This window comes from Bradyrhizobium sp. UFLA05-125 (genome assembly GCF_059803515.1).
This window is the reverse complement of sequence record NZ_JBANBJ010000034.1, coordinates 1-85,894: the sequence shown is the minus strand read 5'-3', so window position 1 is coordinate 85,894 and position 85,894 is coordinate 1. Positions and strand designations below refer to the sequence as shown.

The window sequence follows — 85,894 nt, the reverse complement described above, 5'->3', positions numbered from 1 at the left end:
GCAGAGGCTTGTTGTCACGGCGCCCGTGCTCAGGCCGACTCCGTGGGATTATAATATTGTTCCACGATATCGTTATCGCCCTGAAGACGATCGGGTCGATCCATACGGCCCGCCCCTGGTGTCGTCGTGGATCCTCTATGAGGGGTGGCGGTGGCCATACTGGTGGTGAATAACGATCACGCCGACGAAGATGGCGTGCCGGGTGATGTGGTGATCGGCGGCTGACAAACGCGGCGCGCGCTTGCAACGCTCAGCATCGCGAAGCGCGGCCTTATCCCAGCGCGTCCAATTCGCTTCGATCAGGCTATGGCTCCGCGCTAATGGGTCCACGTCCTTATCGGAATGCTTCACATGAAAAAGGGGCCCACTAGGCCCCTTCGTCGGTCACCAGCGGCGCCAGTGACGGTGACCCCAGCCCCACGGGCGAGGTCCGAAGCGGCGCGGACCATAAAAGCCGTAGGCGCGGTAATAGTTCGGGCGCCACCAGCAACGGCCCCACGCGTTACACACCATGCGGACCTGATCGACATTGGCGGCCGGGCCGCTGGCGATACGATCGGCCTGCGGAATGCCATTCGGCATTGCCGCCAGAGCCTGCCCCGACGCGAGCGCAACACCGCCCATGGCCGCCAGTCCAAGCACAGCAAACCTGATTTTCATCACAATCTCCCTCGTTGGTGCCGAGAGAACCGTCGCGCGATCAGTTTGGTTGCAATATGCGAACGGGCCCGCGAGGAATTTAATCTTCCTGAATATCGGTTCACGTCCGATGTGCGAGCGGTTCCAAATAGCGGCTAGACTTGGCGCTACGTCTCATAGGCTCGCGGTCATTCCCCGCGAATGCGAGGAATCCAGTATTCTAGAGGCGTCGAGATTCATCGCATCTGCTGCGGCGTACTGGATCGCCCGATCGAGTCGGGCGATGACGCCGTGATTGTGACGCTCACTCGTATCCACGCCGTCATTGCTGTTGCGAGCACAGCGAAGCAATCCAGAATCTTCTCGCGGAGTCAGACCAGATGCTTCGCTGTGCCCGCAACGACGGAGGTCGTAGAGCGAGCGCGAGTCCAACTCGCTCCGGGCTGGCGGCGGCTCAATCCGGCCTGAGAGGCAGTCGTCACCGCCCCCGGAACTGCGGCTTGCGCTTTGCCATGAAGGCCTGGCGGCCCTCGCGAAAGTCTTCGCTGTCCATGCAGGCGGTACCGATGGCCTTGATCGCGTCCATGTCGCGCTGGCTTTCGTCCTTCAGCACCTCGGAAATAGTGATCTTGGCGGCCCTGATTGCGAGCGGCGCATTCTCTGAAATCGTCTCGGCGATCGCCATCGTCTCGCCCCAGAGCTGATCGTCGGGGATGACGCGCTCGACGAGCCCGATCCGCAGCGCCTCCGCGGCATCGATCCGCATTCCCGTGTACATGAGCAGTCGTGCCCAGGATGGTCCGACCAGCGAGACAAGGTGGCGCAAGCCGTCAAAGCCATAGGCGATGCCGAGCCTTGCCGCGGGGATTCCGAACTGACTGCTGGCGGCGGCGATGCGGATATCGGCGAGCATTGCGACCTGCATGCCGCCGCCGAGGCAAAAGCCCTGGATGCAGGCGATCGTCGGCTTGGGGTAGTCGGCGAGCAGCGCCCGCTGCGCGGCGCTGCGTTTCGCATAGTCCTCGGAGGCTGCCGCGTCGTGGCGCTGCTTCTCGAACTGGCTGATGTCGGCTCCCGACACGAAAGCCTTGCCGCCGGCGCCGCGCAGGATCACCACGCGCACCGCGTCGTCGTCGCGCAAGCTCGTCAGCGCCTGGCCAAACCCCTCCCACATCTCCAGCGACATCGCATTGTGCTTGTCGGGATTGTTGAAGGTGATCACGCCGACGGCGTCGGTGATCGTCTTGAGGATCTTGCCGTCGGCGAATGAAATCTCGCCTGTCGTGGAAAGGTCTGCCATTCGCGCACCCGCTTGTTTCGAGCGTTGCAATGTGCGGCCGCCGCTGCGGCGACGTCAACCAGGGCGGGCCCATTCCTGGGCAGGCCACGGTTGTCCTTTCGTAGATTGCGCGATGATCGACTATTGCCCCTGATTTGCCCGACGTGTCAAGGGCATTTCGTTAAATCCGCAATGCGTCGGCAGCCCTCTCGCTACTTTGCATGGGGTTGTTTTTCAGATTTTGATCGGCCGGCCATGCCGCGGCGCCTACTGCGCCATATGCGCGGTCAACGGATGGTTGGCCGCATTGCTGAAGAATGCGGCTTCCTCGGCGGTCGCCTCGAGCAGTTGCTCGTCCTGGTTATAGACGTCGCTGCGGAACTGGATGGTTTGGTCCTTGGTCATCCACGCCGTCAGGTAGATCCAGGCCACCGGGACCTTCCTGGCCATCGGGACTTCCAGATGCTGTCCGGTGGCAATTTCCGCGTCGATCGCGGCGCGGTTCCACTTCGGCTGGTCCTTGAGCAACCAGGCCGCCAGATCGCGCACATTGTCGACGCGCGAGCAGCCATGGGAATCGAAGCGGTAGTCGTCGCTGAACAGATTGCGCTGGTTGGTGTCGTGCATGTAGACCGAATAGGAGTTCGGCATGTCGATCTTGACCGCGCCAAGCGCATTGAACGTGCCGTTCTGCTGGCGCACGGTGAAGTTCGGCGCGTGGGTGCCCGACCAGTCGACCGAATTCGGATCGATCGGATTGTCGTGCCCGTCGAGCACCTCCATATGCATGCGCGACAGATAGGTCGGATCCTTGCGCATATGCGCGGAGATTTCGGTCTTGGCGATCGAGGACGGCACGGTCCAGGTCGGATTGAGCACGACGCCGGTGATCTCGGCCGTCAGCGTCGGCGACGGCTTTTCGGTCTTGCCGACGATCACGCGATAGCGCCGCACCACGACGTCGTTCTCGACTGCCTCGGCAAAGGCTGCGGGGATGTTGACCACGACATAGCGCTGCCCGAAGCCGAAGTTCGTGTTCTGGAGCCGCTCCAGCGAGGCCTCGAGTTGCCGGATGCGCTTTTGCACTGGGACGTTCATCGCGGCGATCGTGCGCGGCGTCACCATGCCGGTCGGGGCCAGGCCATGCCTTGCCTGGAAGCGCTTCACGGCTTCGGCCAGCGTCTCGTCGAAGGCGCCGCTTGCCTTGTCGGCGGCGAGGTCGCCGGAGGCGATCAGCCTCTTGCGCAGCAACTCGTCATTGGGCCCCTGTGTGCCGAGGGCGAATTTCGCGTCCGCAGGAAGCGTCGGCCAGCCGCCGCGCACGGCGAGGTCGGAGTAGCTCAGCGCGGCGTCCTTGATCCGCTGGACCGAGCCTTCGTCGAAGGTCGGCTCATGCGACAGCGCAAGCGCGGCGGCCGATCGTGACTCGGGCGTCGAGGCAGGTGTCGTGGCAGCCTTCGGCGCGGCCGTGTGCGCCGGATTTGCCATAGAGGGCATCGTTCCGGCCGGCGCTGCGGCAGCGGGCTTGGCGGCGCCGGCCTGACCGGTGGTTTCGGTTTGCGCAAGAGCCGAGGCGCTCGCGAAGAGGCCAACCGCAACGATCATGGCTTGGCGCTTCAACATGTGTCTGATCTTCCCTTGGAAAGACGAGGCCTGAACGGGCGCTCGCATGATGGTCTTCTTGCAGCAGTGCCGCGGGCGCGGCTTTTGGCAATTCGTGAGGCGGCCGCAGGTTAGGGCATGGGGATTGCGGTCCGATTAAACGCAGGCGTCCCGGCCTATGCGCCCTCGATTTGGTCGCTCGAAGGCTCGGATCGGTTCGTGAAAATCGCGCCGGAAACAGACGAAAAGCTTGGGGATCGTCCAGGGGAGGCCCAAAAAAGCAAAAGCCGCGCGTCCGGCGCGCGGCGAAGTCTTGTCCAATCCAGCCGCGCCCCCGCGACGCGGCGGATTGAACATCAAATCCGATGGACGGCCGACTGCCCAGCCGTCGATCGCTCAGCCCTCGTTCGCAGCAATCGATTCCATCAGCGAAACGAGCTGACGCTGCACCGTCTGGTCCTTGATCTTGCTGTAGGCGCGCAGCAACCGGAGGCTGAAGGCGCTGTCGAGGAACAGAAGGCTCTCGACTTCGCGCGCCTTGTTGTCGCCGTCGTAGAAGAAGGTCACGGGCACATCGAGCGCCGAAGCGATCTGCTGCAGACGGGCCGCGCCGACACGATTGACGCCCTTTTCGTACTTCTGGACCTGCTGGAAGCTCACGCCGAGCTTCTCGCCAAGCTCAGCCTGCGAGATTTTCATCTCGACGCGCCGCAACCTGATCCGCTTGCCAAGCTCAATGTCCGGCTTGCCGGCACTGCGCTGCTTCATTCTCTTCGCCGCTGTTTTCATACTTTTTCTCACCGTTCTTCGGTTGAAAATCCCCCGAAGAGTTGGGTCAGGGGTTCGCCCATGTACACTTCCTTGAATTCGCGCGGATGCACGAATTCATCCTTGAACCACGGGAAGCGAGCCGGATTGAAGGCTTCGATGAGCCAGTCAATCATGTGCCGCACCCTTGGAATCCGGCCGCTACCGGGATGGTAGGACAACCAGATATCCAATGGTCGGTTCAATGCGACCTCCAGTGGTATCAACTTCCCGCCAAGCGCGATGGCATAGCTCGGAAATACGCCGATTCCGGCGCCGTTTGCGACAGCCCAGTAGTTGGCGCTTGAGACGTTGGTCTTCATGACCAGAAGGTCACGCTCAGCAACGCCCGGGAAGAAGCTCTCGAATGTTTCCTTGGCGGCGATCTGGTCGGCGAATTGCAGTACCAGGCGGTGCTTGATCAATTCGTGAGCCGTGCGTGGCGCGCCATGTTTCTGAATGTATCTTTCGGCCGCCCAGAACATCAGATGCATGCGGCCGAGCCGCACCAGCTTGATGTCGAGCGCCGAGGGGCGCGACAGATGGATGGCCACGTCGGCCTCGTGTCGGGAGACATCGGCCGAGCGCATCGCGCAGTGCAGGTCGACAAGGATGTTCGGATAGCTCTGCTGGAATTCGACCAGCCGCGGCGCCAGCCAGAAGGTGCCGAGTCCCTCGGTGACGGCGACCCGCACCTCGCCGGACGTGCCGGCGAGCGTGTCGCTGGCGCGCAGCACGTCGAAGGTCGCAGCCTCCATCCGCTCCACGGCCGAGACCACCAATGCGCCTTCATCGGTCAAATGGGTGCCGTGGACGTCGCGGGTGAACAGGGTGGCGCCGATCTGGCGCTCGAAATCGTCGATCTTCCGACGGACGGCATTAATGGAGAGCGAAAGGCGCTCTGCTGCCGAGCGGAAGCTGCCACAGCGCACGACCTCAAGGAATATCCTGGCCGCGTCCCAATCCGAGAGGCCGCCGAGGAGTGCTTTCTGGCGTTCTTCCAGAGGAACGCCCCTTTCCGCCAAGAGGTGCATACAAGTCCTTTCAGCTGGCTAAACTGGCAGAATCTTGGACAAACCACAACCACGGCGGGTTGCGGGGGTGGCGAGTTTTGAGCGCCATACTTACCGCGTCGTGGGAGGTATTTGAGTGCGCCAGGGACTGGGAATCGGGCGGTCGATCGTCCGGATGAGGGGTGTCGCGTGCGTTTAGTTGCGAGCCTTGAGAACACTGTGTGGTCGGGCCTCCCGAAATCGGAGGCTATGGGTCGCAAGTCCGGCTTCGCGCCCGCCTCCTTATGGTCTCCTGCGCCGCAAGCACTGCCGGGAAGTCCAATTACGCTGATGCGCCGTGTTCTGGCGGTCACGCAACGCTTTTCTTGCAGCGGAACTTCGATATTCGAGCCTGGATGCGCTGAAATCGTGTTCGAAGGCTTGGATCCGTCGTGCTATCTTCGCCCGCACGTAGGAGGCGCGGGGATCGTTGCCATTCATTCTCACAGGTTGAACTAACGAAAGAACTCCGGTGTCGCATTCAGATGAACAATTGCAGTCGGTGCTCGAAACGCTCGAGGAGTGCCGTCGGGTTCTCAGTGAGAACCACGTGCGCGAGTCGGTCGAGTTGCTCTCGATTGCCATCCTCGATTTGCGGATGAAACTCAAAGGCGTCGACAATGCCGAGCTTCGGGCGTTGTGCGACGAAATGCTGCGGGGCGCTGCCAGCGAATCCGCCTCCCGTTCCAAGCAGACGCAGGACCAGCCCCGGCGTCCGCTGCTCCGCGTGGTGAAATAACCGCGCCGCCATCTCTCGCATCCGCGAGATTTGTGCGTGTCCCGATGCCGCATCTGTGATCACAGGCGGCATCGGGAGGAGCCTTGGTTTCCAGCGCCTCTGTTGCGCATTACCCTGCATCGGTTACACCAGGGGCCGTTGGGCCCAAACTCCGGCGCGCTCCCCTTGCGCGCGGTGCGGGCCTGGAGATGGCCACGACTGCATCATGCAAAACGTTTCGATCACGGCGGCGCTGCTTGCCGGCCTCGTCAGCTTCCTCTCGCCCTGCGTCCTGCCCCTGGTCCCGCCCTATCTGATCTATCTGACCGGCGCCACGATCGAGCACGTCGAAAGTGACGGGCAGCCGTCCGCCTCCAGGCGCGCGGTCATGATGTCGGCGCTGCTGTTCGTGCTTGGCTTCTCGACCATCTTCATTGCGCTGGGCGCCAGCGCCTCGCTGATCGGCAGCGTGATCCGCGCCTGGTCGGCGGAGCTCTCGATCCTCGCCGGCGTCGTCATCATCGTGATGGGCCTGCACTTCCTCGGTTTGACGCGCATCAGCCTGCTGATGCGCGAGGGGCGGCTGCCGATCCCTAAGCCGGTCGGTCTGTGGGGCGCCTATATCATGGGGCTTGCCTTCGCCTTCGGCTGGACGCCGTGCATCGGGCCGATCCTCGCGGCCATCCTCTCGATCGCCGCGGCGGAGGCGACGGTGACCAAGGGGGCCGGCCTGCTCGCGGTCTATTCCGCGGGGCTCGGCATTCCCTTCCTGATAGCAGCGCTCCTGATCGAGCAGTTCTCGGCGCTGTTTGCGCGCATGAAGGGCCATCTCGTCAATGTCGAGCGGGCCATGGGCGTGCTCATGGTGATCACCGGCATTTTCTTTCTCACGGGCGCAATCAGCAACATGAGCATCTGGCTGCTGGAGACTTTTCCGGTGCTCCAGACGATCGGTTAGGACTGATCAGGGCCCCAGGCCGGGCAACAAAATATCGAAAACAACCCCATGCAAAGTAGGTTCATTCGCTACCGCGGCTCGTCCAGCGCGCAGCTGATCGTGTAGACGACGCCGCGCGGCAGAAAATCCACCGTCGCTTCGCCGCCGAGCTGATCGCGCGCGCTGCGCTCGATCAGGCGGGAGCCGAAGCCGCGTTGCACAGGCGCGCTCACCGGCGGGCCGCCCCGCTCGGTCCAGATCAGCCGCAGCCGCGGCTTGGCTATCACTCCGGTGACCTCCCAGTCCAGCGTCACCGTGCCTGTCTCGTTGGACAGCGCGCCATATTTGGCCGCATTGGTCGCCATCTCGTGGATGATCATCGACAGCACGACGGCGAGGCGCGGCGACAGCGGCACCGCCGGTCCGTTCATCCGGATGCGGTCCGGATTGTTCAGCAGGAACGGGTCCAGCGCGCGGGCAACGACGTCCTTCAGGCCTGAGCCCTGCCACTTCTCCTGGCTGAGGAGATTGTGCGCTTCCGCGAGCGCGCCGAGGCGCCCCTCGAACTTGGTACGCTCGTCGCGGCTTGCGCTGCGGAACGACTGCACTGCGATCGCCTGCATCAAGGCGAGGGTATTCTTGACGCGATGGTTGAGCTCTTCGATGAGCAGATTGTGCAGCATTTCGCCGCGCGCGATGGTGGCGGCCATCCGCAAGGCGAAGGCAAGCCCGATCAGGAGCAGCGCACCGCCGATCAGGCTCGTAATCGCGATGTTGCGCCAGAGCGGCGCGACCAGCGAGCCCTCGGCGACGCCCGCGGCAACCGTCCAGCCTGTCAGCCGCGATCGCGTATACGCAGCGCTGAGCGGAACGTTGTCGAGCGAGACCGCCGACAAGGACGCCTCGCCCTTGCGGAACATCTCGTCATAGAGCGATGACGTGGCGCGCTTGCCGAACGTGTCGCCCGGGTTGGGCGCGCGTGCGAACACGATGCCCTTGCTGTCCAGCAGCGATACCGTCCAGTGCTCACCGGGCCGTTGCTTCTCGACCAGCGTCTGGAAGATGTCGAGCGGCGGGCTGAAGGTGAGGGCGTACATCACTTCGCCATCGCGCAACACGGGGACCTCGACGGTGACGACCTGGCGCTGCTTGATCGCGCCGAGGAACAGGTCGGAATATTGCGGCAACCTGGTCGCGAAGACCTTCTCCACGATTTCGGTGTTGTTGCGCAATGGAAGGCCCGCGGTGTCCTCTGTCGCCGAGGAGAACAACAGCCGTCCCTTGCGATCCGAGACCAGCACGACGCCATCCTTGCCGTACTGGTCGAGAAAGCCCGAGGCGATGCGGCGAAAGTTCTGGAAGTCGCCGCTGCGCAGCGCGTCGGTGAGCGCGAGGACCTGCAAGCCCCCGGTCATCCGCTGGACCTCGGCATCGAGCACCAGGCGTATGCTGCGCACCGTTTCCAGCACGCGGCGGTTCGCGTCGCCGCGGTCCTGGGTGTAATTGTAGAAGACGATGCCGACGGCGAAGACGATCAAGGGCAGCATCGTCCCCATGACGAGGAGAGCGAGCCGTACGGGCAGTGTGAACTTTGACAACGCGGGCGCCCTGGTTCCGGCGCGACGCCGCCGGATCATGCAGGAGCATACGGGCAGCCTCCGCGTTGCGCCACGGGTTTTCCAGTTTGCCGAGAAATCCGGGTCGAGCGATTTTGCGCTGCATTCCGCGTCCGGATCGGCGGTTGAGTTTCGCGCTGCTGACGTCCACGACGGACGTTCATTGCGAGCAACGACCACCAGCGGAACTTTGAAAGGAACGATCTGCCATTTTTTCCTGTTGTCGAACTGCCGAAGCCAACAGGTTCGGCAATTGGAGGAGAGGAACAATGAGACTGAGAATCGCAACCGCAGCGGTGATGATCGCCGCCTTCGTCGCGCCGGCGTTGGCGGCCGACGAGTTCTACGTCGTCCAGGACGTCAAGACGAAGAAATGCACCGTCGTCGACAAGAGGCCGACGGAATCGTCGATGACCGTCGTCGGCCCGGCCGGCACCATCTACAAATCGCGCACCGAGGCCGAGGCTGGGATGAAGACCGTCAAGGTCTGCACGTCGAATTGAGGGAGGTCACGATGCCACCAGTCTTCATTCTCTGGGCCGTGCCCGCTGTTCTCGTGATCGGTGGCGGCTATCTGATTGGTCACATGCACTGAGGCCGACACGTCAGGGCCGCGGCGAGGATTTCGCCGTGGCCCTCTCGTGTGATTGCGCAATTCTACAGATTTGTTCTCGGTGATTGCGGCGCGGCAGACGACGGTGCCTCGGATTTTGCACTGCATTCTGCATCGCTCGCGTGCCCCCGTGCCACTGTTCAGCTTGCCAAGGGCGTATTAGCCTCCGCTGGATTCCAGCCGCGCCGATCTCGGCCAGCGCATCAAGCACGGCCAACGGGCCCCGACCGGGCTTGGGGTGATCGCCGATGAAGCATTGGATCCACTGGCTGCCGGGGCTCGACACGCTTCGTCGATATGAGGCTGCGTGGCTACCGCATGATGTCTTCGCCGGGATCGTCCTGGCGACAATGCTGGTCCCGGTCGGAATTGCCTACGCGGCGGCATCAGGCTTGCCCGGCATCTATGGTCTGTACGCAACGATCGTGCCGCTGCTGGTCTACGCGTTGTTCGGCCCAAGCCGTATCCTCGTCCTCGGTCCGGACTCTGCTCTGGCAGGGGTCATCCTCGGCGTTGTCGCTCCGTTGTCCGGCGGTGATCCGCTGCGGGCGGCGACGCTCGCCGGCATGATGGCGATCGTTTCGGGGGTGGTCTGCATTCTGGCGGGTGTCGCGCGCCTGGGCTTCGTGACCGAGCTTCTCTCTAAGCCGATACGCTACGGCTACATGAACGGAATCGCGTTGACCGTATTGATCAGCCAGCTGCCGAAGCTCATGGGCTTCTCGATTGAGAGCGAAGGACCGCTCCGCAGTTTGTTGGCGATCGGCAACGCAATCCATGAGGGACGGACAAACTGGGTCGCGTTCGGAATAGGGCTCGGCACGTTGATCGTGATCCTCCTTCTCAAGAACAACAAGCGTCTTCCAGGCATTCTGATCGCGGTCCTTGGCGCGACGGTTGTCGTCGGCGCGCTGGGTCTCGCAGCGCCTTATGACGTGAAAGTCCTGGGTCCGCTTCCTCAGGGGCTGCCGGGTTTCGTCGTTCCCTGGATCAGCTACGGCGACATCGCCCCTGTGCTGGTCGGCGGCTGCGCAATCGCGCTGATATCATTTGCGGACACCAGTGTGCTTTCACGGGCCTATGCCGCACGATTGGGGACGTGGGTCGATCCCAACCAGGAATTGGTGGGCCTTGGCGTTGCCAATTTGACGACCGGTTTTTTTCAGGGCTTCTCGATCAGCAGCAGCAGTTCGCGTACACCCGTTGCGGAAGCCGCCGGCGCGCGCACCCAACTCACCAGCGTCGTTGGCGCGCTTGCCATCGTCGTGCTCTTGCTGGCGGCGCCAAATCTCCTTCAGCATTTGCCGAGCGCAGCATTGGCCGCCGTAGTCATCACCTCGGCGATCGGCTTGATCGAGATCACTGACCTGAAACGAATCTATCGCATTCAGCGGTGGGAGTTCTGGTTGGCGATCGTTTGCTTTGTCGGTGTTGCCGTGCTCGGGGTGATTCCAGGAATAGGCCTGGCAATCGCAATCGCCATCGCCGAGTTTCTCTGGGACGGTTGGCGCCCGCATTCCGCCGTATTGGGGCGCGCCGACGGGGTCAAAGGTTATCACGACATCAAGAGATATCCGGGCGCACGCCGAATCCCCGGGCTGGTCCTGTTTCGATGGGATGCGCCGCTATTCTTTGCCAACGCCGAATTCTTCAAGGAACGCATTCGGGATGCCGTCGCAACATCGCCGACGCCCGTACGCTGGCTGGTGGTTGCAGCAGAGCCGGTCACGAGCGTCGACGTCACAGCCTGCGACGTGGTCGCTGAACTCGACGAAACGCTGCACGCGCAGGGGATTGAGCTTTGCTTTGCCGAGCTCAAGGACCCCGTAAAGGACAAGCTGAAGCGATTTGGCTTGTTCGCGCAGCTTGGCGAGAAATACTTCTTTCCAACGATCGGAGTCGCAGTGTCTCGTTATCTCGAGATCAATGATGTGGCGTGGGACGACTGGGAGGACCAGGCCGAGGTTGGCACGGACGGGCCTCCGCGTTGAAGCGCCGAGGCCCGCCCCGTGGTGCGCTTATAGATTGCTCTCGGTGATCGCGGCATAGACCATGCTGCGCAGCTCGCGCCGGATCGGATAGGCGCTCGAGGGCAGCACCTGCGTCATGAAGATCGTGATCAGCTCCTCGGCCGGATCGATCCAGAACGAGGTCGTCGCAGCGCCGCCCCAATTATATTCGCCGGGGCTTCCGGCGATCAGCGTCTCTGCCGGCCGCATGGTCACGGCGAAGCCGAGGCCGAAACCGATGCCATTGTAGGTCGCCTCGCTGAACAGCGAGCGGGACACGTCGGGCAGAGTGCGGCCGTCGGGAATGTGGTTGGTCGTCATCAACGCCAGCGTCTTCGGCCCGATCAGACTGACGCCACCGAGTTCGCCGCCATTGATCAGCGCACGGCAGAAGGTGAGATAGTCGGCAGCCGTCGAGCACAGACCGCCGCCGCCGGAGATGAAATCTGGCGGCGACAGGAACGAACTCGTCATCGGGTCGTCCTGGAGCGTCAAACCCTGGCGGCGCTGGCCGGCATGGAAGGTCATGCCGCCCTGCGGATCAGCGGAGTAGCAGGCCGCGAAGCGATGCGCCTTGGAGGCCGGCACGTGGAAATCGGTGTCGGTCATGCCGAGTGGATCGAGGATGCGCTGCTTCAAGAACTGCTCGAAAGGCACGCCCGAGATCTTGCCGATGAGATAGCCGATCACGTCGGTGGAGACGGAGTAGTTCCAGGCGTCTCCGGGCGAGAACTCCAGCGGCATCTTGGTCAGCGCGTCGATCATTGTCTGCAGCGTGCCGGCCTTCTCGACCTCGCCGATCTTCTGCTCGCGATAGGCGGCATCGACATTGGAGCGCTGCTGGAAGCCGTAGGTCAGTCCCGAGGTATGCCGCAGGAGGTCGACAATCTGCATTGGCCGTGACGGCGGCCGCGTCAGAAACGCAGGGTTGGTGCCGGCAACGAAGACGCCGAGGTCCTTCCACTCCGGAATGTATTTGGCGACGGGCTCATCGATCGCGACGAGGCCTTCCTCGACCAGCATCATGAAGGCGACGCTGGTGAGCGGCTTGGTCATGGAATAGATGCGGTAGATGGTGTCGTCCTTGACTGGCACTTCGCGCTCGACGTCGGCAAGTCCAAGCATCGAACGGTGGGCGATCTTGCCGCGGCGGTAGACCAGCAGCTGCGTTCCGGGGAAACGGCCGGCATCGACATACCGGTTCTTCAGATGCGCATCGACGCGGTCGAGCGCGGCCTTGGACATGCCGACGGATTCAGGTGAGGCGGGGGTGGGGGCGAGCATCGGGAACGTTCCTCCGGAGTGTTCTTGTGAGGAGGTGATAGCCGAAATGAGGACCCCATTCCAAGCCGGTCGCGCTTAACGCCGGCTGCCCGGCTGGTGTAGGCTCCGCAGTGGAACGCCGTCAGGCCAAACAACGAGAAAATCGGACAGCGGGAAAGAGAAATGACCCAGTTCAACGAGACCGAGCTTACCGAAGCCGTCATCAAAAGCTTCGACAACACGCCCAATCCGCGTGCAAAGTTCCTGCTCCAGGAATTGGTGAAGTCGCTGCACGATTACGTGAGCAAGACCGGCCTCACCTTCGAGGAATGGGACTATGCGATCGATTTCCTGACCCGCACCGGCCAGAAGTGCACCGACACCCGCCAGGAGTTCATCCTGCTTTCCGACGTGCTCGGCGTCTCCATGCTGGTCGATGCGGTGAACCACCGCGACCGCGACGGCGCCACCGAAACGACGGTGCTCGGTCCCTTCTATGTCGGCGAGCACAAGGTGACCGCGCATGGCACGGACATCTCGCCGCACAATCTGACCGGCGAGAAGATGTTCGTGCAGAGCCGCGTCACGGATCTCGGCGGCAAGCCACTTGCGAACGTTCCCGTCGACGTCTGGCACGCCGATGACGACGGCTTGTACGATTCCCAGAAGCCGAACTACGACGAGATCGGCGCCTCGGCGCGGGCGCGCTTCGTCACCGATTCCGATGGCCGCTTCTTCTTCCGCACCATTCTGCCCTGCAGCTATCCGATCCCGACCGACGGCCCGGTCGGCGAGATGATCGTGCAGACCAACCGCCACCCGATGCGCCCTGCGCACGTGCACTTCCTGGTCAACGCCAAGGGCCATGAGCCCCTGATCACCCACGTCTTCATCGGCGGCGACAAATATCTCGATTCCGACGTGGTGTTCGGGGTCAAGGACGAGCTGATCGCCAAGGTCGAGAAACGCACCGATCCGGCGATGCCAGACGGCGGCAAGGCGGCCGGGCCGTGGCATCTGATGACCTATGAATTTCACCTCAAGCCGGGCAGCGGCTTGGCTCCCAAGCCGCTCGGGGTGAAGGCCGCGGAGCACGCCTGACGTCAAAATTTGGGCACTCGCTCATTTGTTGTGCGTCGCACAAGAAGTGAGCGAATCGTCATTCAAGAAATGGGCGCGCCGCGACTTTTTGATGCAATTATAGGCGCGCCCAATCATTGAGCAGATGAACTAATATATTGTTTTTACTTATATTTCAAAGCGCGAGAGAGCTGGCACAGGCCTTGAATGGTAGGCTCTGACGCCACCGACGCCGTCACTCGACATCAACATCAGCATCACGAACTCGCCGCCAGGGTGAAGCCTCGGAGCGCGCCTCCATGCGTGGGGGGCCGAGCCTGCAACGACGCAGCGGAGAGCCTAGAAGGGATTATCAATGACGACGAATCCGACGTGGATTTCAGACTGGCGCCCCGAAGATGAGGCGTTCTGGAATGCGACTGGCAAGACTATCGCGCGACGCAACCTGATCTGGTCGATCGTGGCCGAGCATATCGGCTTCTCGGTCTGGCTGATCTGGAGCATCGTCACCACCAAGCTGCCGCAGGCGGGCTTTCACTATACGACCGACCAGCTCTTCCAGCTTGTCGCCGTGCCGGGCCTGATCGGCGCCTTGATGCGCTTCCCCTACACCTTCGCCGTCACGACGTTCGGCGGCCGCAACTGGACCATCTTCAGCGCGGCGATCCTGTTCATCCCGACGATGTCGCTTGCCTATTTCGTGAGCCAGCCCGACACGCCGTTCTGGCTGATGCTGCTCGTTGCGTCGACCGCGGGCCTCGGTGGCGGCAATTTCGCCTCCAGTATGACCAACATCTCTTTCTTCTTCCCTGACCGGATGAAGGGATCCGCGCTGGGCCTCAATGCTGCCGGCGGCAATATCGGCGTCTCCAGCGTGCAGCTCCTGACCCCGATCCTGATGACGCTCGGCGTCATCAACCTGTTCCAGGCGACGCCCGTCGACGGCATCTTCCTGCAGAACGCCGGGCTGATGTGGGTGCTGCCGATCGCAATCGCCGTGTTCGGCGCCGTGTTCTTCATGAACAACCTGACCTCGGCCAAGTCGTCGGTGAAGAACCAGCTCGCGATCGTCAAGCGCAAGCACACCTGGATCATGGCCTATCTCTATATCGGGACCTTCGGCTCCTTCATCGGCTACTCGGCGGCGTTTCCACTGCTGATCAAGACCCAGTTCCCGCAAGTCACGATCGCGATTGCGTTCCTGGGGCCGCTGGTCGGCTCGCTGTCGCGCCCGTTCGGCGGCTGGCTTGCCGACAAGGTCGGCGGATCCATCATCACCTTCTGGAATTTCATCGCGATGGCGGCGGCGACGATCGGCGTGCTTTATTTCGTCGGCCAGAAAGATTTCCTCGGCTTCCTTGCGATGTTCCTGGTCCTGTTCGTCACGACGGGCATTGGCAACGGGTCGACCTACCGGATGATCCCCTCGATCTTCCGCGAGGAGAACCTGTTCAAGGTGCGCGGCAAGGGTGATGCGGCGCGGGCGCTCGCGCTGAAGACGGCGAGCATCGAGAGCGGTGCGGCAGTCGGATTCATCGGCGCAGTCGGCGCGGTCGGCGGCTATCTGATCCCGAGCGGGTTCGGCAAGTCGATCGCGATGACTGGCGGACCGCAGCTCGCGCTCGCGATCTATCTCGCTTTCTACGCCTCCTGCCTCGGGCTGACCTGGTGGTTCTATCTGCGTCGCGGTCCGCAAGCCGAAGGCGCGCCGAGCCTCGCCGAAGCAAGAGTCTAGAGCATGATCCGGAAAAGTGTGCAGCGGTTTTCCCTCGCGACAAACGCTGAACGCGTTTGCCGCGGAGATCATGCTCCAACAATAGAGACTTGGTACGAATCTCGCTTCTCTCCGTACGGGGGGAGAAGTTTTGCCGGGCCTGAGGCCGCAGAATAGGAGACCAAAGTGAGTGAGCCGCTCGTCATCGTCGGTAACGGTATGGCCGCCGCGCGTCTGGTCGACGAACTCGCCAAGACTTCGCTCGGCCGTTACGCAGTCGCTGTGATCGGCGAAGAGCCGCGGCTCGCTTACAACCGCGTGCTGCTCTCATCCGTGCTTGCAGGCGAGACCGGCTCGCACGAGATCGAGCTCAGGCCCGCTGACTGGTGGCGCCAGCGCGGCGTCACCGTGCGCTACGGCTATCGCGTCACCGAGATCGACGTCGGCCGGCGCGAGCTGAAGATCGCCGGTGAGGAGAGCATGGAATATTCCAAGCTCGTCCTCGCCACCGGCTCGACGCCGCTGCGGCTGAACGTGCCGGGCGCGGATCTCGCGGGCGTCCATACTTTTCGCGACAGCCGCGACGTCGATCTGCTTCTGACGCTCGCAGCAGCCAAGAAGCGCGTCGTCGTGGTCGGCGGCGGCCTGCTGGGGCTGGAGGCCGCCTACGGTCTTGCGAAGGCCGGTGCGCCGGTGACGCTGCTGCATCTGATGGATCGCCTGATGGAGCGCCAGCTCGATCTGCCGGCGGCTGAACTGCTCAAGGCGCTGGTCGAGCGCAAGGGCATCCATGTCGTTCTGAACGCGAGCACCAAGTGCATTCATGGCGACGGCCACGTCGAGGCGGTCGAGCTTGCCGATGGCAGCCGCATCGACGCCGATGCCGTGATCTTTGCGGCTGGCATCCGGCCGAACGTCGCGCTCGCGAAGGAGGCGGGGCTTGCCGTCAACCGTGGCATCGTCGTGAACGATTGCCTCCAGACCAGCGAGTCCGACATCTTCGCGCTCGGCGAATGCGCCGAGCATCGCGGCACCGCTTACGGGCTCGTCGAGCCGGCCTATGAGCAGGCACGCGTGCTGGCGCGGCATCTTGCCGGGAAGAGTGCCGCCTATCAGGGCAGCGTGGTCTCGACCAATCTGAAGGTGTCCGGCGTCAGCGTGTTCTCGGCGGGCGATTTCGTCGGCGGCGAGGGCAGCGAGAGCATCGTGCTCTCCGATCGCAGGCGCGGCACCTACAAGAAGCTGGTGATCGCTGACGGCAGGCTCACCGGCGCTGTGCTGATCGGCGATACCGTGGACGCGCTCTGGTATCTCGAACTGATCCGCAATCGCGAGACGGTCGCTGCGATCCGCACTGACATGATGTTCGGCCGCGCACTCGCGCTTCCGCCCAAAGCCGCCTGATGGATGCCGCCTGAATGACTGCGATCGATCCGACGCTCCGCACTGTCAGAACGACCTGCCCCTATTGCGGCGTCGGTTGCGGCGTGCTGGCTACGCCCGACGGCAACGGCGGAGCGGCGATCGCCGGCGACCCCGAGCATCCCGCTAATTTCGGCCGGCTGTGCTCCAAAGGCTCGGCGCTGGGCGAGACCGTCGGGCTCGAAGGCCGTTTGCTCTATCCGATGATCCGCTGCAGAGGTGTGCTGGAACGTGTCGCCTGGAGCGACGCGCTCGACCATGTCGCCCATCGCATGCAGCACATCGTGGCGCGCGACGGCGCGGATGCGGTCGCTTTCTATCTCTCCGGTCAGTTGCTGACGGAGGACTACTATGTCGCCAACAAGCTGATGAAAGGCTTTGTCGGCACGGCGAATGTCGACACCAACTCGCGCCTCTGCATGTCGTCCTCGGTCGCCGGCCACCGCCGCGCCTTCGGTGCCGACACCGTGCCAGGCTGCTACGAGGATCTCGACCAGGCCGACCTGCTCGTGCTGGTTGGCTCCAATGCGGCGTGGTGCCATCCGATCCTGTTCCAGCGCATGCGCAGGAACAGGGAGGAGCGCGGCGCCCGCATCATCGTCATCGATCCGCGCCGCACCGATACGGCTGATGACATCGATCTGTTCCTGGGCGTCAAGCCTGGCACCGACACCGCGCTGTTCTCTGGCCTGTTCGTGCATCTTGCCGACAATGGCGCTCTCGACAAGGACTATATCGCGAACAACACGTCGGGCTTCGACGATGCGCTCGCGCGTGCGCGCAGCATCGCCGGCAGCATCACGGCTACGGCGCTCGCGACCGGCCTGTCCGAGCAGGACGTCGCTGCGTTCTTTGCGATGTTCCGCGCGACGGAGCGCGTCGTCACGTTGTACTCGCAAGGTGTCAATCAGTCGGCGCAGGGCACCGACAAGGTCAACGCTATACTGAACTGCCATCTCGCCACGGGCCGCATCGGCAAGCCAGGGGCCTCACCGTTCTCGCTCACGGGACAACCCAATGCGATGGGGGGCCGCGAGGTCGGCGGGCTCGCCAACCAGCTCGCCGCGCACATGATGTTCACGCCGCCCGAGATCGACCGCGTGCGGCGGTTCTGGAAGGCACCGCGCATCGCGACCCATGAGGGGCTCAAGGCGGTGCAGCTGTTCGAGGCGATCAATCGCGGTGAGGTCAAGGCGCTGTGGGTGATGGGCACCAATCCGGCGGTGTCGCTGCCGGATGCCGATCTGGTGCGCGAGGCACTGAAGAAGCTCGAGCTGTTCGTGGTCTCGGAGAACGTGCTCTCCAACGACACGGTCGGGGCGGGACCGCATGTGCTGTTGCCCGCGCTCGCATGGGGCGAGAAGTCGGGCACGGTGACCAATTCCGAGCGCCGTATCTCGCGGCAGCGTTCGTTCCTGCCGGCGCCGGGCGAGGCGCGGCCGGACTGGTGGATTCTGAGCGAGGTCGCAAAGCGCCTCGGCTTCGGCGAGGGCTTCAACTACAAATCGGCCGCCGCGATTTTCCGCGAGCATGCCGCGCTCTCGGCCTTCGAGAACGACGGCAGCCGGGATTTCGACATCGGTGCGCTGCAATCGGTGTCCGATGAGGCCTATGATGCGCTGGTGCCGCTGCAATGGCCGGCGCGCGAGGGGCAGGAGGGACCAGGCGCGCGCTTCTTTGCGGGCGGCGGCTTCTTCACCAATGACCGCAAGGGCCGTTTCGTTGCGCCGGAGGTGCCGGCGCTGCGCAGCGAGACCAATGCGGCGCGACCGCTGCGGCTCAACACCGGACGCATCCGCGACCAGTGGCACACCATGACCCGTACCGGCCTCAGCCAGCGGCTCGGGGCGCATCTGCCGGAGCCGTTCGTCGAGATTCACCCGGATGATGCCGGTAAATACGGCGTCGCCGACGACAGCTTTGCCCGCGTCACCACCGATTACGGCCAGTGCATCCTGAAAGTCGTGGTCAGCGAGCGCCAGCAGCGCGGCACGCTATTCGCGCCGATCCACTGGAGCGCGATGAACGCCTCGCACGGCCGCATCGGCGCGTTGGTGCAGTCGTTCAACGATCCGTTCTCGGGGCAGCCGGAAACCAAGGCGACCCCGGCTGCGATCGCCCCGTACGAATATGTTTTCCGTGGCTTTGTGCTGTCGCGAAAAGAACTCGCGCTGCCGCCGCATCTGTGGTGGGCGCGCGTCGCGATCAGCGGCGGCTACGGCTATCTCTTCGCCGACAACGCGGATCTGTCGCGCTGGCCGGCCTGGCTGCACGGAATCGCGAGCGAGGACGTTGCCGAGTACCGCGATTTCGGCGGCGGCGTCTATCGCGCGGCGTCCTTCGTCGGCGATCGCATCGAGGCCTGCCTGTTCATCGGCCCTGCCCATGATGCTGGCGACTGGGAGGTGGTGAAGAGCCTGTTCGCAGCAAATAGCGTCAGCGACGAACAGCGCCGCCTGTTGCTCTCCGGCAGGTCGACCGAAGGCGTCGCCTCGACCGGTCCCGTGGTCTGCGCCTGCTTCGGCGTCGGCCGCGCCACCATCTGCGACACCATCACCGCCGGCGCGCGCAGCGCGGCCGAGATCGGCGCAAAACTCAAGGCGGGCACCAATTGCGGCTCCTGTATTCCCGAGCTGAAGCGGCTGATTGCGGAGACGGGTGGGGCTGCGAAGGAAGCAAAGTTCGCGGGTGCTGCGAGCTAGCGCCACATGCTCCGGCGTCATCGCCCGGATCGCCGCATCGCGACATCGGGATGCTGCAACTCAGTGCCATTGCTGCCATGACAAGCGCAGCAATCGACGGCCCCGACCTTGTGCCCTATGTTGCCACACGCTCCGCAAGCCCCAACAAAATGCCGCAACACGTGGAGAAAACATGAACAAGAAACCTTTCGGCCACACCGGCGCCAGCGTTTCCGTGATCGGGCAGGGCACCTGGTATCTCGACGATGGCGACCGCAAGCGCGCGATTGCAGCGCTTCAGCGCGGGCTTGATCTCGGGATGACGCATATCGACACCGCCGAGATGTATGGCGATGCCGAACTCGTCATTGCCGATGCGATCGCCGGCCGCCGCGACGAGGTGTTCCTGGTCTCGAAAGTGCTGCCGAGCAATGCTTCGCGCCGCGGCACCATCACTGCCTGCGAGCGCTCGCTCAAGCGGCTGAAGACGGACCGGCTCGATTGCTATCTTTTGCACTGGCGCGGGTCCTATCCGCTCGAAGACACCGTGGCTGCATTCGACGAACTGGTGAAGGCCGGCAAGATCAAATCCTGGGGCGTGTCCAACTTCGACGCCGACGATCTCGACGACATCCTCGACGTTGCCGGCGCAGGCAAGATCGCCTGCAATCAGGTCCTGTACCATCTCAAGGAGCGCGCGATCGAGCACGCGGTGATCCCATGGTGCGAGCGGCACGGTGTCGCGGTGGTGGCCTATTCGCCGTTCGGCCATGACGATTTTCCCGCAGCGACGAGCAAGGGCGGCGCCGTGCTCGCGCGCATCGCAGAGGCGCATAGCGCGACGCCGCGTCAGGTGGCGCTGAGCTTCCTCACCCGTGCAACTACGGTGTTCGCGATCCCGAAAGCGTCATCCGCCGAGCATGCTGGCGAAAATGCGGCAAGCGGCGATCTCGTGCTGACCAGGGACGACATCGCCGCGCTGGATGCGGCGTTTCCGCGCGGGAGCAAGCCGCGCAGCCTGCCGATGCTGTAATGCAAAAAAGCGCTCCTTATTAACCGAGCGTTTACACGCGTGCCCATCAGCGCATATCGGCTTCCTGTTTTCGGGCGTTGTGAACGAGGCACATTGGCGTTTTTATAGGCTCACGAGATTCGCATTTTCCCGAGTTCCAGCCGTGACCCCGCCGCCCGCCGTAGCCGCAAGGCTCGACAGTATTTCCGTGCCTATGCCCGAGAAGAAGCAGGCCGCACGCCGCGCACCCGCGCGCGTCGACCATCCCTTCAAGGGCATTGCGCTGGTCCTGTTGTCGACCGTGTTCCTCGGCTGCTCCGATGTCACAGCGAAGTATCTTTCGACGAGCCTGCCGTCGATCGAGATCACCTGGATCCGCTTCCTGACCTTCGCGCTGATGTTCACGCCGGTGATGCTGCCGGCCTCGCCGCTCTATGCGATGCGTACCGAGCGGCTTGGTCTTCAGTTGATGCGCGGCGCGGCGTTGCTCGGCTCCTCGCTGTTCTTCATCACCGGCCTGCGTTTCCTCCCGATCGCCGAAGCTTCCGCCACAGGCTTCGTCTCGCCACTGTTCGTCACTGCGCTCTCGATCATCTTCCTGAGTGAGAAGGTCGGCCTGCGCCGCTGGCTCGCAACTGCGCTCGGTCTCGTCGGTGTCGCGATCATCCTCCGGCCGGGCTCGAGCGCGTTTCACGTTGCCGCGTTCTTCCCCATCGTCTCCGCGTTCTGCTGGGCCGCCGCGCTGATTCTGACGCGCATGATCAGCGGGCGGGAAGCCGTCCTCACCACGATGGCCTATTCCGCGCTCACGGGCGTCGCCCTCCTTAGTGCGATGGTGCCGTTCGTCTGGGTCACGCCGTCCTGGAGCGCCATCGGTCTTGGTATCTTCATCGGCATTGCTTCGACGGTCGGGCAGTGGATCATCGTGCTCGCCTATCGCTACGGCGATGCTTCGGTGCTGGCGCCGTTCTCCTACACGCAATTGCTGTGGGTCAGCATTCTGGGCTTCTTCATCTTCGGCGAGTTGCCCGACGTCTGGACGATCACGGGCGCCGCCTTCATCGTCGCGAGCGGACTCTATATCGCCCATCGCGAGCGTGTCCGCCGCGCCCAGCTTTTGGTGCGCGAAGAGCGGTCCCCGAACGCCTGACGCAATATCTCAGGCCTGGCTCCATGCTATCAACGGCTCCAACAAGAACGGGAGGAGCCGGATGCGGGCCGCAATTTTCAGGAACGGTGAGATTGTCGTCGACAGGATGGCGGAGCCGAAGCCGGGCCCTGGCCAGGTGCTGGTCAAGACGCTCGCCTGCGGCATCTGTGGTTCTGATTTGCATGCGCGGCAGCACGCCCATCGCATGGTTGAGATGGCCAGGAAGGTCGGGCGCACGCCGATGGACCTGTCGCGCGACGTCGTTTTCGGCCACGAGTTCTGCTGCGAGATCGTCGACTACGGTCCGAGTACCGAACACAAGCTGAAGCCCGGCGCTCGCGTCTGCTCACTGCCGGCCCTGCTGACGCCGACGGGCATCCAGGGCATCGGCTATTCCAACGACAATATCGGCGGTTATGCCGAGGCGATGCTGCTCAGCGAACCGCTGCTGCTCGAAGTGCCGAACGGCCTCGCCGCGGAGCACGCCGCGCTGACCGAGCCGCTCGCGGTCGGCGTCCATGCCGTCGCCAAGGCCAACGTGCGCGGCGGCGAGGTGCCGCTGGTCATCGGTTGCGGGCCAGTCGGGCTTGCGGTCATCGCGGCGCTGAAGATCAAGGGGCTGCACCCGATCGTCGCCGCCGATTATTCGCCGGCGCGGCGCGCACTTGCGGCAAAACTCGGCGCCGACATCGTCGTCGACCCCAGAGCGTCGCAGCCCTATGCGGCTTGGGCCGAGCACGCGCAGATGTCGGAGCAGGAGAAAGCCGCGCGGCCGCCGTTCCAGGCAATGCTGCCGGCGCTGAAGCCCGCACTGATCTTCGAATGCGTCGGCGTGCCGGGCCTGCTCCAGCAGGTGTTCGAAGGAGCCCCGCGCGATGCGCGCATCGTCGTGGTCGGCGTCTGCATGGAGAGCGACAAGAGCGAGCCGATGCTCGGCATCATGAAGGAGCTCAATGTCCAGTACGTCCTCGGCTACACGCCGGAGGAGTTCGCCTATTCGCTGCGGCTGATCGCGGAGGGGGAGGTGGAGGCGGCGGCAATGGTGACGGCGGCCGTCGGCATCGACGGCGTGGCAAAGGCGTTTGCCGACCTCGCCAATCCCGAGGCGCACACCAAGATCATCGTGGAGCCGTGGAGATAGAGGCAAGCTGACGTGCGGGACCATCGGTCTTCGCAGACCCAATGGCCTCGCCGTTGATCACGGCGCGGCGGTCGACGATCGCCTGATGGAATTGTGCCAGCACCAAGCCGAAGGCGGCGAGGTCGCCGTCCTCGATGGCGCCGTCCTCGTGGCAGACCAGCGTCTCGCGCAGGATGTCGTCGGCCGCGCGTTGCATGGCTGCGAGTTCATCGAGCGACGATGCGTCGCGCACGCTCACGATCGCGCCGAGCAGGCGGTCGCGGTGCAGTGTATTCAGCTTGCGCTCGTCCCGTCTCAGATAGTGACGCAGCCACGCGGCCACCGAGCCGAGGCCGGAGAGGATCAGCACCGCGCCCCAGATGTAGTCGCTGTACTTGTCCATGAAGCTGCGCTCGTTGCTGTCGATATAGGCGGCAGCGCCGGGATGGGCCGGCAGCGCGGCGTCCTTGTCGGTGTCCGGCTTCTGGATGTGGCTGGCAGCCGGTAATTCCTTCGCAAGCGACGGCCGGATCGTGAACAGCTCGCGAGTGAAGGCTGCGACCGTGTCCTCAGACAGCGAGCTCGGCGCGACGATAAGGTGGTTGACGGCAATGGTGTCAATCTTGTCATCAGGTCGCTGCGGCGAGGAGCCGAACGCACCAGCGGGGATCTCCTCGGATTCATAGAGCGGATGCCGCTCGGCGATGGCGTCGGAGACGTCGACGCCAAGGAATTTTGGCTCGCCGCGCGCCCGCGCCGTTGCGGAGATCGTATCCGCGATCACCTTGGCATCGAGCGCACCGACCATCATGAAGGCGTCGAGCGTGGTGTCCTGCGTCATTTCGGAGATGTGGTCGGTGCCGAACTGCACCAACGTCACTTTCTGCGGATTGACGCCGGACTCCGCAAGGATGACGCGCAGCAGGATCACGTTGGCATCGCCGAGGCCGACAACACCGATGCGTCGTCCGCTGAGGCCCGCGATCTCCGTCACCTTGGACTTCGCCGCGCCCTTGCGGCCCGTCGGCGACCACAACACCACGAAGTTCCGGCGCAGGATCGCCACCGAATTGGTGTCGGGCGGCATGTCGAGGTCGCCGCGCGCCACCGCAAGATCGGTCTTGCCGCCGCCGAGCAGATTGAGGCTTTGCAACGTGCCGTCGGTCTCGATCGGCGTGAGCCGCACTGCGCCGCCCTTCGCATCGAAGGCCCTGGCGAGGGCCTGTATCACCGTCTGGTCGTCGCTGCCGGGCGGGCCGACGGCGATGCGCAAGCTCGCCGGCTGCCAAGCCCAATAGGCAACAGCGAGAACCACCGTCACCGCCGAAAGGATGCTCGCAAGCAGCAGCCACGGGCCGGAGCGACTGCGGCGGCGAAGCAGCGTCTCGCTGGTCACGCTCAAATCGCTCGGCACGGGCATCTCGTGGTCCTCATCCCGAAGGCCGCTTCCCGGTCACCGCGGCCGGCGCCGTCAATATTTCGCGGGCACGTACATCTCCTCCGGAATCGGCCCGCGGTGATAATCGGGGTTGCGGACGCGCGGCGGCAGCGCCACCGGCATGCGCGCGACCTCCTGGTAGGGAATCTGGCTGAGCAGATGCGAGATACAATTGAGCCGTGCGCGTTTCTTGTCCACGGCATCGACGATCCACCACGGCGAATCCGGAAGATGAGTGCGCTCCAGCATCGTCTCCTTGGCCTTGGTGTAATGCTCCCAGCGGCTGCGCGCCTCGACATCCATGGGGCTCAATTTCCACTGCTTGAGCGGATCCTGGATGCGCATTGTGAAGCGGAACTGCTGCTCGTCATCCGTAATGGAGAACCAGTATTTGAGCAGGATGATGCCGGAGCGGATCAGCAGCCGCTCGAATTCGGGCACCGACTCGAAGAACTCCTCGTACTGTTCCTCGGTGCAGAAGCCCATCACGCGCTCCACGCCCGCGCGGTTGTACCAGCTGCGGTCGAACAGCACGATCTCGCCGCCGGCGGGCAGGTGCGTCACATAGCGTTGGAAATACCATTGCGTGCGTTCACGCTCGCTCGGCGCCGGCAGGGCTGCGACCCGGCAGACGCGGGGATTGAGGCGCTGGGTGATGCGCTTGATGACGCCGCCCTTGCCGGCGGAGTCGCGACCCTCGAACAGAATGACGACCTTCTTCTTCTCACTCTGCACCCAGTCCTGCAGCTTGATGAGCTCGCCCTGGAGGCGAAGCAGCTCTCTGAAATAAACCCTGCGGTCCATTGTGGGACCAGGGGTTTCGGTCTCGCTCAGGAGCTCGTCGAGACGGCTGTCGTCAAGCTCGAGCTCAAGCTCCTCGTCGAGGTCGTCGGCCATTTCCTGAATAATGCGGTCGCGCTTGGCGGCTTCAGAGGTGCGGTCGGCTGCGGTCATGGATCCTTCTCTCGGCTAGGGTGCCCGGGGAGGACCATCGGCGGGCTTTGTTGCGCCAATGTGACACTGGAGGCGTGCACGGGAGTTTGCCCCCGGGCGGATTGGGTCAGCGAGCCCGCCGTCACACGGGCAGCGCGATCGAATATTTTACCTGACTGAGCGCGAAGCTCGATTCGATCGAAGCGATGCCGTCGAGGCGGGTGAGCTTGTTCTTCAGGAAGGCCTCGTAGGATGAGAGATCGGCGGCGACGACGCGCAAGAGATAGTCGCGATTGCCAGTCATCAGATAGCACTCCAAAACCTCCTCCCATTTCGAGATCGCGCGCGCAAAGCGGTTGAGGTCCTCTTCCTTCTGCCGTGCCAGCTTGATCGAGATGAAGACGCTGACGTGCAGCCCCAGCGCTTTCTGGTCGACGGTCGCGATATAGCGCGTGATGACACCGCGCTCCTCCAGGAGCTTGACCCGGCGATGGCAGGGCGAGACCGACAGCCCGACCTTGTCGGCGAGTTCCTGCATGGTCAGCCGGCTGTCGGTCTGGAGCAAGGAGAGGATCTTTCGGTCAATGGCATCGAGCTCGGGCATTGGGATGAAACCTGTATGGGATGGCTATCTGTTGGTAAAATATCCCAATTTTTGCGGGTATGGCGCGAAAAATTGAGAATTTTGCCTGCGCCCGCAGGCGTATCATGGGCGATCATCTTCCGGAGCATCGCCATGTCCGTCGATTCCGCCCGCCTCGACACGTTGTCCGCGCTCGCTGTCAAGGTGTTGTGGCTGTCGTCCTGGACCATCCATCACGCCAACCACATCCGCCCCAACGCGGATGGTCTGAAGGTCGGCGGCCATCAGGCCTCGTCGGCCTCGCTCGCGACCATCATGTCGGCGCTGTATTTCCACGTGCTGCGGCCGGAGGATCGCGTCGCGGTGAAGCCGCATGCGAGCCCGGTGTTCCATGCGATCCAGTATCTGTTCGGCCGGCAGACCCGCGAGAAGCTGGAGAATTTCCGCGGCTTCAAGGGCGCGCAGTCCTATCCCTCGCGCACCAAGGACATCGACGACGTCGATTTCTCGACCGGCTCGGTCGGCCTCGGCGTCGCGCAAACGCTGTTCTCGTCACTGGTGCAAGACTACGTCAAGGCGCATGGCTGGATGAAGGACCGGCGCGAGGGGCGGATGATCGCGCTCGTTGGCGACGCCGAGATGGACGAGGGCAACATCTTCGAGGCGCTGGCCGAGGGGTGGAAGCACGGCCTGCGCAACACCTGGTGGGTGGTCGATTATAACAGGCAGTCGCTCGACGCCGTCGTGCGCGAGGGGCTCTGGGAAAAGTTCGAGACCATGTTCCGCAATTTCGGCTGGGACGTGGTCATCGTGAAATACGGCCGGCTGATGCGCGAGGCTTTTGCCGAGCCCGGTGGTGAAGCGCTCAAAGTGTGGATCGACAACTGCCCGAACGCGCTCTATGCGGCGCTGTGCTTCCAGGGCGGCGCGGCATTCCGCAAGCACCTGCATGACGAGATCGGCGACCAGGGGCCGATTACGAAACTGATCGACCGCCGTAGCGATGACGAATTGCTGGCGCTGATGTCGAACCTTGGTGGCCACGACATGGCGAGCATGCTGGAGGCGTTTGAAGCGATCGCTCACGATCGCCCGGTCTGCTTCATTGCCTATACCATCAAGGGCGTCGGCCTGCCGTTCCAGGGCCACAAGGACAACCATGCCGGCCTGATGACGGTCGCGCAGATGGAGAAGTTTCGCAGCACCCAGAACATCCGCCCCGGACATGAGTGGGACAGGTTCGAAGGCATGGCGCAGGATGCTGCCGGGCTCGAAGCCTTCCTCGCGCGCGTGCCCTTCAACCTGGACGGCCGCCGGCTGACCGCACCCGTCGTCGAGGTACCCCCTCAACTCACCTTCAAGCCGTCGGCGCAGATGTCGACCCAGCAGGGTTTTGGGCTGGTACTGAACGAGATCGCGCGCAGCGACAGCGAGCTTGCAAAGCGCATCGTCACGACGTCGCCCGACGTTACCGTCTCGACTAATCTTGGTCCTTGGGTGAACCGGCGCGGCCTGTTTGCGCGCGCCGAGAAGGCGGATTTATTCCGCAGCGAGAAAATTCCATCGACTTTCAACTGGGACGCTTCCCCCAAGGGGCAGCATCTCGAGCTCGGCATCGCCGAGATGAACCTGTTCATCATGATGTCGGCCCTGGGGCTCTCGCACCAGATCAATGGCGAGCGGCTGCTGCCGGTCGGCACGCTCTACGATCCCTTCATCGAGCGCGGCCTCGATGCGCTGAACTACGCCTGCTATCAGGATGCGCGCTTCATGGTGGCGGCGACGCCTTCCGGCATCACGCTCGCGCCCGAAGGCGGTGCGCACCAGTCGATCGCAACGCCGCTGATTGGCATGGCGCAGGACGGGCTCGCCTCGTTCGAGCCAGCCTTCGTCGATGAGCTCGCCGTGATCATGGGCTGGGGTTTTGACCACATGCAGCGCGAGGCGGGCGAGGGGGGCTCGGTCTACTTGCGCCTGTCAACGCGCACCATCGAGCAGGCGCAGCGGATCATGACGGGTGACCTCGCGCAGGGCATCACCGACGGCGCCTATTGGCTGCGCAAGCCGGGCCCCAATGCCGAAGTCGTGATCGCCTATACCGGCGCGGTGGCGCCGGAGGCGATCGAGGCGACGGGCTTCATCGGCGAGAGCCGCCGCGACGTCGGCCTGCTTGCGATCACCTCGGCCGACCGACTTCACGCAGGCTGGACCGCCGCACGGAAATTGCGGCGCGATCGGCGCGGCGTGCAGCATTTGAGCCATATCGAAAAGCTGCTGGCGCCGCTGCCGCGCGATTGCGGTCTCGTGACCGTGATCGACGGCCACCCGGCGACGCTCGGCTGGCTCGGCAGCGTCCGCGGCCATCGTGTCGAAGCGCTCGGCGTCGAGCAGTTCGGCCAGACCGGCACCATAGCCGACCTCTACCGCCACCATGGGCTCGATGCCAACGCGATCATCGATGCGGCCGAAAGCCTCACCACCGGCGCGCCGGTGCTGCATCGGAAGATGGCGGTATAGCGAAAGTAACCTGGGCCGTTAGTAACGGGGACGTCATTCCGGGGCGATGCGAAGCATCGAACCCGGACTCTCGAGATTCCGGGTTCGGCTCTTTGAGCCGCCCCGGAATGACGGGGGGAGCCTTGCCACGGCGCCGGCGCGCGATCATATTCCCGCGCGTCCGCCGCAACGCAGGTCAAGCAGAGGGCGGGTTCAACAACCCGGGTTTTCGTGCAAGGATAGCTGCCGAAACGCCCTCCAATGCTCCCCAAGAAGAGGTCCACAATGGTCAATCGCATGCAATTCTACATCGACGGTGCCTGGGTCGATCCCGCCGTCAAGAAGTCGACGCCAGTCGTCAATCCGGCGACGGAAGAGGCGATGTATGAGGTTGCGCTCGGCTCCAAGGCCGACGTGGACAAGGCCGTCGCTGCTGCCAAGCGCGCCTTTGCCACTTATTCCCAAACCAGCCGCGAGGAGCGCGTCGCGCTGCTCTCCAAGGTCATCGAGATCTACAAGGGCCGTCTCAAGGAGATTGGCGCCGCCGTGTCCGACGAGATGGGCGCGCCGCTGCCGATGGCGGAGAAGCTCCAGGCCGGCGCCGGCCTCGGCCACCTCATGACCACGCTCGACGTGCTCAAGAACTATCATTTCGAGGAGCCGGTCGGCACCGCCATGGTGCTGCGTGAGCCGGTCGGCGTGGTCGGCATGATCACGCCTTGGAACTGGCCGCTCAACCAGATCGCCTGCAAGGTGGCGCCCGCGCTCGCCGCCGGCTGCACCATGATCCTGAAGCCGTCGGAGTTCACGCCGACCTCGGCGCTGATCTTCGCGGAAATCCTCCATGAAGCCGGCGTGCCGAAGGGCGTGTTCAACCTCGTCAACGGCCTCGGCCCCGAGGTCGGCGCGGCCATGAGCGAGCATCCGGACATCGACATGATCTCCTTCACCGGCTCGACCCGCGCCGGCATCGATGTGGCCAAGCGCGCAGCTCCGACCGTGAAGCGTGTCAGCCAGGAACTCGGCGGCAAGTCGCCGAACGTCATCCTCGAAGGCGCGGACCTCACGAAGGCGGTGACCGGCGGCGTGATGCACATGTTCAACAACTCCGGCCAGTCCTGCAACGCGCCCTCGCGCATGATCGTGCCGCTGTCCAAGATGAAGGAAGTGGCCGCGATCGCGAAGGCGGTCGCCGACAAGACCAAGGCGGGCGATCCGCGCGGCGAAGGCACCACCATTGGTCCCGTCGTCAATCGCGGCCAGTGGGACAAGATCCAGGCGCTGATCAAGAAGGGCATCGACGAGGGCGCAACGCTCGTCGCCGGTGGCCCCGGCCTGCCCGAGGGCGTCAACAAAGGCTTCTACGTTCGCCCGACCATCTTCGCCGACGTCACCAGCGATATGACGATCGCGAAGGAGGAGATTTTTGGACCGGTGCTGACCATCATCGGCGCCAAGGACGAAGCCGATGCGGTGCAGATCGCCAACGACACGCCCTATGGTCTTGCGGGCTACGTCTCGGCCGACACGGTCGAGAACGCGAAGAAGGTCGCGCGCCAGATCCGCGCCGGCAACGTCAACCTCCAGGGCGTGCCCAACGATCGCTCCGCGCCGTTCGGCGGCTACAAGCAGTCCGGCAACGGCCGCGAGTGGGGCAAGTACGGCCTCGAGGACTTCCTCGAGGTGAAGGCAGTCGCCGGCTTCAACGCCGCGTAGGCACTTCACACCACAGTTGCAGCGTCGGAGCGGGATGACCGCTCCGGCGTTTCGCATCAGCAGGCGGGCAACCTTCGGTGTTGGCCCTGATCAGGCGCCGAGCGCGGCCGAGATTTCGCCAAGCGTTGCCTTCTCGGCGTCGCTGACCAGGACGCCGCCGCCAAACAGGCTTCCACCCTCAGATGCAGCCTCGGCCGTTTTCTGGCTGATCTGGCGGAGCCAATCCTTGAACGCCACGGCGTCACCGGGCGCCTTGGCTGCGAGGATGGCCGAGACTTGCCGCAGCGAGTCGATGGCTTTGGTTTTAACCTCCGCCGGCTTGCTGTTCGCGAGTTCGGCTTTCAATCCATCGCGAGCCACGCTTCTGCCGTCGCCGGTCATGAAATCGGCAACCACCGCCTTGACCAACGCGTTGGCGCTGGGGTCTGTGGCCGCCTGGCTCAGCGCTGCACCACTCGCAAACGACTCCTTGAGCAGGCCCCACAAGCCGCTCGGTTCAGCCGCTGTGATGGCGATTCCTGCATTCATTGGACTTCTCAAGAGCAAGGCCCATTCGTCCTTCGTAAAACTTGTTTTGTCAGCCATAGGTCCACTCCCTGACACGATCCGCCGTGCGAAAACCGATGAGCGCGGCGACAGTCAGGGTCGCCGCGCTCGGAAATTTCAAACTCGGGCCAGCGAATCGAGCTTTGCTCTGAGATCGTCGATCGCCGGTTTCGCGATCGGCCCGACGCCGGGAGCCGCCATGACCTTGTCGCACATCTGGTTGATGGCCGGCATCGCGGCGGCGATTAGTTTGGCGAGCGCAGTTCGTCCTTCGGGCGTGAGCTTCGCCGCGCGTGTGCCGACGTCGTCGAGCTGCGATATTGCCGCGTTGATTTTTGGCAGAGCCGCCTGCGCCCCGGTGGCATCGGTGATGCTCGGAAGCGCCGACTTCAGGGAGTCGATCGTCGTGTTGACCTGGCTGGCCAAGTTCACACCGTCGACAGTCAAGTTCGGAGGTGCCATGCCCACGGTGGTGGCAGGCCGCGCGGGAGTGGTCTGCTCAGCGACCGTCTGCTGGCCAGGACGGTCGAATGCGTACCATGCAAGACCACCCAGGACGACCAGGGCGGCGAGCCAATAGGGCCATTGAGTGGTATTGGTGGCTGTCGCGTAAGCGGAACTCGCCCGTTCGGTTGCGCTCGCGACTCTACTTCCCGCGGCGGAGGCGGCGGTCATCCCGCTGCGTACCCCGGCCCCTGCCTGGTCGATGAGACCCGCAGCGCTGAGCTGGCTGGCAAGGCCTGCCGGGATGGCCGCGGAAATCTGCCCCTTCTGCGAGCGCAGCAGCGATGCCAAACCGTTTGCATCGAGACCAGTTTCGCGCTGGTGCTGCCCCAGCGCGCCCAGCACGATCGGGCCGAGGATGCTGAGCAGCGACGTTCCGCCGCCATCGCCCACGCCGGCAAACTTTCCAACGGCCTGGGCCATGGTCCCCATGGTTCCGGCGCCGAACAATCCGGACAGCATGCCCGCGCCGGTTTCAGCCAGTCGCTCAGGACCCGCGCTGCGCAAAATATCTGCAAGAGAGCCGGCTTGCTGTTGGGACAGCAGCTTCGATAATTGATTGCTTCCAGCAGGAGTTCCGACAAGGTCTGCCAGCCCGGCTAGCAGTGACGGGACAGCTCCGGCTGTTGCCTTCTCGGCTGTGGTTCGATCGATTCCAAGGAATGAAGCGATTTGCGACAGAACTTCAGGAGTCAGGAATTGCATCACAACGGACGTGAGATTGGCGGCCATGGCGTTCTCTCCGCATTGATTGTTGCAATGTTGCTTTGTTGGGGTAGCTCCTGATCTGCGGGTGGGACGACGGCCGTCGCACGATCTCGTAACGCCTTGTCTTGGGAAATTTCTTGGGAAACTTCGAGCTGATGGTTTGGTGTTGGAAATTAGCCGGCGGGTTCCTCCCTATCGACGGAATGTCCGGCGAAATCCTCCAACTGCCGCCCCACTCAGAACATGGGAACCGCACCCCAGTTGAATTCTGACAAAGCACCATCTAACGCTGAATTGCGAAGGAAGTTCCGTTCAACACGAAAGGTCAGCTGGCTTCATTTTCCAGGCGAGCGAGTTCGGTGCGTTCCATCTGTTGCGGGCGTTGCATCGCGATTGGTTGCTTGTTTCTGATTGGCAGTCTGGTGGAACTGGCGCCATTGATCTGGTCGGGCCAGGCGCCGCCGATTTGATATGACTTCAATCGTTGGCCCACTCCTTTGGGGGGCGATGTAGGGCAGGCGCTTCCGCTATCCCCCCAGCGCGCCCTGCGTGTTCACATACAACGCGTAGATCGACTGGCTCGCCGCCATGAACAGGCGGTTGCGCTTCAGCCCGCCGAAGCAGAGATTGGCGCAGCGCTCGGGCAGCGCGATGCGGCCGATCATGACACCGTCGGGCGCGAACACGACGACGCCGTCGAGTTCGGGATCGCCCATGCCCCAGCCGCACCAGAGATTGCCGTCAATGTCGCAGCGCATGCCGTCCGGGGTGCCTGGCCCGGCATCGATGAAGACGCGCTTGTTGGAGATGGTCGTGCCGTCGGGCGAGACGTCATAGGCCAGGATCTTGCGGTTCGGTTGCCCGCGCGATTCCACCACGTAGAGAATCTTTTCGTCCGGCGAGAAGCACAGCCCGTTCGGGCCGAGCACGCCCTCGGCCACGATGGTCGCCTTGCCGGACGCCGGATCAAGCCGGTAGACGTTCGGGTCGATCTCCGACTCCGCCTTGTAGCCCTCGTAGTTGCCGAGCAGCCCGAACACGGGATCGGTGAACCAGATCGAGCCGTCGGACTTCACGACGACGTCGTTCGGCGAGTTCAGCCGCTTGCCGCCGAACGAGTCCATCAGCACCTTGATCGCGCCGTCATATTCGGTTCGCACCACGCGGCGGCCACCATGCTCGCAGGTGATCAGCCGGCCCTGGCGATCCCTGGTGTTGCCGTTGGCGAAGTTGGAGGGTTTTCGGAAAATGGAAACCGTGCCGGTTTCCTCTTCCCATTTGATGATGCGCTGGTTGGGGATGTCGCTGCACAGGAGGTATCGCCCGTCGCCGAACCACACCGGGCCCTCGGCCCAGCGCAGGCCGGTGGTGAGGCGTTCCACAGCCGAGAGCTTCAGCCAGTATTTCTCAAACCTTGGGTCTAGTGCACTTATCGCCGGATCGGGGTAATAGGTCGCCGGCCGCCATCCTTTCGAGGATTCTTGGGAATGTGACGATGCATCGGACATGTGCAGTTCTCGTTGTTGCGTCCCCTCAGGCCAAGTCTGCTATCATTAGAGCCCCACGACCGCAAACTGGTCGCTACCAACGAGGGAAGAAATGCCGCGTATTTTGATGACGGGAGCTTCGGGCGGAATCGGCAGCGCGATGCGCAAATTGCTGCCGCCGATCTATCCGGATCTCCTGCTCTCCGACATCAAGCCGCCTGCCGATCTCGGCGCCGACGAGAAATTCAAGGCGGCGGACCTGTCTGATCTCGCGCAATGCGAAGCGATCTGCGAGGGCGTCGACGGCATTCTGCATTTCGGCGGCTACTCGGTCGAGGGTTCCTGGGACGACATTCTCCAGGCCAATATCATCGGCGGCTACAATCTGTTCGAGGCGGCGCGCAAGAAGAACGTCAAGCGCGTGGTCTTCGCGTCCTCGAACCACGCCGTCGGCTTCTATCCGCGCCACCACAAGATCGGCGCCGACGTCACCCCGCGTCCCGACGGCCGCTACGGCGTCAGCAAGGTGTTCGGCGAGGCGGTCGGCGCGCTCTATGCCGACAAGCATGGCCTGAAGGTCACCTGCCTCCGCATCGGCAATTTCGGCGAGAAGCCGCTCGACCAGCGCCGGCTCGCGATCTGGCTGAAGCCCGAGGATCTCGTGCAGCTCTGCCGCATTGGCCTCGAGCATCCCGACATCCATTTCGAGATCTTCTACGGCGCCTCGCTCAACGAGCGCGCCTGGTGGGACAACCATCGTGCCTACGACTTCGGCTACCGTCCCACCGGCCGCGCAGAAGACTTTTGGCAGCACGCCATGGCCGAGCAGGCCAAGCTGAAGCCCGATCCAGTCGGCGACTACTATCAGGGCGGCGCGTTCTGCAGCCTCGAGTTCGATGCCGACAAGAGCCGCATCATCGATTGGACCAAGCGCTAGGCGTCCATTCGCAGAATCCGATCAGCCCGCGCGCGACAGCACGCCCTGTCCGCTCTCGCCCTCGGGCGCGGGCAGGGGCAGATCGCCGTAGCGTGTCAGGGCGTCGGAACCGACGCCTTAGACAACGTGCTTGCCAGCCCGGGCCGCGATTGGCCTCTGCACAAGATACATCACGATCAGGGAAATCACCGCCGTTGTAACAACGACGTATCCTAGCCGGTCGAAATGCCGGAGCGAACCATCGGCATCTTGTGCGATGAGTGCGGCGGCGAGCACGGAGCCGAGACCGCCGGAGAGCTGTTGCAGGGAGGCGCCGATCGCGCTGAAGGAGCCGCGTTGTGCCGGCTCGGGGATCGCGGAAATCAACGCTTGCGACGGGATCATGCGTGAAAAGATTCCAACGAACATCAGGACGTTGACCAGGATCGCGACCGTCAAACTCACCTGGCCGAGATGCGTGTAGATGAGCACCATGACGATGGACATGGCGCTGCCGAAGGCAAAGGTGGGAAACTTGCCAAAAGCATCGCTCGCGCGTCCGACCAGCGGTCCGATCAAGATGCTAAACAGACCGGAGACGAGATAGATCGTCGGCAAATGAACGATATCGATGCCGAGATTGTGTACGGTGTAGGCGCTCCCGAACGGCATCAGCATGTAGCCGCCGGTCGCGAGCAGCGTCGTCACCGCGAATGCCATCCAGTAGCGCGGCTGCGCGACCGTTGCGATCAGATGCCGGAACGGGTTTTTATCCTGCTTCAGCAAGAGATGGCCGTTCACCGGTTTCATCAATAACAGCACGGCGGCCATCCCGGCGATCGACACGCCGACCAATGCGCCGAACGCGACGTGCCAGCTCCAATGGTTGGAGAGAAAAAGACCGGCTGGAATGCCCAGCACCTGGCTTGCAGCGAAGGCGGTTTGCACGAAGCCCATGACGCGGCCCCGCAATTGCAGTGCAAAGAGATCGGTCACGATGGCGAGCACAACGGAGCCGATCACGCCGCCGAACAACCCGGTAACGATCCGCCCAAGCAGCAGCACATGATAGTTGGGAGCGATCGCGCAAAGCGCGGTCCCCAGGGTAAACCCGAGATAAAAAAACAACAGCAGCCGCTTGCGATCGAACTGATCGGCAAAGCCGGCCGCCAGGATGCCGGAAATTCCCGCGCTGAATGCGTAGGCGGAGACGGCCACCCCGAACTGCGCGGCCGAAATATCGAGCGCCGGCATGATGATGGCGCCGAGTGGCGACATGATCATGAAATCGATGATGATGGTGAATTGGACAAGCGCCAGCAGCGCGACGAGAATTGACTGGTAGCGCGAAAAGCCGAGGGACACCTCTCGCCGCTCATCGATCGGCTCTGTCAGGGTTTGTTCGGTCATGACATTTTCATTCGGGAGGGAAAAGGATCAGCATGTGCGATGTGCCGCCGGACGCCCGTCCCTATCTATTTCTGGCTCTGCGTAATTTCGATGGCTTGACAAACAGTTTTGAAGCCTGTCTCGGAGCGGTGTCGTCGGGGCAAGCTGCGGTAGGTTCTATCCCACGTTCCATGCATGCCGGGCACTGATATCCAGCTTATTTAAGAGTGCGCAGCTTCGCGTTCAGCTTCCTCGTCCGCGATGCGGGCGAGATAATCCGACTTGCTGAACTGCATGTGATCGACGCAGAGCTGGGCCAGGGCCCAGCTGTCGCGGCCCTTCAACAGCTCGATCATCAATTCGTGCTGGCGCCGTGACAGCGCCAGCCCGTCGCGGTCGGCGAGATTCTTTGCGCGCATCGGCAAGGTCAGGTTCATGTAGTCCTGGAGCGAGCGCACGAGGTAGGGATTGCCGCAGGCCGCGAACAGCGCGACGTGGAAGGCATCGTTGGCTTCGTGGATGCCGCGCAGGTCCTGCATGTCCGCCTTGGCGCAATAGCGCCGCTGCAACTCGGCCAGCTCGTCGATCAGGCTTTGCGGCGCGGGCAGGGGGATCATCAGCGCGGCCTGCCGCGTCAGCATCTCCCGCACTTCATAGATCTGCCGGACCTCGTCGGCCGAATAGAAGCGAACGGTGGCGCCGATGTTCTTCTCGCGCCGCACGATGCCGCGCCGCTCGGCCTCCACGAGCGCCTGGCGAACGAAATGCCGCGAGGTGCCGTAGCGCGACATCAGCGCATCCTCGGTCAGGCGCGCGGCCGGCGCGAAGCGGCCGAAAATGATGTCCTCCTCCAGCCGCGCGACCACGTCGTCCGGGTCCTCGCGCCGAAGCGCCGCCGGGCTTGCACTCAAAATCTCCGTCATCCCCTTGGCCTCCTGGGCCGGGCCCCTGGTTCGGTCGCTCCTGTGGAGCAGGGAGGGAGTGGATTGTCAATAATTTGCCGCGCCGGGCGGTGCTGGGGTTGGAAAAAGGTCTAATGGCGGCCTCTGTTATTGACAATCAGGAGCTAGCCTGTACGACAATGGCGAGGCGAACGGAGTGGCATCATGACGAGTGGCTTGCGCAAAGGGCTGACGAGCTATGGCGATGCCGGCTTCTCGCTGTTCCTGCGCAAGGCCTTCATCAAGGCCATGGGCTATTCGGACGACGCACTCGAGCGCCCGATCGTCGGCATCACCAACACCTACAGCGATTACAATCCCTGTCATGGCAATGTGCCGCAGATCATCGAGGCGGCGAAGCGCGGCGTGATGCTGTCGGGCGCGATGCCATTCGTGTTCCCGACCATCTCGATCGCCGAGAGCTTTGCGCATCCGACCTCGATGTACCTGCGCAATCTTATGGCGATGGATACCGAGGAGATGATCCGCGCCCAGCCGATGGACGCAGTGATCGTGATTGGCGGCTGCGACAAGACGCTGCCCGCGCAGGTGATGGCCGCGATCAGCGCTGACCTGCCGACCGTGGTCATCCCCGTGGGTCCGATGGTCGTCGGCCATCACAAGGGTGAGGTGCTGGGCGCCTGCACGGACTGCCGGCGGCTGTGGGCGAAATATCGCGCGGGCGATATCGATGACGTCGAGATCGAGGCGGTCAACGGCCGGCTCGCGCCATCGGTCGGCACCTGCATGGTGATGGGCACGGCCTCGACCATGGCCTGCATGATCGAGGCGCTTGGCCTTTCGCTGCCGATGAGCGCGACGATCCCGGCGCCGCACGCCGAGCGCTTCCGTCTGGCTGAAGCGAGCGGCAAGGTCGCCGCCGGGATGGCCAAGACCAAGGGGCCGAAGCCGAGCGAACTGCTGACGCCGGCCTCGTTCAGGAATGCGCAGGTCGTGCTGCAAGCGATCGGCGGCTCGACCAACGGCCTGATTCATCTCACCGCGATGGCGCACCGCTCGCCGCACCGGCTCGATCTCGATGCCTTCGACAAGCTCGGCCGCGAGGTGCCGGTGCTGGTCGACCTAAAACCCTCCGGCGAGCATTATATGGAGCATTTCCACCACGCGGGCGGCGTGCCGCAACTCCTGGCGCAGCTCGGCGATCTCATCGATCTCGACGCCAAGACGATATCCGGACAAACGCTCCGCGATATCGTTGCCCATGCGGAAGACGTGCCCGGACAAGATGCCATCCGCCCGCGCGACAATCCGATCAAGCCCGAGGGCGGGCTTGCCGTCCTGCACGGCAATCTCGCGCCGCGTGGCGCGGTCATCAAGCAATCTGCTGCGAGCCCCAAGCTGTTGCAGCACACCGGGCGTGCCGTGGTGTTCGAATCGGTCGAGGACATGACCCTGCGGGTCGACGATCCCGATCTCGACGTGACCGCCGATGACGTGCTGGTGCTGCGCAATGCCGGGCCGAAGGGAGCGCCCGGCATGCCCGAGGCCGGCTACTTGCCGATCCCGAAGAAGCTGGCGCGTGGTGGTACCAAGGACATGGTGCGCATCTCGGACGCGCGCATGAGCGGTACGGCCTTCGGCACAATCGTGCTCCACATCACGCCGGAATCCGCCGTCGGCGGTCCGTTGGCGCTGGTGAAGAACGGCGACATGATCCGGCTGGACGTTGCCAAGCGCAGCATCGAGCTTCTGGTTGATGACGCGGAGTTGGCGCGCCGCCGCATCGCCTTTAAGCTTCCGGCGACGTCCGGCGACGCCAGGCGCGGCTATGCCTGGTTGTTCAACGAAACCATTTTGCAGGCCGACGAGGGCTGCGACTTCGATTTCATGCAGAGGACTGGACCAAAGACCGAGAAGGGGTGAGCGACCACCCGCAAAACTCTTCAGCCGCAAAAGCGGCGAACGATAAAACAGGGGGAGACGATGATTGCACGATCCATGCTTGGGCTGGCGGCAACGGCCGCGATCCTGTTCGCAACTAGCGCATCGGCACAAGAGGTGAAGCATTATCGCTTCGCCTATGACCAGCCGCGCAACACCGGCTATTCGATCGCCGGCGATCTCTTTGCCGACAAGCTCAAGGAATTGAGCAAGGGCACCATGATCATCGATCAATATCCCGGCGCGCAGCTGGGCCAGGAGCCGCAGGTGCTCCAGCTCGTGAAGGCGGGCGACGTCGAATTTGCGATCATCTCGTCGGCAAACACCGCGACGATCTCGCCGCAGGCCGGCGTGATGTCGCTGCACTTCCTGTTCCGCGACGAAAACCACGTTATCAAGGGCCTCGCCGATCCCCGCGTGTTCGAGGCGCTGAGGACCATGATCGACGAGACCACGCAGGGCCTGCACGTGATCGCGACGGGCTCGCAGGGCGTGCGTCACATGTACAGCAAGAGGGAGATTCACAACGTTGGCGACATCAAGGGGCTGAAGGTCCGCGTGCAGGCGACTGCGACGGAGGACACCATGTTCCCGGCCTACGGCGCTCAGACCGTGCACATGCCGTTCGGCAGCGTCTACACCTCGCTGCAGACCGGCGTGGTCGACGTCGCCGAGAACAGCATCAACGTCTATCTCGTCAACAAGCACTACGAGGTCGCGCCGGTGCTCAACATCACCGAGCACGAGGCCAACAACGCGCTGGTATTCGTCTCCGACAAGCTCTGGCAGAGCCTGTCGGCCGAGCAAAAGCAGTGGGTGCAGACCGCGGCGAACGAGATCAGCTCGAAGGAGCCGCAAAAGGCGTTCGATCTCGAGCGCAGCGCGGCCGCGAAGCTGAAGAAGTTGGGCGTCAAGATCGTCGACAATGTCGACAAGAAGAGCTTTACGGCGATCGCCGATCCCTATCTCGACAAGCTCGCCAAGGAGCTCGGCCCGCACGCCGAGAAGATCAAGGATTTGATCCGGTCGATCAACTAACGTGATGCCGGAAGCCGGTGCGCTCCCTCTCCCGCTTGCGGGAGAGGGTCGGGGAGAGGGTGTCTCCATGGAGAGATTCCCAATGAGGAGAGAGCCCTCACCCGGCGCTCCGCGCCGACCTCTCCCGCAAGCGGGAGAGGTGTAGCCAAGCTACAGCCGGGAACAACGATGGCCATAGCCGACAAACTGCTCGTTCAGCGCCAGCGTCACCTGAAGTGGCGCAGCCTCGACTGGCTCGAGCTTGCGCTGATGATGCTTTGCGGCGTGCTGTGCTTCGGCTTCTCGCTGTCGGTGACCGCCGACATCGTCACCCGCACCATCGGTCATCCCTGGCTGTGGCTCCAGGAGGTCACCTCGACGCTGTTCATCTACGCGATATTCATCGGCACGGCAGCCGCGACGCGGCGCAACGATCATCTCTATCTCACGGCGATCTCCGAGGCGATGCACGGAACGCCGCGGCTGATCGTCGAGGTCGTCATTCGCATCGTCGTGCTCGGCGTCGCCGCCTGCCTGATCTGGTACGGCTATCTCAACTTTCTCCGCGGCTTCGGCAGTTTTCGCCTGCCGTCGGGCACACCGATCGCCTCCCTGTATGCCATCATCCCGGTGTCAGGCGTCCTGATCGGCCTGTTCACCATCGAGCAACTCGTCAACGGCCTGCGCAACGGTTTTGATCATCCCGAGCCGCTAGACGAAGATGCCGCGCCTCCCGCGACTGGCGAGACGAGGGTGCAGCCGTGAGCGCACCCGTCGTTCTGGCGTTGATGTCGTTCTGCTTCCTGTTCTTCGGCTATCTCGGCGTGCCCGTGCCGTTCTCGCTGATGGCCGGCGTTTTCATCGGCGCGATCCTGTCCGACGTCTCGCTCGCCGCCATCATCCAGAAGATCTTTGACGGCGTCGATTCCGAAGCGCTGCTGGCGATCCCGTTCTTCCTGCTGGTTGGCGAGCTCATGAGCTCGGCGAACGTGGTGGTAAGAATCGCGAATTTGTCGGTATCGCTGGTCGGACATATCAGGGGTGGTCTGTCACAGGTCGTCGTCGTTTTCAGTATGTTCTTTTCGGAAATGTCAGGCTCGACAACGGCCGACGTCGCCGTGATGAGCCGCGCGCTGGGCGGCCCCATGAAGCGCGAAGGCTACGAGCCGGCATTCATCGCTGCGATCATTGCGTCGGCCTCGACGATTGCGGCGCTGGTGCCGCCGAGCATCACGGCGGTGGTCTATGGCGCCGTCGGCAACGTCTCGATCGCCGGCCTGTTCATGGCGGGCGTGGTGCCCGGCCTGATGATCGGCTTCGGCCTGATGATCTACTGCTATTTCTTCGGCCCCTCGGGCCTGCGCAAGCCGCGCGCGCCGCTGCGGCAAGTGGTGTTCGCCGCAGGCGATGCGGCCTTGCCGCTGATGATCCCGGTGATCCTGCTCGGCGGCATCTTGACCGGCTGGTTCACGCCGACGGAAGCCGGCGTCGTCGCCGTGGCCTGGATCATCCTGGTCGTGATCCCCGCATTGAACCGGGGCCACTTCAAGAAGATTCCGTACGACTTCTGCCTCGCCGGGCTGATCTTCTCGCTGCCGCTGATCACGATCGGCGCGGCGAACGCGTTCGGCTGGATGCTCGCTTATTTGCGGGGCGCGAACTATATCGCGGAATGGATCACCTCCATCGCCGGCAACGATCCGCACCTGATCATGCTCTTGATGGTGCTGCTGTTCACCGTGGTCGGCGACTTCATCGAGCCGGTGCCGACCATCATCATCTTCATGCCGCTGGTCAACGCTCTGACGGAGGCGGGCGACATCAACGGCGTGCATATGGGCGTGGTGCTGATCGCAACGCTCGCCTTCGGCCTGATCACACCGCCCTATGGCCTCGTGCTGCTGATGGCATCGAAATTCGTCGGTATCAGCTTTGCCAAGGCGCTGCGCGCCGCTTTGTCGATCTACGTCGTGTTCTTCGCCACGATTGCCTTTGCAATCTACTTTCCGAGCGTGGTGCTGTGGCTGCCGCGACACGTGCTTCCCGAGTCGGTCGGTTGCTTCAAATCTCCGGCGGGCACGGGGTATATCTGCCCTCAGTAGCGAAGTTCCTCGACGCGCCATCCCTCCTGTGAGGGCACGTAGCGAAACGGCGTGCCGTGGCGGTTCTGAAAAAAGCTGCCGCACAGCGATCGCGCGAGCGCCTGCATCACCGCATCATGGCAGACGAACAGGATATGCTCGTCGGGGTCCCGCTTCAGCCACGCCGACACGCAAACCAGCGACCGTTCGGTGACGACGTCCCAGGCTTCGCCATCGGCCGGTAGAATGGAGATGAGGCCTTCTGCCGATCTGACGCCGTGCTTCTCCATGGCCGCGCGTACGGATAGTCCCTCGAAGCTGCCGAAATCGCACTCGATGATGCCGTCGTCGATCGTCAGCGGCGCCGAGATCGCGGCCGCGATGATCTCGGCCGTTTTCGCAGCACGCACCAAAGGGCTTGTGACGATGCGGCCGATGCCGGCGCCACGCAGCACTTCTGCCGCTGCATGAGCCTGTGTGATGCCATCCGTGTTCAGCGGATTGTCGGTCCGTCCCTGGAAACGACCCTCGCGGTTCCAGTCGGTCGCGCCATGACGGAGGCCGTAGAACGAGCGTGGTGGCGTGAGCACGTTCATTTCGACTTGCTCGTGAATTTCTTCACGGCCACGCGGAAATCCTCCGTATGCATGGCCATGATGATCTTGTGCTCCTCCGCATCGAGCTGCTGCCTCACCGGCGTCGTCGCGGCCTGATAGACCAGCGACTTTGTTCCCGCGATCGCTGCTGGCGGATTTTGCGCGAGGCGCTCTGCAAGCTGCCGTGTGGCGGCCTTGAGCTCGGCCGCGGGAACGACCTTGGCGACGAGTCCCCATTCTTGTGCCTGCTGCGCGGTAAAGCTGTCCTCTGCGAGGAAAATCTGCAGGGCGCGCCTTGTCCCGACGGTTCCGACGATCCCGACCGTGCTGCCGCCGTCTGGCGACACGCCGATCTTGGCATAGGCCGGCGTGAACTTGGCATCTTCCGCGGCGATGCAGAGGTCGGTGACGAAGGCGAGCCCCATGCCGGCGCCGGCGGCCGAGCCGTGGACGCTCGAGAGCGACAGTTTTGGCATGCGCCTGAGGGTCTCGATGAAGGCGTGATAATGCTTGAGGAGCTCGCCCACGACCGGCGTCACCGTGTTGGCTTCGGCCGCAGCGCCGATGGTCTGCAGATCGCCGCCGGCGCAAAAGGCGCGGCCTTCGCCCTCGATGACGACGACCCTGATCGCGTCGGAGGCCTCGATCTCGGCAGCGAGCTCCTCGAGCCTCTGCGCGATCGCGAGATTGATTGAGTTGAATGCGGCGGGGCGGTTGAGCGTGATGGTGGCGACGCGGCCGTCGATGCGCAGCAGGGCGGCTTCGTCGGGACGAGAGGCGGTGGATGCGGACATGGCAAATCCTCGGCAAGAGGTATTTGCCGCAACTAAATCGCAGAAGGCGAGGGGAGACAATCCCTGCCGCCAGTCGCACTTGCGTTACCGGGAACGATAGGGTCAAATGGCGGTGCCATCGTTTAGGGACGGACACGAGCGCCGGCTCCTCGACCGACAAGGCCAGCAAGCCAAAATCAGTGAGAGAGAGGAGACGACATGGGTAACGCTCGTGTCCAGAAAGTTGGGCTGTTCCGATGACGGTCGGTTCGGTGATTATCGTCGGCGCGGGCCATGGTGGCTACCAGGTCGCCGCGTCGCTGCGTCAGTCCGGCTTTGCCGGTCGCGTCTGCCTGATCAATGACGAGGCACATCTACCCTATCAGCGGCCGCCTCTGTCAAAGGCCTATATCAAGGGCTCGGCTGGCCCTGAAAGCCTGATGTTCCGGCCGGAGAAGTTTTACCAGGATCAGAAGATCGAGTTGATTGCAGGCCGCGCGACCTCGATCGACCGCGCCGGGCGCAAGGTTCATCTCGCCTCCGGCGACACGCTCGATTACGGCCACCTCGTGCTGGCGACGGGCGCGCGCAACCGGCTGCTCGATCTGCCCAACGCCAACCTGCCCGACGTCAAATACCTGCGCATCCTCGATGAGAGCGGGGCGCTGCGAAAGATCATCCCGTCGAAGACACGGGTCGTGGTGATCGGCGCGGGCTTCATTGGACTCGAATTCGCGTCGACCGCCCGGATCAAGGGCCTCGAGGTCGACGTGCTCGAGCTCGCGCCGCGCGTGATGGCGCGCGCGGTGACGGCGGAGGTCTCGGAGTATTTCCAGGAGCGCCATCGCGAAGCCGGCATCCGCATTCATCTCGGCGTGCAGGCGACCAGCATCGAAGCCGAGGGCGGCAAGGTCACCGGCGTCTCCTTGAGCGACGGCCGTCATCTGCCGGCGGATCTCGTCGTGGTCGGCGTCGGCGTGCTGCCGAATATCGAGCTTGCGGCGGAGGCGGGGCTGCCGGTCGCTTCCGGCATTATCGTCGATGAATATCTTTCCACGTCTGATCCGAACATCTCGGCGGTCGGCGATTGTGCGCTGTTCGCCAGCCCACGCTTCGGCGGCTCGCTGCGGCTGGAGTCGGTGCAGAACGCAACCGACCACGCACGCTGCGTGGCGGCGCGGCTGACAGGCGACAGGAAGGTCTATGATGGCCAGCCCTGGTTCTGGAGCGACCAGGGCGACGACAAGCTGCAGATTGCGGGGCTGACCACGGGGTACGGCCGCGTCGTGCTGCGTGGCGATCCCACGAAGAAGGCGTTCTCGGCTTTCTGCTACAAGGGCGACAAGCTGCTCGGCATCGAATCCATCAACCGCGCCGGCGATCATATGTTCGGCCGCCGCCTGCTCGGCATGGACCGCTCGCTCGCGCCCGAGAAGGCCGCGGACGAAAGCTTCGATCTGAAGAGCGCGCTGGCTTGATCAGGGTCCGTTGAGGACGGCGGAAACTTCTTCCGCCGTCGGCATCGAGGGGCCGGCGCCCATGCGCTGCACGGAGATCGAGGCGGCGGCATTGGCAAAGGCAAGCGCGTCGCGCAGGACTGCGCCGCCTGCAAGCTGCGCGGCAAGCGCGCCGACGAAGCAATCGCCGGCGCCGGTTGTGTCGACCGCCTTCACTGCGCGGCCCCGTACGATCAGCTCTTCGCTGCCGGCGAGCGCGACGACACCACGCTTGCCGAGCGTGATGCAGATGGTCTGATCCGAGCTCGCTTGAAGCCGCCGCGCCGCATCTAGGATCCGCGCGACGTCATCGCTGTCGGACAACGCCACGTCGGCGAGCAGGCCAAGCTCGGTCTCGTTCAGCACGAGGACGTCGACCAGCTCGAGCAGGTCGCGGCCGAATTTCTGTGCCGGTGCCGGGTTGAGCATCGTCCTCGCCTGCGCCGCACGGGCGCGCCGGAAAAAGGCGGCAATCGTGGGTGGCGGAATCTCGAACTGGCTGACCGCGACATCGCCCTTCACCAGCGGCGCGACACCGACGTCCTCGGCGCTGACCAGTGCGTTGGTACCGGGAATGACGACGATGGTATTGTCGGCCTCAGCGACGGTGATGATGGCGGTGCCGGTATGGGCCCCCGCCGTCTCCTGGACATAGCCGAGATCGATGCCTTGACCTTCGAGGAACGCCTTCAGCTCCGTACCGAAGGAGTCCTTGCCGAGCCGGCCGATCAGTGTGGTCCGCGCGCCGAGCCTTGAGGCTGCGACCGCCTGGTTGGCACCCTTGCCTCCGGGGAAGTAAAGCACCTCTTTGCCGGCGACGGTCTCGCCGACCCTCGGATGGCGATCGGCGGTCGCCACCACATCCATGTTGATGCTGCCGGCGACGAAAACGCGCCCCATCTGAACCCCCTAGAGCATGATCCGGACTCGCAGGGCCGCGTTAGCGAACTGTGCAGCGGCTTTCCGAAAAGATCATGCTCGAACAAAAAAACTAGACCCTGACCTCGAATTCCTGCCTGACTTTGGCGATGTCGACAAGGGTCGGCAGTCCGGCCTCATTGCCGAGGCGCTGTATCTTGTGGGTCGAGGCGGCGCGGGCGAAGTCGAAATGCTCGCGCCAGGTTTTGCCGGGGTGGGCGAGGTAGGAATAGATGTAGGCGCCGTGGAACACGTCGCCGGCGCCGTTGGTGTCGATCACGCGCTCGCGCGGGATCGGCATCGCGGGCATGATGTCGACCGCTCCGGTCTCGTTGTACCAGAGCAGGCCTTTCTCACCCATGGTGACGCCGCCGATCTTGCAGCCGCGGCTCTTGAGATAATCGAGCATCTTGTCCGGCGTCAGATCCATCTGCTCGCACAGTCGCTCCGCGACGATCGCAACATCGATGAATTCCAGGAGCTCATGCGTGTTGGTGCGCAGGCCGCCGCCGTCGAGCGAGGTCAAAATGCCGGCCTCACGGCACACCTTGGCGTAGTGGATCGCAGCATCCGGTTGGTGGCCATCGATATGCAGCGCGCGGCAGCTGCCGAGATTGAGGATCGGGAAGGGATGGATGTGGTGATCGTCGCGACAGCGGACGATCGCCCGCTTGCCGTCCTTGGGCATGATGAAGGACAGCGAGGACTGGTTGACCTTCCGGTTGTGCAGCGAGATCGCGTATTTGGCGCACATGTCCTGGAACATGCGGCCAAGCCAGTCGTTCGCGACGGTCGCGATCAGGTCGGGCACGATTCCCAGCTTGGCGCAGCAGAAAGCCGCCGTCACCGCATTGCCGCCGAAGGAGACCGCGTAGGCGTCCGCCACGTGCTTCTCGTCGCCGGTCGGCATGTGGTCGGTAATGAAGGTGACGTCGATATAGGTCTGTCCGATAAAGAGAGCCTGCATTGGTTGTCCGTGATGCGCTGGGTGGTCCCGGCCGGCGGCATTACATTAGCACCGCTTCCGCGGATGGAACGCGGAATTTATTCGCAAAGGCACCGCCCTCAGCGCTTGAGGTGAGCATAGGCCCGGAATACGACCATCACCGGGCAATGCCAAGCCCGGACAAATGCCGAATTTCGACCCGTGTTCCGGGTCGATCAAATAGGGGGGAACATGATCACCGGCCTCGATCACGTGGTCGCCCTGGTCAGCGATATCGCCGCCGCCAGGGCTGCCTATCAGACCCTGCTGGCACGGGCACCGGCCTGGCAGAACTCCGCAGACGGCACCGACCGCGTGCTGTTCACCCTCGACAACATGACGCTGGAATTGATGGCGCCGAGCGGTTTCGGCGTCACCGCCGATCGGATGCGCGCGTTGCTGGATGACCGTGAGGGCATGCTCGCAAGCCTGTGCTTCCGCGTCGCAGACATTGGCAAGATGTACCGGCGGCTCGACCGGGTGGCGCTGAAGCCGGAGGCGGTCGCGGAGGTCGAGAGCCGCGACCACGGGAGCGGCGCGGTGCTGCACTGGAAGCGCACCCGCACACCCACCGAACTCACGCGCGGCGTGCGCATGTTCTTTCTCGAGCTCGCCGAGCAGCGCCCGATCTCTGGTGTGACCGACGTCGGCCCGATCGAAGGGCTCGACCACGTCGTGGTCGCGACCGAGGATTCCGAGCGTGCCGCGGCGCTCTATGGCGCCCGGCTCGGACTCGACCTGGCGCTCGACCGCTCGCATCACGACTGGGGCCAGCTGATGTTCTTCCGCTGCGGCGATCTCATCGTCGAGGTGGTGCGCCGGCCGGTCGCGGGCGGCGACCTGACCCACGACCGGCTCTGGGGCCTGAGCTGGCGCGTCGCCGACATCGAAGCGACCCGCGCCCGCCTGATCGCCGCGGGCGTCGACGTCAGCGAGGTGCGCAACGGCCGGAAGCCGGGCACGCGGGTGATGACGGTGCGCTCAGGCACCTGCGGCATCCAGACGATCCTCCTCGAGCGAGCACCGAAGCCGGCAGCGTGATCGCTCGCATTCTCAAACCTTCTCGCGCGTGATACATGCAATCGGGACAAGCATTGGCGGGCAACCGGTTTGGCGAAGGCAAAACGAACTCTCAAATGGCAGCGCGACCCGGAAGGGATGCGGCTTCGCATCCTTGAAGCCGCCAAGCAGGAGTTTTCGGCCCATGGCCTTGCGGGTGCCCGCGTCGACCGCATCGCGGCCAAAGCCGGCGCCAACAAGCGCATGCTGTACTACCACGTCGGCAAGAAGGACGAACTTTATCTCGCCGTGCTCGAGGGCGCCTATGAGAAGATACGCAACGAGGAGCGGGGGCTCGATCTCGAGCATCTCGATCCGCCCGAGGCCATCAAGCGGCTGATCGAGTTCACCTGGAATTACTTTCTCCAGAATCCCGAGTTCCTGTCACTGCTCCAGACCGAGAACCTCGCGCGCGCAAAACATCTGAAGCGCTCGACCAAGGTCAAGTCGATGCACTCGCCCTTCGTCGAGATGATCCGTACCGTGGTCCGCCGCGGCGTCGAGAGCGGTGACTTCCGGGTCGCGGTCGATCCGGTGCAGCTCTACATTTCGATTGCGGCGCTCACCTTCTTCTATCTCTCCAACAGCGCGACGCTGAGCGTGATCTTCGGCCGCGACCTGCTGGCGAAAGACGCCAAGGAGGAGCGGCTTGCGCATATGGTCGGTCTCGTGCTGGCGGCGCTGACTGGGCGCTCGGCGGAATTGTTCGACATGGTCAAGGCGGCGAAGCCGCGCATCCGGCAGCATCAACCGGTCTAGCTGGCGCTGTTTCGCGGCCGACAAAAAAACATCTTCCGTAGCCCGGATGGAGCGCAGCGTAATCCGGGACATCATCCAGCGGGCGCCAACCCCGGATTTCGCTTCGCTTCATCCGGGCTACGAGAGCCAGCCGGTCCGTTTCCCTCGCAGCACCCGACGCGACAGCAAACCAAAACCTCGAAAACAACCCCATGCAAAGTAGCCGGCAGCCGCCGGCCCAATGCCTCGCGCATTCCGCGAAGCTTTTGACATGGCGGGCAAATCAGCGGCGCGAGGCCATCACCGACATACCGTTCGACCCATCCTGGGTACCGCTTCCATAACCCCAGCCGTCATCGCCCGCGAATGCGGGCGATCCAGTATTCCAGAGGCAGTGCGAGGATACAGAGAAGCTGCGGCGTACTGGATTCCCCGCTTTCGCGGGGAATGACAACTGAAAGTGCGGCGCGACTGTACCGCGACCTAAACAAAGAAGCGGGAACAGCCACAAAACGCCGCAGAGGAAAGCGCTGGACAGTATTTATCCAACGAGTTAATTTCTCCCAAGAACGAAAAAGAAGACCGGGAGTGAGATGTGGCGGAGGCCAAACCGCAAAGCGCGCTTTCGAAGTTGCTGAACGCGGCCTGGGTGCGGCCGTTCCTGTTCCTGGTCTTCATTGTCATTGCCTGGGATCTCGCGATCCGGCTGTTCAAGATTCCCGCCTACCAGATCCCGGCGCCGGCCGACGTCGTCGCGGTGCTGCGCACCGACTGGCCGGAACTGTTGCGGCAGTGCTGGCCGACCACCTATGCGACGGTCTGCGGTTTCCTGCTGTCCGCGCTGTTCGGCATCCCCGTGGCGATGCTGATCGCGGGCTCGAAGACGGTGGAGAGCTACGTCTATCCGCTTTTGGTGTTCTCGCAGTCCGTGCCGAAGATCGCGATCGCGCCGCTGTTCGTGGTCTGGTTCGGCTTCGGCATCATTCCAAAAGTGATTTCGGCATTCCTGCTCGGCTTCTTCCCCGTGGTGGTTTCTGCCGTGCAAGGCTTCAAGTCGGTCGATCCCGATATGGTCGATCTCGCCCGCGCCATGCAGGGCAGCCGCTTCCAGGTGTTCCGCGCGGTGAACCTGCCGCATGCGCTGCCGGCAATCTTCTCCGGCCTGAAAGTCTCGGTGACGCTCGCGGTGGTCGGCGCGGTGGTCGGCGAGTTCGTCGGTTCCAATTCCGGCATCGGCTACGTCATGCAGCGCTCGATCGGAACGTTCGACCTGCCGACGATGTTCGCGGCGCTGGTGATTCTGGCGCTGCTCGGCGTGGTGCTGTTCTGGATCGTCGACCGGATCGAGCGCCTCGTCATTCCCTGGCATGTCAGCCAGCGCGAGGACGTCATTTTCGCCTCATGAGCCAACCAACGGCCAGCAACGGCCGAAGCCAAAAAAGGAAATGGGAGGAGTAGCGATGAAGCGGTTGATAGGAGCTGTCTCGGTGGCGCTGATGGCGCTCGGCGTCGCGCCGGCGCAGGCCGCTGACAAGGTCGTGCTGATGCTCAACTGGTACGTCTATGGCGAGCACGCGCCGTTCTATTACGGTAAGGCCAAAGGCATCTATGCCGCCGAAGGCATCGACCTCGAGATCCAGGAAGGCCGCGGCTCGGCTGCAACGACACAGGCCGTTGCGGCCAAGACCGCCGACTTTGGCTATGTCGACGTCCCCACCATGATGCGTGCCGCGATCAAGGGCGCGCCCGTGATCGCAACCGGCGTGCTGCTCCAGACCAGCCCGATGTCGGCAATGGGTTTCGTCGACAAGAACATCAGGAAGCCTGAGGACATCAAGGGCAAGACGGTGGCGATCACGCCCGCGGACTCGATGACGCAGATCTGGCCGCTGTTCCTGAAGAAGACGGGCCTGAAGGAAAGCGACTTCCAGACCGTTGCCGGTGACGGCCAGACCAAGCTCAACGCCGTCATCAACGGCCAGGCCGATCTCCTTCTCGGCTACGTCATGGACCAGTCGATGAAGATCAAGGATGCGACCGGCAAGGATGTCTATCCGATCAAGTTTGCCGACTACGGCATCAACATGGTCTCCTCGGGCATCATCGCCAACGCGGACTACGTGAAGGCCAATGCCGATCTCGTCCGCCGCTTCATGTCGGCGACGACCAAGGCAGTGGAAGCAGCCGAGAAGGACCCGAAGGCGGCCGCACAGTCGATCCTCGACGCCAATCCGAAGGGCGGCAAGATCGATACGCTGACGCAGGGCTTCGAGCTGACCATTCCGCTCTACCGCACGCCGGAGACGAAGAACAAGCGCCCATTCGAGGTCACGGACCAGAACATGACCGATACGGTCAACCTGATGGTCGAATATGGCGGTCTCGACGCCAAGGCCAAGGCGAACCCAAAGGCGTTCTACACCAACGATTACCTGCCGAAGGGCGACTGATGAAATCGGCGGCCAGACCAAGCAACGCCGTGCAGCCGGCCGCCCGTCTCTGGCTGGTGAGCGACCGGGCCGACAGCGACACGTCGGGTATTACGCTGTCCGGCGTGTCCAAAACCTACAAATCGCGCGACGGCGACGTGCCGTCGCTCAAACCGCTCGATTTCCATATCAATGAGGGCGAATTCTTCGTCGTGGTCGGCCCGTCCGGCTGCGGCAAATCCACGCTGCTCAAGCTGATCTCCGGGCTCTTGCCGCCGTCGAGCGGCGAGATCCTGGTCGACGGCGAAACGGTAACGAGGCCGCACGGCAATGTCGGTATCGTCTTCCAGAACGCGCTGCTCCTCCCTTGGCGCAACATCCTCTCCAACGTGATGCTGCCGATCGACATGCAGCGTCTGCCGCGGGACAAGTATCTTGCCCGCGCCAAGCAGCTCTTGAAGCTGGTCGGCCTCGAAGGTTTCGAGAAGAAGCTGCCCTGGCAGCTCTCCGGCGGCATGCAGCAGCGCGCCTCGATCTGCCGCGCGCTGGTGCACGATCCCAAGATCATGCTGATGGACGAGCCGTTCGGCGCGCTCGATGCGCTGACGCGCGAGCGCATGAATGTCGAGCTGATGCGGATCCAGCGCGAAACCGGCAAGACGGTGCTGCTGATTACGCATTCGATTCCGGAGGCCGTGTTCCTCGCCGATCGCGTCCTGGTCATGACCGAGCGGCCCGGCGCCATCGCGGCGATCTACGAGGTGCCGCTGCCGCGCCCGCGCTCACTCGACGTCATGGCAGATCCGATCTTCACTGAGCTCGTGCAGCGGATCCGCAAGCATTTCTTCACGCAGGGGGCACTGGATTAAGGCAATGCGATTGGTTTCGGCCGCTACCAAGAAGACGGTGCGCTCCTTCCCCCGCCTGCGGGGGAGGGTTGGGGAGAGGGTGTCTCCACGATGGGACAATCCCCAAGAGGAAAGAACCCTCACCCGGCGCTACGCGCCGACCTCTCCCGCAAGCGGGAGAGGCGCGTCGCCCGCGGCTATACCGCTCGCCTCAAGTTCACTTCGCTTCGTTGTAACACCATGCCCCCGCGCCTGAAGCTGCGAGACATCGCATTCTTCGAACGTCCCGTGCGTTTTGCGAGGTCGTTCCGCTTTGGCGCGATTACGATCAACGCAACGCCCCAGCTCTTCGTCCGAGCCGAGATCGAGGTCGAGGGCAGAGGCGTTGCGGTCGGCGCCAGCGCCGAGCTGCTGGTGCCGAAATGGTTCGACAAGCGGCCGGATCGCTCGCCGGCACAGACCGTCGATGACCTCCGGCGTTCGCTTGGGATCGCGCGAGGGCTCTATCTGGCGCAATCGGGGTTCCATACCGCATTCGGCCTGCACGCCGCCTGTATCGGTGCGCATGTTGCCGCCTGCGCGAAAAGCGATATCCCAGCGCTTGCGGCTGCCTACGGCCCGGCCGAGATCGACAAGGCCGTTCTCGATGCGCTGCTGCGAGCGGTCGGGACAAGTTTCTTCGATGGCATGACCGAGAACGTCGCCGGTGTCGATGCCCGGCTTGCGCCCGATCTGGTCCGCGCCGACATCGCAAAATTCCTGGGTGACCGTAAGCCGCTGGCGCGGGTCGCGGTCAGGCATACGGTTGGTCTCGACGACGCCATCGAAGGGAAGGGCGGCGTCGCCGATGCGCAGGAAAACGGCGGGGCGCGCCATTTCAAGCTCAAGCTTTCCGGTGATCCGCAAGATGATGCGAAGCGGCTGGCGCGCATCTGCGCCGAGCTTCGGACGCTCGGGCATGACTACATGGTTTCGCTCGACGCCAACGAACAATACGCCGATCCCGCCACGCTGCGCGTGCTGATTGATCGGCTCGACCGCGACGCAGCGCTGCGGCCGATCGCGGCACGACTGCTCTACATCGAGCAGCCGATGCCCCGCGATATCACCCGGCAGGCGCCGCTCGGCTCGCTCGCGGCACGCAGCTTCATCATCGACGAGGCCGATGATGCCTACGATGCGTTCCCCGCGGCGCGGGCGCTGGGCTATCACGGTATTTCGTCGAAATCCTGCAAGGGCCTCTACAAGTCGATCATCAACGCGACGCGTGCGGCGAAGTGGAGCGCGGGCCGGGAGAGGTTCTTCGTCACCAGCGAGGATCTGACCTGCCAGGCAGGCCTGGCACTGCAGCAGGATCTCGCGCTCGGCGCGTTCATCGGCATCACCCATGCCGAGCGCAACGGCCATCACTATGTCGACGGCTTCGGCGATGCGCCCTCGGCCGAGGCAAGAGCGTTCGCTGCCGCGCATCCCGATCTCTATGCCGACGCTGGCCAGGGCATCCGCCTTTCCATTCACGACGGCGATCTTCGCACGGGATCGCTCGTCACACCGGGCTTTGCGACGTCGGTCCATCCGGACTGGTCGGCGCTGGCACCGCTCAAAGAGCCAGGATCACTTCAGGAGCAATTGGCATGACCACGCAACGCCTCGGCCTCATCATGAACGGCGTCACCGGCCGCATGGGGCTCAACCAGCATCTGATCCGGTCGATCGTCGCAATCCGCGACCAGGGCGGCGTCAGGCTGAAGAACGGCGATCGCGTGATGCCCGACCCGATCCTGGTCGGCCGCAGCGCCGACAAGGTCGAGCGGCTGGCAAAACAGTTCAACATCACGCGCTGGACCACTGATCTCGATGCGGCGCTCGCCGACAAGAACGACAGCGTGTTCTTCGACGCCGCGACCACGCAGGCGAGGCCGAACCTGCTGACTCGCGCCATCAACGCCGGCAAGCACGTCTATTGCGAGAAGCCGATTGCGACCAGCTTCGAGGAAGCCGTCGAAGTGGTGCGGCTCGCCAACGCGAAAGGCGTCAAGCACGGCACGGTGCAGGACAAGCTGTTCCTGCCAGGATTGAAGAAGCTCGCGTTCCTGCGCGATTCCGGATTCTTCGGCCGCATCCTCTCGGTGCGCGGCGAGTTCGGCTATTGGGTGTTCGAAGGCGGCTGGCAGGAGGCCCAGCGGCCATCCTGGAACTATCGCAATGAGGATGGTGGCGGTATCATCCTGGACATGGTCTGCCACTGGCGTTACGTGCTCGACAATCTCTTTGGTGACGTCGAGAGCGTGGTCTGCATCGGCAATACCGACATTCCCGAGCGCTATGACGAGCAGGGGCAGAAGTACAAGGCGACGGCCGATGATTCAGCTTACGCCACCTTCCAGCTCAAGGGCGGCATCATCGCCCATATCAACATGTCCTGGGTGACGCGCGTCTATCGCGATGACCTCGTCACCTTCCAGGTCGACGGCACGCTTGGCTCTGCGGTGGCGGGCCTCTCCGACTGCGTGATCCAGGCGCGGCAGGCGGCGCCCCGGCCGGTGTGGAATCCCGACGAGAAACGCCTGCACGATTTCTACGGCGACTGGCAGAAGCTGCCGGACAACGTCTCCTACGACAACGGCTTCAAGGAGCAGTGGGAGATGTACATCCGGCACGTCTGCGAGGATGCGCCGTACAAGTTCACGCTGCTCGAAGGCGCCAAGGGCGTACAGCTCGCCGAATGTGCGCTGAAGAGCTGGAAGGAGCGGCGCTGGATCGACGTCGCGCCGATCAAACTCTGAGGAGGGAGCCATGAACAAGCCAGTCCCGCCGATGTCGTCATTGTCGCTCAAGTTGCCCAGGGCGGATCGTTCGATCGAGACCTATCGGCTCGCCGCCTCGCGCAGCTTCCCCGCAAAGCTCGAGGGCACTCTGAACCGCGTTGCGTTCTCGGCCGCACACATGGTGGCCGATCCGCTCGCCGACAACGATCCCTGGCTCTCCGCCGCTATCGACTGGGACAAGACCATTGCCTTCCGCGAGCACGTCTGGGATCTCGGCCTTGGTGTTGCCGAAGCCATGGACACCGCACAGCGCGGCATGGGGCTGGACTGGCCGACATCGCTGGAATTGATTACGCGCTCCGTCGCGGCCGCAAAGAGGCGTAACGCGCTGGTGTTCTCGGGGGCAGGCACCGATCACCTCGCGGTCGAGGACGCCAAAAGCCTCGACGATGTGATCCGCGCCTATGAAGATCAGATTGCGGCGGTCGAGAAGGTCGGCGGCCGCATCATCTTGATGGCTTCGCGGGCGCTTGCAAAACTCGGCCGCAATGCCGACGACTACGCCAAGGTCTATGACCGGGTGCTGTCGCAAGTCCGCGAGCCCGTCATCATCCATTGGCTCGGCGACATGTTCGATCCGGCGCTCACGGGATATTGGGGCACCAGGGATCTGGACGAGGCGATGGACACCGCCGTCGCGATCATCAATGGCAATGCCGCCAAGGTCGATGGCGTCAAAGTCTCGCTGCTCGACAAGCAGCGCGAGATCGACATGCGCCGTCGCCTCGACAAGCGCATCAAGATGTATACCGGCGATGATTTCAACTATGCGGAACTGATCGCCGGCGATGAACAGGGCTTTTCGCACGCACTGCTCGGCATCTTCGATGCCATCGCGCCTGCGGCCTCTTATGCGCTGTCGCGGCTGGCGGTCGGCGATGAGGCCGGCTTCCACGATGTGCTTGGGCCGACGGTGCCGCTGTCGCGCCACATCTTCAAGGCGCCGACTCGCTTCTACAAGACCGGCGTGGTGTTCATGGCCTATCTGAATGGCCATCAGGATCATTTCACCATGGTCGACGGACAGGAGAGCGCGCGCTCGACGCTGCATCTGGCAGAACTGTTCCGGCTCGCCGACCAGGCCGGGCTGCTCGCCAATCCGGAAGCCGCGACACAGCGGATGAAGATAGTAATGGCTTCGCGCGGAATCGAGGCCTGATGCGCGATTTCTCTTCCGATCATCGCTGGCTGTCGCTGAACACGGCGACGGTCCGCGGGCAGGGCGATCTCGTCGCCATCATCGAGGCCTGCGCGCGGCACGGCATCCGCGCCATCGATCCCTGGCGCGATCAGGTCGCAGCCGTCGGGCTCGATCGTGCCGTCCGCGCGGTGCGCGACGCCGGGCTGGAGCTTTCAGGCTATTGCCGCGGCGGCATGTTCACGTCTGACGCTGCGCGCCGCACGGAGGTGCGCGACGACAATCGCCGCTGCGTGGACGAAGCCAAGGCGCTCGGCGCCTCCTGCATCGTGCTGGTCGTCGGCGGTCTGCCGCAATATTCACGGCCGGGCAGTGGCGCCTCGAAAGATATCGTCGCAGCGCGTGCGCAGGTTGAGGATGCTCTCGCTGAAATGCTCGATTACGCCAGACAAGCGGAATTGCCGCTTGCGATCGAGCCCTTGCATCCGGCCTATGCCGCGGACCGCGCCTGTGTGAACACGACGAAGCAGGCGCTCGACATCTGCGATCGGCTCGACCCGGGCCGCAGCGGCATTCTGGGCGTTGCGCTCGACGTCTATCACATCTGGTGGGATCCGGAGCTGCTGGCCCAGATCGCGCGCGCGGGCCAAGACCGCCTGCTGGCGTTCCACGTCTGCGACTGGCTGGTGCCGACCAGGGACATCCTCAACGACCGCGGCATGATGGGCGACGGCGTCATCGACATCAAATCTGTGCGTGCCGCGGTCGAGGCACAAGGCTATGCCGGCTATTCCGAGATCGAGATCTTCTCCAATGACTGGTGGGACAAGCCGATGGATGAGGTGCTGCGCACCTGCATCGAACGGCATCGGAGCGTGGTTTAAGGCGCGATGGGTTTTGGTTGAATCGATTGGACTCGGGCCTGCTTAACCTCTCCCGCTTGCGGGAGAGATCGGCGCGTAGCGCCGGGTGAGGGCTCTCTCCGCTTGGGGATTGTCCACTGTGGAGACACCCTCTCCCCGGTCCTCCCCCGCAGGCGGGGGAGGGAGCGCACCTTCTTTGTAGCCGCAATCAAGCCTAATCTCATCACGCTCTAGGGGCTGCCGGCAATCATTGGCTTGCCGTCCGCGGCATCGTGTTGAAGCGCGCCTTCTGCTCGCTGCTCAGCGTCGCATAGAACTCGTCCAACGCGGGCTGCACCCGATTAGCCGCCTCCAGCATGGCTTCGAGCCGCTTCTGCATGGCTTCCAGCCGTCCGACTGGTGTCAGCGGCACCTGATCCGGGCAGGCAGCTTGCAGTGCTTGAACCGCCTGTTTTGTCGCGTCGCCCAGGCGGTCGAGCGCTTCCTTCTGCTTGCCGTCTGGTTGTACCACTGCATCGATCCGTTCGATCGGCAGCTGCGTCAGGCTTGATTTCGGATCGCCGCAGCTCTCGCCCTGGGCATTCGCTTCCTGCTGCGGGGGCTGCTGTGGCGATCGCTCGCCGACATTGGGGCCGAGCGCGTTGAAGTGAGCCTGCTGCTCGTCGCTGAGCGAACCGTAGAACTTCTCGAGCGCCGGGCGAACGATCTTCACCGCTTCGAGCGTGGCGCTGACACGGCTCGTCATCGCGCGCAGGCGGCCGGGTGGCGTCAGCGCATAGGTATCGTTGCAGGATTGCTTGAACGTATCGGCAGCCCGTGCCGCGGCGGTCTTCAGGTCATCGAGCAGGCTGCGCTGCTCGGGCGTCGGCCGGACGGCCTGCGTGATCGACGCGAACGGCCAGGCGGTCACTCCCTTGTCCGGAGCGTCACACAATTGCCGGAGCGCCTGCGGGCTTGCGCTCGAGCCCCGCCGCGCGCGGTAGCTGCCACCGGCTTGCGGATAGTCATACGGGTTGGTGCTGGCATAGGCGGAATAGGCGCCATCCCCGCCCCAGAACACGGTGTCGACGAAGTCGTCGTAGGCATAGGCCCAATAGCCGGGGTCGTACGCGTAGGGCCAGAACGTGTAGTCGAAAATATCGGAATAGGCATACGGCCAGAACACCGGCCCAAGCCACGCCACGAAGGCCGCGGGATGGCGGTGCCGCCATGCCTGCCGGGGAGCCCAGCCGCTCTGCCGTGCGAGGAGCGCCGCCTGGCTTCGGGGATCGGCCTGCTCGCGGAAACGCTCTGCAAATCGCCCGCGCTCGGCGGCCTGAACAGCGACGGCTCGTCCAACTGCGTTGGGCTCAGGTCCCAACCGCTGCAGGCGTGCCTGATCGCGCTGCTGCATGCCCTGCTCGCGCTGCAGCAGCCGGTTCTGCGTCTGCAGCTGTCGTTGCTGCGCACGTTGCGCCCGCGGGCCTTCCGGCTTCTGCGACTGCAATTGTTGCACGCGCTGTTGCATCCGATCGATTCGGGTCTGACGTTCCGCGCTTTGGCGCGACAGCGTTTCGCGCTGCCGTTGCTGCGCCGTTTGCTGGCGCTGCTGGATCTGCTGCTGATGCTGTTGCGCGCGCTGTTCCATCTGCTCCTGTCGCGATGGCCGCGCGCTCACGGCCGGTGGCGCGCTCGGGCGCGAGGGGGCGGCGATATGCGGCGTCGGCCGCGGGGCCATGGCGGGACGTTGCGGCGCTGCCGGCGGGCGATGGAATTCAGGACGCGGGGCCGCTATGTGCGGGGCTGCTCGCGGCGGCGGCGCAGCGAAGTGCGGGGCCGGACGTGGCGGCGGTGAGGCGAAGTGAGGCGCCGGATGTGGCGCCATCGCCGGTCGCTGCGGCATGGCCGGTGGATGGAACGCCGGCGCGGCAGGACGTGCCATGGCTGGCGGCGCCGCCGGGTGGGCCATCGCAGGTGGCGCGGTTGGATGGGCAGCCGGTGCCGGCGGTCCACCTCTCCCATGGGGGGCCTGGGCGGACGCACTGAGGCTCGCCGCGATCATCGACACACTAACCAAAAACGCCAAAAAAAATCGCCCCGCGGAAGCATGATCGCAACTCCACGCTCGTCCCACTCGCCCGCGACCATCCAACGCGCAGGTGGCGAAATCGTTCGTTGCTGACTGCCGCCGGCCTTGCGGTGTTGCGACGCAGGCGACCGTCACCCCAGCTCGTTTTCCCTAAGCATTCTGGCCGGGAATGCACGACAAGTTCGAACTCACTCCTTGTCGCGGTGCTCGAGCTCCAGCGTCACCAGCCTCGCCAGCAGGGTTGCAGGATAGAGCTGTCCGAATATGGCCTCGAGATTGCAAAGGCTGCGAACGATGGGATGCACGGGTGCAACGTCGCCGTAGCCGGTCGTCGTCATGGTTGCGAAGCTGAAGTAGATCACCTGGCTTGCCAGCGCCGGACTATCTTGCACTTTCATGCCGGAAAAGGCTTCCGGCACGAGCGACCCGACGAAGGTGAAAAGGGCTGCGAAGATCACGGCGACCGTGAGATAGAGCAGGACGGCGCCGATGACGCGATGAAAATTGATGCGCCCGGGCGCAAAGGTCGCACGCGCCACCGCCCAGGCCATTGTGCTGCCGAGGATGAACCATGAGCCGGCGAAGAGGTTCAGGTCGAGCAGCGAGGGCGAGTGGAATCGCAGGACGGCGCCGATGACGATCATGACGAGTGCGAGCAGCATCGCCGCGACAGCGACCGGGCTCCCCGAGATGATGAAGATGCCGCAAACGAGCAGCAGGGCCAGTACGAGCTCGGACACCTGGAAGGCGAAGATCCCGAGGGCCTGGAGCGGCGAAACGACGAACATCATGACGACGAGAAGTCCCGTCAGTATCGTCAAGAGGGGATCCGCCCAACGCTTACGCAAGCTCTCGATGCTCATGTGAGTCCTCGCCACGCATCAGCCGATCGAGCACGGCACGCTCAGGAAGCCACGGAAGCGGACGCGTCCGCCGCGCAACGGTCGGCCGCGCAAGGTATAGTCCGGGAAGCGCGCCAGGAAACGCGAGATCGCGATCGCGCCTTCCAGCCGCGCCAGCGCCATGCCCGCGCATTGATGTGCACCGGTGGCAAAGGCGAGATGCCGGTTCGGCGTGCGCGCAATGTCGAAGATTTCGGGATCGGGAAATTGCGCGGGATCGCGGTTCGCAGCGCCAATGCACAGCGTAATCGAGGTGCCGGCCTCCAGCGTCACGCCGCCGAGCTCGACGGGCTCGGTGGTCATGCGGTTGCCGAGCTGGTTCGAGCTCTCATAGCGCAGCATCTCCTCGACCGCCGTCTTGATCAGGTCGGGATTCTGGATCAGCCGCTGCCTCTGATCCGGATGGCGGTCGAGTGCCACGAGGCCATTGCCGATCAGATTGGTGGTGGTCTCATGGCCGGCATTGAGCAGGAAGATGCAATTGTGCAGCAGCTCGGTCTCGGTCAACCGCTCGCCGTTATCCTCACCCTGGATCAGGCGCGTCAGCACGTCGCGCTCGGGGTTGCCGGGCTTCTGGCGGCGCCGTACGACCAGCGTCGCGAGATAGGCGAGGAAATCCTTCACGGCCTCGTTGCCGCGCGCAAAAGCTTCCGGCGAGACGACTGGCTCGAGCGCGCCCAGGATCGCCAGCGACCAGTCGCGCAGCGGCTCGCGCTCGTCATGGGGGACGTCGAGCAGGTTGCCGATCACCTCGATGGGAATGGAGGCGGCGAAGTCGCCGATCAGTTCGCAGTCGCCCTTGGCAGCGATGGCATCGAGCAGCCGGTCGACCAGTGCGATGAGATCACCCTCCATGCTGGCGATGGCGCGCGGCGACAGCGCGCCCATGATCAGGCGCCGCACGCGGGTGTGCGCGGGCGGATCGTTGAAGACGAGGCTCGTGGTGTGGTGCTCGTAGAGCAGGGAGGCGCCGTATTTCGGCGCGAACTCCTTCTTCTTGTCCGAGCTGAACGATCTCGTGTTCTTGTAGGTAGTGACGAGATCGTCATAGCGCGTCAGGAACACCGTGCCGTTCGGCAGGCGCTTGATCGGCTCGTTCTCCCGCAGTGCACGATAGGTCGGGTAGGGGTTGTCGTAGAACTCGGGCGTCAGCCTCTCCAAATCGAAGCTCGCCGCCAGCTCTCTCGCGTGTGCGTTCATCCCGCTATACTCACCGGTTAAAGCCGATATGCCGTTATTGTTCTTCGAACGACGCAAGCGTCCGTCTAGACTTCTTCCGACTTGCTAGCCGACTGGACACCAAAATGCACGCGCGCACTGATGCTGATGCCCCGCCATCGTGGCCTGACGAGATCTTCGCGGTCCTGGAGCGCTTCGAGGTCCGGCAGGTGCCTTATGTGCCCGATGCCGGACACTCTCAACTCATCAAGCGCGTGCTCGCGTCCTCAAGCATGCGCGGCATTCCGCTGACGACCGAGGAGGAGGGCGTGGCATTGCTCGCCGGCGCCTGGACCGGCGGACAGCGCGGCGTGCTGCTGATGCAGTCGAGCGGGGTCGGCAATTGCATCAACATGCTGTCGCTGGTGCCGATCTTGCGCTTTCCGTTCCTCACACTGGTGACGATGCGCGGCGAATGGGGCGAGTTCAATCCCTGGCAGGTGCCGATGGGATCGACCACGCAGGGCGTGTTCGAACTCTCCGGCGTCCAGGTGCTGCGTGCATCGCACGCCACCGAAGTGCCGGCCGTGTTGGAGGCCGCCGCGGCGCAGGCCTACAACGCGCTGACGCCGACCGCCGTCCTCCTGTCGCAGCGCCTGATCGGCGCCAAGGTTTTCACCAAATGAGCAAGACCAATCTCCTCGATCGCCGTCAGGTGGTCACTGCGCTGCTTGCGAACCGCAAGGATGTGGTTGCGATCGGCGGCTTAGGGGCCTCCACCAACGACATCAACGCGGCCGGCGACCACGCGCGCAACTTCTATCTTTGGGGCGGCATGGGCGGCGCCGCGATGATCGGCCTGGGGCTGGCGCTGGCCCAGCCAAAACTGCCGGTGCTTGTCATCACCGGCGACGGCGAGATGCTGATGGGGATGGGCAGCCTTGCCACCATCGGCCTGCAGAAGCCTGCCAACCTCTCGATCGTGGTGCTGGACAACGAGCGCTATGGTGAGACGGGCGGCCAGACCAGCCACACCTCGGCGGCTGCCGATCTCGTCGGCATTGCCAAGGCCTGTGACATCAAGGACAGCCGCGCGATCTCCACCATGGCAGAGGTCGAGGCCTTCGCCGCGTCCGTCCACGACATCTCGGCCGGCCCCCGCTTTGCCAATGTGAAGATCGACAGCGCCGAGCTGGAGCGAATCCTGCCCACGCGCGACGGGACCTACATCGTCAACCGGCTGCGCGGCGACCTCGGGTTCCCGCCGATCTAGCTCGCTGCTCGGCCGGTCACTTCCCGTCCAGCTTGCGGACGTGGGCGGCGACGATGAGCACGCCCGACACGATCAGGATGCCGCCGATCGTCTGCACCCATGTCATCCGTTCATCGAGGCCGAGATAGCCGGAGACGACGGTTGCGGCCGGTCCCAGCGCGCTGATCATTGCGACGCGGCTCGCGCCGATACGACGCAGTGCCTCCGCCATCATGAACAGGGGCATCACGGTTGAGAACACCGCCATGGCCAGCACGAGCTCGTAGACGCGAACGGGCAGCACGAGCGCGCTCAACGGCCGCAGCAGCAGGAACTGCATGATGCAATAGATGCTGGCTGCGGCGGTCGCGTAGGCCGTGAAACGGATCGAGCCGAGTCTGGCAACGACTTCGCCGCTGCCGACGAGATAGATCGAGAAGGTGACCGCGCTGAGCATCACGAGCAAAGCCCCCAGCCAGAAGTTTGGGTTCGGCGTGTCGAGCTGGCCGGAAAGCACCAGCGCGACGCCCGCATAGGTGATCAGCAGCGCAACGACTTCGCGCTGAGAAATTCGCTTGCCCAAAACCAGAGCGGAAATGATCACCACGATCGTCGGATACAGGAACAGCAGCAGGCGGCCGATCCCGGCGGCCACGAATTGCAGTCCGAACATGTCGAGAAAGCTCGACAGGTAGTAGCCGATGAAACCAAGCGCCGCGAGGGCCAGCGCGTCGCGTATTGTGAGCGGGGCCGGAGCATCCGTGGAACGGCGGTGAAGTGCGAGCGCCGCTGCCAGGAACGGCAGCGAGAAGATCATCCGCAGCGCCAGCAGCGTCACGGGATCGCTCATGTCCTCATAGGCAAGCTTCACGAAGATCGCGCGCAGCGAAAACGCGATCGCCGCGACGGCCGCCAGGCCGACACCGACGAGGTTGTGAGCGGCTGACGTCGGGCGGGCGGTGCTGACTGCACCTGGCATTTCTTCGTTGTCCGTGGCCGCCGTCATCTCTCACTCATTTTCGTTGGGACTCCAATTTGGGATACCAAAAATGGATGGAATGGGATACCAAAAAAGGATACCATTGCTCACGATGGCGAGCGGTAAATCGCGCGCGAAAGGCTGGAGATTTCGGCGTGTCGCAGATGCTGCTGATCCACGATCAGCTCAGGGAGATGATTCTCTCCCTGGACCTCGGGCCCGGCGAGCGTCTGAGTGAGCGCTGGCTGGAAGGTCGCTTCCAGAGCTCGCGCACGCCCATTCGTGCCGCGCTGGCGCGATTGGAGGGCGAGGGGCTGGTGCAGCGGGAGGGACGGAACTGGACCGTGGCCCCGATCGACCTTGGTGAAATTGAAGCGCTGGCTGAATTCCGCGAACCGCTTGAGGTGACCGCGGTCCAGCTTGCCTGCGCGCGCGCGTCGCTCCCAGATCTCGATGCCATCGAAGAGATGCTCAACGCCTGCCGTCCCGACGTGCCGCGCGAGGAGTGGCACAAAGTCGGCACCGATTTCCACGTCGAGGTCGCCCGCCTCAGCGGCAATAAATTTCTCGTGACGGCAATTGAGGGCGTTATGACCAGGCTCTCCCGAGCCCGTTGGCTCGAGGTCTGGACCGAGTCCTCGCGCGAGCAGGCCTGGAGCGAGCATCGGCGCATCCTCGGCTATATTCGCAGCCGGCAACCCGAGGAGGCTGCACGCGAATCCGCTGCACACGTGCGCGATACGCGGGATCGTCTGCTCCGCTCGCTGGACGCGGATCGACGCGGCCTCCGTGCTCGGGGATTTGCGATCGTCGGGGCGCGCTAAAATTCCACCTCACGCAGGTTGCGGTGCAGCAAATGGCTTGACTTTTGCGTGGGTGAGTGCTTACTCACTAACATGAGCTCATTGCGTATGACGAGCGACCTGAGGAGGCAACTCATCCTCGGTGCCGCTAAACGTTGTTTTGCCCGTCACGGGTATACCGGCACCACGACCAAGAGCGTGGCGGCCGCGGCTGCCATTTCCGAGGCGCTGCTGTTCAAGCATTTTCCGTCCAAGGCGGCGCTCTATGCCGAGATCCTCAGCGACGAGTGCGAGGCCGATCCCGCCTTGATGGAGCTGCTGGAACGGGAGCCGTCAACGGCCACCCTGGTCGAGTTGATCCGCGGCATGGTCCAGCATTTCGTCGCGATCGCGGATGGACCGGACCAGGAGGAGGCGCAGCGCCTGCGGCTGATGGTCACTAGCCATCTGGATGATGGCGAATTTGCCCGTCTGCTATATGCCAAGATCGAGCATCTGATCGGAGCCGTTTTCGTCGCCTCGCTGGAGCGCGCGGTCGCCGCTGGTGATGCGAGGCCCTGTGCAACGGCGCCGCTCAACCTGTTCTGGTTCGCGCACCATTCGGTGATGACGGCCGCGCTGACCAGGCTGCCGGCCACGCCTTGCCTCGCCTACAGCAAGGCGGACGATCTGGAGCGGCAGCTCTGTGAGTTTCTCCTGAGAGGTATCGGACTTAACGACGCCGCAATTGCTTCGCATCTGGGCCGCGGTTTGGCGCCGGGTGCCGGTGAAGCGGCGATTGCAGAAAGTGCATGACATGAACATCGTGGCTGAACACAAAATATCGGGCGAACCGATCGACAAGGCGCCCAAGCGCCCGGTGAAGCCGGTGCGCTGGTTCATCATTGTCGGTTTGCTGCTCGGCGCACTCGTCGGCGGGCTGGTCTGGTTCAATTCTTTCCGTGGCCAGATGATCAAGCAGTTCTTCGCCAACAACAAGCCGCCGCCGGTGAGCGTCAGCGCGGCTGAGGCGAAGTCCGAGGCGGTGCCGAACCTGTTGACCGCGGTCGGCGAGCTTGCCGCCGTGCATCAGGTCAATGTCACCGCCGACGTCAACGGCCGAGTCACCGAGATCAAGTTCGAGCCGGGCGCGCATGTCGAGGAAGGCACGCCGCTGGTGCAGCTCTTCGACGCGCCGGAGCAGGGTGACCTCGCCAACTTCAAGGCGCAGGCAACCGTCGCACAGCTCTCGCTCGATCGCGCCAAGCAGCTCGCCTCACGCCAGTTCGGGCCGCAGGCGACCGTCGACCAGGCGCAAGCCTCCTACGATCAGGCGATGGCAGGCATCGCCAAGACGGAAGCCTTGATCTCGCAGAAGCTGGTGCGGGCGCCGTTCTCCGGCGATCTCGGCGTGCGCAAGGTCGAGGTAGGCCAATATCTCACCGCGGGCACGGCCATCGTGTCGCTCACGGATCTGTCGGTGCTGTGGGCCAATTTCACCGTGACGGAGAAGGACTCAGGCAATCTCAAGGTCGGCCAGACCGTGCGGCTGAAGGTCGACGCCTATCCGGGCCGCGTCTTCGAGGGCAAGATCACCACCATCGAGCCGCAGATCGCGAGTGACACCCGCAACATCCGCGTGCAGGCGACGATTGCGAATCCGGACAAGATCCTCAAGCCCGGCATGTTCGTGACCACCACCGTCGTGTTGCCCGATAAGCCGCCCGTGATCACCGTTCCGGAGACGTCGGTCGACTACACGCTTTATGGCGACTCGGTGTTCGTCATCACCGAAAAGCAGGGCGAGGACGGCAAGACCAGCCTCTCCGCGGTGCGTACCTTCGTGCAGACCGGCAATCGGGTCGAGGGCCGCGTCGAGATCCTGAAGGGCCTGAAGCCGGGCGACAAGGTCGTCGCCGTCGGCCAGCTCAAGCTGCAATCGGGTGCGGCGGTGGCGATTTCGTCCGATCCGGCGCCGTCCGTTCCGGCGCAGCCGCCGCGCTACTGATTAACGCGCTCGCGTGATCCGGCCTGACGCCGGATCACGCCACTCAAGCCAACGAATTCGAGATCGCCGCAATGGCCTTTACCGATATCTTCATCAAGCGACCGGTCCTGTCGGTCGTCGTCAGCCTGCTGATCCTGCTGATCGGCCTGCGCGCGGCGATGGTGCTGCCGATCCGGCAATATCCCAAACTGTCGAACACGGTCGTCAACGTCACGACGGTGTATCCCGGCGCGTCCGCCGACCTGATCCAGGGCTTCATCACCACGCCGATCGAGCAGGCGGTCGCTTCGGCCGAAGGCGTCGATTACATCACCTCGTCCTCGGTGCAGGGCACCTCGACGATCCAGATCTACATCAAGCTGAACTTCGACCCGAACCAGGCGCTCACCGAGGTGCTCGCCAAGGTGAACTCGGTCAAATATCTGATCCCAAAGGAATCCAACGACCCGATCGTCACCAAGACGACGGGCCAGACCACGGCCGTGATGTATCTCGGCTTTTCCTCGGAGGAGCTGTCGGGCTCGGCAATCTCGGACTATCTGACGCGCGTGGTGCAGCCGGTGCTGTCGACCGTCGACGGCGTGGCGTCGGCCGACATTCTGGGCGGTCAGACCTTTGCGATGCGGCTGTGGCTTGATCCCGTGAAGATGGCCGGTCGCAACGTGTCGCCCGGGGACATCGCGGCCGCGATCACCGCCAACAACTTCCAGTCGGCGGCCGGCCAGACCAAGGGCTATCTGATCGTCTCGAACATCTCGACGAACACGGGCCTGACCGACGTCAACCAGTTCAGGAAGATGATCGTCAAGGCGAAGGACGGCGGCTTCGTGCGGATGGAGGACATCGCGACCGTCGAGCTTGCTGCGCAAAGCACGGATGCGAGCGTCGCCTTCAACGGCGAGCACGCGATCTTTATCGGCGTGCAGGCCACCCCGCAAGGCAACCCGCTGACGCTGGTGAAGGGCGTGCGCGCGCTGTTCCCCGAGCTCGAGCGCAACCTGCCGCCGTCGATGAAGATGAAGGTCGCCTACGACTCGACCAAGTTCATCCAATCCTCGATCGACGAGGTCGAGAAGACGCTGGGCGAGGCCGTGATCATCGTCATCGTGGTGATCTTCCTGTTCCTGGCCTCGTTCCGCTCGGTGATCATCCCCGTCGTCACGATTCCCTTGTCGATGATCGGCGTCTGTACGCTGATGCTCGCATTCGGCTTCAGCTTCAACCTCTTGACGCTGCTCGCGATGGTGCTCGCGATCGGCCTCGTGGTCGACGACGCCATCGTGGTGGTGGAGAACATCCACCGCCATCTCGAGGAGGGCAAGACGCCGGTGCAGGCGGCTCTGCAAGGCGCGCGCGAGATCGTCGGCCCCGTTGTCTCGATGACCATCACGCTCGCCGCCGTGTACGCGCCGATCGGCTTCCTTGGCGGCCTCACCGGCTCGCTGTTCCGCGAATTCGCGTTCACGCTCGCGGGCTCGGTGATCGTGTCGGGCATCATCGCGCTGACGCTGTCGCCGATGATGTGCTCGGTGCTGCTCAAGAACACCGAAGAGGGCCGCTTCGCCAAGCTCGTGAACAAGGTGTTCGGCGCCGTGACGCGCTGGTACGGCCGCAGGCTCGACCGCTCGCTCGACTACAAGGCGGTGACCGGCCTGTTCGCGGTGACGATCCTCGGCCTCGTCGGCTTCCTCTATATGCACACCTCGAAGGAGCTGGCGCCGGAAGAAGACCAGGGCATCGTGTTTGCGGTGACCAAGGCGCCGAAATACGCCAATATCGACTATCTCGATTTCTACGGCGAAAAGCTCGACAAGAAGTTTCAAAGCTTCCCCGAGACCGATTTGCGCTTCGTGCTGAATGGCATCAACGGCCCGCAGGGCGGTATTGCCGGCATGCTGCTCAAGCCGTGGGACGAGCGCAAGCGTTCGTCGATCCAGTTGAAGCCGCTGGTGCAGGGCGAGCTCTCCAAGATCGAGGGCGTGCAGGCGTTCGCCTTCAACCTGCCGCCGCTGCCGGGTGGGCCGGGAGGCCTGCCGGTGCAGATGGTGATCAATTCGACCGCCGGCTTCCAGACCGTCTATGAACAGATGGAGAAGCTGAAGGACGCCGCGCGCAAGAGCGGCATGTTCATCGTCTCCGACAGCGATCTCGCCTTCAACCAGCCTACGGTGAAGGTGAAGATCGATCGTACCAAGGCGCAGGACCTCGGCATCAACATGCAGAACGTCGGTAGCGCGCTGGCCGTGCTGCTCGGCGGCAACTATATCAACCGCTTCAACCTGGAGGGACGCTCCTACCAGGTGATCCCGCAGGTTCCGCGGGAGAAGCGGCTCTCGCCGGAGGCGCTCGACGGTTACTACGTCACGACCAATACGGGCCAGCAGGTTCCGCTGTCCACCGTGCTGTCGATCGAGACCTCGACCGAACCGAACTCCCTGACGCACTATAATCAGCTGAACTCGGCGACCTTCTCGGCCGTGCCGATGCCCGGCGTGACCGTTGGCGCTGCGGTCGACTTCCTCGAAGGCGAGGCCAAGAAGCTGCCGCAAGGCTTCAGCCACGACTATCTCGCCGATAGCCGGCAATACGTGCAGGAAGGCAATCAGCTCGCGATCACCTTCGCTTTCGCGCTGATCATCATCTTCCTGGTGCTGGCGGCGCAGTTCGAGAGCCTGCGCGATCCGCTGGTCATCATGATCTCGGTACCGATGGCGATCGTCGGTGCGCTGATCCCGCTGTTCTTCGGCGCCGCGACGATGAACATCTACACCCAGGTCGGCCTGCTGACACTCGTCGGCCTGATCACCAAGCACGGCATCCTGATGGTGGAGTTCGCCAACGAGCTGCAGGTCAACGAACGGCTCGATCGCCGTTCGGCAATCGAAATGTCGGCCCGTATCCGTCTGCGGCCAATCCTGATGACGACGGCTGCGATGGTCACCGGCCTGATCCCGCTGTTGACCGCGACCGGTGCGGGTGCGGCCAGCCGCTTCTCGATCGGTCTCGTGGTCGTAGCCGGCATGTCGATCGGCACGCTGTTCACGCTGTTCGTGCTGCCGGCGGTCTATGTGGTGCTCGCGACCGACCACCGCGCCAAGACCGAATCGGAGCGGAACAAGCAGATCGAGGCGCTGGACGTCGGCTCCAGCGCGCTGCGGCCGACCTGAGGCCGTTCAATCCAAGGTGAGGAGCGGCAATGGCCATCGCCATTGCCGCTTTTTTCTTGTCCCGTGCTAGACTTGTGCCGCGCAAAGGTTGCACCGGGGCAGGGAAGGCATGATGAGGCGGCGCGAATTCCTGGGAGGGCTCGGATGCGTTTCGCTGTTGTGGCCGGGCTCGGTCGCGGCACAGGGCGGCAAGATCTACCGTCTTGGCACGCTGACACCGATCGTGCCCATCACCGAGACAAGTCCAACCGGCAAGATCCTGATCAAGGTGCTCGGCGAGCGCGGCTTCAGTCTTGGCCAGAATCTGACTCTTGAGGCGCGGGGCGCGGCGGGCGATCTCACGAAGCTCCCCCCGCTGATCGCCGAGCTGAAGTCCAGGAGCGTCGACGCCATCGTGATCATTGGCTACCCGACGGCCATGGCCGCCAAGGCGGCGGGCGTGCCGACGGTCGCGGCCAGTGGCGTCGGCGACCCCGTCGAGACCCGGCTCATCGAAAGCCTCGCCCATCCCGGCGGCAACATCACCGGAATTTCGGATGTCGCGGCGACGCTCAGTGCCAAGCGGCTGGCGTTGTTGAAGGAGATGTCGCCGAAATTGACCAAGGTCGCCATGCTCTGGAACAAGGACGACCTCGGCATGACCATGCGCTATCAGGCATCGGCGAAGGCCGCCCAGGCGCTTGGGCTGACCGTGCAGGCGCTCGGTGTCCGCGAGCCCGACGATTTCGACGAGGCCTTCTCGGTGATGTCAGGCGATTTGCCGGACGGCATCCTGATGGTGGCGGATGCGCTCACCATTCTCAACCGCAAGCGGGTGTTCGAGTTCGCCGCCGTCAGGAAGCTGCCGGCGATCTACGAAAATGATGACTTCGCCCGCGACGGCGGGCTGATGTCCTACGGGCCGGACGTGTCGGAATGTTTCGAGCGGGCAGCAGCACTGGTCGCTCGCATTTTCAGCGGGGCGAACCCCGGCGATCTGCCGTTCGAGCAGCCGACCCGCTATCCCCTCGCGCTCAACCTGAAGACGGCGAAAGCGACCGGACTCGAGATTCCGCCCACCTTGCTGGCCCTCGCGGACGAAGTCATCGAGTAACCTTGTGCGCTGCGGCAAGAGACAAGCACCGGCCTTCTTGCTAGGTTTGGCGGGATGAGCATTTCCCTCCATCCCGACACGCCGCAGGGCCGGTCGCTGCCTGGTAGCGCAGCGGCGAGCGATGCCGCTTCCGGGGAGGTCCCGCGGCCCGGGATCCGGAGCCGTCTGTTCACCAAATATGTCGGGCTGTTCGTGGCTGTCGTGGGCATTGCGCTGCTCGCCAACGGTCTCTTCGAGGTGTTCTTCTATTATCGCGAGCACAAGACCGCGCTTATCCGCGTTCAGCGCGAACAGGCCGAGGCGGCCGCCGCCAAGATCAGCCAGTTCGTCAAGGAGATCGAGAGCCAGCTTGGCTGGACCACGCAACTGCCATGGTCGCCTGGCTCGATCGAGCAGCGCCGCTTCGATGCGCTGCGGCTTCTGCGCCAGGTTCCGGCCATCACCGAACTCGCCCAGGTCGATTCGACCGGCAAGGAGCGCTTGCGCGTCTCGCGCCTGGCGATGGACGTCGTCGATAGCGGGATCGATCTCTCCACGGATGCGAAATTCACCGAGGCCGTTGCGCACAAGGTCTATTACGGGCCGGTCTATTTCCGGAGAGAATCCGAGCCCTACATGACGCTGGCGCTCGCCGGCACGCGCAAGGACGCCGGCGTCAGCATCGCGGAAGTCAATCTCAAGCTGATCTGGGACGTCGTTTCGCAGATCAAGGTCGGCGAGCATGGGCATGCCTATGTGGTGGGCTCACAGGGCCGGCTGATCGCGCATCCCGATATCAGCCTGGTATTGCGCAACACCGACATGTCGAGACTCGAACAGGTGCGCGCCGCGCAGGCCGGCGGCGGGACCATGCCTGACTCGTTGCAGGAGGCGACGAATATCCAGGGCCAGAAGGTGCTGACGGCGTCTGCGCCGATCGCGCCACTGGGCTGGACCATGTTCGTGGAGCTTCCGGTCGAGGAGGCCTATGCCTCGCTCTATGCCTCCCTGCAACGTCTCGCCATCGTGCTGCTCGCAGCATCCATCTTCGCAGTGCTCGCGGGGATCTTCCTGGCGCGCCGCATGGTCGGCCCGATCCAGGCGCTGCGCACCGGCGCCGAGCGCATCGGCGGCGGCGACTTCTCGCAGCGCATCTCGATCAAGACCGGCGACGAGCTGGAAGGGCTCGCCAACCAGTTCAACGACATGGGCGCGCGCTTGCAGGAGTCCTACGCGGATTTGGAAAACAAGGTCGAGCAGCGCACGGCGGAATTGAGCGAATCCCTGCAGCAGCAGACGGCGACCGCCGACGTGCTCAAGGTGATCAGCCGTTCCGCGTTCGATCTGAAATCCGTGCTGACAACGCTGACGGAATCAGCGCAGGCGCTGTGCGGCGCCACGCTCGGCATCATCTGCCTGCGCGATGGCGAGGTGATGCGGCTCAAAGCCGAGTCGGGCTGCACGCAAGCCTTCATCGATTTCATGCAGGCTCACCCGATCAGGCCGGGACGTGAGACCATCACCGGCCGCGTCTTCATGGACGGCAAGCCGGTTCACGTTCCCGACATTCGCGAGGACTCCGAATATGACTTCGGACAGGCGCCTGTGATCGGCCTCTATCGTGCCGTGCTCGCCGTGCCGCTGATGCGCGACAAGGCGGTTGAAGGTGTGCTTCTGCTGGGACGGCCCGATCCGGGCCCCTTCAGCCAGCGCCAGATGGACCTCGTCCAGACCTTCGCCGACCAGGCGGTCATTGCGATCGAGAATGTGCGCCTGTTCGAGCAGGTCCAGGAGCGCACCAAGGAGCTCTCCCAGTCCCTCGACGAGCTGCGCACCGCACAGGATCGCCTGATCCAGACCGAGAAGCTGGCCTCGCTCGGTCAGCTCACCGCCGGCATCGCGCACGAGATCAAGAATCCGCTGAATTTCGTCAACAATTTCTCGTCGGTCTCGACCGAGCTGATCGACGAGCTCAACGAGGTGCTGCAAGGAGCCGGCCTCGACGACAAGGCCAAGGAGGAGGTCGCCGAGCTTACCCATATGCTCAAGGGCAACCTCGAGAAGGTGGTGCAGCACGGCAGGCGTGCGGACTCCATCGTCAAGAACATGCTGCTGCATTCGCGCGAAGGCTCGGGCGAGCGGCGGCCGGCGGACATCAACGCGCTCGTCGAGGAGAGCCTCAACCTCGCCTATCACGGCGCGCGTGCCGAAAAGCCGGGCTTCAACATCACGCTCAAGCGCGACCTCGATCCGGCCGCCGGCATGCTCGACATCTATCCGCAGGAGATCACCCGCGTCTTCCTCAACCTGATTTCGAACGGCTTCTATGCCGCGACCAAGCGCAAAGAGAGCGAGGGCGGTGGGTTTGAGCCGACGCTGAGCGCGTCAACCAGGAATCTCGGCAACAAGGTCGAAATCAGGATCCGCGACAACGGCACCGGCATCCCGCCTGAGGTGAAGGAAAAAATGTTCAATCCCTTCTTCACCACCAAACCGGCCGGCGAGGGAACCGGGCTTGGCCTGTCGATGAGTCACGACATCGTGGTGAAACAGCATGGCGGCACGGTCGACGTAAATACTGAGCCGGGTGCTTTCACCGAATTCATCATTACGCTGCCGCGCATGCTGGCAGAAGGCAATACCGGAGGCAGGAATTGAACGTCTATATCCTTGTCGTCGACGACGAGCCCGACGTTGAGGCGCTGTTTCGTCAGCAGTTCCGCCGAGACCTGCGCGCGGGCCGTTTCCAGATGGAATTTGCCCCGTCCGCGCCGGTGGCGATCGAACGCGCCGTCGAAGTGCGCGATCCCTCGCTGATCCTGATCCTCTCCGACATCAACATGCCCGGCATGAGCGGGCTCGACATGTTGCCGAAGGTGCGCGCGGAACGCCCGGATGTGCCCGTGATCATGATTACGGCCTACGGCGATGCGGAAACACGGCGGAAGGCGATCGAGCGCGGCGCGGTGGGACTTCTGACCAAGCCGATCGATTTTGCGCTGTTGCGGCAGGAGATCGACACCAGGCTCGAGCAAGCGGCATGACATCCACGATTCTCGTTGTCGATGATGAACCCGATCTGGAGGCGCTGGTTCTCCAGAAGTTTCGCAGGCAGATTCGCGAGGGGCTCGTCAGCTTCATGTTTGCCCATGATGGCATCGAGGCACTGCAATCGATCGAGCTGCATCCGCATGTCGATCTGGTGGTGTCCGACATCAACATGCCGCGGATGGACGGGCTGTCGCTGCTCCAGAAACTCCAGGAGGCCGAGGACAAGAAGTCGACCATCATCGTCTCCGCCTATGGCGATATGAGCAACATCCGCACCGCGATGAACCGCGGCGCCTTCGACTTCCTGACCAAGCCGATCGACTTCGCGGATCTGGAGGCCACGATCCAGAAGACCATCCGCCACGTCGAGACGCTGCGCGAGGCGCGTCGCCGGCAGGCCGAAGCCGAGCGCGCGCATGCCTCGCTGTCGCGCTATTTCTCACCCGAGATCGCCAAGCGTCTGGCCGCGGCGAGCGGCGAGAGCGACGGCATGGACGTGCAGTGGCGCGACGTCGCGACCATTTTCACCGATATCACCGGCTTCACGACGCTGGTCGAGAGTGCGGCACCGGAGACGCTGGGCGAGCTTCTCAACGCCTATGTCGGCGGGATGACCGATGTTGTGTTCGAGCACGAGGGTACCGTTGCAAAGATCATCGGCGATGCCATCCAGGTGCTGTTCAACGCCCCCGGGGATCAACCCGATTTTGCGACGCGTGCGGTCGCCTGCGCGCACGATCTCGATATATGGGCCGAAGGCTTTCGGCAGCGCTGGAAAGACAAGGGCGTCAATTTTGGCGCGACACGCATCGGCGTCCACGCCGGGCCCGCACTGGTTGGTAATTTCGGCGGCAGCCGCTTCTTCGACTACACCGCCTATGGCGACACCATCAACACGGCGGCGCGGCTGGAAGCCGCCAACAAGTATTTGGGCACGCGCATCTGCGTCAGCGCCACCATCGCCAAGGGCGTAGCCAATTTCCAGGGGCGGCCGGTGGGTGACCTCATGCTGCGCGGCCGCAGCGAGCCGCTGCGCGCCTTCGAGCCGCTCCCGCAAGCAAAGTTCGAAATGCCTCTGACGACGCAATACTCCGAAGCCTTTGCCAAGCTTGAAGCCGGTGACGTCGCGGCCATGCCGGCCTTCGCCGCGCTGGTCGGCATGCACGCCGACGATGCGCTGGCCGGTTTTCACCTCAAGCGCCTGCTCAACGGCGCCAAGGGCGTCCGCATGCAACTGGAATAGGGCTTCGAAGATGACCCGCGAATTCGCCGCCGGCAATTATCGCTTCATTCCGTCCGTGTTCCAGTATTCGGCGGGTGCCGCCGCCGACCCCGGCTACGAGATCGAGCGCGTCCGCTTCGATCGTCTCCTGCCTCTCGCCGAGGGATTTGCGCAAGCCGCCAAATTTATCCGGGAGGCCGGGCGTCCGCTGACGGCGTTCTGCGCCTGCGAGCTGCGCTCGCCGGCCGCGTTCACGGAAGAGGGTTTCCGCAACTTCAATCTGCACTACGTCAAGACGCTGTCGGAGTGGGGCATCTTCGACGGCACCACCAATCCGGTAGCGCGCAGCAATGTCTGTCCCGAGATCGATCCGCCCGCCGAGCCTTCCTTCCACGCGTTCTCCTTCACGCGGCCGACGCGATCGAGCCCGCCGAGTTTCGTAATTGCCGGAGGCGCCGAGGCGCGAGAGGGAAGCGGCAGCTATGTCGAGCGCACCGTGCGCTACCGCGACCTGAGCCCGGAAGGCATCACGGAGAAGGTCCGCTCCACCACGTCGCAGATGGAGAGCCGCCTTTCGGCATTTGGTTTCGGCTGGAAGGAGACAACGGCCGTGCAGGCCTATTCGATCCGCGATTTCCACCACGCGCTGGCCGAGGAACTGGTCCGTCGTGGCGCTTTGCGCTCCGGCCTGACCTGGCACTTTGCACGGCCGCCGGTGGTGGATCTCGAATTCGAGATGGATTGCCGGCGCGTGGTGCGCGAGGTCGTGATCTAGCGCTGGCGCGGATCGAGCGCATCGCGCAGGCCGTCGCCGAGCAGGTTCAGGGACAGCACCACCAGGAAAATCGCAAGGCCCGGCCATATCGCCATCCACGGCGCCTGCGTCAGGAAGCGCTGGGCGGCGTTGAGCATGCTGCCCCAGGACGGCGCAGGCGGCTGCTGGCCGAGCCCCAGGAATGACAGCGCGGCCTCCGCGATGATCGCGGCGGCGATCGACAGCGTCGCCTGGACCAGGAGCGCCGGCAGGATGTTGGGCAGGATGTGGGCGAATGCGATCCGCCAGGACGGGTTGCCGAGCGCGCGCGCGGCTTCGACATAGTCCTCGGCCTTGACGCTCAGCACCTGCCCGCGTGTCAGGCGAATGAACACTGGCGTCGCCGAGATGCCGATCGCAATCATGGCGTTGCCGAGGCTTGGACCCAGGAACGCCGCGAGCGCGATAGCCAGGATCAGGAACGGGCATGCGAGCATCGCATCGGTGATCCGGCTGATCAGCGCGTCGGTGAAGCCGCCGCGATAGCCGGCAAGCAGGCCGAGTGGTACGCCGATGCCAAGCGCAATCGCGACCGAGATAGCGCCAGCGAGCAGTGAGGCGCGCGCGCCATAGATGACGCGGCTCAATATGTCGCGGCCGAGCTCATCGGTGCCGAACCAATGCAGCGCGGTGGGGGCTTTTCGCACCAGGCTCCAGCTCGTGGCGACGGGATCATAGGGAACGATCAGCGGCGCCAGCAGGGCCAGCAGGATGAACACCGTCATCACGACGAGCCCCAGGACCGCCGCCTTGCGCTTGAACAGGCGTCGCCGGGCGCGGCGTGCGGGGCTGTCGAGCTCGCTCGTATCAGTGAAAGGATTGGCCGAGAGCGCGGTGTCGGCCATGGGCTAACCTCTTAGCCGCGGATTGACGAGGATATAGGCGATGTCGGCGATCAGGTTGAGCGTGATGTAGATCGTCGCGGTGACCAGCACGACACCCTGCACGACCGCATAGTCGCGGTTGAACACGGCGTCCACGATCAGCTTGCCGAAACCGGGTATCGAAAAGATCTGCTCGGTCAGTACCGCGCCCGACAAGAGTGTGCCGAGCTCGAGCGCACCGAGCGTGATCACCGGCGTCAGCGCATTGCGCATGGCGTGCTTGAGGATGACGGTCCGCTCCAGGAGGCCCTTGGCGCGCGCGGTGCGGACATAGTCGCTCTCCAGCACCTGAAGCATGGCGCTGCGCGTATGCCGCATCAGGATCGCGGCGATGGCATTGCCGAGCACGAAGGCTGGCATGATCGTGGCGGCAAGGCTCGCGCGCCAGTCCTCGGTCAGCGGCACATAGCCGGAGGCCGGCAGCCAGCCGAGCTCGATCGAGAACAGGAAGATCAGCATGATGCCGAGCCAGAAGTTCGGCGTCGAGATGCCCCACAGCGCAAACAGGTTGGCACCGTAGTCCCAGGCCGTGCCTTTCTTGACCGCCGAGACGATGCCGGCGGGAATGCCGATCAGGAACGCGATCAGGATCGCCATCGACGCGAGCTGCAGCGTCACGGGAAGCTTCTGCGCGATCAGCGTGCGCACCGGCATCTTGTTGCGCAGGGATTCGCCGAAGTCGCCGGTCAGAACGCCCTTCACCCAATAGGCGTATTGGACGGGGATCGGCTGATCGAGCCGGTATTGCCGGCGGATCTGCTCGATCACGGCGGGATCACGCTCCTCGCCGGCCATCACCAGCGCCGGATCGCCCGGCAGGAGTTGCTGGAGCGAGAAGATCAGCACCGACACGAAGAACAGCGTCGGGATGATCTGCGCGAGACGGCGGGCGAGGAAGTTCAGCATGGACGCTCCCATGTCCCGGGTGCGGCGCAACATGCAATGTTGCGACGCTCAACCGGGACCCATGCATCATTGTTTGGGGCTCTGGGTCCCAGCTCTGCGGCGCAGCGCTTTCGCGCCTCACCGCGTCCGGGACACGAGCGTGAGGCGAGGCGCGTCACTTCAGCTTGAGCCCGACGACGCGCACGAGTCCGTCCGGCATCTGCTTGTATCCTTCAAGCTTGGTCGTGTGAGCGATGATGATGCGGCGGTGGTAGAGATAGAGGATCGGTTCTTCCTCCTGAACCAGCTTCGCCAGAGTCTCATAGATCGCCTTGCGCTTGTCGGGATCGCTGACGAGCCGGGCTTCCTCGAGCGCTCTGTCGGCCTGCGCATTGTTCCACGCGCCATAGTTCTGCGGCGCATCGCTATGCAGGAAGATATAGGAGTTGCCGTCGGGATCGACGCGGCCGCTCCAGGCGAGCACGAAGGCCTGATAATCACCGGCCTCGGCCTGCTTGAGCCCGGTCGCAAACTCAGTGACACGGATCTTCATGTCGAAGCCGGCTTCCGCCGCCATCGACTGGATCACCTGCGCCGGCGTTTCGGTTTCCGCGCCTTTCGGCACCAGGAAATCGACGCTGACAGGCGGCGTCACACCGGCTTCCTTCAACAGCGCCTTGGCCTTCTCCACGTTGCGGGCGCGGACCGGAAACGCCTTCTGATAATAGGGGTGGTCGGGATTGACCCATTGGTTGCCGACCTGAAACTCGCCGTTGAAAACGACCTGGTTGATCGCCTCGCGGTCGATGGCCAGATCGAGCGCCTGGCGCACCTTTGCGGACTGGCTGAGCGGTCCTTTGGCCTTGTCCTTGCCGATGTTGAGCGTGACGCCCTGATAGCCGAGCTCGATCGCGGTCGCGACCTTCAGCCGCGAGTCGGCCCGCACGTCCTTCAGATCGGTCGCGAGCACCCGCTCGATCAGGTCGAGCCCGCCGGATTTCAGATTGGCAAGCCGCACGGTTGAATCGACGATCGGCTGGAACACGACGCGGTCGATGAAGATGTTGTCCTTGTTCCAATAGTCGGCGAATTTCTCGAAAACGATGCGGTCCTGCTGTACGCGTTCGACGAATTTGTAGGGACCGGCGCAGACCGGATGCAGGCCGAACTTGTCGCCTTCGGCCTTGGCCGCTTTCGGCGAGACCATCATGCCGGCGCGATCGGTGAGCTGTGCGAGCAGCGGCGAGAACGGCGCCTTCAGCACCAGCCTGATGGTGAGGGGATCGACCACCTCGACATGGTCGACCGAGGCGAGCTCGGGCTTGCGGAACGAGCCGGGGAGAGTGAGGTGCCGCTCGAGCGAGAACTTTGCCGCTTCCGCGTCGAACGGCTCGCCATCATGGAATTTCACGCCGGGCCGGAGCTTGATCACGAGCGCCTTGCCGTCGTCGGCGGTCTCGCTGGACAGCGCGAGCTGCGGCACGATGTTGAGCTTCTCGTCGATGTCGAACAGCTTGTCGCAGAATGCGGCGAACACGATGCGGCCGACATAGGTGCGCGCCATGGTCGGATCGAGGATATCGGGGTCCTCGGCAAGCCCGATACGCAGCGTGGTCTGGGCCTGCACGGCGCCGAGCGACATCAGCAATGTGGCGGTGGTGGCCGCGAGGCGGAACATCTTCATTGCATCATCCCCATAGCTGGCGGCTACCTAGGTGCCGGTGCATCTTGTATACCAACCCCGGAGGGGCCAGCGCCTTCCGTCTTTCGGCTGAAGGCGGTAACCAATTTCGCAAGCGCCGGCGACAACGCGTACGGGGCTGGCAGGACGGCGTCGGCCGGGGGCAGTTCCGCGACGCGGTGACACGCCGTGGCGTGGCCGCTGCCATCAGCCAAAAGTTGCGGTGCCTCGCTGCGGCAGCGGTCGATCACGAATGGGCAGCGAGTGTGAAAGCGGCAGCCTGCCGGCGGGTTGAGCGCGCTCGGCATCTCGCCCTTGAGCAGGATGGTGCTTCGCTTTGCGTGCGGCTGCGGCAAGGGGATCGCGGATAGCAGCGCGCGGCTATAGGGATGGCGCGGCGCGGCGAAAAGCGCGTCGGCTTCGGCCGTCTCGACGATGCGGCCGAGGTTCATCACGGCGACACGGTCGGCGATATGCTTCACCACGGCAAGGTCGTGGGACACGAAGATGTAGGCGAGGCCGAGCCGGTCCTGCAATTCGCGCAGCAGGTTCAGGATCTGCGAGCGGATCGACACGTCGAGCGCCGAGACCGGCTCGTCGCAGATGATCAGCCTGGGCTCGACCGCGAGCGCACGGGCAATCGCGATGCGCTGGCGCTGGCCGCCCGAGAATTCGTGCGGATAGCGGCGCGCCAGCCGCGGCTCAAGTCCGACCAGCTGCAACAGTTCTTCGACGCGTTCGCGCCGCCGTGATGGCGGGACGAGGTCATGCAGCGCCAGCGGCTCGGTCAGGATCTGGCTGACCGTCATCCGGGGGTTGAGGGAGGCGTAGGGGTCCTGAAAGATGATCTGCGCCTTTCGGCGGAAGGCGCGCAGCGTATTGATATCGAGCGCGAGCAGATCGCGGCCTTCGAAACGGATGCTCCCCGCGTCCGGCTCGATCAGGCGTAGCACCAGCCGGCTGACCGTCGATTTGCCGCAGCCGGATTCGCCGACCAGTGCCAGCGTCTTGCCGGCTTCAAGTGTAAAGCTGACCCCGTCGACGGCCTTGACGAGGGCCCTGGGTCTGCCGAGCAGCGAGCGCTCGGCAACGAAATGCTTGACCAGATTTTCGACCTCGAGCAGCGCTGTCATCGAGTCCACTCCTCGCGAGGACTTGTCTCGTGTCCCGGGCGCGGCGCAACGCGAAGTGTTGCGCCGCTGAACCGGGACCCAGCTCGTCGCAAAATGGGCCCCGGTTCAGCAGCGCACCACTGCGCTGCGCTTGTGCTGCGCCGCGCCCGGGGCACGAGAGAAGAGAGCAGCGCCATCACGACACCAGCTGCTCGAGCGGCGCGCGGATGCAGCGCGAGAGGTGGCCGGTGCTGACTTCGGCAAGCGGCGGCGGCGCTTTCGTGCAGGCCTCCAGCATGAAGGGGCACCTTGCAGCAAAACGGCAGCCCGCAGGTGGCTGCGCCATGTTCGGCACCATGCCTTCGATGGTTGCAAGCTGCTCGGTGTGGTGGTCGAGCCGCGGAATCGAGCCGAGCAGGCCGACAGTATAGGGATGCTGCGGTGAGGCAAACAACTCGTCCACCGGCGCGCGCTCGACGATCTCGCCGGCATACATCACGGCGACCTCGTCGCAGACTTCGGCGACGACGCCGAGATCATGGGTGATCAGGATGATGGCGGCGCCGCTCGCCGCCTTCAATTCGCGCATCAGCTCCAGGATCTGCGCCTGCAGGGTGACGTCGAGCGCCGTGGTCGGCTCGTCAGCGATCAAAAGACGGGGGTCGCAGGCGAGTGCCATCGCGATCATCACGCGCTGGCGCATGCCGCCGGAGAGCTTGTGCGGGTATTCGTCGATGCGCCGCTCGGGCGAGGCAATGTGGACGCGACGGAGCAGGTCGATCGCCCGCTCGCGGGCACTCTTCCTTGAGCCGCCGCGGTGGCGCAGGATCGTCTCGATGATCTGGTCGCCAATGGTGTAGCTCGGGTTGAGCGAGGTCATCGGTTCCTGGAAGATCATCGCGAGCCGGTTGCCGCGCAGGTCGCGCAGGCTCTTGTCGGAGCTTTGCAGGAGATCAATGCCATCGAAGCGGATCTTGCCGGTGACCTCGCTGGTCTGCTTCGGCAACAGTCCCATGATCGCAAGCGACGTCACGCTCTTGCCGCAACCGGATTCGCCGACGAGGCCGAGCGTCGCGCCGTTGACGACGCTGAGATCGACGCTGTCCACCGCGTGGGTGATGCGGCCATCGTCGCCATGGAAGCGGACGCGCAGGTTCTCGATCTCGATGAGGGGCGCCGCGCTCATTGCTCTGTCGTGCGGGCCGCCGCGATGCGGGCATCGATCACGGCGCGGTCGGTGATCCCGGCTGGGTTCCGGCGCGTCGGCAGCGATTCACGGAAATGCACCCAGAGCTCGTTGCTGACCTGCTCGAGCCGTGCCAGCTCGGCAAGCGGATCGGGATGATCATCGACGCGCAGGTCGAGCGCGGACCATTCCTCCTCGCCATGGATGAGCAGTGCAGCAGACTGCTTGCCGCGCTTGTCGCCGCCGGCGGCTTCGCCGGCGCGCATCGCCGCCAGCAGGCGGCGCGGGAAAGGCAAGCTGTCATTGGCGATGTAGGTTTTCGCGGTCTCGCTGAGGACGTCAGGACTGGCGAGCATGTTGCCGGCAATGGAGAAGCCGCTTCCCGCCGTGTGTCCGCACCAGTCGACGCAGTCGCGGCCGGTGTGCGCTGCAACCTCACCGCTGGCGTCCATGATGTGGACCTGACGGCTTTCACGGCCATCGTCGGTCGCGAGCAGCGCCGCGAGCACGTCATGTGCATTCAGGCCTTCGCGCAACAGCTTGACGCCGTCGATGCCATAATAGGGATTGACGAAAGCCTGCGTCGCGATGGCGCCAAGGCCAGCGGCGATAAAGGGGACGCGCGCGCCGACGGCGAAAAAGCGCGTCGCGACCGCGATGCCGAATTGGCCGGTGGCAGGATTTCGCGCGATGATCGACCAGGTCATGTCGTGCTCGTCTCGGTCAGCGCCCCGCAGCGTATCCCTGCATGCCGCGCGGATTGGCGGCGGCACGTCGGCGCACCCCGACGCGCGATGCGGCGGTGAGGCGGCCCTCGGACCAGTCGGGACCGACCTCCACGATATGCCCGCGCTCGCGCAAATTCTCGATCGTCGCCTTGGGCACGCGGTTCTCGACCACGAGCACGCCGGGACGCGCAGTGCGCGGCCAGAACGAGATCGGGAAATGCTCCGAATGCCAGGCCGGCGCGTCGATCGCCTCCTGGAGATTGAGGTTGCAGTGGACATGCCGCAGGAAGAACTGCGTGATCCACTGATCCTGCTGGTCGCCGCCCGGGGATCCCCAGGCGAGATACGGCTCGCCGTCACGCAGCGCCATGGTCGGCGACAGCGTGGTGCGCGGACGCTTGCCCGGCGCGAGCGAGGCGGGGTGACCTTCCTCCAGCCAGAACATCTGGGCGCGGCTGCCGAGACAAAAGCCGAGCTCCGGAATGACCGGCGAGGATTGCAGCCAGCCGCCCGACGGCGTCGAGGACACCATGTTGCCGGCCTTATCGATGATGTCGAAATGCACGGTGTCACCGCGCACCTCGCCGAACCTGCCGACGGTGGGCTCGCCGGCGCCGAGCGCGCCGACAGCCTCGCGTTGGCCTTCGGCGCGGCGCAGCTTGACGACCCCGCCAAAGCCTTCGACCGAGCCGGGCCGGAAGTCGAGCGAGGCCTTGTCGGTGACCAGCTTGCGGCGTTCGTCGTTGTAGGCATCCGACAGGAGCGTCGCGACCGGGATCTCGTTGAATTTGGGATCGCCGTAGAACTTTTCGCGGTCAGCGAAAGCGAGCTTGGCGCATTCGATCTGGAGATGGATGAATTCGGGGCCCGTCGGATCGAGCCCGTCGAGGGCAAAACCCTTGAGCAGCGCGAGCTGTTGCAAGGTGACCGGACCCTGGCTCCAGATGCCGGCCTTGCAGACGGTGTAGCGGCCGTAGTCATAGGTCAGCGGCGTTTCGATGGTCGGCTGCCAGCGCGCCATGTCGTCGGCCGAGAGCACGCCACGATGCGGCGAGCCGCTGACGTCCATCACCTCCTGGGTCCGGCAGAACTTGTCGATGGCCTCGGCGACGAAGCCTTTCGACCAGGCGTTCCGCGCGCGCTCGATCTCGGCGTCGCGGCCACCGCCGCCGCTTTCGGCTTCGCTGAGAATGCGGGCGTAGGTCGCAGCGAGAGTCTTGTTGGTGAAGAGCGTGCCGGGTTTTGGAACTTCGCCATTTGGTAGGTAAACCGCTGCCGACGTCGGCCAGTGCTTGCGGAACAGCTGCTCGACGGTCTTGATGGTCGCGCAGGCACGCTCGACCAGCGGATAGCCGTCGCGTGCGTAGGAGATCGCGCCTTCCAGCACGTCGCGCACGCGCATCGTGCCGTAGTCGCGGAGCAGCATCATCCAGGATTCGAAGGTGCCGGGGACGCAGGCCGCGAGCAGGCCGGTGCCGGGCACCATGTCGAGACCTTCGCTCTTGTAGTGGGCGATGGTTGCGCGCGCCGGCGCCGGGCCCTGGCCGCAGATCACCTCGGTGCGGCCGCGCTTCACGTCGTGCACGATGATGGGCACGTCCCCACCGGGGCCGTTGAGATGCGGCTCGACCACTTGCAGGGTAAAGGCCGCCGCGACGCCGGCGTCAAACGCGTTGCCGCCTTTTTCGAGGATGGCCATGCCGACGGCGGTTGCGATCCAGTGTGTGGTGGCGACGACCCCGAACGTTCCTTCGATCTCGGGCCGCGTCGTGAAGGGATCGGGATTGATGTTGCTGGCCATAAGAGATCACTTTTCTTGTTTGCGGCGACCGCAATTGATCACAGGCAAGACCCGCTGCCAATTGCGCGGTCAGCATGGCACGCGCGCGTCACGCCGGCACCGGCGCGGTGTTGACGGCGTGGCAGGCGACGCCGTCGATCAGTTGTGGCGTCTCCTTTCGACAGAGATCGAAGGCGAGGGGGCAGCGCGGATTGAAGGCGCAGCCCGGTGGTGGATTGATCGGGTTCGGGATCTCGCCCTTGACCGGAATACGCTGGCGGCCGGACATCGCCAGATCCGGCACCGCGCCGAGCAGCATCTTGGTGTAAGGCATGCGCGGGCGCGCGAACAGCTCACGTCCTTCGGCGATTTCGACGATGCGGCCGAGATACATCACGCCGACGCGGCTCGCCATGTGGCGGACGACCGCAAGGTTGTGGCTGATGAACATGTAAGTGAGGCCGAACTTGTCCTGGAGATCGCGCATCAGGTTGAGGATCTGCGCCTGCACGGACACGTCCAGCGCCGAGGTCGGCTCGTCGCAGACGATGAACTCGGCGTCGGACGCCAGCACGCGCGCGATCGCGATGCGCTGGCGCTGGCCGCCGGAGAACTCATGCGGGTATTTCAGCCGGTCGTCGGGATGCAGTCCGACCAGGCTCAACAATTCGCCGACGCGAGCCTGGATGTCGCGCTCGCCCTGGATCAGGTCGAAGGCGCGGATCGGCTCGGCGATGATGGCGTCAACCCGGAAACGCGGATTGAGACTCGCATAGGGATCCTGGAAGATCATCTGGATGCGGCGGCGTAGGCGGCGACGCGCCGGCGCCTGCTTTGGATCAGTCATCGAAACGCCGTCGATCAGGACCTGGCCCGAGCTCGGCGGCAGCAGCCCGACGATCATCCGTGCAACCGTCGTCTTGCCCGAGCCGGATTCTCCGACCAGCGCAAAGGTCTCGCCCTTGTTGATGTCGAAGGTGACGCCGTCGACGGCCTTGAGATATTCGAGATGGCCGCCCTCGAGCACCCGGTTCAGCCATGGCTTCGAGACGTCGAAGACGCGGCGCAAGTTCCTGGCCTGGACGAAGGGGGCGCTCATGCTGCGCTCTCCGCAGGGACGGTGTCATAGAGGTGGCAGGCCACCGATTGTGCGCCCTGGGCAAGCGGCTCGGGCCGCTCGACCCGGCAGCGGTCGAACGCAAAGGCGCAGCGCGGATTGAACGAACAGCCGCGCGGGATCGCCGACAGGCGCGGCATGGAGCCCGGGATCTGCACCAGGCGCTTGTCCTCGCCGGCGAGCGTCGGGATCGCGCCCATCAGGCCTTTGGCGTAGGGGTGCAGCGGATTCTTCACGACGTCCTGCACCGGGCCGATCTCGGCGACGCGGCCGGCATACATCACCGCGACGCGGTCGGAGGTCTCCGCGATCACGCCCATGTCGTGGGTCACCAGCATCACGGCGGTGCCGTGGTCGCGTCCGAGCCGCTTGATCAGCGAGATGATCTGCGCCTGCACGGAGACGTCGAGTGCGGTGGTCGGCTCGTCCGCGATGATCAGCTCGGGCTCGGCGCAGATCGCGAGTGCAATCACCACGCGCTGACGCATGCCACCGGAGAATTCGTGGGGATAGCCGTCGATGCGCTTTTCCGGCGCGGGGATGCCGACCTCGGCGAGGAGATCGATGGCGCGGCGTCGCGCGGCCTGCTCGGACAGGTTCAGATGCGTGCGGATCGTCTCCACGATCTGGTCGCCGATCTTGTAGAGCGGGTTCAGCGAGGTCAGCGGATCCTGGAAGATCATCCCGATCCGCTTGCCCCTGACACGGCGCATTTCCTCCGGTGGCAGGTTGTCGATGCGCGTGCCGGCGAGAAAAATCTCGCCGCCGGCGATTCGGCCGGGCGGATCGATCAGGCCAATCACGGAGAGCCCGGTGACCGACTTGCCGGCGCCGGATTCGCCGACCACGCCCAGCACCTCACCCTTGGCGATGTCGAAGGAGACGCCGTCGATCGCGCGCAGCGTGCCGCGACGGGAGGCAAACTCCACCTGAAGGTTACGCACGGAGAGAACTGTGTCGGTCATGGACGAGGTGGACTCACCTGAGCTTGGGATTGAGCGCGTCGCGCAGCCAGTCGCCCAGCAGGTTGATGGAGAGGATCAGCACCGCGAGCGCCAGTCCCGGGAAGGCGACGATCCACCATTCGCCGGCGAACAGGTAGTTGTTTCCGATGCGGATCAGCGTGCCGAGCGAGGGCATGGTCTCGGGCATGCCGGAGCCGAGAAACGACAGCGTCGCCTCGGTGATGATCGCGAGCGCGAGGTTGATGGTGGCAATCACCAGGATCGGCCCCATCGTGTTCGGCAGCACGTGGCGCAGCATGATCACGGGCGCGGGCAGGCCGATCAGCTGCGCGGCGGCGACATAGTCCTTGTTCTTCTCGACCATCACCGAGCCGCGTACCGTGCGGGCATATTGCACCCAGAAGCTCAGGCCGATTGCGAGCACCAGGACGCCGAGCATGCTCATCTCGTCGAGCTTGTTGCCGAGCACCGACTTGGCGATGCCGTTGATGAGGAGCGCGATCAGGATCGCGGGAAAGGAAAGCTGCACGTCGGCGACGCGCATGATCAGGCCATCGACAGCGCCGCCGAAATAGCCGGCTGTCAGGCCAAGGAGGATTCCGAGCGCGCCGGAGAACACGACGCCGAGGACGCCGACGAGAAGAGAGATCCGCAAGCCGTAGAGGATCGCGGACAGGACGTCGCGGCCCTGCTCGTCGGTGCCGAGCAGGAACGGGCTCTGACCGTCCGCGGTCCAGAGCGGCGAGATGCGCGAATTCAGGAGCTGGAGCTGCGCCGGATCAAACGGATTTTGCACGGCGAGCACGGAGGCGAAGATCGCCAGCAGGAAGAACAGCACCGTGATCGCAGCCGCGATCATGGTGATCTTGGAACGGCGGAAGGAGTAGAACAGGTCGCTCTCGACAGCGCGCTTGAACCAGCCGGAACGGGCTGCGCCGCGCGCGAGGGGCTCTTCCGCTTTGTGCTGGACGACGGCCTCGCTCATCTCAGTGTGCCCGGCTGACCGTCGAGCGCAAACGCGGATCGACGATGGTATAGA

General features: G+C 64.0%; 73 protein-coding genes. 39 read left to right on the top strand and 34 right to left on the bottom strand.

The annotated features are described in order from the left end of the window. Positions 1-384: 384 nt before the first annotated feature. From SO156_RS26280 to SO156_RS26260, 5 genes are all read right to left on the bottom strand, one after another. Entirely contained in the window at positions 385-660 is a 276-nt protein-coding gene (locus SO156_RS26280; protein WP_458144438.1) for a hypothetical protein, read from the bottom strand. Positions 661-1,117: 457 nt separating this feature from the next. Continuing rightward, positions 1,118-1,939 carry an enoyl-CoA hydratase gene (locus SO156_RS26275; protein WP_498536775.1) on the bottom strand — a complete coding sequence of 274 codons (822 nt, stop codon included), beginning with the start codon at positions 1,937-1,939 and terminating at the stop codon, positions 1,118-1,120. A gap of 246 nt (positions 1,940-2,185) precedes the next feature. Continuing rightward, on the bottom strand, positions 2,186-3,541 hold the full coding sequence (locus SO156_RS26270; protein WP_498536774.1) for a L,D-transpeptidase family protein: 1,356 nt from the start codon (positions 3,539-3,541) through the stop codon (positions 2,186-2,188). A 375-nt stretch (positions 3,542-3,916) separates the two neighbouring features. After that, the gene (locus tag SO156_RS26265; RefSeq protein WP_027558475.1) at positions 3,917-4,288 is read right to left on the bottom strand and encodes a helix-turn-helix domain-containing protein; all 372 of its coding nucleotides are present in this window, start codon (positions 4,286-4,288) and stop codon (positions 3,917-3,919) included. Between the two features lie 29 nt (positions 4,289-4,317). Further along, positions 4,318-5,361 (bottom strand): LysR family transcriptional regulator, encoded by a 1,044-nt coding sequence (locus tag SO156_RS26260; RefSeq protein ID WP_458144435.1) that lies wholly within the window; start codon positions 5,359-5,361, stop codon positions 4,318-4,320. 520 nt (positions 5,362-5,881) lie between these two features. Here SO156_RS26260 and SO156_RS26255 point away from each other — a divergent pair. Next, positions 5,882-6,118, top strand: coding sequence for a hypothetical protein (locus tag SO156_RS26255; protein ID WP_458144474.1), 237 nt, complete (start codon positions 5,882-5,884; stop codon positions 6,116-6,118). A gap of 205 nt (positions 6,119-6,323) precedes the next feature. Then, positions 6,324-7,055 (top strand): cytochrome c biogenesis CcdA family protein, encoded by a 732-nt coding sequence (locus tag SO156_RS26250; RefSeq protein ID WP_498536773.1) that lies wholly within the window; start codon positions 6,324-6,326, stop codon positions 7,053-7,055. 68 nt (positions 7,056-7,123) lie between these two features. Here SO156_RS26250 and SO156_RS26245 read toward each other — a convergent pair whose 3' ends face one another. Further along, positions 7,124-8,581, bottom strand: coding sequence for a sensor histidine kinase (locus SO156_RS26245; protein WP_498536776.1), 1,458 nt, complete (start codon positions 8,579-8,581; stop codon positions 7,124-7,126). 338 nt (positions 8,582-8,919) lie between these two features. Here SO156_RS26245 and SO156_RS26240 point away from each other — a divergent pair, with 338 nt between their 5' ends. Both SO156_RS26240 and SO156_RS26235 read left to right on the top strand, forming a co-directional pair. Continuing rightward, positions 8,920-9,153 carry a hypothetical protein gene (locus SO156_RS26240; protein ID WP_458144433.1) on the top strand — a complete coding sequence of 78 codons (234 nt, stop codon included), beginning with the start codon at positions 8,920-8,922 and terminating at the stop codon, positions 9,151-9,153. A gap of 358 nt (positions 9,154-9,511) precedes the next feature. Continuing rightward, on the top strand, positions 9,512-11,254 hold the full coding sequence (locus tag SO156_RS26235) for a SulP family inorganic anion transporter (protein ID WP_458144432.1): 1,743 nt from the start codon (positions 9,512-9,514) through the stop codon (positions 11,252-11,254). 27 nt (positions 11,255-11,281) lie between these two features. Here SO156_RS26235 and SO156_RS26230 read toward each other — a convergent pair whose 3' ends face one another. Beyond that, positions 11,282-12,556, bottom strand: coding sequence for a serine hydrolase domain-containing protein (locus SO156_RS26230; RefSeq protein WP_498536772.1), 1,275 nt, complete (start codon positions 12,554-12,556; stop codon positions 11,282-11,284). Positions 12,557-12,718: 162 nt separating this feature from the next. Between SO156_RS26230 and SO156_RS26225 the strand changes: the two genes are divergently transcribed. The 7 genes from SO156_RS26225 (at position 12,719) to SO156_RS26195 (ending at position 22,735) form a co-directional block, all read left to right on the top strand. Next, a complete protein-coding gene (locus SO156_RS26225; protein WP_498536771.1) occupies positions 12,719-13,636 on the top strand; it encodes an intradiol ring-cleavage dioxygenase in 918 nt (305 codons plus the stop codon). Positions 13,637-13,970: 334 nt separating this feature from the next. Next, on the top strand, positions 13,971-15,350 hold the full coding sequence (locus SO156_RS26220; protein ID WP_498536770.1) for an MFS transporter: 1,380 nt from the start codon (positions 13,971-13,973) through the stop codon (positions 15,348-15,350). A 165-nt stretch (positions 15,351-15,515) separates the two neighbouring features. Continuing rightward, entirely contained in the window at positions 15,516-16,733 is a 1,218-nt protein-coding gene (locus SO156_RS26215; RefSeq protein WP_498536769.1) for an NAD(P)/FAD-dependent oxidoreductase, read from the top strand. 14 nt (positions 16,734-16,747) lie between these two features. Beyond that, positions 16,748-19,453 (top strand): molybdopterin-dependent oxidoreductase, encoded by a 2,706-nt coding sequence (locus tag SO156_RS26210; RefSeq protein WP_498536768.1) that lies wholly within the window; start codon positions 16,748-16,750, stop codon positions 19,451-19,453. 172 nt (positions 19,454-19,625) lie between these two features. Then, the gene (locus SO156_RS26205; protein ID WP_498536767.1) at positions 19,626-20,465 is read left to right on the top strand and encodes an aldo/keto reductase; all 840 of its coding nucleotides are present in this window, start codon (positions 19,626-19,628) and stop codon (positions 20,463-20,465) included. Positions 20,466-20,652: 187 nt separating this feature from the next. Next, positions 20,653-21,594 carry a DMT family transporter gene (locus SO156_RS26200; RefSeq protein ID WP_458144472.1) on the top strand — a complete coding sequence of 314 codons (942 nt, stop codon included), beginning with the start codon at positions 20,653-20,655 and terminating at the stop codon, positions 21,592-21,594. Between the two features lie 61 nt (positions 21,595-21,655). Continuing rightward, a complete protein-coding gene (locus SO156_RS26195; protein WP_498536766.1) occupies positions 21,656-22,735 on the top strand; it encodes a zinc-binding dehydrogenase in 1,080 nt (359 codons plus the stop codon). Here the strand turns inward: SO156_RS26195 and SO156_RS26190 are convergent. From SO156_RS26190 to SO156_RS26180, 3 genes are all read right to left on the bottom strand, one after another. Then, positions 22,713-24,134, bottom strand: coding sequence for a TAXI family TRAP transporter solute-binding subunit (locus SO156_RS26190; RefSeq protein WP_498536765.1), 1,422 nt, complete (start codon positions 24,132-24,134; stop codon positions 22,713-22,715). The genes SO156_RS26195 and SO156_RS26190 overlap by 23 nt on opposite strands. A 51-nt stretch (positions 24,135-24,185) precedes the next feature. Further along, complete coding sequence (gene ppk2 / locus SO156_RS26185) at positions 24,186-25,106, bottom strand: polyphosphate kinase 2 (protein WP_458144423.1); 921 nt, start codon at positions 25,104-25,106, stop codon at positions 24,186-24,188. A gap of 121 nt (positions 25,107-25,227) precedes the next feature. Further along, on the bottom strand, positions 25,228-25,689 hold the full coding sequence (locus SO156_RS26180; protein ID WP_458144422.1) for an Lrp/AsnC family transcriptional regulator: 462 nt from the start codon (positions 25,687-25,689) through the stop codon (positions 25,228-25,230). A gap of 132 nt (positions 25,690-25,821) precedes the next feature. Here SO156_RS26180 and SO156_RS26175 point away from each other — a divergent pair, with 132 nt between their 5' ends. Together SO156_RS26175 and SO156_RS26170 are read left to right on the top strand one after the other, a co-directional pair. Further along, positions 25,822-28,185 carry a thiamine pyrophosphate-binding protein gene (locus tag SO156_RS26175; protein WP_498536764.1) on the top strand — a complete coding sequence of 788 codons (2,364 nt, stop codon included), beginning with the start codon at positions 25,822-25,824 and terminating at the stop codon, positions 28,183-28,185. A 264-nt stretch (positions 28,186-28,449) separates the two neighbouring features. After that, on the top strand, positions 28,450-29,880 hold the full coding sequence (locus tag SO156_RS26170) for an aldehyde dehydrogenase family protein (protein ID WP_498536763.1): 1,431 nt from the start codon (positions 28,450-28,452) through the stop codon (positions 29,878-29,880). A gap of 90 nt (positions 29,881-29,970) precedes the next feature. Here the strand turns inward: SO156_RS26170 and SO156_RS26165 are convergent, their stop codons facing one another. The 4 genes from SO156_RS26165 to SO156_RS26150 all read right to left on the bottom strand — a co-directional run bounded on the left by SO156_RS26165 (position 29,971) and on the right by SO156_RS26150 (position 33,146). Beyond that, positions 29,971-30,465, bottom strand: a complete 495-nt coding sequence (locus SO156_RS26165) for a hypothetical protein (protein ID WP_498536762.1) — start codon at positions 30,463-30,465, stop codon at positions 29,971-29,973. A gap of 78 nt (positions 30,466-30,543) precedes the next feature. Beyond that, positions 30,544-31,662, bottom strand: coding sequence for a DUF937 domain-containing protein (locus SO156_RS26160; RefSeq protein WP_498536761.1), 1,119 nt, complete (start codon positions 31,660-31,662; stop codon positions 30,544-30,546). A 301-nt stretch (positions 31,663-31,963) separates the two neighbouring features. Continuing rightward, positions 31,964-32,119 (bottom strand): hypothetical protein, encoded by a 156-nt coding sequence (locus SO156_RS26155; RefSeq protein ID WP_498536760.1) that lies wholly within the window; start codon positions 32,117-32,119, stop codon positions 31,964-31,966. Between the two features lie 46 nt (positions 32,120-32,165). Further along, positions 32,166-33,146 carry an SMP-30/gluconolactonase/LRE family protein gene (locus tag SO156_RS26150; protein WP_498536759.1) on the bottom strand — a complete coding sequence of 327 codons (981 nt, stop codon included), beginning with the start codon at positions 33,144-33,146 and terminating at the stop codon, positions 32,166-32,168. A 91-nt stretch (positions 33,147-33,237) separates the two neighbouring features. Between SO156_RS26150 and SO156_RS26145 the strand changes: the two genes are divergently transcribed. Next, positions 33,238-34,062, top strand: coding sequence for an NAD-dependent epimerase/dehydratase family protein (locus SO156_RS26145; protein WP_458144418.1), 825 nt, complete (start codon positions 33,238-33,240; stop codon positions 34,060-34,062). A gap of 117 nt (positions 34,063-34,179) precedes the next feature. On the opposite strand, the gene SO156_RS26140 is transcribed toward SO156_RS26145, so the two are convergent. After that, a complete protein-coding gene (locus tag SO156_RS26140; protein ID WP_498536758.1) occupies positions 34,180-35,451 on the bottom strand; it encodes an MFS transporter in 1,272 nt (423 codons plus the stop codon). Between the two features lie 200 nt (positions 35,452-35,651). Next, positions 35,652-36,353 carry a GntR family transcriptional regulator gene (locus tag SO156_RS26135; protein ID WP_458144416.1) on the bottom strand — a complete coding sequence of 234 codons (702 nt, stop codon included), beginning with the start codon at positions 36,351-36,353 and terminating at the stop codon, positions 35,652-35,654. A 183-nt stretch (positions 36,354-36,536) separates the two neighbouring features. On the opposite strand from SO156_RS26135, the gene SO156_RS26130 reads away from it, so the two are divergent. From SO156_RS26130 to SO156_RS26115, 4 genes are all read left to right on the top strand, one after another. After that, positions 36,537-38,255: an IlvD/Edd family dehydratase gene (locus SO156_RS26130; protein ID WP_498536757.1), complete on the top strand. Its 1,719-nt coding sequence runs from the start codon at positions 36,537-36,539 to the stop codon at positions 38,253-38,255. 60 nt (positions 38,256-38,315) lie between these two features. Then, complete coding sequence (locus tag SO156_RS26125; RefSeq protein ID WP_498536756.1) at positions 38,316-39,311, top strand: TRAP transporter substrate-binding protein; 996 nt, start codon at positions 38,316-38,318, stop codon at positions 39,309-39,311. Between the two features lie 168 nt (positions 39,312-39,479). Continuing rightward, positions 39,480-40,055 carry a TRAP transporter small permease gene (locus SO156_RS26120; protein WP_498536755.1) on the top strand — a complete coding sequence of 192 codons (576 nt, stop codon included), beginning with the start codon at positions 39,480-39,482 and terminating at the stop codon, positions 40,053-40,055. Continuing rightward, on the top strand, positions 40,052-41,392 hold the full coding sequence (locus SO156_RS26115; protein WP_498536754.1) for a TRAP transporter large permease: 1,341 nt from the start codon (positions 40,052-40,054) through the stop codon (positions 41,390-41,392). Before SO156_RS26120 ends, SO156_RS26115 begins: the two co-directional genes overlap by 4 nt. Here SO156_RS26115 and SO156_RS26110 read toward each other — a convergent pair. Then, on the bottom strand, positions 41,386-41,967 hold the full coding sequence (locus SO156_RS26110; protein ID WP_498536753.1) for a histidine phosphatase family protein: 582 nt from the start codon (positions 41,965-41,967) through the stop codon (positions 41,386-41,388). The genes SO156_RS26115 and SO156_RS26110 overlap by 7 nt on opposite strands. Further along, complete coding sequence (locus SO156_RS26105) at positions 41,964-42,761, bottom strand: enoyl-CoA hydratase/isomerase family protein (protein WP_498536752.1); 798 nt, start codon at positions 42,759-42,761, stop codon at positions 41,964-41,966. The genes SO156_RS26110 and SO156_RS26105 overlap by 4 nt, the downstream gene beginning before the upstream one ends. 236 nt (positions 42,762-42,997) lie before the next feature. Here SO156_RS26105 and SO156_RS26100 point away from each other — a divergent pair, with 236 nt between their 5' ends. After that, entirely contained in the window at positions 42,998-44,218 is a 1,221-nt protein-coding gene (locus tag SO156_RS26100) for an NAD(P)/FAD-dependent oxidoreductase (protein ID WP_498536751.1), read from the top strand. On the opposite strand, the gene rbsK is transcribed toward SO156_RS26100, so the two are convergent. Then, positions 44,219-45,136: a ribokinase gene (gene rbsK, locus SO156_RS26095; RefSeq protein WP_498536750.1), complete on the bottom strand. Its 918-nt coding sequence runs from the start codon at positions 45,134-45,136 to the stop codon at positions 44,219-44,221. A gap of 91 nt (positions 45,137-45,227) precedes the next feature. Then, positions 45,228-46,121 carry a sugar kinase gene (locus SO156_RS26090; protein WP_458144407.1) on the bottom strand — a complete coding sequence of 298 codons (894 nt, stop codon included), beginning with the start codon at positions 46,119-46,121 and terminating at the stop codon, positions 45,228-45,230. Positions 46,122-46,331: 210 nt separating this feature from the next. Between SO156_RS26090 and SO156_RS26085 the strand changes: the two genes are divergently transcribed. The 9 genes from SO156_RS26085 (at position 46,332) to SO156_RS26045 (ending at position 56,063) form a co-directional block, all read left to right on the top strand. Further along, positions 46,332-47,180, top strand: coding sequence for a VOC family protein (locus tag SO156_RS26085; RefSeq protein WP_498536749.1), 849 nt, complete (start codon positions 46,332-46,334; stop codon positions 47,178-47,180). 117 nt (positions 47,181-47,297) lie between these two features. Further along, a complete protein-coding gene (locus SO156_RS26080) occupies positions 47,298-47,957 on the top strand; it encodes a TetR/AcrR family transcriptional regulator (RefSeq protein WP_498536748.1) in 660 nt (219 codons plus the stop codon). 574 nt (positions 47,958-48,531) lie between these two features. Then, a complete protein-coding gene (locus SO156_RS26075) occupies positions 48,532-49,341 on the top strand; it encodes an ABC transporter permease (RefSeq protein ID WP_498536747.1) in 810 nt (269 codons plus the stop codon). 55 nt (positions 49,342-49,396) lie between these two features. Beyond that, positions 49,397-50,386: an ABC transporter substrate-binding protein gene (locus tag SO156_RS26070; RefSeq protein WP_498536746.1), complete on the top strand. Its 990-nt coding sequence runs from the start codon at positions 49,397-49,399 to the stop codon at positions 50,384-50,386. Further along, entirely contained in the window at positions 50,386-51,234 is an 849-nt protein-coding gene (locus tag SO156_RS26065; RefSeq protein ID WP_498536745.1) for an ABC transporter ATP-binding protein, read from the top strand. Before SO156_RS26070 ends, SO156_RS26065 begins: the two co-directional genes overlap by 1 nt. A gap of 219 nt (positions 51,235-51,453) precedes the next feature. After that, entirely contained in the window at positions 51,454-52,851 is a 1,398-nt protein-coding gene (locus tag SO156_RS26060; protein ID WP_498536744.1) for a hypothetical protein, read from the top strand. After that, positions 52,848-53,999, top strand: a complete 1,152-nt coding sequence (locus tag SO156_RS26055; RefSeq protein WP_498536743.1) for a Gfo/Idh/MocA family protein — start codon at positions 52,848-52,850, stop codon at positions 53,997-53,999. Before SO156_RS26060 ends, SO156_RS26055 begins: the two co-directional genes overlap by 4 nt. Before the next feature lie 10 nt (positions 54,000-54,009). Continuing rightward, positions 54,010-55,200, top strand: a complete 1,191-nt coding sequence (locus SO156_RS26050) for a dihydrodipicolinate synthase family protein (RefSeq protein WP_498536742.1) — start codon at positions 54,010-54,012, stop codon at positions 55,198-55,200. Continuing rightward, positions 55,200-56,063 carry a sugar phosphate isomerase/epimerase family protein gene (locus SO156_RS26045; protein WP_498536741.1) on the top strand — a complete coding sequence of 288 codons (864 nt, stop codon included), beginning with the start codon at positions 55,200-55,202 and terminating at the stop codon, positions 56,061-56,063. The genes SO156_RS26050 and SO156_RS26045 overlap by 1 nt, the downstream gene beginning before the upstream one ends. A gap of 226 nt (positions 56,064-56,289) precedes the next feature. Here SO156_RS26045 and SO156_RS26040 read toward each other — a convergent pair whose 3' ends face one another. The 3 genes from SO156_RS26040 to SO156_RS26030 form a co-directional block, all read right to left on the bottom strand. Next, a complete protein-coding gene (locus SO156_RS26040) occupies positions 56,290-57,669 on the bottom strand; it encodes a Spy/CpxP family protein refolding chaperone (protein WP_498536740.1) in 1,380 nt (459 codons plus the stop codon). Positions 57,670-58,298: 629 nt separating this feature from the next. Then, positions 58,299-58,973 (bottom strand): ion channel, encoded by a 675-nt coding sequence (locus tag SO156_RS26035; protein ID WP_458144396.1) that lies wholly within the window; start codon positions 58,971-58,973, stop codon positions 58,299-58,301. A gap of 18 nt (positions 58,974-58,991) precedes the next feature. Next, entirely contained in the window at positions 58,992-60,212 is a 1,221-nt protein-coding gene (locus tag SO156_RS26030) for a cytochrome P450 (RefSeq protein WP_498536739.1), read from the bottom strand. 104 nt (positions 60,213-60,316) lie between these two features. Here SO156_RS26030 and SO156_RS26025 point away from each other — a divergent pair, with 104 nt between their 5' ends. Beyond that, positions 60,317-60,856: a phosphonopyruvate decarboxylase gene (locus SO156_RS26025; RefSeq protein WP_498536738.1), complete on the top strand. Its 540-nt coding sequence runs from the start codon at positions 60,317-60,319 to the stop codon at positions 60,854-60,856. Next, complete coding sequence (locus tag SO156_RS26020; protein ID WP_458144393.1) at positions 60,853-61,443, top strand: thiamine pyrophosphate-dependent enzyme; 591 nt, start codon at positions 60,853-60,855, stop codon at positions 61,441-61,443. Before SO156_RS26025 ends, SO156_RS26020 begins: the two co-directional genes overlap by 4 nt. Positions 61,444-61,459: 16 nt before the next feature. Here SO156_RS26020 and SO156_RS26015 read toward each other — a convergent pair whose 3' ends face one another. Further along, positions 61,460-62,428 carry a DMT family transporter gene (locus SO156_RS26015; RefSeq protein WP_498536737.1) on the bottom strand — a complete coding sequence of 323 codons (969 nt, stop codon included), beginning with the start codon at positions 62,426-62,428 and terminating at the stop codon, positions 61,460-61,462. A gap of 128 nt (positions 62,429-62,556) precedes the next feature. On the opposite strand from SO156_RS26015, the gene SO156_RS26010 reads away from it, so the two are divergent. The 9 genes from SO156_RS26010 to cnbZ all read left to right on the top strand — a co-directional run bounded on the left by SO156_RS26010 (position 62,557) and on the right by cnbZ (position 74,478). Beyond that, a complete protein-coding gene (locus tag SO156_RS26010; protein ID WP_458144391.1) occupies positions 62,557-63,225 on the top strand; it encodes a GntR family transcriptional regulator in 669 nt (222 codons plus the stop codon). Positions 63,226-63,312: 87 nt separating this feature from the next. Continuing rightward, on the top strand, positions 63,313-63,999 hold the full coding sequence (locus tag SO156_RS26005; RefSeq protein WP_458144390.1) for a TetR/AcrR family transcriptional regulator: 687 nt from the start codon (positions 63,313-63,315) through the stop codon (positions 63,997-63,999). A 1-nt stretch (position 64,000) separates the two neighbouring features. Next, positions 64,001-65,191, top strand: coding sequence for an efflux RND transporter periplasmic adaptor subunit (locus SO156_RS26000; RefSeq protein WP_458144389.1), 1,191 nt, complete (start codon positions 64,001-64,003; stop codon positions 65,189-65,191). Positions 65,192-65,262: 71 nt separating this feature from the next. Next, on the top strand, positions 65,263-68,358 hold the full coding sequence (locus SO156_RS25995; protein ID WP_498536736.1) for a MexW/MexI family multidrug efflux RND transporter permease subunit: 3,096 nt from the start codon (positions 65,263-65,265) through the stop codon (positions 68,356-68,358). Positions 68,359-68,470: 112 nt separating this feature from the next. Further along, the gene (locus tag SO156_RS25990; protein ID WP_498536735.1) at positions 68,471-69,451 is read left to right on the top strand and encodes an ABC transporter substrate-binding protein; all 981 of its coding nucleotides are present in this window, start codon (positions 68,471-68,473) and stop codon (positions 69,449-69,451) included. Between the two features lie 54 nt (positions 69,452-69,505). Then, positions 69,506-72,088 (top strand): ATP-binding protein, encoded by a 2,583-nt coding sequence (locus SO156_RS25985; RefSeq protein WP_498536734.1) that lies wholly within the window; start codon positions 69,506-69,508, stop codon positions 72,086-72,088. Beyond that, complete coding sequence (locus SO156_RS25980) at positions 72,085-72,474, top strand: response regulator (RefSeq protein ID WP_027525497.1); 390 nt, start codon at positions 72,085-72,087, stop codon at positions 72,472-72,474. Before SO156_RS25985 ends, SO156_RS25980 begins: the two co-directional genes overlap by 4 nt. After that, complete coding sequence (locus tag SO156_RS25975) at positions 72,471-73,724, top strand: adenylate/guanylate cyclase domain-containing protein (RefSeq protein ID WP_458144385.1); 1,254 nt, start codon at positions 72,471-72,473, stop codon at positions 73,722-73,724. The genes SO156_RS25980 and SO156_RS25975 overlap by 4 nt, the downstream gene beginning before the upstream one ends. Positions 73,725-73,734: 10 nt before the next feature. Beyond that, positions 73,735-74,478 carry a 2-amino-5-chloromuconate deaminase CnbZ gene (cnbZ, locus tag SO156_RS25970; protein ID WP_498536733.1) on the top strand — a complete coding sequence of 248 codons (744 nt, stop codon included), beginning with the start codon at positions 73,735-73,737 and terminating at the stop codon, positions 74,476-74,478. Here cnbZ and SO156_RS25965 read toward each other — a convergent pair. The 10 genes from SO156_RS25965 to SO156_RS25920 form a co-directional block, all read right to left on the bottom strand. Next, positions 74,475-75,362, bottom strand: a complete 888-nt coding sequence (locus SO156_RS25965; protein ID WP_498536732.1) for an ABC transporter permease — start codon at positions 75,360-75,362, stop codon at positions 74,475-74,477. The genes cnbZ and SO156_RS25965 overlap by 4 nt on opposite strands. Positions 75,363-75,365: 3 nt before the next feature. Beyond that, a complete protein-coding gene (locus SO156_RS25960) occupies positions 75,366-76,307 on the bottom strand; it encodes an ABC transporter permease (protein WP_458144382.1) in 942 nt (313 codons plus the stop codon). Between the two features lie 154 nt (positions 76,308-76,461). Beyond that, complete coding sequence (locus tag SO156_RS25955; protein WP_498536731.1) at positions 76,462-77,970, bottom strand: ABC transporter substrate-binding protein; 1,509 nt, start codon at positions 77,968-77,970, stop codon at positions 76,462-76,464. A gap of 23 nt (positions 77,971-77,993) precedes the next feature. Then, positions 77,994-79,100: an ABC transporter ATP-binding protein gene (locus tag SO156_RS25950; RefSeq protein ID WP_498536730.1), complete on the bottom strand. Its 1,107-nt coding sequence runs from the start codon at positions 79,098-79,100 to the stop codon at positions 77,994-77,996. A 175-nt stretch (positions 79,101-79,275) separates the two neighbouring features. After that, entirely contained in the window at positions 79,276-80,265 is a 990-nt protein-coding gene (locus SO156_RS25945) for an ABC transporter ATP-binding protein (protein ID WP_498536729.1), read from the bottom strand. Then, on the bottom strand, positions 80,262-80,972 hold the full coding sequence (locus SO156_RS25940; protein ID WP_498536728.1) for a DUF1028 domain-containing protein: 711 nt from the start codon (positions 80,970-80,972) through the stop codon (positions 80,262-80,264). Before SO156_RS25940 ends, SO156_RS25945 begins: the two co-directional genes overlap by 4 nt. 16 nt (positions 80,973-80,988) lie before the next feature. Next, entirely contained in the window at positions 80,989-82,794 is a 1,806-nt protein-coding gene (locus tag SO156_RS25935; protein WP_498536727.1) for a gamma-glutamyltransferase family protein, read from the bottom strand. An 88-nt stretch (positions 82,795-82,882) separates the two neighbouring features. Further along, positions 82,883-83,872 (bottom strand): ABC transporter ATP-binding protein, encoded by a 990-nt coding sequence (locus SO156_RS25930; RefSeq protein WP_458144376.1) that lies wholly within the window; start codon positions 83,870-83,872, stop codon positions 82,883-82,885. Beyond that, positions 83,869-84,855, bottom strand: coding sequence for an ABC transporter ATP-binding protein (locus tag SO156_RS25925; RefSeq protein WP_498536726.1), 987 nt, complete (start codon positions 84,853-84,855; stop codon positions 83,869-83,871). Before SO156_RS25925 ends, SO156_RS25930 begins: the two co-directional genes overlap by 4 nt. Positions 84,856-84,868: 13 nt before the next feature. Continuing rightward, the gene (locus tag SO156_RS25920) at positions 84,869-85,840 is read right to left on the bottom strand and encodes an ABC transporter permease (protein WP_458144374.1); all 972 of its coding nucleotides are present in this window, start codon (positions 85,838-85,840) and stop codon (positions 84,869-84,871) included. Positions 85,841-85,894 lie beyond the last annotated feature (54 nt).

Bases quoted from the DNA above. Each gene is read 5' to 3' on its own strand.
- SO156_RS25995 (WP_498536736.1), top strand. From the start codon at position 65,263: ATGGCCTTTACCGATATCTTCATCAAGCGACCGGTCCTGTCGGTCGTC.
- SO156_RS26245 (WP_498536776.1), bottom strand. From the start codon at position 8,581: ATGCTGCCCTTGATCGTCTTCGCCGTCGGCATCGTCTTCTACAATTAC.
- SO156_RS26055 (WP_498536743.1), top strand. From the start codon at position 52,848: ATGACCACGCAACGCCTCGGCCTCATCATGAACGGCGTCACCGGCCGC.
- SO156_RS25935 (WP_498536727.1), bottom strand. From the start codon at position 82,794: ATGGCCAGCAACATCAATCCCGATCCCTTCACGACGCGGCCCGAGATC.
- SO156_RS26225 (WP_498536771.1), top strand. From the start codon at position 12,719: ATGACCCAGTTCAACGAGACCGAGCTTACCGAAGCCGTCATCAAAAGC.
- SO156_RS26150 (WP_498536759.1), bottom strand. From the start codon at position 33,146: ATGTCCGATGCATCGTCACATTCCCAAGAATCCTCGAAAGGATGGCGG.
- SO156_RS26175 (WP_498536764.1), top strand. From the start codon at position 25,822: ATGTCCGTCGATTCCGCCCGCCTCGACACGTTGTCCGCGCTCGCTGTC.
- SO156_RS26085 (WP_498536749.1), top strand. From the start codon at position 46,332: ATGATCACCGGCCTCGATCACGTGGTCGCCCTGGTCAGCGATATCGCC.
- SO156_RS25955 (WP_498536731.1), bottom strand. From the start codon at position 77,970: ATGAAGATGTTCCGCCTCGCGGCCACCACCGCCACATTGCTGATGTCG.
- SO156_RS26100 (WP_498536751.1), top strand. From the start codon at position 42,998: ATGACGGTCGGTTCGGTGATTATCGTCGGCGCGGGCCATGGTGGCTAC.
- SO156_RS26270 (WP_498536774.1), bottom strand. From the start codon at position 3,541: ATGTTGAAGCGCCAAGCCATGATCGTTGCGGTTGGCCTCTTCGCGAGC.
- SO156_RS26260 (WP_458144435.1), bottom strand. From the start codon at position 5,361: ATGCACCTCTTGGCGGAAAGGGGCGTTCCTCTGGAAGAACGCCAGAAA.
- SO156_RS26065 (WP_498536745.1), top strand. From the start codon at position 50,386: ATGAAATCGGCGGCCAGACCAAGCAACGCCGTGCAGCCGGCCGCCCGT.
- SO156_RS26195 (WP_498536766.1), top strand. From the start codon at position 21,656: ATGCGGGCCGCAATTTTCAGGAACGGTGAGATTGTCGTCGACAGGATG.
- SO156_RS26210 (WP_498536768.1), top strand. From the start codon at position 16,748: ATGACTGCGATCGATCCGACGCTCCGCACTGTCAGAACGACCTGCCCC.
- SO156_RS26120 (WP_498536755.1), top strand. From the start codon at position 39,480: ATGGCCATAGCCGACAAACTGCTCGTTCAGCGCCAGCGTCACCTGAAG.
- SO156_RS25990 (WP_498536735.1), top strand. From the start codon at position 68,471: ATGAGGCGGCGCGAATTCCTGGGAGGGCTCGGATGCGTTTCGCTGTTG.
- SO156_RS25920 (WP_458144374.1), bottom strand. From the start codon at position 85,840: ATGAGCGAGGCCGTCGTCCAGCACAAAGCGGAAGAGCCCCTCGCGCGC.
- SO156_RS26050 (WP_498536742.1), top strand. From the start codon at position 54,010: ATGAACAAGCCAGTCCCGCCGATGTCGTCATTGTCGCTCAAGTTGCCC.
- SO156_RS25985 (WP_498536734.1), top strand. From the start codon at position 69,506: ATGAGCATTTCCCTCCATCCCGACACGCCGCAGGGCCGGTCGCTGCCT.
- SO156_RS26105 (WP_498536752.1), bottom strand. From the start codon at position 42,761: ATGTCCGCATCCACCGCCTCTCGTCCCGACGAAGCCGCCCTGCTGCGC.
- SO156_RS26130 (WP_498536757.1), top strand. From the start codon at position 36,537: ATGACGAGTGGCTTGCGCAAAGGGCTGACGAGCTATGGCGATGCCGGC.
- SO156_RS26145 (WP_458144418.1), top strand. From the start codon at position 33,238: ATGCCGCGTATTTTGATGACGGGAGCTTCGGGCGGAATCGGCAGCGCG.
- SO156_RS26060 (WP_498536744.1), top strand. From the start codon at position 51,454: ATGCCCCCGCGCCTGAAGCTGCGAGACATCGCATTCTTCGAACGTCCC.
- SO156_RS26240 (WP_458144433.1), top strand. From the start codon at position 8,920: ATGAGACTGAGAATCGCAACCGCAGCGGTGATGATCGCCGCCTTCGTC.
- SO156_RS26020 (WP_458144393.1), top strand. From the start codon at position 60,853: ATGAGCAAGACCAATCTCCTCGATCGCCGTCAGGTGGTCACTGCGCTG.
- SO156_RS26135 (WP_458144416.1), bottom strand. From the start codon at position 36,353: ATGACGGAGATTTTGAGTGCAAGCCCGGCGGCGCTTCGGCGCGAGGAC.
- SO156_RS26250 (WP_498536773.1), top strand. From the start codon at position 6,324: ATGCAAAACGTTTCGATCACGGCGGCGCTGCTTGCCGGCCTCGTCAGC.
- SO156_RS25975 (WP_458144385.1), top strand. From the start codon at position 72,471: ATGACATCCACGATTCTCGTTGTCGATGATGAACCCGATCTGGAGGCG.
- SO156_RS26265 (WP_027558475.1), bottom strand. From the start codon at position 4,288: ATGAAGCAGCGCAGTGCCGGCAAGCCGGACATTGAGCTTGGCAAGCGG.
- SO156_RS26035 (WP_458144396.1), bottom strand. From the start codon at position 58,973: ATGAGCATCGAGAGCTTGCGTAAGCGTTGGGCGGATCCCCTCTTGACG.
- SO156_RS26190 (WP_498536765.1), bottom strand. From the start codon at position 24,134: ATGCCCGTGCCGAGCGATTTGAGCGTGACCAGCGAGACGCTGCTTCGC.
- SO156_RS26045 (WP_498536741.1), top strand. From the start codon at position 55,200: ATGCGCGATTTCTCTTCCGATCATCGCTGGCTGTCGCTGAACACGGCG.
- SO156_RS26170 (WP_498536763.1), top strand. From the start codon at position 28,450: ATGGTCAATCGCATGCAATTCTACATCGACGGTGCCTGGGTCGATCCC.
- SO156_RS26110 (WP_498536753.1), bottom strand. From the start codon at position 41,967: ATGAACGTGCTCACGCCACCACGCTCGTTCTACGGCCTCCGTCATGGC.
- SO156_RS26205 (WP_498536767.1), top strand. From the start codon at position 19,626: ATGAACAAGAAACCTTTCGGCCACACCGGCGCCAGCGTTTCCGTGATC.
- SO156_RS26090 (WP_458144407.1), bottom strand. From the start codon at position 46,121: ATGCAGGCTCTCTTTATCGGACAGACCTATATCGACGTCACCTTCATT.
- SO156_RS26275 (WP_498536775.1), bottom strand. From the start codon at position 1,939: ATGGCAGACCTTTCCACGACAGGCGAGATTTCATTCGCCGACGGCAAG.
- SO156_RS26070 (WP_498536746.1), top strand. From the start codon at position 49,397: ATGAAGCGGTTGATAGGAGCTGTCTCGGTGGCGCTGATGGCGCTCGGC.
- SO156_RS26165 (WP_498536762.1), bottom strand. From the start codon at position 30,465: ATGGCTGACAAAACAAGTTTTACGAAGGACGAATGGGCCTTGCTCTTG.
- SO156_RS26160 (WP_498536761.1), bottom strand. From the start codon at position 31,662: ATGGCCGCCAATCTCACGTCCGTTGTGATGCAATTCCTGACTCCTGAA.
- SO156_RS26180 (WP_458144422.1), bottom strand. From the start codon at position 25,689: ATGCCCGAGCTCGATGCCATTGACCGAAAGATCCTCTCCTTGCTCCAG.
- SO156_RS26040 (WP_498536740.1), bottom strand. From the start codon at position 57,669: ATGGAACAGCGCGCGCAACAGCATCAGCAGCAGATCCAGCAGCGCCAG.
- cnbZ (WP_498536733.1), top strand. From the start codon at position 73,735: ATGACCCGCGAATTCGCCGCCGGCAATTATCGCTTCATTCCGTCCGTG.
- SO156_RS25925 (WP_498536726.1), bottom strand. From the start codon at position 84,855: ATGACCGACACAGTTCTCTCCGTGCGTAACCTTCAGGTGGAGTTTGCC.
- ppk2 (WP_458144423.1), bottom strand. From the start codon at position 25,106: ATGACCGCAGCCGACCGCACCTCTGAAGCCGCCAAGCGCGACCGCATT.
- SO156_RS26220 (WP_498536770.1), top strand. From the start codon at position 13,971: ATGACGACGAATCCGACGTGGATTTCAGACTGGCGCCCCGAAGATGAG.
- SO156_RS26000 (WP_458144389.1), top strand. From the start codon at position 64,001: ATGAACATCGTGGCTGAACACAAAATATCGGGCGAACCGATCGACAAG.
- SO156_RS25950 (WP_498536730.1), bottom strand. From the start codon at position 79,100: ATGACAGCGCTGCTCGAGGTCGAAAATCTGGTCAAGCATTTCGTTGCC.
- SO156_RS25930 (WP_458144376.1), bottom strand. From the start codon at position 83,872: ATGAGCGCCCCCTTCGTCCAGGCCAGGAACTTGCGCCGCGTCTTCGAC.
- SO156_RS25945 (WP_498536729.1), bottom strand. From the start codon at position 80,265: ATGAGCGCGGCGCCCCTCATCGAGATCGAGAACCTGCGCGTCCGCTTC.
- rbsK (WP_498536750.1), bottom strand. From the start codon at position 45,136: ATGGGGCGCGTTTTCGTCGCCGGCAGCATCAACATGGATGTGGTGGCG.
- SO156_RS26125 (WP_498536756.1), top strand. From the start codon at position 38,316: ATGATTGCACGATCCATGCTTGGGCTGGCGGCAACGGCCGCGATCCTG.
- SO156_RS26080 (WP_498536748.1), top strand. From the start codon at position 47,298: ATGCGGCTTCGCATCCTTGAAGCCGCCAAGCAGGAGTTTTCGGCCCAT.
- SO156_RS26280 (WP_458144438.1), bottom strand. From the start codon at position 660: ATGAAAATCAGGTTTGCTGTGCTTGGACTGGCGGCCATGGGCGGTGTT.
- SO156_RS25940 (WP_498536728.1), bottom strand. From the start codon at position 80,972: ATGACCTGGTCGATCATCGCGCGAAATCCTGCCACCGGCCAATTCGGC.
- SO156_RS25965 (WP_498536732.1), bottom strand. From the start codon at position 75,362: ATGGCCGACACCGCGCTCTCGGCCAATCCTTTCACTGATACGAGCGAG.
- SO156_RS26230 (WP_498536772.1), bottom strand. From the start codon at position 12,556: ATGCTCGCCCCCACCCCCGCCTCACCTGAATCCGTCGGCATGTCCAAG.
- SO156_RS25960 (WP_458144382.1), bottom strand. From the start codon at position 76,307: ATGCTGAACTTCCTCGCCCGCCGTCTCGCGCAGATCATCCCGACGCTG.
- SO156_RS26005 (WP_458144390.1), top strand. From the start codon at position 63,313: ATGACGAGCGACCTGAGGAGGCAACTCATCCTCGGTGCCGCTAAACGT.
- SO156_RS26140 (WP_498536758.1), bottom strand. From the start codon at position 35,451: ATGACCGAACAAACCCTGACAGAGCCGATCGATGAGCGGCGAGAGGTG.
- SO156_RS26015 (WP_498536737.1), bottom strand. From the start codon at position 62,428: ATGACGGCGGCCACGGACAACGAAGAAATGCCAGGTGCAGTCAGCACC.
- SO156_RS26235 (WP_458144432.1), top strand. From the start codon at position 9,512: ATGAAGCATTGGATCCACTGGCTGCCGGGGCTCGACACGCTTCGTCGA.
- SO156_RS26025 (WP_498536738.1), top strand. From the start codon at position 60,317: ATGCACGCGCGCACTGATGCTGATGCCCCGCCATCGTGGCCTGACGAG.
- SO156_RS26030 (WP_498536739.1), bottom strand. From the start codon at position 60,212: ATGAACGCACACGCGAGAGAGCTGGCGGCGAGCTTCGATTTGGAGAGG.